This window comes from Haematospirillum sp. H1815 (assembly GCF_012102705.1).
In the GTDB taxonomy this organism is placed as follows: domain Bacteria; phylum Pseudomonadota; class Alphaproteobacteria; order Rhodospirillales; family Rhodospirillaceae; genus Haematospirillum.
In genome coordinates this window covers 1-92775 of record NZ_JAAVTA010000010.1, presented here as the reverse complement: position 1 = coordinate 92775, position 92775 = coordinate 1, and the positions used below count along the sequence as shown (strand labels likewise).

99 protein-coding genes, 5 tRNA genes and 1 pseudogene are annotated in these 92775 nt (G+C 54.8%); 81 read left to right on the top strand and 24 right to left on the bottom strand.

Going from position 1 to position 92775, the window contains the following annotated elements; genetic code table 11:
- Positions 1-109 precede the first annotated feature (109 nt).
- From HEQ60_RS09065 to HEQ60_RS09055, 4 genes and pseudogenes are all read right to left on the bottom strand, one after another.
- Positions 110-1231 (bottom strand): MFS transporter, encoded by a 1122-nt coding sequence (locus tag HEQ60_RS09065; protein WP_168071368.1) that lies wholly within the window; start codon positions 1229-1231, stop codon positions 110-112.
- 13 nt (positions 1232-1244) lie between these two features.
- Positions 1245-1427: pseudogene (locus HEQ60_RS10990) on the bottom strand (MFS transporter); the annotation flags it as partial.
- A 237-nt stretch (positions 1428-1664) separates the two neighbouring features.
- Positions 1665-2300 carry a phospholipid-binding protein MlaC gene (locus tag HEQ60_RS09060; protein WP_168071367.1) on the bottom strand — a complete coding sequence of 212 codons (636 nt, stop codon included), beginning with the start codon at positions 2298-2300 and terminating at the stop codon, positions 1665-1667.
- Positions 2301-2337: 37 nt separating this feature from the next.
- Positions 2338-3117: a VacJ family lipoprotein gene (locus tag HEQ60_RS09055; RefSeq protein WP_168071366.1), complete on the bottom strand. Its 780-nt coding sequence runs from the start codon at positions 3115-3117 to the stop codon at positions 2338-2340.
- Between the two features lie 354 nt (positions 3118-3471).
- Here HEQ60_RS09055 and HEQ60_RS09050 point away from each other — a divergent pair, with 354 nt between their 5' ends.
- The 6 genes from HEQ60_RS09050 (at position 3472) to HEQ60_RS09025 (ending at position 12680) form a co-directional block, all read left to right on the top strand.
- Positions 3472-4443, top strand: a complete 972-nt coding sequence (locus HEQ60_RS09050) for an ArsR/SmtB family transcription factor (protein ID WP_168071365.1) — start codon at positions 3472-3474, stop codon at positions 4441-4443.
- A 22-nt stretch (positions 4444-4465) separates the two neighbouring features.
- Entirely contained in the window at positions 4466-5365 is a 900-nt protein-coding gene (metF, locus tag HEQ60_RS09045) for a methylenetetrahydrofolate reductase (RefSeq protein ID WP_168071364.1), read from the top strand.
- A 27-nt stretch (positions 5366-5392) separates the two neighbouring features.
- Positions 5393-8914: a methionine synthase gene (gene metH / locus HEQ60_RS09040; protein WP_168071363.1), complete on the top strand. Its 3522-nt coding sequence runs from the start codon at positions 5393-5395 to the stop codon at positions 8912-8914.
- A gap of 64 nt (positions 8915-8978) precedes the next feature.
- Positions 8979-11252: an ATP-dependent helicase gene (locus tag HEQ60_RS09035; protein ID WP_168071362.1), complete on the top strand. Its 2274-nt coding sequence runs from the start codon at positions 8979-8981 to the stop codon at positions 11250-11252.
- Positions 11253-11360: 108 nt separating this feature from the next.
- A complete protein-coding gene (locus tag HEQ60_RS09030) occupies positions 11361-11666 on the top strand; it encodes a Dabb family protein (RefSeq protein ID WP_168071361.1) in 306 nt (101 codons plus the stop codon).
- Between the two features lie 84 nt (positions 11667-11750).
- Positions 11751-12680 carry a 50S ribosomal protein L11 methyltransferase gene (locus HEQ60_RS09025; protein WP_168071360.1) on the top strand — a complete coding sequence of 310 codons (930 nt, stop codon included), beginning with the start codon at positions 11751-11753 and terminating at the stop codon, positions 12678-12680.
- A 39-nt stretch (positions 12681-12719) separates the two neighbouring features.
- Here HEQ60_RS09025 and HEQ60_RS09020 read toward each other — a convergent pair whose 3' ends face one another.
- A complete protein-coding gene (locus HEQ60_RS09020) occupies positions 12720-12926 on the bottom strand; it encodes a DUF1127 domain-containing protein (RefSeq protein ID WP_066132315.1) in 207 nt (68 codons plus the stop codon).
- 376 nt (positions 12927-13302) lie between these two features.
- On the opposite strand from HEQ60_RS09020, the gene HEQ60_RS09015 reads away from it, so the two are divergent.
- The gene (locus HEQ60_RS09015; RefSeq protein ID WP_168071359.1) at positions 13303-15129 is read left to right on the top strand and encodes an aminopeptidase P family protein; all 1827 of its coding nucleotides are present in this window, start codon (positions 13303-13305) and stop codon (positions 15127-15129) included.
- Between the two features lie 13 nt (positions 15130-15142).
- Here HEQ60_RS09015 and HEQ60_RS09010 read toward each other — a convergent pair whose 3' ends face one another.
- From HEQ60_RS09010 to HEQ60_RS08995, 4 genes are all read right to left on the bottom strand, one after another.
- Positions 15143-15883, bottom strand: coding sequence for a protein phosphatase CheZ (locus HEQ60_RS09010; protein ID WP_245183141.1), 741 nt, complete (start codon positions 15881-15883; stop codon positions 15143-15145).
- Between the two features lie 360 nt (positions 15884-16243).
- Positions 16244-16705 carry a YaiI/YqxD family protein gene (locus HEQ60_RS09005; RefSeq protein WP_209315490.1) on the bottom strand — a complete coding sequence of 154 codons (462 nt, stop codon included), beginning with the start codon at positions 16703-16705 and terminating at the stop codon, positions 16244-16246.
- Complete coding sequence (locus HEQ60_RS09000) at positions 16692-17654, bottom strand: ribonucleotide-diphosphate reductase subunit beta (RefSeq protein ID WP_168071358.1); 963 nt, start codon at positions 17652-17654, stop codon at positions 16692-16694. Before HEQ60_RS09000 ends, HEQ60_RS09005 begins: the two co-directional genes overlap by 14 nt.
- 57 nt (positions 17655-17711) lie before the next feature.
- Positions 17712-19541: a ribonucleoside-diphosphate reductase subunit alpha gene (locus tag HEQ60_RS08995; protein ID WP_168071357.1), complete on the bottom strand. Its 1830-nt coding sequence runs from the start codon at positions 19539-19541 to the stop codon at positions 17712-17714.
- An 811-nt stretch (positions 19542-20352) separates the two neighbouring features.
- Between HEQ60_RS08995 and HEQ60_RS08990 the strand changes: the two genes are divergently transcribed.
- Positions 20353-20856: a MarR family winged helix-turn-helix transcriptional regulator gene (locus HEQ60_RS08990; protein WP_168020022.1), complete on the top strand. Its 504-nt coding sequence runs from the start codon at positions 20353-20355 to the stop codon at positions 20854-20856.
- 82 nt (positions 20857-20938) lie between these two features.
- Here the strand turns inward: HEQ60_RS08990 and HEQ60_RS08985 are convergent, their stop codons facing one another.
- Positions 20939-21502, bottom strand: coding sequence for a universal stress protein (locus tag HEQ60_RS08985; RefSeq protein ID WP_168071356.1), 564 nt, complete (start codon positions 21500-21502; stop codon positions 20939-20941).
- A 161-nt stretch (positions 21503-21663) separates the two neighbouring features.
- Complete coding sequence (locus tag HEQ60_RS08980; RefSeq protein WP_168071355.1) at positions 21664-22023, bottom strand: rhodanese-like domain-containing protein; 360 nt, start codon at positions 22021-22023, stop codon at positions 21664-21666.
- On the opposite strand from HEQ60_RS08980, the gene HEQ60_RS08975 reads away from it, so the two are divergent.
- Positions 22011-22385: a sulfurtransferase TusA family protein gene (locus tag HEQ60_RS08975; protein ID WP_322099326.1), complete on the top strand. Its 375-nt coding sequence runs from the start codon at positions 22011-22013 to the stop codon at positions 22383-22385. The genes HEQ60_RS08980 and HEQ60_RS08975 overlap by 13 nt on opposite strands.
- Here the strand turns inward: HEQ60_RS08975 and HEQ60_RS08970 are convergent.
- Positions 22382-23221, bottom strand: coding sequence for a DUF2189 domain-containing protein (locus HEQ60_RS08970; protein WP_168071353.1), 840 nt, complete (start codon positions 23219-23221; stop codon positions 22382-22384). The two genes, HEQ60_RS08975 and HEQ60_RS08970, sit on opposite strands and share 4 nt — an antisense overlap.
- Before the next feature lie 255 nt (positions 23222-23476).
- Here HEQ60_RS08970 and HEQ60_RS08965 point away from each other — a divergent pair, with 255 nt between their 5' ends.
- From HEQ60_RS08965 to cyoE, 3 genes are read left to right on the top strand one after another with little or no spacing between them, the layout of a single operon-like run.
- Positions 23477-23629: a hypothetical protein gene (locus HEQ60_RS08965; protein WP_168071304.1), complete on the top strand. Its 153-nt coding sequence runs from the start codon at positions 23477-23479 to the stop codon at positions 23627-23629.
- Between the two features lie 10 nt (positions 23630-23639).
- Positions 23640-25058: a cbb3-type cytochrome c oxidase subunit I gene (locus HEQ60_RS08960; protein ID WP_168071352.1), complete on the top strand. Its 1419-nt coding sequence runs from the start codon at positions 23640-23642 to the stop codon at positions 25056-25058.
- Positions 25059-25110: 52 nt separating this feature from the next.
- Positions 25111-25977 (top strand): heme o synthase, encoded by an 867-nt coding sequence (cyoE, locus tag HEQ60_RS08955; protein ID WP_168071351.1) that lies wholly within the window; start codon positions 25111-25113, stop codon positions 25975-25977.
- 3 nt (positions 25978-25980) lie between these two features.
- Here the strand turns inward: cyoE and HEQ60_RS08950 are convergent, their stop codons facing one another.
- From HEQ60_RS08950 to rlmB, 5 genes are all read right to left on the bottom strand, one after another.
- Positions 25981-26283, bottom strand: coding sequence for a hypothetical protein (locus tag HEQ60_RS08950; protein ID WP_168071350.1), 303 nt, complete (start codon positions 26281-26283; stop codon positions 25981-25983).
- Positions 26280-26663 carry a hypothetical protein gene (locus tag HEQ60_RS08945; protein ID WP_168071349.1) on the bottom strand — a complete coding sequence of 128 codons (384 nt, stop codon included), beginning with the start codon at positions 26661-26663 and terminating at the stop codon, positions 26280-26282. The genes HEQ60_RS08950 and HEQ60_RS08945 overlap by 4 nt, the downstream gene beginning before the upstream one ends.
- Before the next feature lie 43 nt (positions 26664-26706).
- Complete coding sequence (locus tag HEQ60_RS08940; RefSeq protein ID WP_168071348.1) at positions 26707-27165, bottom strand: hypothetical protein; 459 nt, start codon at positions 27163-27165, stop codon at positions 26707-26709.
- A 318-nt stretch (positions 27166-27483) separates the two neighbouring features.
- Positions 27484-27559: transfer RNA gene (locus HEQ60_RS08935), tRNA-Thr, on the bottom strand.
- A gap of 76 nt (positions 27560-27635) precedes the next feature.
- Entirely contained in the window at positions 27636-28481 is an 846-nt protein-coding gene (gene rlmB / locus HEQ60_RS08930; protein WP_168071347.1) for a 23S rRNA (guanosine(2251)-2'-O)-methyltransferase RlmB, read from the bottom strand.
- Positions 28482-28613: 132 nt separating this feature from the next.
- Between rlmB and HEQ60_RS08925 the strand changes: the two genes are divergently transcribed.
- From HEQ60_RS08925 to HEQ60_RS08680, 50 genes are all read left to right on the top strand, one after another.
- Positions 28614-28699: transfer RNA gene (locus tag HEQ60_RS08925), tRNA-Tyr, on the top strand.
- Positions 28700-28751: 52 nt separating this feature from the next.
- Positions 28752-28825 (top strand) — tRNA-Gly (locus HEQ60_RS08920).
- Positions 28826-28915: 90 nt separating this feature from the next.
- Entirely contained in the window at positions 28916-30106 is a 1191-nt protein-coding gene (gene tuf, locus HEQ60_RS08915) for an elongation factor Tu (RefSeq protein WP_168071346.1), read from the top strand.
- Between the two features lie 175 nt (positions 30107-30281).
- Positions 30282-30357, top strand: a tRNA-Trp gene (locus tag HEQ60_RS08910).
- Between the two features lie 158 nt (positions 30358-30515).
- Positions 30516-30713 (top strand): preprotein translocase subunit SecE, encoded by a 198-nt coding sequence (gene secE / locus HEQ60_RS08905; RefSeq protein WP_066132271.1) that lies wholly within the window; start codon positions 30516-30518, stop codon positions 30711-30713.
- Between the two features lie 3 nt (positions 30714-30716).
- Entirely contained in the window at positions 30717-31247 is a 531-nt protein-coding gene (nusG, locus tag HEQ60_RS08900; RefSeq protein ID WP_066132269.1) for a transcription termination/antitermination protein NusG, read from the top strand.
- 108 nt (positions 31248-31355) lie between these two features.
- On the top strand, positions 31356-31787 hold the full coding sequence (gene rplK, locus HEQ60_RS08895) for a 50S ribosomal protein L11 (RefSeq protein WP_168071345.1): 432 nt from the start codon (positions 31356-31358) through the stop codon (positions 31785-31787).
- Between the two features lie 6 nt (positions 31788-31793).
- The gene (gene rplA / locus HEQ60_RS08890; RefSeq protein WP_168071344.1) at positions 31794-32489 is read left to right on the top strand and encodes a 50S ribosomal protein L1; all 696 of its coding nucleotides are present in this window, start codon (positions 31794-31796) and stop codon (positions 32487-32489) included.
- A 310-nt stretch (positions 32490-32799) separates the two neighbouring features.
- Positions 32800-33318, top strand: a complete 519-nt coding sequence (rplJ, locus tag HEQ60_RS08885) for a 50S ribosomal protein L10 (protein WP_168071343.1) — start codon at positions 32800-32802, stop codon at positions 33316-33318.
- A 91-nt stretch (positions 33319-33409) separates the two neighbouring features.
- Complete coding sequence (gene rplL, locus HEQ60_RS08880; protein WP_066132261.1) at positions 33410-33787, top strand: 50S ribosomal protein L7/L12; 378 nt, start codon at positions 33410-33412, stop codon at positions 33785-33787.
- A gap of 379 nt (positions 33788-34166) precedes the next feature.
- Positions 34167-38348, top strand: a complete 4182-nt coding sequence (gene rpoB / locus HEQ60_RS08875) for a DNA-directed RNA polymerase subunit beta (protein ID WP_168071342.1) — start codon at positions 34167-34169, stop codon at positions 38346-38348.
- A 116-nt stretch (positions 38349-38464) separates the two neighbouring features.
- Entirely contained in the window at positions 38465-42697 is a 4233-nt protein-coding gene (gene rpoC / locus HEQ60_RS08870) for a DNA-directed RNA polymerase subunit beta' (RefSeq protein ID WP_168071341.1), read from the top strand.
- 427 nt (positions 42698-43124) lie between these two features.
- Positions 43125-43496 carry a 30S ribosomal protein S12 gene (gene rpsL, locus HEQ60_RS08865; protein WP_066132254.1) on the top strand — a complete coding sequence of 124 codons (372 nt, stop codon included), beginning with the start codon at positions 43125-43127 and terminating at the stop codon, positions 43494-43496.
- A 28-nt stretch (positions 43497-43524) separates the two neighbouring features.
- Positions 43525-43995, top strand: coding sequence for a 30S ribosomal protein S7 (gene rpsG, locus HEQ60_RS08860; protein ID WP_066132251.1), 471 nt, complete (start codon positions 43525-43527; stop codon positions 43993-43995).
- Positions 43996-44022: 27 nt separating this feature from the next.
- Positions 44023-46101 carry an elongation factor G gene (gene fusA / locus HEQ60_RS08855; RefSeq protein ID WP_168071340.1) on the top strand — a complete coding sequence of 693 codons (2079 nt, stop codon included), beginning with the start codon at positions 44023-44025 and terminating at the stop codon, positions 46099-46101.
- 35 nt (positions 46102-46136) lie between these two features.
- Entirely contained in the window at positions 46137-47327 is a 1191-nt protein-coding gene (gene tuf, locus HEQ60_RS08850) for an elongation factor Tu (protein WP_066132245.1), read from the top strand.
- A gap of 140 nt (positions 47328-47467) precedes the next feature.
- Complete coding sequence (gene rpsJ, locus HEQ60_RS08845; protein WP_066132242.1) at positions 47468-47776, top strand: 30S ribosomal protein S10; 309 nt, start codon at positions 47468-47470, stop codon at positions 47774-47776.
- Between the two features lie 29 nt (positions 47777-47805).
- Positions 47806-48531: a 50S ribosomal protein L3 gene (gene rplC / locus HEQ60_RS08840; RefSeq protein ID WP_168071339.1), complete on the top strand. Its 726-nt coding sequence runs from the start codon at positions 47806-47808 to the stop codon at positions 48529-48531.
- Positions 48532-48537: 6 nt separating this feature from the next.
- The gene (gene rplD, locus HEQ60_RS08835) at positions 48538-49155 is read left to right on the top strand and encodes a 50S ribosomal protein L4 (protein ID WP_066132236.1); all 618 of its coding nucleotides are present in this window, start codon (positions 48538-48540) and stop codon (positions 49153-49155) included.
- Positions 49152-49466 (top strand): 50S ribosomal protein L23, encoded by a 315-nt coding sequence (locus tag HEQ60_RS08830; protein ID WP_168023166.1) that lies wholly within the window; start codon positions 49152-49154, stop codon positions 49464-49466. The genes rplD and HEQ60_RS08830 overlap by 4 nt, the downstream gene beginning before the upstream one ends.
- A gap of 5 nt (positions 49467-49471) precedes the next feature.
- A complete protein-coding gene (rplB, locus tag HEQ60_RS08825; RefSeq protein ID WP_168071338.1) occupies positions 49472-50311 on the top strand; it encodes a 50S ribosomal protein L2 in 840 nt (279 codons plus the stop codon).
- Between the two features lie 12 nt (positions 50312-50323).
- On the top strand, positions 50324-50602 hold the full coding sequence (gene rpsS, locus HEQ60_RS08820; RefSeq protein ID WP_066132228.1) for a 30S ribosomal protein S19: 279 nt from the start codon (positions 50324-50326) through the stop codon (positions 50600-50602).
- A gap of 1 nt (position 50603) precedes the next feature.
- Positions 50604-50984 (top strand): 50S ribosomal protein L22, encoded by a 381-nt coding sequence (gene rplV, locus HEQ60_RS08815; RefSeq protein WP_066132225.1) that lies wholly within the window; start codon positions 50604-50606, stop codon positions 50982-50984.
- Positions 50984-51661, top strand: a complete 678-nt coding sequence (rpsC, locus tag HEQ60_RS08810; RefSeq protein ID WP_168071337.1) for a 30S ribosomal protein S3 — start codon at positions 50984-50986, stop codon at positions 51659-51661. The genes rplV and rpsC overlap by 1 nt, the downstream gene beginning before the upstream one ends.
- Positions 51662-51697: 36 nt before the next feature.
- Positions 51698-52117 carry a 50S ribosomal protein L16 gene (rplP, locus tag HEQ60_RS08805; RefSeq protein ID WP_066132220.1) on the top strand — a complete coding sequence of 140 codons (420 nt, stop codon included), beginning with the start codon at positions 51698-51700 and terminating at the stop codon, positions 52115-52117.
- Positions 52118-52119: 2 nt separating this feature from the next.
- Positions 52120-52317, top strand: a complete 198-nt coding sequence (gene rpmC, locus HEQ60_RS08800) for a 50S ribosomal protein L29 (RefSeq protein ID WP_168071336.1) — start codon at positions 52120-52122, stop codon at positions 52315-52317.
- A 40-nt stretch (positions 52318-52357) separates the two neighbouring features.
- The gene (rpsQ, locus tag HEQ60_RS08795; protein WP_168019973.1) at positions 52358-52597 is read left to right on the top strand and encodes a 30S ribosomal protein S17; all 240 of its coding nucleotides are present in this window, start codon (positions 52358-52360) and stop codon (positions 52595-52597) included.
- A 43-nt stretch (positions 52598-52640) separates the two neighbouring features.
- A complete protein-coding gene (gene rplN / locus HEQ60_RS08790) occupies positions 52641-53009 on the top strand; it encodes a 50S ribosomal protein L14 (RefSeq protein WP_066132214.1) in 369 nt (122 codons plus the stop codon).
- Between the two features lie 2 nt (positions 53010-53011).
- Positions 53012-53326, top strand: coding sequence for a 50S ribosomal protein L24 (gene rplX, locus HEQ60_RS08785; protein ID WP_168071335.1), 315 nt, complete (start codon positions 53012-53014; stop codon positions 53324-53326).
- Between the two features lie 11 nt (positions 53327-53337).
- Positions 53338-53883: a 50S ribosomal protein L5 gene (gene rplE, locus HEQ60_RS08780; protein WP_066132206.1), complete on the top strand. Its 546-nt coding sequence runs from the start codon at positions 53338-53340 to the stop codon at positions 53881-53883.
- A gap of 18 nt (positions 53884-53901) precedes the next feature.
- On the top strand, positions 53902-54207 hold the full coding sequence (gene rpsN / locus HEQ60_RS08775) for a 30S ribosomal protein S14 (RefSeq protein ID WP_168071334.1): 306 nt from the start codon (positions 53902-53904) through the stop codon (positions 54205-54207).
- Between the two features lie 12 nt (positions 54208-54219).
- Positions 54220-54618 (top strand): 30S ribosomal protein S8, encoded by a 399-nt coding sequence (rpsH, locus tag HEQ60_RS08770; protein WP_066132198.1) that lies wholly within the window; start codon positions 54220-54222, stop codon positions 54616-54618.
- A gap of 13 nt (positions 54619-54631) precedes the next feature.
- The gene (gene rplF / locus HEQ60_RS08765; protein ID WP_168071333.1) at positions 54632-55168 is read left to right on the top strand and encodes a 50S ribosomal protein L6; all 537 of its coding nucleotides are present in this window, start codon (positions 54632-54634) and stop codon (positions 55166-55168) included.
- A gap of 12 nt (positions 55169-55180) precedes the next feature.
- Positions 55181-55543 (top strand): 50S ribosomal protein L18, encoded by a 363-nt coding sequence (gene rplR / locus HEQ60_RS08760; protein ID WP_168071332.1) that lies wholly within the window; start codon positions 55181-55183, stop codon positions 55541-55543.
- A 12-nt stretch (positions 55544-55555) separates the two neighbouring features.
- Entirely contained in the window at positions 55556-56170 is a 615-nt protein-coding gene (rpsE, locus tag HEQ60_RS08755) for a 30S ribosomal protein S5 (protein ID WP_066132189.1), read from the top strand.
- Positions 56171-56179: 9 nt separating this feature from the next.
- Positions 56180-56371, top strand: a complete 192-nt coding sequence (gene rpmD / locus HEQ60_RS08750) for a 50S ribosomal protein L30 (protein WP_416046641.1) — start codon at positions 56180-56182, stop codon at positions 56369-56371.
- A 72-nt stretch (positions 56372-56443) separates the two neighbouring features.
- The gene (gene rplO / locus HEQ60_RS08745) at positions 56444-56929 is read left to right on the top strand and encodes a 50S ribosomal protein L15 (protein ID WP_168071331.1); all 486 of its coding nucleotides are present in this window, start codon (positions 56444-56446) and stop codon (positions 56927-56929) included.
- 136 nt (positions 56930-57065) lie between these two features.
- Positions 57066-58409, top strand: a complete 1344-nt coding sequence (gene secY / locus HEQ60_RS08740) for a preprotein translocase subunit SecY (RefSeq protein WP_168071330.1) — start codon at positions 57066-57068, stop codon at positions 58407-58409.
- Positions 58409-59065 (top strand): adenylate kinase, encoded by a 657-nt coding sequence (locus tag HEQ60_RS08735; protein ID WP_168071329.1) that lies wholly within the window; start codon positions 58409-58411, stop codon positions 59063-59065. The genes secY and HEQ60_RS08735 overlap by 1 nt, the downstream gene beginning before the upstream one ends.
- Positions 59066-59219: 154 nt before the next feature.
- Positions 59220-59588 carry a 30S ribosomal protein S13 gene (gene rpsM / locus HEQ60_RS08730; protein ID WP_168019956.1) on the top strand — a complete coding sequence of 123 codons (369 nt, stop codon included), beginning with the start codon at positions 59220-59222 and terminating at the stop codon, positions 59586-59588.
- A 24-nt stretch (positions 59589-59612) separates the two neighbouring features.
- Positions 59613-60005, top strand: coding sequence for a 30S ribosomal protein S11 (rpsK, locus tag HEQ60_RS08725; protein ID WP_066132174.1), 393 nt, complete (start codon positions 59613-59615; stop codon positions 60003-60005).
- Between the two features lie 179 nt (positions 60006-60184).
- Positions 60185-61201, top strand: coding sequence for a DNA-directed RNA polymerase subunit alpha (locus HEQ60_RS08720; RefSeq protein ID WP_168071328.1), 1017 nt, complete (start codon positions 60185-60187; stop codon positions 61199-61201).
- A 181-nt stretch (positions 61202-61382) separates the two neighbouring features.
- Positions 61383-61808: a 50S ribosomal protein L17 gene (gene rplQ / locus HEQ60_RS08715; RefSeq protein WP_066132168.1), complete on the top strand. Its 426-nt coding sequence runs from the start codon at positions 61383-61385 to the stop codon at positions 61806-61808.
- A 148-nt stretch (positions 61809-61956) separates the two neighbouring features.
- Entirely contained in the window at positions 61957-63366 is a 1410-nt protein-coding gene (locus HEQ60_RS08710; RefSeq protein ID WP_322099325.1) for a Do family serine endopeptidase, read from the top strand.
- 2 nt (positions 63367-63368) lie between these two features.
- Positions 63369-64673 (top strand): replication-associated recombination protein A, encoded by a 1305-nt coding sequence (locus HEQ60_RS08705; protein ID WP_209315487.1) that lies wholly within the window; start codon positions 63369-63371, stop codon positions 64671-64673.
- A complete protein-coding gene (gene crcB / locus HEQ60_RS08700) occupies positions 64670-65053 on the top strand; it encodes a fluoride efflux transporter CrcB (protein ID WP_168071327.1) in 384 nt (127 codons plus the stop codon). The genes HEQ60_RS08705 and crcB overlap by 4 nt, the downstream gene beginning before the upstream one ends.
- Positions 65050-66069 carry an RluA family pseudouridine synthase gene (locus HEQ60_RS08695; protein WP_168071326.1) on the top strand — a complete coding sequence of 340 codons (1020 nt, stop codon included), beginning with the start codon at positions 65050-65052 and terminating at the stop codon, positions 66067-66069. Before crcB ends, HEQ60_RS08695 begins: the two co-directional genes overlap by 4 nt.
- Positions 66066-66749, top strand: coding sequence for an HAD-IA family hydrolase (locus HEQ60_RS08690; protein WP_168071325.1), 684 nt, complete (start codon positions 66066-66068; stop codon positions 66747-66749). The genes HEQ60_RS08695 and HEQ60_RS08690 overlap by 4 nt, the downstream gene beginning before the upstream one ends.
- Positions 66749-68899, top strand: coding sequence for an AsmA family protein (locus HEQ60_RS08685; protein WP_168071324.1), 2151 nt, complete (start codon positions 66749-66751; stop codon positions 68897-68899). Before HEQ60_RS08690 ends, HEQ60_RS08685 begins: the two co-directional genes overlap by 1 nt.
- A 31-nt stretch (positions 68900-68930) precedes the next feature.
- Entirely contained in the window at positions 68931-69656 is a 726-nt protein-coding gene (locus tag HEQ60_RS08680; RefSeq protein ID WP_168071323.1) for an ATP12 family chaperone protein, read from the top strand.
- A 1-nt stretch (position 69657) separates the two neighbouring features.
- On the opposite strand, the gene HEQ60_RS08675 is transcribed toward HEQ60_RS08680, so the two are convergent.
- Entirely contained in the window at positions 69658-70218 is a 561-nt protein-coding gene (locus HEQ60_RS08675; RefSeq protein ID WP_168071322.1) for a septation protein A, read from the bottom strand.
- Between the two features lie 171 nt (positions 70219-70389).
- Between HEQ60_RS08675 and HEQ60_RS08670 the strand changes: the two genes are divergently transcribed.
- Positions 70390-71442, top strand: coding sequence for an aspartate-semialdehyde dehydrogenase (locus HEQ60_RS08670; RefSeq protein WP_168071321.1), 1053 nt, complete (start codon positions 70390-70392; stop codon positions 71440-71442).
- Positions 71443-71601: 159 nt separating this feature from the next.
- Positions 71602-71871 (top strand): hypothetical protein, encoded by a 270-nt coding sequence (locus tag HEQ60_RS08665; RefSeq protein WP_066132140.1) that lies wholly within the window; start codon positions 71602-71604, stop codon positions 71869-71871.
- 63 nt (positions 71872-71934) lie between these two features.
- Here HEQ60_RS08665 and lipB read toward each other — a convergent pair whose 3' ends face one another.
- Positions 71935-72627: a lipoyl(octanoyl) transferase LipB gene (gene lipB, locus HEQ60_RS08660; protein ID WP_168071320.1), complete on the bottom strand. Its 693-nt coding sequence runs from the start codon at positions 72625-72627 to the stop codon at positions 71935-71937.
- Between the two features lie 140 nt (positions 72628-72767).
- Between lipB and HEQ60_RS08655 the strand changes: the two genes are divergently transcribed.
- Positions 72768-72854, top strand: a tRNA-Leu gene (locus tag HEQ60_RS08655).
- A 100-nt stretch (positions 72855-72954) separates the two neighbouring features.
- Positions 72955-73341, top strand: a complete 387-nt coding sequence (locus tag HEQ60_RS08650; protein ID WP_168071319.1) for a VOC family protein — start codon at positions 72955-72957, stop codon at positions 73339-73341.
- Here the strand turns inward: HEQ60_RS08650 and HEQ60_RS08645 are convergent.
- On the bottom strand, positions 73338-74714 hold the full coding sequence (locus tag HEQ60_RS08645) for a hypothetical protein (RefSeq protein ID WP_168071318.1): 1377 nt from the start codon (positions 74712-74714) through the stop codon (positions 73338-73340). The genes HEQ60_RS08650 and HEQ60_RS08645 overlap by 4 nt on opposite strands.
- A 312-nt stretch (positions 74715-75026) precedes the next feature.
- On the opposite strand from HEQ60_RS08645, the gene HEQ60_RS08640 reads away from it, so the two are divergent.
- The 10 genes from HEQ60_RS08640 (at position 75027) to HEQ60_RS08595 (ending at position 82975) form a co-directional block, all read left to right on the top strand.
- On the top strand, positions 75027-76223 hold the full coding sequence (locus HEQ60_RS08640; protein ID WP_168071317.1) for an acetyl-CoA C-acyltransferase: 1197 nt from the start codon (positions 75027-75029) through the stop codon (positions 76221-76223).
- A gap of 156 nt (positions 76224-76379) precedes the next feature.
- Positions 76380-77012, top strand: a complete 633-nt coding sequence (locus tag HEQ60_RS08635) for a carbonic anhydrase (protein WP_168019931.1) — start codon at positions 76380-76382, stop codon at positions 77010-77012.
- 38 nt (positions 77013-77050) lie between these two features.
- Positions 77051-78196, top strand: a complete 1146-nt coding sequence (locus tag HEQ60_RS08630; RefSeq protein ID WP_168071316.1) for an acyl-CoA dehydrogenase family protein — start codon at positions 77051-77053, stop codon at positions 78194-78196.
- On the top strand, positions 78196-78804 hold the full coding sequence (locus HEQ60_RS08625) for a 2-hydroxychromene-2-carboxylate isomerase (protein ID WP_168071315.1): 609 nt from the start codon (positions 78196-78198) through the stop codon (positions 78802-78804). Before HEQ60_RS08630 ends, HEQ60_RS08625 begins: the two co-directional genes overlap by 1 nt.
- Positions 78805-79203 carry a rhodanese-like domain-containing protein gene (locus tag HEQ60_RS08620; RefSeq protein ID WP_168071314.1) on the top strand — a complete coding sequence of 133 codons (399 nt, stop codon included), beginning with the start codon at positions 78805-78807 and terminating at the stop codon, positions 79201-79203.
- A gap of 141 nt (positions 79204-79344) precedes the next feature.
- A complete protein-coding gene (locus HEQ60_RS08615) occupies positions 79345-79803 on the top strand; it encodes a hypothetical protein (RefSeq protein ID WP_168071313.1) in 459 nt (152 codons plus the stop codon).
- Positions 79804-80120: 317 nt separating this feature from the next.
- Positions 80121-80690, top strand: a complete 570-nt coding sequence (locus HEQ60_RS08610; protein WP_066132118.1) for a response regulator — start codon at positions 80121-80123, stop codon at positions 80688-80690.
- A 58-nt stretch (positions 80691-80748) separates the two neighbouring features.
- A complete protein-coding gene (locus HEQ60_RS08605) occupies positions 80749-81372 on the top strand; it encodes a phosphorelay protein (protein WP_322099324.1) in 624 nt (207 codons plus the stop codon).
- A gap of 149 nt (positions 81373-81521) precedes the next feature.
- Positions 81522-81878 (top strand): DUF805 domain-containing protein, encoded by a 357-nt coding sequence (locus tag HEQ60_RS08600; protein WP_066132115.1) that lies wholly within the window; start codon positions 81522-81524, stop codon positions 81876-81878.
- Positions 81879-82012: 134 nt separating this feature from the next.
- The gene (locus HEQ60_RS08595) at positions 82013-82975 is read left to right on the top strand and encodes an NAD(P)H-dependent flavin oxidoreductase (RefSeq protein ID WP_168071312.1); all 963 of its coding nucleotides are present in this window, start codon (positions 82013-82015) and stop codon (positions 82973-82975) included.
- A gap of 18 nt (positions 82976-82993) precedes the next feature.
- On the opposite strand, the gene HEQ60_RS08590 is transcribed toward HEQ60_RS08595, so the two are convergent.
- Together HEQ60_RS08590 and HEQ60_RS08585 are read right to left on the bottom strand one after the other, a co-directional pair.
- Positions 82994-84100 (bottom strand): hypothetical protein, encoded by a 1107-nt coding sequence (locus HEQ60_RS08590; protein WP_168071311.1) that lies wholly within the window; start codon positions 84098-84100, stop codon positions 82994-82996.
- 152 nt (positions 84101-84252) lie between these two features.
- A complete protein-coding gene (locus HEQ60_RS08585) occupies positions 84253-84801 on the bottom strand; it encodes a hypothetical protein (protein ID WP_168071310.1) in 549 nt (182 codons plus the stop codon).
- Positions 84802-85051: 250 nt separating this feature from the next.
- Between HEQ60_RS08585 and HEQ60_RS08580 the strand changes: the two genes are divergently transcribed.
- The 5 genes from HEQ60_RS08580 to HEQ60_RS08560 all read left to right on the top strand — a co-directional run bounded on the left by HEQ60_RS08580 (position 85052) and on the right by HEQ60_RS08560 (position 90484).
- Positions 85052-85858 (top strand): division plane positioning ATPase MipZ, encoded by an 807-nt coding sequence (locus HEQ60_RS08580; protein WP_168071309.1) that lies wholly within the window; start codon positions 85052-85054, stop codon positions 85856-85858.
- A gap of 157 nt (positions 85859-86015) precedes the next feature.
- The gene (locus tag HEQ60_RS08575; RefSeq protein ID WP_168071308.1) at positions 86016-86336 is read left to right on the top strand and encodes a hypothetical protein; all 321 of its coding nucleotides are present in this window, start codon (positions 86016-86018) and stop codon (positions 86334-86336) included.
- Between the two features lie 178 nt (positions 86337-86514).
- Complete coding sequence (locus tag HEQ60_RS08570; protein ID WP_168071307.1) at positions 86515-87396, top strand: UTP--glucose-1-phosphate uridylyltransferase; 882 nt, start codon at positions 86515-86517, stop codon at positions 87394-87396.
- Between the two features lie 101 nt (positions 87397-87497).
- Positions 87498-88817 carry a UDP-glucose dehydrogenase family protein gene (locus HEQ60_RS08565; protein ID WP_168071306.1) on the top strand — a complete coding sequence of 440 codons (1320 nt, stop codon included), beginning with the start codon at positions 87498-87500 and terminating at the stop codon, positions 88815-88817.
- Entirely contained in the window at positions 88817-90484 is a 1668-nt protein-coding gene (locus HEQ60_RS08560; protein ID WP_322099323.1) for an alpha-D-glucose phosphate-specific phosphoglucomutase, read from the top strand. The genes HEQ60_RS08565 and HEQ60_RS08560 overlap by 1 nt, the downstream gene beginning before the upstream one ends.
- A gap of 15 nt (positions 90485-90499) precedes the next feature.
- Here HEQ60_RS08560 and HEQ60_RS08555 read toward each other — a convergent pair whose 3' ends face one another.
- Both HEQ60_RS08555 and HEQ60_RS08550 read right to left on the bottom strand, forming a co-directional pair.
- Positions 90500-91768 carry a D-alanyl-D-alanine carboxypeptidase gene (locus HEQ60_RS08555; protein WP_322099322.1) on the bottom strand — a complete coding sequence of 423 codons (1269 nt, stop codon included), beginning with the start codon at positions 91766-91768 and terminating at the stop codon, positions 90500-90502.
- A gap of 345 nt (positions 91769-92113) precedes the next feature.
- On the bottom strand, positions 92114-92775 hold a 662-nt coding region (locus HEQ60_RS08550; protein ID WP_168071305.1), incomplete at its 5' end, for a hypothetical protein.

The window sequence follows — 92775 nt, the reverse complement described above, 5'->3', positions numbered from 1 at the left end:
GGGCGCCAACCCGATACAAACAAACTACCAGATCCAGCCTCAACACGATTTACACTCTGCTGTTGCGTGATCTCTTCAAGCTGACCGCTCAGCTGCAGCTCCATCAGCTTCAGCTTCGCCTCATCGGATTATTTTTACGCTCCTCCATTCTTTGGATTTTATTGAGGTACCAAAGTAAAGGAAGAACTAAGGATCCACATAACAAGAGAGAGAGATTCATGTAGATGCGCTCGTATACACTCCAAGCCTCTGTGGAGGGGGCAACGGAAGCACCTGCAAATAAGATTCCCACAGCTCCCAATATTGTGACAAGCGTTTTGGTCAATCCAGAGGCGGCCCCCTCCAACCCTTTTGGGGCGGCGTTTTGACTGGCAACGAGGGTAAGCGAATTTGTCATGCCCAGGAGGAAACCAAGGCTCCCCATCAATATAAAATAGAAAATTAAAGAAACATCGAAGGATAGAACGTAAAAAAGAATACTCGCCGCACAAAAACTGCCCACAAGAACAGAAATTTCGCGTGACAGCGAAATACGCCCCGAACAATACCCCCCAAGCCCAACCATGATGGCAACAGCGCAAAAGCTTACACTTGAGTGTGCCAAGGACAGACCCCAATAGGCCTGAAGTGATAAAGGAAAAAGGTAAATGACTGTTAAAAGAGAAATATTGGAAACAACACCCAAGGCTGTAACCATTAAGTACTTTTTTTGACGCATCAATCCGGGATCAACGACGGGATATGGACTAAAGAATTGTCTATATAGTACCAAGGCGAAAAAGAATGTTGATGCTCCACAAAAAAGTAAAAAATTTTGTGAACCAAAGCGAGCATCCATAAGCAGAGACATCGACGCAACCAAAAGAGAAAACGCGGTCACACTTATAAGTACACGGTAATCATGATACACGGCCTGAGGTTTGTTTTTTAGGGGGGAGAGGTACAAAAGGAGGGTTGCGAGCCCAACTAAAGGAATGCAAATGGCAAAAATGAACCGCCATGAAGCATAGTCACTGGCGATTCCTCCAAGAACCGGTCCTATGGCCATAGAAAAACTTCCTATGGCCATGACAAAAGCTATTTTTTCACGGAAATCCTCATAATATGTTGTGAGTAAGGCAATTCCCGAAGAGACAACTATACCAGCCGCCGCTCCTTGCAGGACGCGAAAACCGATTAAGTGTACTGAAGATTGCGCAAGCGCACAGAGTGCGGTCGCAATTAAAAACAAAAATCATCCCACATCGACAGGTACGATGATATCCAATTGAATCACTGATGACTCCAGCTGGATACATTAAGGCTCCAACCCCAATTAGATAGGCGGCAACAACCCACTTCATTGTGTCCTGATCGGCCCCAAAGTCATGTGACATGCGTACTAACGCCGTATTCACAGCAAATGAATCAAGCTGTATGCACACCATGCACAAACACAAGGCAATAAAAGGAAATAGATGCGCTTGTAGTTTCACCGGAGTATATCTGATGTTAATTGCTGAATATTATTCCTGTATTGTACAGAAATTATATCTTTATGTGCACGGGATATTAAGCGGAAAATTATGTGGTATCTTTACTCTGTGCGGTGTGGGAGTATTGGGGAATTGCAATCAAGGATCTTTATGAAGCAGGCAGTCGTCCCCATAAAGATCCTTGTAATTCTAGCGACGTGTTTGACTTGAGAGCTGATGGGTCTGTGCGGCGATCAATGCATTCAGGGATGCTAAGCTTGCCCCGGGTTCCGAAAGCTTGGCCGCGTATTCAGACCGGAACGTGATGGCCATGGAAACGCCTTCGATGCTAAGATCAACGACCTTCCATTCTGATCCGCGCAGGCGAAGGCGCCACAGAACGATCATGGGCTTTGCAGCCTCTCTTTCGATCTGGCTTTCAACAAAAGCTCCGCCGTCTCCATCGGCCGTAGCCGTGGTAACAACTAGTTTCTGGCCATTGTATTCGTTGAAGCGTTGCGCCCACGTATAGATGTTCAGTTCCCTGAAGTACTCGATGAAGCGCTTTTGTTCTTCTTCAGGGGCTGTGCGCCAGAAACGTCCCAGAACGAAGCGGGAGACTGCCGGCATGTCAAACCATGTGTCGAATAATTTCCGGAATCGCTCTATTTTTTCGTCATAGGAGACGTCGGCCCCTACAACTTCGCTGATCCCGGTGTCGGCAATTTTCTGCACGACCTTCCGGGCACCCTCGATATCCGGGGCAGCCTGCGCCTGTGAGAATACGAGGCCGATCGCAAGAAAAAGCCCAAAGACGGGGATAGTAAAGGGTATTCTTGGTGTCATGTGTTCTGTGTTGCTCTGAGAGTTCTACGTATCAATTTTACTTGGGTGCAGGGGTGTTCTGCTCTGGTGTATCATTGAAGTCAAATGCTTCCCCGTCCACTTCATGCCCAAGCGTCTGGTTCTTGATTTCTGCTGCACGTCTCTGGCGATACAGTGTCCTGTAGGATACGTACGTATCCAGAGATGTCTTTTCCACATCATCCAGGACGTCGATCAGTCCAGCACGTGTGTCGATTAGCTGCAAGCCGGTTCTGACGTAGTTGGCTTCTTCCACGTTCTTGGCTGCCGTATAGAGCCGGAAGGGATCCAAGATCCAGTCAGCAACAAGGCCGACCGTATCACGTGGATTGGAAGGGCCAAGAATTGGCAGAACCAGATAAGGACCTTCTTCCACACCCGCAACGGCCAAGGTTTGGCCAAAATCTTCATTATGATAAGCGAAGCCCATTTCGCCGGCGACATCGTGCAGGCCTGCCAGACCCCATGTGGAGTTGATCAGCAGGCGCATGAACGTTACCCACGCGTTGTCAAACTCTCCCTGCATCAGATCATTGGCCAGAATCACCGGGCTTTTCAGGTTGCGCAGTCCGTTGCCGATTCTTTCCTGTACCGGGTCGGGTATAACTTCGCGGTAGGTCCAGGCAACAGGCCGTATCACGACGGTATCAACAGCCTTGTTGAAACCATGTACAGCCCTGTTGACGGGTTCAATCGGATCGTTGGCATCTTCATCGGTATGCGTTGTGCAGGCCGACATGAAAGCAACGGAGGCAATGGCGAGAAATATCCTCATGCGTGGGAAAAGCTCAGTTCTCATCAATGCATCCCCGGTTTATTCTCTTTGTGCAACATTGCCGAATCTTGGCCTTCAACTCTACTTGTTTGTTGGATGCGAGGCCGTAGGCCGGCTACACCCGGACACGGTATATATGGAAGTCCGTCGTCGTGTGTCCGTGAACAGCCTCACAATGGCACTTTATACTTGCACAGCGGTACCACATGGCCCCTGAAAAAGCCAGCCACATTGGGTCAGTTGTACAGATATGGAATACAGCGTGCCGGTGCGGACACACGCAACCGTAATCCCTTGTAGACAAATACGAGAGGCTGGACACATACATATATAAATATATCCTTATGTCCTGTTTTGTTTCTGCGGGATGACCGGAAGATGGAGCACGTTCTGGCTGGATTAAGAGCTGCGGGAGAGGAAACCCGGCTTCGTCTGTTGGTGCTCTGTACTTATGGTGAACGAACAGTCTCCGATCTCTGCCGGATTCTTGGTCAAAGTCAGCCCCGTATTTCCCGTCATTTGAAAATATTGTGTGACAGCGGTCTTCTGGAACGCTTTCGCGAGGGGAGCCGTGTTTTCTGTCGCTTGGCTCCAGATGGGGTTGGTGCGCAGTTGGCTGCACAGATTATTGCTTTACTGCCCTCCTCGGATAGTGTCCTGATGGCTGACCGTGTGCGCCTGGATCAACTGCGTGATGAACGGCGGCGTATCGCAGAAGCGTACTTCAGTGCCAATGCCAGGGAATGGAATGCAATTCGTGCCCTGCATGTCGATGAAGCAGAGATCGAGCGTACTTTGCTTGAGATAGCTCTGCAGAAGCCCTTTGCCGATATGATTGATGTAGGAACTGGAACTGGCCGTATCCTGGGCTTGTTGGGTCGTTATGCCCGGAGAGCTGTTGGCCTTGACCTCAGTCGGGAAATGCTGGCCTTGGCGCGTAGTGCTCTGGAGGCGGATGAGGCCTTGCGCTACTGTACGGTCCGTCTGGGTGATATGTATGCGCTTCCATTCCCTGATGATGCGGCTGATCTGGTCACTGTTCATCAGGTTCTCCATTACGCAGACTCTCCATCTGCTGTTATTGCCGAATCCGCGCGTGTTCTGCGTCCGGGGGGGCGTCTGGTGCTTGTTGATTTTGCCCCGCATGATCATGAGGAGTTGTGTTGTGATCACAACCACCTAAGATTGGGCTTTGCGGATCACGAGGTCCACGCTTGGCTTATAGCGGCGGGGTTGGAGCCAGTACGGTCTGTGTCCCTTTCCGGGACGGAAAGAGAACCCGGAATGTTGACGGTTATGATCTGGTTGGCAGAACGACCAGGCGCTAAGGCTTGTTCTTTGTCTGGGTAATACAGGGTGGGGTATAGTGGGAATGCATACGGCAACAGGCCCGAATACGGCTTCTGTACAGCGTGCGCTTCAGGTCAGTTTCGAGTTTTTTCCGCCAAAAACGGAAAAAATGCAGGAGAGCCTTTGGGCCTGCGTCAAGCGACTGGCTCCTTTGGCACCATTGTTTGTTTCAGTAACCTATGGGGCTGGGGGATCAACCCGTGAGCGTACACACGATACCGTGATCCGCCTTCAGAAAGAGTGGGGTGTTCCGTCTGCGGCACACTTGACCTGCGTGCAGGCCACACGGGACGACATTGATGCTGTTGCCCGTGATTACCGTGATGCCGGTATCCGGCATATTGTTGCCCTGCGTGGAGATCCCCCGGAGGGATCTGTGGAGTACGTGCCTCATCCGGGCGGATATCCTTTTGCTGTTGATCTGGTCGCTGGGTTGCGGCGGATTGCGGACTTTGAAATTTCTGTTGCGGCCTATCCTGAAGTTCATCCGGCTGCTCGTTCAGCCCGTGATGATCTGGAGAATTTGCGCCGCAAGATTGATGCCGGTGCAACCCGGGCCATTACCCAGTATTTCTTCGATGCTGATACGTACCGGCGTTTTGTTGACCGGGCCAGGTCAGCCGGTATTTCGGTCCCTATTGTTCCAGGCATTCTTCCGGTTACCAATTTCTCCCAGGTGGTGAAGTTTTCCCGTGCCTGCGGCACATCCATTCCGGCGTGGCTGCGGGATCGGTTCGAGGGACTGGATGAAGACCCCCGCACGCGGGAACTGGTTGCCGCAACAACTGCGATCGAACTGTGCGAGGAATTGCAGCGTGATGGTGTTCGTCATTTCCATTTCTATACCCTGAACCGGGCCGACCTTGTTTTTGCGATTTGCCACACTTTGGGTGTCCGGCCCCCTGCTTGTTCTTCCCCCTGATCCTGTTTCCCGGAGCATGATGTGCCAATGAGTACTTTCCTGAATGCCCTTGAAGAGCGCGTTCTCCTGTGTGACGGGGCAATGGGCAGCTTGGTTCAGGCTATGCCACTGACTGTAGAAGATGACTACGATGGCCGGGAAAATTGTACCGAGGTTTTGAACCTGACACGTCCTGACGTGGTGCGCTCAATCCACGAACGGTACTTTGCTGCCGGTGCGGACATGGTGCAGTCCAATACCTTTGGTGCCAGTCCTGTAACCCTAGCAGAGTTTGATCTTCAGGACCGGGCTGAAGAGATTAACAGAAGGGCAGTTGAGATAGCCCGTGAGGCTGCGGAACAGTTTGCCGGTGACGGGCGCGACCGCTTTATCCTTGGGGGGATTGGCCCTGGTACAAAGCTTCCAAGCCTTGGGCATATTGATTACGACAGTCTGGAAACAGCCTACACCGTGCAGGCCCGTGGCTTGATTGCCGGTGGCTGTGATGCGGTGTTGATTGAAACATGTCAGGATCCCCTTCAGTTCAAAGCGGCTGTAAACGGGGTCAAGGCAGCGCGGAAGGATGCGGGGCGCTACATACCAATTTTGCTGCAGGTGACCGTTGAAACTACGGGTACCCTTCTTGTCGGAACCGATATTGGTGCGGCTGCAACGGTGGCTCATGCCTTGGGGGTTGACTGTCTGGGCCTGAACTGTGCGACCGGGCCTGCGGAAATGGCAGAGCATGTGCGCTGGCTGTCAGAGAATTGGCCGGGATGCATATCGTTGCAGCCCAATGCCGGCCTTCCCGAGTTGAGGGACGGGAAGACGTTCTATCCCCTGACACCGCCGGAACTGGCCAGCTGGCATGAGCGTTTCATCAGGGAAGACGGTGTCAATATTGTCGGGTCCTGTTGTGGATCAACGCCCGCGCATACCATGGCTGTTGATGCCATGTTGCGGCGTATGGGCGATGCTTCGATGCGCCCCGCCCCTGTCCGTCGGCAGTTCCACTGGGTGCCGGCAGTCGCCTCGCTTTATAGCCGGGTTGATCTGCGTCAGGAAAATGCGTTCCTGTCGATCGGAGAGCGCTGCAATGCCAATGGATCCAAAAAGTTCCGCCAGCTCCAGGAGGCAGAGGACTGGGACGGCGCTGTGGCCATGGGCCGTGAGCAAGTGCGGGAGGGATCCAATACCCTGGATGTCTGCACCGCGTTTGTCGGGCGCAATGAAACAGCAGACATGTTGGCGGTTGTCAGCCGGATGCGGGGGACTGTCAACGCTCCCTTGGTGATTGATTCCACGGAAACCCCGGTGATTGAAGCGGCGTTGAAGCTGTATGGCGGCAAGGCTGTTATCAATTCCATCAACTTCGAGGATGGAGAGGGGCATGCAGCAGACCGGGTGCGGCTGGCCCGCCGGTTTGGTGCCTCGGTGATTGCCCTGACCATTGATGAGGATGGGATGGCAAAAGACTGTGCCGGCAAGGTCAGGATTGCCAGACGCCTGTATGACTTTGCCTGTACGCGCCACGGGTTGCCTGCCTCTGACCTGATGTTTGATCCCCTGACATTTACCATTTGTACCGGAAATGATGATGACCGGCGCCTGGGGATGGAGACCCTTGATGCCATAGAGGAAATTGCCCGTGTCCTGCCGGAATGCCAGATTATTCTCGGGCTTTCCAACATCTCTTTTGGCCTGAAGCCATTGGCGCGACAGGTCCTGAATTCGGTTTTCCTGCACCATGCGGTCAAGCGTGGCATGACCGGGGCCATTGTGCACGTGTCCAAGATCATGCCGTTGCACAAACTGGCTCCGGAAGAGGTCAAGTGTGCGGAAGACCTGATCTTTGACCGTCGTGCGCCGGGCTATGATCCCCTGCATGCTTTTATTGCCCTGTTCCGTGACCGGGAGGGTGTATCCGGCCCAAGGACTGTTGTGGCCACAACTGTTGAGGAACGGTTGCGTCAGCGTATTATCGACGGGGATCGTCAGGGGTTGGAGGTGGATCTGGAAGAGGCGATGAAGGTTCATCCGCCCTTGGACATTATCAACATCTATCTTCTGGATGGGATGAAGGAAGTCGGTGAATTATTCGGGGCCGGTCAAATGCAGTTGCCGTTTGTCCTGCAATCTGCCGAGACCATGAAAGCTGCGGTATCATGGCTGGAGCCCTTTATGGAAAAGGCCGATGGTCAGAGCAGGGGAACGCTGGTGCTGGCCACCGTGAAGGGTGACGTGCACGATATCGGCAAGAATCTGGTTGATATCATCCTGACCAACAATGGATACCGGGTCATCAACCTTGGCATCAAGCAGCCGGTTTCGGCCATTATTGAGGCTGCCCGTTTGCATCATGCGGATGCTATTGGCATGTCTGGATTGCTGGTCAAATCAACAGTGATCATGAAAGAAAATCTGGAGGAAATGGCCCGGCAGGAACTGTCCATCCCGGTTATGCTCGGTGGAGCAGCCCTGACGCGGGCGTTTGTGGAAACAGACTGTTCCAACGCTTATGCCGCTAACGGGAATAATGGGCTGGTAGCCTATGCGCGGGATGCCTTTGATGGCCTGGATCTGATGGCCAAGGTGGTGGAGGGGCGCTTTGCAGAGCATGTGGAGGCTGCCAGGGTCAAGCGGGCAGGGCGGCCTTCGCGATCTACTCACCCGGCTGCAGAGACAGCAAAAGTCGCTGTGCATACAATGGCAGAACGACCGGTTGACTGGAACGAAGTCTCCCTTCGTCGGCAGGAACTGGCCGCAACGTCTACCTTGCCGGTACCGCCTTTCTGGGGTGCGGCGCTGGTGGAACAGGTGCCGATCAAGGCTCTTGTGCCCTATCTGAATGAAGTGATGCTGTATCAGTTCCAGTGGGGATTCCGTAAACAGGGGCGGGACCGTGCGGAATGGCGGGCATGGACCAAGGATGAGGTGCGCCCCATCCTGCAACGGATGCTTGATATCTGTAATACCGAGACTATCTTGCACCCCAAGGCGGCCTACGGATACTGGAAGGCAGGCAGTGAAGGGGACACTGTTATCTTGTTTCACGAAGATGGCCTGCGTGAGGCAGCCCGGTTTACATTTCCGCGCCAGCGTTTTAAGGGGGGCCTGTGTCTGGCCGATTTTGTTCGGGAGCTTGATGCCGATGGCCCCCGCGATGTCGTCGCCCTGCAGGTTGTTACGATGGGCAGCCATGTGTCTGATGTGGCGCGACACTGGTTTTCGGAAAACCGGTACCAGGATTATTTGTACCTGCATGGCCTTTCGGTGGAAATGGCGGAAGCCATGGCCGAGTACGTGCACAAGCGGATAAGGGCGGAGTTGGGATTTGCTGCCGAGGATGCCCGCGATATTGCCGATTTGCTCAAGCAAGGGTACCGGGGTGCCCGCTATTCCTTTGGCTATCCGGCCTGTCCCAATATGGCCGATCAGGAGAAGCTGCTGGATTTGCTGGGTGCAGGCCGCCTGGGTCTGGAGATGAGTGAAGGGGATCAGCTGCACCCCGAGCAATCCACCAGCGCTATTGTCCTGCATCATCCCCAAGCCAAGTACTTCAAGGTCTAGTATGGATGATCCCGATGGCGTTTTAGGGCTGTTTCAATGAGCAGGAACCCCTATAGTAACCGCCATGAATAGCGATCCTTTTGATCTTGCTGATGACAGCAACACTCCCTTCTCCCCTGCTGATGCGGACCGGGGCCCGGTTGCAACACCTTGGCTTGACGGCCTTAATCCCGAGCAGCTGCGGGCGGTTACGACAACCGAGGGCCCGCTGCTGGTTCTGTCCGGGGCTGGTACGGGCAAAACCCGGGTGTTGACGGCCCGCCTGACCCACATTGCGGGTACGCATCTGGCCCGCCCATGGCAGATTATGGCCGTCACCTTTACCAACCGTGCTGCCCGCGAAATGCGGGAAAGAGTGTCGGCCTTGCTGGGGCCGACAGCGGATCAGGTTTGGCTGGGGACTTTCCACGCCCTGTGTGTGAAGATTCTCCGTCGGCATGGGGAGCAAGTCGGGCTGCGCAGCGGCTTTTCCATACTGGACACCGATGATCAGCAGAGGGTTCTGAAAGCCTTGATGCTGGAGGCCGGTCTTGATCTCAAGAAGTGGCCGGTTCCCATGGTGATGGCCATTCTTCAGCGTTGGAAAGATCGCGGCTGGACGCCGCATGACGTCCCTGCTCTTAAGATTGGTAGTCTGGCTGGCGGGACAGGGAAGGATTTGTACCGGTCCTATCAGGCGCGCCTGATGGAACTCAATGCCTGTGATTTCGGCGATCTTTTGCTGCATGTGTTGTCGCTGTTCCGATCTTGTCCGGATATCTTGCAGGGCTATCAGCAGCAGTTCCGCTATATTCTGGTTGATGAATATCAGGATACCAACGTGGCCCAGTACCTGTGGCTGCGTCTTCTGGCGCAGGGGCACGGTAATGTTTGCTGTGTTGGTGATGATGATCAGTCTATCTACTCGTGGCGCGGGGCCGAAGTTGGCAATATCCTGAGATTTGAACACGATTTCCCCGGTGCAACAGTTGTGCGCCTGGAACGCAATTATCGTTCCACCCCGGTTATTCTAGGTGCGGCCTCTGCCTTGATTCGCCATAATAACAGTCGCCTGGGCAAGGATTTGTACGCGGCAGGTAGCACCGAACGTGGTGAGAAGATTGTGGTGTCTGCTGTGTGGGATGGCTCCGCGGAGGCGCGGACTGTCGTCAGTCAGGTAGAGGATCTGCGCCGGCACGGTGAGTCCTTGTCCAGTATGGCTATACTGGTGCGGGCCGGGTTCCAGACCCGTGAATTTGAAGAACGTCTGATTGCGACAGGAACCCCCTACCGGATGGTCGGGGGGCTGCGGTTTTACGAGCGTCTGGAAATCCGGGATATTTTGGCCTACCTGCGTTTGATCTGCCAGCCACAAGATGATCTAGCGTTTGAACGGATTATCAATACGCCCAAGCGTGGTTTGGGTGATGCGGCGCTTCAGGTGATTCACCGCGTAGCCCGTGCCGGAAGCCTGTCTCTTCTGGATGCAGCCCGTTCTGTTATTGGAACCGATGAAATGAAGCCCCGTCCCCGGGCGGTTCTGGCTGATTTTATCGCACGTCTTGATGAATGGGCGACCTTGCGGCTTTCCCTGCCTCCATCCGAGCTGGCGTCCATGGTTCTGGATGGGTCCGGGTATATGGAGATGTGGAAACGCGACAAGACCCCCGAGGCACCGGGGCGTGTGGAGAACCTGCAGGAGTTTGTCCGTGGACTGGAGGACTATGAGGCTCTGGAGGAATTCTTGGAGCATGTGGCCTTGGTCATGGAAAATGACAGCAAGGCCGGCACGGGAGAGAGCGTAACGCTGATGACCCTGCACGCTGCCAAGGGCTTGGAGTTCGATACGGTTTTTCTGCCGGGATGGGAGGAAGACGTTTTTCCCAATCGTCGGGCCTTGGATGACGGTGGTCAGCAATCCTTGGAAGAGGAGCGTCGGTTGGCTTATGTCGGGTTGACTAGAGCCCGTCGGCGGGTTTTCGTCAGTCACGCCTCGCAGCGCCGTATCTTTCGCGATTGGCAACAGTGTTTGCCATCGCGCTTTATCGGGGAATTGCCGCAGGAGTGTGTTGAGGAGCGCTCTGACACCGGTGCGGCGTCCATGGGTTATTACCGGCAGTCATTTTCTTCTTGGGCCGGTGCAGGTGTCTCATTGTCTTCGCGGGCGACGTCGGCAAAATCTGCTGGTGGCTGGTCCCTTGGGGATCGTGTTTTTCACCAGAAGTTCGGACCGGGTACAATTCTCGCGGTCGATGGAGACAAGCTGGAAGTTGCGTTCGACAAAGCAGGCGTCAAGCGTGTTCTGGCCAGTTTTGTGAATGCGTCCTCGGCCGATGATGGGGGGGATGTTCCCTTCTGACAGGATCTTGCCAATGTCCGGTTCAGATATGTTTTTCCTGCGGGTTCGCTGGATTATGATACCCTTCCCTGTCTTTTTTCATTCCTTGTATTTTCCGGAGACGAGATCGTGATTCGCCACGTTGTTCTGTTCAGCGCCAAGGATCCAGCGTATTTGCCAGCCATCAAGGAGGGGCTGGAGATTCTGGCTGGTATTCCCGGGGCTCATAATTTCGAGGTTTGCTATAATACGAAACGCGATACGCTGTCCCGCGAGATGGATGTTGTTGTCTATTGCGAGTTTGATTCCCTTGAAGATTTGGATGCCTACAAGAAACACCCCCTTTATGAGGAATCAATTCGTCGGGTTCGCCCCTTGCGGGACCAGCGCATAGCGGCTGATTTTGAAAGCACATATGCAACGTGCCCTGCCTAGTTAGGGCAAGGTTGGCCATGACTTTCGTGTTCTGGTCTGCTAGAAGCGGTCGGATCATTCTTCATCTGGATTTCTAAAGTTCCCATGTCCATCAAGAAAGCTGAGGATACGTGGCGTATCCGTCTGGTTGTTCCCCACACAGCACTGGAACTGTATGAAGCTGCGCTTGAGCCATACTTTGATGCGGTTCTGTGTTTTGAAATAGAAGATGGTGGACCGGAACACGGGAAATGGGTTGTTGATGCCTATTCAGATGGCCCATACGACAAGCCGGCTGTTTCTGTGTCCTTGTCCTTGGCCGCTGAAGCGGCCGGGATTGAAGAGCCCGCGGTGACGGTTGAACATGAGCCACCGCGCAACTGGCTGGCCGAGAACCTGTTGGCTTTTCCTCCGATTCAAGCGGGGCGCTTTTTTGTGCATGGCTCCCACTGGGCCGAGCCGCCACCAGAAGGAACCATTGCCCTGCAGGTTGATGCTTCTACAGCCTTTGGTTCTGGTGAGCACCAAAGCACGTACGGTTGCTTGTTGGCTCTGGATCGTATGGCTGCTGCCGGGGAGATTCTGAGCCAAGGGCAGGGACGGGCTCTGGATATGGGCTGTGGCTCGGGTATTCTTGGTCTGGCGCTGGCGCGCTGTTGGGGAATCCCGGTTGTTGCGACAGACATTGATGAGGAAAGTACTCGGGTAGCTCATCTTAATGCTGAGAAGAACGGGGTTTCCAACCTGATGACCGTTTTTCCGGGGGATGGCTTCACGAATGCCGGTGTACAGGACCCGGCGCCTTATAACGTGATCTGTGCCAATATTCTGGCGCGTCCTCTTTGTGAGATGGCCTCTGACATGGCCAAGGTTCTGGCCCCCGGTGGGCGCGTCATCCTGGCCGGGCTTCTGATCAACCAGGAAAATATGGTGCTGGATGCCTATCGGGCATCTGGTCTGTGCCTGCGCGAACGCATCGAGCTGGATCCTTGGGTGACCCTTGTTCTTGAGGCGCAGCAAAATACCCCGTCCTGAAGATGGCGTGTTGCCATCCTTTGGGAGTGCTGACCAGCCTCAAGACTCAGGGTGCTGGCGACGTGCCTGCACTTTCCGTCTGTCAAGATATGTGCCGGCAATGATTTGCTCCACGTCTCCGCGGGACAGGCCAAGATCCATCAGCTCACGGTCACTCATGGACCTGAGGAGATCTGCCTCCCGCGTGCGGTCGCGCCAAGAGCGGAACTGCTCGATAAGGCTTCCGAAGACTGTGCTTGCGCTCATGTTAATGCTCCGAGACCGGGCAGGGGTTTCTGAAGACAACCGACATTCTGTATAACCGACACATCAAGGGGGATTCGGAAAAAATCCGTCCCCGTACAGGTACCAAGCACCGCATCGACGACGCAAAGCCGTTGCCAATTGGGGCGCCTCCAAACTCAGGACACTGTAATTCGGACTCTTGCAGACCAATATACGCTTCTTTCGCGATGCAGTAATGCATCCTGTGCATGGTTCTGACAATAAAGCATAGCTCTCTATTCATGAAAGGGAATCATTTTTTCTGTGAAGCCATAGGAAAAGGCGTGCGATAGTATGCCAATACTGCCTGTTGGCAGACATAATTTCAGCTAACTGATTTCATAGAATGGGAGGATTCATGAACCGGGAACAGCAGGCCAGCCGTCTGGCCCGTTTGCGTGATGCTCTTTCAAATCAAGGAGTTGATGGGTTTCTGGTCCCACGACAGGATGAATATCAGGGGGAGTATGTTCCCCCTGCCAGCGAGCGTCTTGCCTGGTTGACTGGTTTCACGGGCTCTGCCGGGATTGCTGTTGTGCTGCCGGATCAGGCCGGTCTGTTTGTCGATGGGCGGTATACAATCCAGGCGCGGGAGGAAACCGATGGTGGTTTGTACCGCCATTGCCATCTGACTGATTTTCCACCGTCAAAGTGGCTGGAAAGTCATATTCGTCCGGGGCAGGTCATAGGGTTTGACCCATGGTTGCATACTGCGGGTTCTCTTGAGAAAATACGCTCCGTGCTGGAAAGGGTTGGGGCGCGTCTGGCTCCGCTGGTTCCAAACCCTGTCGATGTGGTTTGGGACGATCGTCCGGCTTTGCCCGAGGCACCGGCCGTCCCGCATCCGCTGAAATATGCCGGTGTTTCTGCCAGCGAAAAAATCTTGCAGATTGCTGGTCTTTTATCGGCATCCGGGGTTCATGCTGCCGTTCTGGGGGTGCCGGAAAGCGTGTGCTGGCTTTTGAACATCAGGGGAAGTGATGTTCCGTGTACGCCCCTTGTCCTGTCTTATGCGCTTGTTCACGCCAATGCCACGGTGGATCTTTATATCGATCCGGTCAAGGTTACGACGGAGGTGCGTGATCACCTTGCAGATATGGCCAGCCCGGTTTCTGTACGTTTGCATGACAGGGCTTTGTTCGTCGACGGGTTACGTGCGCTGTCAGGGAAGAAGGTCCGTGTTGATCGGCAGACAGGTACCGTTGCCATCACGGATATCCTTTCTTCTTCCGGCGCTGTGGTGTGTGTGGGCGATGATCCCTGCGCCTTGCCGCGAGCTTGCAAGAACAGCATTGAGCTGCGTGGGGCCCGGGCTGCCCATCACCGTGATGCCATAGCCATGGTTCGTTTTCTGGGCTGGCTTGACCGAACCCTGCAAGCGGGGGAAATGCCCGGCGAGTACCAGGTTGCAGAGATGCTTCAGGGGTTTCGTCGTGATCTGGAGCATTTTCAGGGTCCAAGCTTCGAGACTATTTCGGCTGCCGGGCATCATGGCGCTATCTGCCATTACCGCGTTTCCCGGGAATCAGATATCCCGGTGACATCTGGGCCGTTATATCTGGTTGATAGTGGCGGTCAGTTTCTTGATGGCACAACCGATGTGACTAGGACTGTTGTCAGTGGTGTTGTGGAGCCAGAGCATCGGCGCCGTTATACCCAGGTTCTGAAGGGCCATATTGCCTTGGCCACAGTGCGTTTCCCTGAAGGGACGACCGGGAGTCAGCTGGATGTGCTGGCGCGCCGCTTTTTATGGGATGATGGTCTGGATTATGACCATGGTACCGGGCATGGTGTTGGCAGTTATCTGTCTGTTCATGAGGGGCCTCAGCGTATATCCAAGCTTCCTGCCTCTGTGCCCCTGTGTCCCGGCATGATCCTGTCCAATGAACCCGGCTATTACAAGGACGGGGCGTACGGGATCCGGATCGAGATGTTGCAGGTTGTTGTCGAGCTGTTTCCCCAGCCCGCTGATGCTACACGGACCATGCTGGGTTTTGAAACCCTGACCTTGGTTCCGTTGGATCATCGTCTGATTGACCATTTCCTCCTGGCAGATGACGAGCGTGAATGGATCGATGCCTATCACCATCGCATTTCCAGGGATGTCAGCTCGTTTCTCAAAGAAGAGGACAGGGCGTGGCTCGAGCAGATGACTCGTCCCCTCCATGATCCATGCCAAGGATGATGCCGCAGGGCTTTTACCAGTTGCGCAGCATGGAGTCGATATCGTCTTGGGATACGCCCTTGCCATCGGCTTGCGGCCCGTGGAGGAGGTGTTTGTCCGGGCGGTTGTCGTCGGGGCGGTTGCGCACATTTTCTGCTTTGGCAAGCCCTTCTTCGATTTCCCACAGTTCGACCAGTCGTTTCAGTTCGGCTTCCACATGCATCAGGGTGTTGACCGTTGCGGATATTCTTTGCCCGGTCAAATCCTGGAAGCTGCAGGCTGTCATGATCTGAATCGATTGTTCGCCCAGCTTCTGGTACAGGCCGGTATCAAGATCGCCAGCGGTATGTGCCTGATCGATGATAGCCTGTATGGCTTCTGTTGCGGTCAAAATGGTCTGGGTTGCTTGCTCGGTTGCATCAACAACCGACTTCAATTCCGATGTTGCCGCCAGAATTTGATCACTTTCTCCTGCGGCCGGGGTTAGTGCCGATACATGGTCACGGGTCATTTCGATCCGTTCTACCAGTTCCTGCAATCCATCCCGTACCAGGCTGAAATTTCCGTCGTGGAGTGAGCGTGGGCGGTTCGCTTCGGGCTGTTCAGGAGTAACCGGCTTGATCAGAATACCATCTGCAGCCATGCGGTTGATTTCATCGCGTATGGCTTTGACCACAGCACCCTGAATCTCCCGGGACATGGCAGTAACGGCTGCGGCAAGATTACCAAACTCGCGCCCCAGGACTGCTTCTGGCTCGTCTGACTGCTTGGTCATCAGAACTCCACCTGCATTGTCGTGCATGCACAAAGCGAGCCATGGACCAGAAGCTTGCACGCTGTGGTCCACGCCAAGGCCCTGATGATCGGGCAGGGGGTGCCGGGGGTCAAGGCAGGCAAAGTGACTAGGGTATATGCCCGGTCAGGGCCGGGAACGTGGGGCGTTTGATCAGGGTTCCTTTGTTTTCGGTGTGTTGAACCTTGAGCACTTCGTAAAAGTATTGCCGGCAGGCTATAGATCACCATAACGGTTGGCCTAGCTGGCTATCATCGTCAACTGCCAGTATTTCTGCCGCGACACACAAGGGGTCGGCATAGAGAAGGTTATGTCATTAGAAGCCCTCTTTTCGGGTATGTGCTACGTTTTGCCTCTGACAAGAAGACGTTCAAGGGCATTCAAAAAAGCCTGCCGATCACGGGATGAATAAGGGCGCGGCCCTCCCGTGATTTCGCCACTGTCACGCAGGTTGGTCATCAAGTCACGAACAGCCAAGGCCATGCCTGCCGAGGCTGCATCCAGGATACGCCCGGATGGAGACAGGGCCGTTGCACCGGCCTCTACACAGCGGGCGGCCAGAGGAATGTCGTTTGTAATGCAGATATCGCCATTTCCAATCTCGGCGGCAATCCAGTGGTCTGCGGCATCTGGCTCTACCGGTACAACAACCTGCCGGATGTGTGCTCCCTCCAGCGAGCGGATCCACTGGTTCCCGACCAGCACCACGGCAATGCCATGACGCCGGGCTGCCCGGACAGCATCTTCCTTGACCGGGCAGGCATCCGAATCAATGTAAAGCACAACGTCCTTATGCAAAGGCATCTTCCCAGCTGCCGCGTGTGGCCGCCTTTGAATACTCGGTTGCCCGGTTCTCGAAGAAGTTGGTGTGCTCGACCCCGTTCAGGATTGCATCCAGCCAGGGTAATGGATTGCGGGCAATATGGTAAGCGGGTTCCAGTCCAAGTTGGGTCAGGCGCAAATCTGCGATATAGCGAATATATTGTTTGATATCGTGTGCTGTCAGGCCTTCTACCGGACCGGCTTCGAAGGCCAGATCGATGAATGCATCTTCCAGCCCTACAATGGTTTGGCATGCCTGTCTCAGGTCTTGTGCTAGGGCTGCTTGGTCAATACTTGGGTTTTCCCCCAGGAACGTCTTGTAAAGGCGGATGATAGAGTTGCAGTGCAGGGTTTCATCGCGCACAGACCATGTCACAATCTGCCCCATACCCTTCATTTTGTTGAAGCGCGGGAAGTTGAGCAGGATGGCAAAGCTGGCAAACAGCTGGAGTCCTTCGGTAAAGGCACCAAAGACGGCCAGTGTTCGGGCAATATCTGCGGGTCTTTCAACGCCCCACAGCTGCATATAGTCGTACTTGTCCTTCATTTCCTTGTAGTGGAGGAAGGCGGCATATTCCGTTTCGGGCATCCCGATGGTGTCCAGAAGATGGGCATACGCGGCAATATGAATGGTTTCCATGTTGGAAAAGGCCGCGAGCATCATCTGCACTTCGGTTGGTTGAAACACGCGCGTGTAGTTGCGCATGTAGCAGTTGTTCACCTCGATATCGGATTGAGTGAAGAAGCGGAAAATCTGGGTCAGGAGATGCTGTTCACCTTCACTCAGCTTATGGCGCCAGTCCTTGACGTCCTCGGCCAAGGGCACTTCTTCCGGAAGCCAGTGAAGCTGCTGCTGTATCAGCCAGGCATCGTAGCACCAAGGATAGCGAAATGGCTTGTAGACGTGATTCGTGGGGGTCAGCAGTGACATGGCAATGATACCGTCCGGATATAGAGTACAGAGCGAGAGCGGGGCCCGGTAAGCAGTTTACTGGCAGGCCAAGCATTCTTCGTAGTTAGTTGGGGTACTGCCTGCATTGTCCTGTTCAACAGGGAGCGTGTTGCTGGCAACCCGATCACGGGCCGATACTACCTCTGCCCTTTGCAGCGACTTGGAGCGACAATAGTACAGGCTTTTGACGCCTTTCTTCCACGCCAGCATGTGGATCTGGTGCAGGTCCCGCTTGTGTACGTCTGCGGGCAGGAAAATGTTCAGGGACTGAGCCTGGTCAACCAGCGGCGCCCTGTCTGCCGCATGTTCGATAATCCAGCGCTGGTCCAGTTCAAAGGCTGTCTTGAAAACATCTTTTTCGTCCTGGGTCAGGAAATCCAGGTGCTGTACTGAACCCTCATTGACTGTAATCGACGTCCACGTTTCCTCGTCGTTTCGCCCTTTGTCAGCCAATACTTTTTCCAGGGCGCGATTGCGTACCAAGAAACTGCCGGAAAGCGTTTTGTGGGTAAAGGCGTTTGCGGCAATGGGCTCGATACCCGGGCTGGTGCCGCCGCAGATAATGGAAATGGATGCGGTTGGCGCGATTGCTGTTTTATTGGAGAAGCGCTCCATAATTCCATAATCAGCAGCATCAGGGCATGGGCCCCGCTCGGCAGCCAGGGCGCGGGATGCTGCATCAGCCTGCGTCTTGATGTGCCGGAAGATCGTTTTGTTCCAGACTTTTGCCATCACAGACTCGAACGGAATCATGTTGTTCTGAAGAAACGAATGGTACCCCATGACTCCTAGGCCAACAGAACGCTCCCGCATGGCAGAGTACTTGGCCTTGGCCATGCTGTCCGGGGCCCGATCGATAAAGTCTTGCAGTACGTTATCAAGAAAACGCATGACGTCTTCGATAAAGCGGGGCTCGTCTTTCCATTCCATATAGGTTTCAAGGTTCAGGGACGACAGGCAGCACACCGCTGTGCGGTCATGTCCAAGATGATCCCGCCCCGTCGGCAAGGTAATTTCGGCGCACAGGTTGGATGTGCGTACGCTCAGCCCGGCCCTTTTCTGGTGTTCGGGGAGGGCACGGTTCACTGTATCGGAGTAGATAATGTACGGTTCCCCGGTTTCAACCCGGGCCAGCAGGATGCGGATCCACAGGGCGCGAGCCTTGACCTGTCGCATGACCTGACCATCGCGCGGGCTGATCAGGGCCCAGTCACCGTCTTTTTCCACAGCGTCCATAAACGCGTCAGACAGCAAAATGCCATGATGCAGGTTCAGGGCCTTGCGGTTGGGATCGCCCCCGGTCGGACGGCGCAGCTCGATAAATTCCTCGATTTCCGGATGCCAGACCGGCAGATACACTGCAGCGGAACCGCGCCGCAATGACCCTTGGGAAATGGCTAGGGTCAGGCTGTCCATAACCCGGATAAAGGGGACAACACCCGACGTTTTTCCAACCGTTCCAACCTTTTCACCGATTGAGCGCAGGTTCCCCCAATAGCTGCCAATTCCCCCCCCGCGGGCAGCCAGCCATACATTTTCAGTCCATAAGTCAACGATACCAGCAAGGGAATCGTCCGCTTCGTTCAGGAAGCAGGATATGGGGAGCCCGCGGCTTGATCCGCCGTTCGATAGAACTGGTGTTGCCGGCATGAACCATAGCTTGGAAATATAGTCATACAGACGGCACGCATGCCCATCGTCGTCAGCATAGGCACTGGCAACCCGCGCAAAAAGATCCTGGTAGCTTTCGTTGGGGAGAAGGTAACGATCTGCAAGAACGGCTTTTCCAAAATTGGTCAGCAGATCATCGTGCGCGGTGTTGATCTGGATTTGAGGGGGGGTGGCAAGCTGTACGGCATTAAGCACGACGATATCTCCCGGGGGGGTCTTTGCAGGACATGGTCAGGGCACTGAACAGTGCGGTGATGGCAGAGTTGTACCTTTTTCAGGCACGCGGCGGCTCTTTTCAGCTCCTTTCCATGGGGTCCAGATACATTCAAGCAGCGCGACGTCAACCGGGTGAGAACAGCCCGCTGCGGACACCGCAGTGCCCCGTTTTTACGGTAGGCCCTGTTTGGCAGCGTGATTGCCATCGCGTCTATATATAGTAAATGTATTTTGATTTGCGTCAATATCTTGCGTTTTTCGGCAAATCGTGGCAGGGGGGCTTGCGCCGTTGGGGGCACACCATATCGACCTTTTTTGCCTGGGGCAATCTGCAAGAAAAAGGCATGTCTGTATCCTGTGTGTACCCTGCAGACAGGGATGCAGAATTCTTTGTTTCAGAATACTCTTCTTGCGATAGTTTTTGTGCCCGATCTCATGCGTGCATTCGGTCTTTCCGTGCTTCCTTTCTTTATTTTTTCGATGGTTCAGGGGCCGTAGTGCGGTTGGGTTGGTAGAGCCTACGAATGGTGTAACCTGTTAAAATTTACAGGTTGCACGACGTTCTTTTTGTTGGCTCCCATCATGATGCACATCTTTAATGCAATGTAATATAATAATATTTTATCTAGTGCTCACATATTGCCTATACTTTTGCTGTATAATGCCTGCAACCATAGGCTTTCTTTTTCTTTGCCATCATACCGATAACTCTGTATCACGGTGCATGAAGGGAAAACCGGTGCGGGCGAGGACACCGGTCCCGAACGTAACAGTGTGGGGTAATAAAGAGATGTATGAAGACGTCCTGACGCTGACAAAAGACCATGCTTCCGAAGTTCCGGATCACCATCAGAGAAACGTCCGGGTCGATGAGAGTCCCGCTCCAGTTGTGCTGGAAGAGCAGATTGGACATCTGCTTCGTAAAGCCAATCAGCGGGCTACCGCCATTTTCCAGTCCCAGCTGGGAAGCGCGGAATTTACATTACCGCAGTTCTCTGCCTTGGTTAAGTTGCTGGAAAAGGGGACTGTTTCCCAGAACTCTCTTGGTCGCCTGATCGGTATGGATGCCGCAACTATGCAGGGTGTGGTGAGGCGATTGAGTGAAAGGGGCATGATAGAGCGTTGCGCTGACGAGCGAGACCGCAGGCGTGTCAAGTTGACGGCTACGTCTGATGGGCGTCGGATGGTTTCTTCTGCTGTGCAGGCTGTTGCCAGGGCTGCGGAACAGACGTTGGCTCCGCTGACGCCGCGGGAACAGCAGACTTTTCTCCGTCTTTTGCGCCGACTGACCTGATCTTTTTCTTTATTGTGTGTTGCTATGCAGCCGGGCATGTCATGTCCGGCTGCAGTGTTTTCAAGCTTCGCAATACGGTGATTCAGCACAGTGCGTCAATATCCACGGGTGTCAGGAATCCAGGAATAATTGTGACTGGAACGGGCAGGGATGTCGCTGTAACAGCCTGTATCAGAGGGGCCATCCCCTCCCCATGCGGCCTGGATGCCGTGACCATAATGGTAATGTCCCGGTATTCGTCCAGGACAGACAGAATCTCTTGCAGGGGATCGCCTTCCCGCAGGATCAGTTGGGAAAAGACTCCGCTGATCCGGTGTATCTCAGCGGCAGCTCGTTGCAGGCGTTCTTCGGCCTGTTGCACGGAATCATCACGTATTCTGGAGCCAACAAAGATCCAGTCTGTTTGTTCAGAGGAGGGAGCAACGCTCAGCAGGGTTATACGGGCGGCTTCATTATAGGCCCTCCAGGCGACATAACGTATGACGGCCTGAATCTCCGGCGTTTCGTCAATCAGTATCAAGAACCCACGCAGACCATTTTCGCCTCTTATGGCGCATGCTGGTAAGGCTGAGGGAGGGTCAGAAGCAAGGGGAGGGGGTTTTTCTATCCCCATCAGGCGTTTCATCAATGCCAGAAACGAAGCCATGGGTTTTTCCCCTTCGGAGGTGGCGCACAGGTTGGGCTATTGTCGCAGGGACAATGCCTGTTGTTCTCATGATGTCTAGTGACGGTCAGATTGCAATCTGTGAGCCCTTGTTATGCTGAAACAGGGCCATGCAGCCAAATGGCCCTATTCCATGATTTGGATTATGGGCCACTGTGTCGGGTTTTGCCGCCCTTTTGCACCCAGTTCAGGATCCCTCCTTCCATACGGAACAGGTCTTGTGAGAATCCTGCTGCTGCCAGGATGCCAGAAGCGATGCCGCACCGTTGTCCGCTGCGGCAGTGGAGAACCAGTTTTTTACCCGTTGTATCCGGAAAGTCTGAGGGGTCAAAGCGGCTGAGGGGTATTAAAACAGAGCCCGGGATGTGCTCTGCGTGATATTCGTGCTCTTCCCGCACATCAATTAGGATGGCCTCCCCACGTTCCAGCCACATCATGATGGTTTCCGGGGTTTCAATTTGGATACGGGGTTTGTTGTTGTCTTCTGTGTGTGAAGCGTGCATGGCGGATTTCCACAAGACATGAAACGGATCTGTATTCATACTACCCTGATGCTGTAAGTGCATCTCTATGTTCAGATTATGCAGGGAGTGGGGTTTTGGGTCGTGTGCCCTGTTATGAGCTGGATTGTCGTGGCATGTCCTGCCCGCTGCCTGTCTTGAGAACTCTTCGCGCGGTCGCAGACCTTCATCCTGGCGAGAGTTTGAGAGTTATTTGTGATGGCCATGTTGATGAAAGTGACTTTCGTGCACTGTGTCAGAAGGCTGGCGTGACGCTGGTATCAAGCGACAAAGGTCGGGGACAGCAGATCATGCTGATCAGCCGTCCCGATTCTGCCAACAGCAAAATAACCTTTTATCGCTAGTCAACCATGGCTTTGTATGCGTGCCATGATGCATGTGCAATCAGGGGCAGGGTCACGATAAGGCCAATAAAGAACGTGCCGATTCCGACGCCTGTAATCAGGACAATGGCTGCAGCCCAGCCGAACATGGCGTGTTTGTTGCCGTATACGGCGCGGACGCTCGTAATCATTGCGGCATAGGCGGATATGTTGCGGTCAATCACCATAGGCAGGCTGATTGCCGATATGGCAAAAACACCGGCGGCGATAAAGCCGCCAATCAGGGTGCCCAGTGCCAGAAAGGGGGGGGCTTGCGGCGATGCCAGCAGTGAGCCGATGAAGTTGCTCATATTTGGCGGTGCACTGCTGAAAAAGATCGCAAACAGCACAAGTGACACAACAAACCACAGCATCATGGCAACCATCAAGGTCATGCCAATCATGCCAAGTTGCATGGAATTGCGTTTGTAGACCTTGAGCGTATCCGAAAACGTCACAGGCTGGTTTTCAGCGTGCAGGCGGCTGATTTCATAAAGGCCAACGGCGGCAAATGGAGCAATCAGCATGAAGCCGGCAACCAGGGGGACCAGAAGGGACTCCATGCCAACGGCAAAAAGACCGGAAGCCATCAGCCAGGCAATAACGGAAAAAACAGCCCCGTACCCCAAGCTGATCGCGGGAGCTGTCATCAGGTCATCCCATCCCCGGGCCAGCCAGCGTGTTGTCTGATCAACGCTGACGCTGCGTATCCCCGGCCACGAGGTGCTTCCATACCATAAGCTAGCGGCGGCCTCGGGGGAGACGGCTTGTTCTGGATGCGCATTGCGATGGTACTCTTCGGACGTCTCTGTTGACATGACCAGTCTCCGCGTCTTGGATCCACATGCCATGTACTATACGGGGAAGGAGGTTGATCTGGAAGGCTGTTTGATAATACGACCTGTATCTATTACAGTAAATGATGGTCATATATGTATTATTACGAATGATTGTATAGATGCATCGACAATAATACATCTTCCAGATTTCTTGTGAAGTGTATAAAGTCCCTTCCGGTCATTTCAGGGGATGGTCGTTTTGTGTTGATTCAAGGGGATCGGTAAGGGGGAATTATGACCGATATAACAGGAGTTGCTGTTGATATAAGGCAGAAGCATTCTTCACGCTTGTTCTGGCGGAATGTTCTTCTTGGGGTATTTCTTACGGTTCTGGCGTTGGGTTTCTATGTTGGCATTATCGTCAAGATAGGACTTGTTGGCCTCTAGGGGTATTGCCATGAAGGGCAGAACCGTTCTCTGGTCCATGATCCCGGTGCCTGGAAGCCTGCGCTCGGAAACGCGGTACTGGGTTTTGCTGTCGCTGTCTTCTCTTGCTCTTGCCGGGGGTCTTGCTCTTTTGCTTGCCTTGTCGCGGACGCCGGGCGTGCAGGAGTATTTGCCAGTTCACTTTTTCCGGGCGGCGCTGGTTACGCACGTTATTTTCAGCGTTGTTATATGGTATCTGGGCATGGCAGCCGCTGTATGTACCTATCTTGTTGCAGCACGCAGCAGTCCATATTTTTCAGAAGAACGGACGGATCTCTTCCGTTTTGCTCCGTCCTTGGCGACGGGGGGAATGGTTCTTCTTCTGGTTCCATTTTCTCTTGGCCTTGGGGAGCCATCCCTGAATAATTATGTGCCGGTTATTGGTCATCCCGTTTTCGGGCTTGGTCTGGTGTTGCTTGGCATTGCATTCAGTGCTCCTTTCTATCGTGTTCTGATGTGGCCCGATGGCCGGGATTCCGGAGCTTGTTTGTTCTGCGCCCGTGGGTTGGCGGCGGTATGGTTTCTGGCGCTGGTATGCTGTGTCCTGGCGGCACTGACTATGCCGTCCGGGCTTCAGTCCGTTCCTTTCAACGAAACCCTGTTTTGGGGAACAGGTCATCTGTTGCAGTTCCTGAACTTCCTGATGATGGTGCTGATCTGGCAAGACGTTGGGCGCCGCCTGCACGGGGAATATCCACTCTCTTCCGGTTTGCTGCGCACTATTGTTGTTCTTGTCGTGTCTGTGGCCTTGCTTGGTCCATTTCTTTATTTGTTTCTGGATCCACGTGATGCGCGTTTGTTCTCGCACTTTACCCTGCTGTATCAGCTTGGGTTGATTGGTCAGCCTTTTCTTGCTGTCGCAGGGCTTGTGGGCGCCCTGTTGTGCAGGGGGTTGAAGCCAGGAACGGTGCAGGGAGCAGGGCTTGGGCTGTCGTGTTTGTTGTTTGTTATCGGTGGTCTGTTTGGCTATGCCCTGGGAGGAGGAGACACGCGCACGCCGGCTCATTATCACCTTGTGATTGGTGGAGTGATGCTGGCCCTGATGGTTTTTCTTGCCACGGTGTTGTTGCCGTGGCTTGGCTATTCCCTGGCTCGTATGCGCTCCGTCCTGAGATGTCTGGGACTGTATGGAGCCGGGCAGCTCTTGCACGCCGGTGGACTGTTTGTTGCCGGTAGTTCTGGTATTGCGCGCAAGACCGCCGGGGGAAGCCAAGGGTTGGATACGCCCCTTGAGATCGTGTCGATGATGGCGATGGGTTGTGGAGCCTTGGTTGCTGTTATCGGGGGTGCGTCTTTTGTCTGGATTATTGGATCCCGGTTGCTGGGGCCGCCATCTGTCTTGTCTGAATCCCTGACGGAGAGTGGAGGCAGGTATTTGGCAAAGACCTGAGTGGTCTGTTCTGGGGTGATGATCCGAGGGGTTTGGAGGGAAGGGGAGTCCTATGAATTTTTTTGGTTATCTGGAGCTGTGCAAGCCCAGAATTGGTGTCATGATTGCGCTGACTGCAGCCGTTGGCTATGCAGCCGTTGCCGAAAGCCTGGATCCGGCCGCCTTGGTGGTTCTGGTCTTGGCCATGCTTCTTGGGTCTGCGGGCTCGTCCGTCTTCAATCATTTCTATGATCGTGACATTGATCGCCGGATGAAGCGCACGGCCGGTCGTCCTTTGGCTGCTGGACTTATCAGCAAGCCGGTGCATGCCTTGTGGTTTTCGGGGCTTCTTCTTGTGGCGGGCCTGTGGCTGGCCTTGGGGGCTTTTAACTGGGCCGTGGCGCTGCACCTTTTCTTGGGGGCATTTATTTATGCCATTGTCTATACGGTCTGGCTCAAGCGTCGCACATGGCTGAACATTGTTATTGGTGGGGCTGCGGGCAGTTTTGCTGTTCTGGCGGGTGCAGCGGCCTTTGATCCCGGTGTTTGGCTGTTGCCCGTACTTATGGCGATTACCTTGTTTCTCTGGACGCCTTCCCACTTCTGGGCCTTGGCTATCCTGCTCAAGGATGATTATGCCGGTGTCGGTGTTCCCATGTTGCCGGTTCTGGTTGGGGAGGCCCGTTGTTCACGGTGGATTCTGGGCAACACCATTCTTCTGGTTATGTCTGCAGCGGTTCCTTGGATGATGGGGCTTCTGGGGGCGGTGTATGGTGCTGTCTCGACAGGAGCGGCGCTGCTGTTTCTTTGGCAGAATATACGACTGTTTCGTGCCCCGGGCCGGTCAGAGGCACGGCAAGTCTTTCTGGGATCGATGCAATATCTGTCCCTTGTCTTCTTGGCTGTTGTCCTGGACCGACACCTGCCAGTCTTGTGGTAGGGGTCAGGGTTTGCGGGGTTTGGCGCGTACGGCCCCATACCCGCAGTCGCACTTTTGCCCCGGTGTCATCAGCTTGAGCGTCAGCGGCGCTCCCTGCTGGTCGGCCCCGGGGTGCTCCCACCGGAACAGGGCGCCACATTTTTGACATACCTTTTCGTTGGGCGCTGTCCGTGGTGCCTTTGATCCCCGTAATCCGAGCGCTTTTGCAGTGGGGGTGGCAGGACGACCCGGCAAGGGAAGGCCCGGACCTTCGCCGCGCCGAACCGGTGGTGGCAAGGGACGATCCTGACGGGGAGGGAGTGTCATTCCTGTGGCTCCGGTGGTGGTGGGGGCATGGGGATGGCATCTTCAACAATGTCGACGTAGCCGACCTCTATGGCGTGTTCCAGTGCAACCAGGCCTTCGCGTGCCTCCTCATACATGGTGCGCAGGCGTCCGATATCCCGAATGCCTGTCTCCGAGGCGCATTGCCAGTCCATGGTTGTGACAGCAAGCAGATAGCTGGCCCGTAGGCGGGCAACGGAAACAGCGACGCGAAAAAAGGAGTCCCTAGTAAAGCGGGGAACTTTTTCGTGAATAATTTCACGGTTTGCTGACCTGATGGAGATCTCAACCTCGTCCAGAAACCTGCGCCGTTGCTGCAGGCCTTCCGTGTCGTCAGTCTGGAAAACAGAGGGGCGGGTCATGGCAGCACGCTTCAAAGCCCGTTGATGACACAGGCTAACACAGTCATGGGTTGTCAGGAATAGTTCTGTCCTGGCCCTCTATGGACAGGTCTCCATGAAGGGCGCCCAAGCTCTCGCAGGCGAGATAGTGTTGGAGAACAGACGGATTGCGGGCGGTGATCGCAGGTTTCCAGCGTGATGCGGATTGACCGGCAACGTGGCGGGTAAAGGACATGGCTTGGTCCCATTCCATGGACAGGGATGCGATCAGGGTTGCCGTTACGCCAACGTCGGTGCCTATTTGCCCTATCTGTTCTGCTGTCCTGTGGTTGCGACTCGCCATCGACAAGGCGCGATAGAAGCCAGAGCATTCAGCAAAAGCCACGGAGATTTGCATGATGCTTTCATCGGCCCCGGTCTCGGGAGATCCGAAGGCAGGGCGCGGTGGCAGCCAAAGCATCAGGGCAATGACCAAGATGCCCGGATACAGAAGCGTTGGTGTTGTATGTGGCGAATCTGCCATACGCAGAATCCTGCTGTGCCCCTGTTGCGCCACAACAGCCAGAGTCAGTCGTATGTGTGCGCATCTCTCCCTCCACTTTTACCCCGGGGGCGCCCAGCGTCCACATGCATGCATGTGATTATGCATTTTTCCTTCGGTAGTCCCGTCCAGGATTATCGGAAGAGTATGTAGAATGCTGATTTTCAGGCGTTTATTTTGGGGATCGAATGATCAATCACGCATTTCTGGCGAGACGAAACTGACTTGCTCCAAACCGGATGGGGTTGGAACAGACAAGGGCCCCGGACTTCTGGCGACGTCCGGGGCCCTTGTAATATCTGGTGCCCCCAGCAGGACTTGAACCCGCGACCCCCTGATTACAAATCAGGTGCTCTACCAGCTGAGCTATAGGGGCATGATCTGGCTGCGGCACTAAATAAACTGCTGCTCGCCAGAGGGAAACCCCTTTTTTATGTCTGACAGTATGTTTTTTATACTGTTCTTGCTGTTTGTGTCCGGAAAAGCTCGTACAAGGCCACGGCGGCGGCATTGGAAACATTCAGACTCTCAACGGCTCCGCTCATGGGTAGGGATGTGAGAATATCGCAGTTTTCACGGGTTAGCCGACGCAGGCCGCTTCCCTCTGATCCAAGTGTCAGCGCTATTTTTCCTGATAGTCGTGCTTCCGGAAGGGTGGAGGGGGCATCCGCGGTCAATCCGGAAATCCAGAAACCGCCGTCCTTAAGAACAGACATGGCCCGTACCAAGTTGGAAACGCGTATCAGGGGCATGCGTTCCAAGGCACCGGATGCGGATTTGGCCAGTGTCCCTGTTTCTTCCGGCGAATGCCGGTCCTGTATAATAACGGCCAATGCCCCAAAGGCGGCGGCTGACCGGATGATGGCTCCGACATTGTGTGGATCTGTCACCTGATCCAGGATCAGCACGGTTGCTGAATCCATATTTCTGGCTTTGGAAACAACATCTTCTGGGCCAATGGCGGGCAAGGCTCTGACCTGCAGGGCAAGGCCCTGGTGCACGCTGCCGGGTGGTAGAAGAAGATCCAGTTCTTCCCGGTCCATGATCGTGGTGGGAATCTGGCGGAGTGCCTGCTTGGCGACTGTATCCAGTGTCTCCAGCACGTCACGTGTAGCCATCAGCTGTATACACGGGCGATCCGGGTTGAGCAGTGCGGCTTCCACAGGGTGCTTTCCGTACAGCCAGATGCCTGCTCCCGCATCGGGATGCCGGGTATGCTCTTCGCGCTGGTGACCTGCTGGACGGGAGCGCGGGGTGTCGCGTCGTCCGGAGGTTTGGGAACGCGGCTTGCGGGACATGGGGGACTCCTGAAAAGTAAGGGTGCCGGAATAGGTTGGCGTGCAGAGTAGGGCTTATTTTCCCGTTGACAAGGGGGGCTGTGTCCTAGTAAACCCGGGCCTCCCGCTGATGCGGGTTATCGCGGTACCCATGGAGGGGTGGCCGAGTGGTTAATGGCAGCAGACTGTAAATCTGCCGACGGATGTCTACGTAGGTTCGAATCCTACCCCCTCCACCATACAGCAGCGTCATACAGCTCTTTGCGCTGCCTGTATCAAGGGTACAGGTGTGCGGGTGTAGCTTAATGGTAAAGCTCCAGCCTTCCAAGCTGGCTACGTGGGTTCGATTCCCATCACCCGCTCCAATGCACTGAATATTCTCTGGTGTTGTGCCGGGGGCGGCCTTGGCGCACGTCAACCCCCTAACAGGTAGCATTCAGAAGGCAATCGCTGAAATGAGCAAGGCAAAATTTGAGCGGACGAAGCCGCACTGCAACGTTGGCACGATTGGCCACGTTGATCACGGGAAGACGTCATTGACGGCGGCTATTACGAAGGTTCTGGCTGAGACGGGTGGTGCTACGTTTTCCGCGTACGACCAGATTGACAAGGCCCCCGAAGAGCGCGCCCGCGGTATTACGATCTCGACGGCCCACGTTGAGTATGAGACGACGAACCGTCACTACGCGCACGTTGACTGCCCGGGTCACGCTGATTATGTGAAGAACATGATCACCGGTGCCGCGCAGATGGATGGTGCCATTCTGGTTGTCTCTGCCGCGGATGGCCCGATGCCGCAGACCCGCGAACACATTCTGTTGGCTCGCCAGGTTGGAGTTCCGGCCTTGGTTGTGTTCCTGAACAAGGTTGACCAGGTTGATGATCCGGAGCTTCTGGAGCTGGTTGAGCTGGAAATCCGGGAGCTTCTGTCCTCGTATGACTTCCCCGGGGATGATATTCCCATCATCAAGGGATCTGCGCTGGCCGTTCTTGAAGACAGCGACCCGAAGATCGGCAAGGAAGCGATTCTGGAGCTGATGCGCGCTGTTGATGAATACATCCCGCAGCCGGATCGTCCGAAAGACCTGCCGTTCCTGATGCCGATTGAAGACGTGTTCACGATTTCTGGTCGTGGTACCGTTGCGACCGGTCGTGTGGAGCGCGGTATCCTGAAGGTCAACGATGAAGTCGAGATTATTGGCCTGAAAGACACCACCAAGACCACCTGTACCGGTGTGGAAATGTTCCGCAAGCTTCTGGATCAGGGTGAGGCCGGTGATAACATCGGTGCGCTGCTGCGTGGCGTGAAGCGTGACGACGTGGTGCGTGGTCAGGTCCTTGCCAAGCCAGGTTCGATTACGCCGCATACCGAGTTTGAATCGGAATGCTATATCCTGTCGAAGGACGAAGGTGGCCGTCATACGCCGTTCTTCTCCAACTACCGTCCACAGTTCTACTTCCGTACCACCGACGTAACCGGAACAATTGCGCTGTCGGAAGGTACCGAAATGGTCATGCCCGGAGACAATATCCGTATCAGCGTTCGCCTGATTGCGCCCATTGCTATGGATGAAGGTCTCCGCTTCGCCATCCGGGAAGGCGGCAGAACCGTCGGCGCCGGTGTCGTCTCCAAAATTAACAAGTAACAATCCAAAATCGAAGTCGTTCCGGGAGGTTTGAATGAAATCTTCCGGAAAGGACTTGATCTTTCCGGGGTGTCCGGTTATATCCTGCCGCTCCGGTCATTCCGGAGAAAGCCAAGGCAAAATTTGCACTGTTAATGTGCGTGTTATGCGCTTTGGTTCGGTCCAGGCGTCCTGAAGGGGTGTAGCTCAACTGGTAGAGCACCGGTCTCCAAAACCGGGGGTTGCGGGTTCGATCCCTGCCGCCCCTGCCAAGGATTTCTGAAAGACCGTGCCCGGCCAGTGCCGGGCGCTGTCATATCGTGTTGGTGCCTGTGGCGGCTCCATCCACAAGTTGGTCCGGAGCCTCTTTAGTTGTGTCGTTTCCGGCGTTTGGTGTTGTGCAGTTTTCCGGTGGGTGTTGAGTAGAGCCATGGCAAAAACCAATCCTGGTCAGTTTGTGCGGCAGGTCCGCCAAGAGGTTGCGCGTGTTGTGTGGCCAACCCGCAAGGAGGCGGCGGTGTCTACCGTCATGGTCTTTGTGATGGTTGTTCTCGCAGCGCTTTTTTTCTTGATGGTAGACCAGGTTCTTGCTTGGGGCGTGAAGCTGATTTTTGGCCTGGGAGGCTGATCTATGGAAGCGCGTTGGTACGTTCTGCACGTTTATTCCGGGTTTGAGAACAAGGTTGCCCAGTCCATTCGCGAGCAGGCTGTTCGCAAGGGGCTGGATGCGCAGTTTGAGGAAATTATGGTGCCGACCGAGGAGGTGGTGGAAATCCGTCGCGGCTCCAAGGTTCATGCTGACCGCAAGTTTTTCCCGGGTTATGTTCTTCTCAAGATGCAGATGACGGACGAGAGCTGGCATTTGGTGAAGGATACACCGAAAGTCACTGGTTTCCTGGGTGGCCGCGGGCGCCCTGTTCCGATCACTCAGCAAGAGGCCGAGCGCATTATCAACCAGGTGCGTGAGGGTGTTGAGCATCCCAAGTCTTCTGTTACGTTCGAGGTGGGTGAGCAAATTCGTGTTGCTGATGGTCCGTTTGCTTCCTTCAATGGAATGGTTGAAGAAGTCGATGAGGAGCGCGCTCGTCTGAAGGTTTCTGTGTCTATCTTCGGTCGTGCTACGCCCGTAGATCTTGAATTTTCCCAGGTCGAGAAGGTCTAGGGGGGAGTATTCCTCTCGCTGCGGCATATGTTTATGCAGTGCGGGAGTTTTTATGTGGGAGGTCTGTGCCGGGCTGTACCACTGCCTTTCTTTGTGATGAGGTAAAAAATGGCAAAAAAAATAGTTGGTTACGTCAAGCTGCAGGTGCCTGCGGGCAAGGCTAACCCGTCCCCGCCGATTGGTCCGGCGCTTGGTCAGCGTGGTCTGAATATCATGGAGTTCTGTAAGGGCTTCAACGCTGCAACCCAAGGAATTGAGCCGGGTACACCAATTCCGGTTGTCATCACGGCCTATGGTGATCGTACGTTCTCTTTTGTTCTCAAGACGCCGCCTGTCAGCTACTTCTTGAAAAAAGAGGCCAGTGTTGCCAAGGGATCTACAACGCCGGGCCGTGGTGCCAGCGTTGGTCGGATCACAATGGCGCAGATTCACAAGATTGCTCAGGTCAAGATGGTTGATCTTAATTGCGACACAGTTGAATCGGCCGCTGAGATGATCAGGGGTTCTGCCCGTTCCATGGGTCTGGTGGTTGAGGAGTAAGGGACGATGGCAAAGCTTGGCAAGCGTCTGTCCGCAGCTTATGAAGGCGTTGATCGCGAGAAGCTGTATACATTGGTTGAGGCGGTTGGTCTTGTGAAGGAAGGCTCTCGGGCCAAGTTCGACGAGACGATCGAGGTTGCGGTTAATCTGGGTGTTGATCCCCGGCACGCTGACCAAATGGTTCGTGGTGTTGTGGAGTTGCCGCACGGAACAGGCAAGGCTGTTCGGGTTGCCGTGTTTGCAAAGGCTGGCAAGGCTGATGAAGCGAAGGCTGCTGGAGCTGATATTGTCGGTGCCGAAGAGCTTCTGGAATCAATCCAGCAGGGTAAGATCGACTTTGATCGCTGCATTGCATCGCCTGACATGATGGGTCTGGTCGGCCGTGTTGCAAAAATCCTTGGTCCTCGTGGTCTGATGCCCAACCCAAAACTGGGTACCGTGACGGTTGATGTGGCCTCTGCTGTCAAGGCAGCCAAGGCAGGTCAGGTTCAGTTCCGTGTCGAAAAGGCCGGTATTGTTCATGCGGGTATCGGTAAGGCTTCCTTTGATGAGGGTAAGCTGGTAGAGAATGTTCGGGCCTTTGTTGATGCCATTCAGAAGGCGAAGCCGTCTGGGGCGAAGGGGTCCTATATGCAGAAAGTTTCGCTCAGCTCCACCATGGGGCCGGGTGTTAAGGTCAGCATTCCTTCCATTGCGGGGTAATGCTGTTGTCTGTCAGGGCGGTTTTTATGCCGCCTTGGCGGAGGCTCTGGTTGATCCGGGGTTTATGACCTGTCCAAGACTACGGGTACCTTGCGTGGGCAAGGTTCTAAGAGGGGAGCGCCCCGCCTGTACAGACGGGAGTTGAAGAGTTTGTCAGTCGGTTTTCCTGATGCCTGTGTGTCAGAGTTCCGTTGTCGAGTTTCAGCTTCCGGGGCAGATGATACCCTCCGTACTTTTTGTATTGGAGGACGTCGCAACCAATCCTGTCCGGTATGTTTGCCGGGTCAGGGTGAAGAAGCGGAGACGCACCGTGAACCGTGAACAGAAACAGGAGTTGGTGTCCGAACTCCACGGTCTGTTCGGAGAAGTATCTACCGTCGTGGTTGCCCATTATTCCGGGCTGACCGTGGCGGATCTGGAATCTCTTCGTAAACAGATGCGCGCAGTAGGCGCCAGTTTCCGTGTAACCAAGAATCGGCTCACGCGTATTGCTCTTGAGGGTACGAAGTTTGATGGCCTTTCCAGCCTTCTTACCGGACCGACCGGCATGGCCGTGTCGGCTGACCCGGTAGCTGCTGCGAAGGCCATGGTCGAGTTTGCCAAGACGAATCCAAAGTTGATTATTCTTGGCGGTGTTATGGATGGAAATGCCTTGGACGTCGATGGCGTCAAAGCCTTGGCATCCTTGCCCAGCCTCGATGAACTTCGTGCCAAGCTGGTTGGCATGCTGCAAACCCCGGCCACGCGTGTGGCGACCGTGCTGTCTCAGCCCGGCGCCGGTGTGGCTCGTGTTCTCAGTGCCTATGCAACCAAGGGCGAGGCCGCCTGAGTCGCTGTTTTCCCGCAGTAAGCGGGGAAGGAAAAACATTTGCCGGATTGCTTGATGTGTATTGGGCCCGGCTGACATACGGAGTAAGAAAATGGCTGATCTTGCCAAGCTTGTTGATGAATTGTCCTCCCTGACTGTTCTTGAAGCCGCTGAATTGTCCAAGTTGCTGGAAGAGAAGTGGGGTGTTTCTGCTGCTGCTCCTGTAGCTGTTGCTGCTGCTGCCCCGGGTGCTGCTGCCCCGGCTGCTGAAGAAAAGACAGAATTTGATGTTGTTCTTGCTTCTGTCGATGCGAAAGACAAGATCAACGTGATCAAGGAAGTTCGTGCAATCACCGGTCTGGGTCTGAAGGAAGCCAAGGATCTGGTCGAAGGCGCACCGAAGACCGTGAAGGAAGCTGCTTCTAAGGAAGATGCCCAGAAGATCAAGGACCAGCTCGAAAAGGCTGGTGCCAAGGTTGAGCTGAAGTAATTTCCGTCCTGCTGTTCCAGTTTTGCCGGGGGTTGCGTTCGTGACCCCCGGCACGCTGCCGTTTTTAATCCTGAATTGCAGGATGAGGCGTGGGGTGTTAGAAAAGCGTGGCTCGCTGCGTGGCAGCGGATTTTGATAGATCAGGGTTCCTCCCCAGAATCTGGTTCTTCCAGGTTTTGCGGAGGTCAGTCCGGACGCCGTATGACAGGGCACATGCGGGCAGTGGGACTGAGCCACCTTGTATTTCGGGAATGGCGGTTTGGTGCATGCTCTGGCACCTTCTGCCACGGCCTTCTTCTGGAGATTTCAGGAGCGGGCTGCGTTCAGTCTGCAAGATTCTTTAGATTCATGCAGGCATGTCACAGACTAAGGAGCGACAATGGCCAAGTCCTTTACAGGTCGGAAGCGGGTACGTAAGAGTTTTGGGCGCATCCGCACGGTAGCCCCTATGCCGAACCTGATCGAGGTTCAGAAGAACTCCTACGATCAGTTCCTTCAGACAGGAATCCCTGCGGATAAAAGAGCCCCTTCGGGTTTGCAGGAAGTGTTCAAGTCGGTTTTTCCGATCAAGGACTTTGCCGGGAAGGGCGAGCTTGAGTTTGTCCGCTATGAACTGGAAGAGCCCAAGTATGATGTTGACGAGTGTCAGCAGCGTGGGATGACCTTTGCTGCTCCGCTGAAGGTGACACTTCGTTTGGTCGTCTGGGACATTGATGAAGATACGGGTGCCCGTTCTGTTCGTGATATCAAGGAGCAGGATGTCTACATGGGGGATATGCCCATGATGACCCGTAATGGTACCTTTATTGTGAATGGTACCGAGCGTGTTATTGTTTCCCAGATGCACCGTTCTCCAGGTGTGTTTTTTGATCATGACAAGGGTAAGACCCATTCGTCGGGCAAATACCTCTTTGCCGCGCGCGTGATTCCCTATCGTGGTTCGTGGCTGGATTTTGAGTTTGATGCAAAGGATATGGTCTATGTCCGTATCGACCGTCGCCGCAAGCTGCCAGTCAGCACCTTGTTGTATGCGCTTGACTCCAAGGCTGCAGAGGCTTTGCGCGTGGAGCGTGCCCGTGCCCGCCAGCCGCTGGATCCAGCTGAGCTGACCGGGCTGTGTGCCGAAGATATTCTGAACTATTTCTACGACCGTATCGTCTATACGGCTGATGCTCGTGGGTGGAAGACGGCTTTTGTTCCCGAACGTCTGAAGGGCGTGAAGCTTCCCTATGATCTGATCGATGCTGCTACGGGTGAGCTGAAAGCGGAAGCCGGTACCAAGGTTAGCCCACGTCTTGGCAAGAAGCTGATCGATGACGGGCTTTCGGAGATGCGCGTGCCTGTCGAGGACCTCGTCGGGCGTTATGTTGCTGAAGACATCATTAATCCTGCGACAGGGGAGGTATTCCTGGAAGCAGGTCAGGAAATCACCGAAGCAACCTTGGCAGAGCTTGACAGGAATGGCATTGATGAGCTGCCAACCCTGCATATTGATCACGTTCAGGTTGGGCCATATATCCGTAACACGTTGTTCGCGGACAAGAATACCTGCCGTGAAGAAGCGCTGATCGACATTTACCGTGTTATGCGCCCGGGTGAGCCGCCGACGCTTGAAGCGGCTGAGTTGCTGTTCCGTGGTTTGTTCTTCGATCCGGAGCGTTATGATCTCTCGGCCGTTGGTCGCGTGAAGATGAACTCCCGCTTGAGTCTGTCGATGGATGAGGCTCCGGATACGGTTCGTGTTCTGCGTCGCGATGATATTCTGCGCATTATTAAAGTCTTGGTAGAGCTGAAAGATGGGCGTGGGGAGATTGATGATATCGACCACCTTGGTAACCGTCGTGTTCGCTCTGTCGGCGAATTGATGGAAAACCAGTACCGCGTTGGTCTTTTGCGTATGGAGCGCGCAATCCGTGAGCGTATGTCCAGCGTGGATATTGATACGGTCATGCCTCATGATCTTGTCAATGCCAAGCCTGCTGCTGCAGCTGTGCGCGAGTTTTTTGGCTCTTCCCAGCTCTCACAGTTCATGGACCAGACCAACCCGCTGTCGGAAGTGACGCACAAGCGGCGTTTGTCGGCTTTGGGCCCAGGTGGTTTGACGCGTGAGCGTGCCGGGTTCGAGGTTCGTGACGTGCACCCGACCCACTATGGTCGTATCTGCCCGATTGAAACGCCGGAAGGGCCGAACATTGGTCTGATCAACAGCTTGGCAACGTATGCTCGTGTCAATCAGTACGGGTTTATCGAGGCTCCTTATCGCAAGGTTGTCGACGGGCGTGTGACCGATGAAGTCATCTACATGTCCGCAATGGAAGAGGGTCGCTACACAGTAGCCCAGGCTAATGCCGAACTGGATGCAGAGGGTCGCTTTGTTGGCGATCTGGTGTCCTGTCGGGCGGCTAGTGACTACGTTATGGTGCCACCTTCGGACATTGACTATGCGGACGTGTCACCCAAGCAGCTGGTCTCTGTTGCTGCGGCCCTGATTCCGTTCCTGGAAAATGACGACGCCAACCGCGCTCTCATGGGCTCGAACATGCAGCGCCAAGCTGTGCCTTTGATCCGTGCCGAGGCACCTTTTGTCGGTACTGGTATGGAAGGTGTTGTGGCCCGTGATTCCGGGGCAGCCATTTCGGCTGGCCGGACCGGTATTGTCCAGCAGGTTGACGCAACGCGTATCGTGATCCGGGCAACTGAAGATGTGGACGCGGCGCGTTCCGGTGTGGATATCTATCGTCTGGCCAAGTTCCAGCGTTCAAACCAGAGCACCTGTATTACCCAGCGTCCTTTGGTTAAGGTGGGTGATGTCGTTCGTAAGGGCGATATTATTGCCGATGGCCCGTCGACGGACTTGGGTGAGCTGGCTCTTGGGCGTAACGTGCTGGTTGCCTTCATGCCATGGAATGGCTTCAACTACGAAGATTCGATCCTCATTTCCGAACGAATCGTGCGCGATGACGTGTTTACCTCGATTCATATCGAAGAATTCGAAGTCATGGCACGTGATACCAAGCTGGGTCAGGAAGAAATCAGCCGCGACATTCCCAATGTTGGTGAGGATGCCCTGCGCAATCTTGATGAAGCCGGCATTGTTTACATCGGTGCTGAAGTCAAGGCCGGGGATATTCTGGTTGGCAAGGTAACGCCAAAAGGCGAGAGCCCTGTTACGCCGGAAGAAAAACTTCTGCGTGCCATTTTCGGTGAGAAAGCGTCTGATGTCCGTGATACATCGCTGCGTTTGCCGCCGGGTGTACAGGGCACCATAGTCGAGGTGCGTGTCTTCAACCGCCGTGGTGTGGAAAAAGACGAGCGTACCTTGGCGATTGAGCGTGCCGAGATCGAGGGGCTGGCCAAGGATCGTGACGACGAACGGGCTATCCTGGATGGCTCTTTCAGTAATCGCCTGAAAGAGAAGCTGCTGGGGCAGAAGGCTGTGGCCGGCCCACGTGGTTTCCGTGTCGGAGCCGTGCTGTCAGATGAGGTTCTGAAGGAATATACTCCGGGGCAGTGGCGTCAGTTTGCTGTTGAGGCGGATGATGTTATGGCCGAGATCGAGGGGATGAAGAAGACCCACGAGGAGGCTATCGCCCAGCTTCAGGCTCGCTTTGAGAGCAAGGTGGAGAAGCTGCAGCGTGGTGACGAGCTGCCCCCGGGCGTTCTGAAGATGGTCAAGGTCTTCGTGGCTGTGAAGCGCAAGTTGCAGCCTGGAGACAAGATGGCCGGGCGCCATGGGAACAAGGGTGTTATCTCCCGCATTGTTCCAATTGAGGACATGCCCTACCTTGCTGATGGAACGCAGGTGGATATCGTGCTCAATCCGTTGGGCGTGCCTTCCCGTATGAACGTCGGGCAGATTCTGGAGACCCATCTGGGCTGGGCCTGCCGTGGTCTTGGCAAGCAGGTTGGTGAGTATCTGGATGCCGTGCGATATAATAACCGGACCATGGATGATCTGCGTGACAAGCTGAAAGCTGTCTATGGGCCAGAAGCCTACAAGGCCGAGGTGGCCGATCTGGGTGACGAGGAAGTGCGTGAGCTGGCCTCAAACCTGAGAAATGGTATCCCCATTGCTACGCCTGTGTTCGATGGTGCACGTGAAAGCGATATCGCCGAGCATCTGGCCATGGCCGGCCTGCAGACATCTGGTCAGGTGATGCTGTATGATGGTCGGACGGGTGAGCCATTCGACCGGGAAGTCACTGTGGGCTATATCTACATGCTCAAGCTTCACCACTTGGTCGATGACAAGATACACGCCCGTTCCATCGGCCCCTATTCGCTGGTGACCCAGCAGCCTCTGGGCGGTAAGGCCCAGTTTGGTGGACAGCGCTTTGGTGAAATGGAAGTGTGGGCCCTTGAGGCGTATGGGGCAGCCTATACCCTGCAGGAAATGTTGACGGTCAAGTCGGACGATGTTTCCGGGCGTACGAAGGTCTATGAGGCGATCGTGCGTGGTGACGATACGTTCGAGGCAGGTATCCCTGAATCGTTCAACGTTCTGGTGAAAGAGATGCGGTCGTTGGGTCTGGATGTGGAGCTTTTGCAGAGCGACAGCTAGGCAATCCCTGTCCATATCGAACAGCCCCCGACGTAACCATTTTTAGAGGAAGAGCGCGGACAGCGGGATGAAAACCAAAGAGTGGTATCATCCCTTCCCGCGACAGGAGAGCAGGCATGAATGACCTCATGAAGATCTTCGGTCAGGCCAGCGGCAGCCAGTCGTTTGACCAGATCAAGATTTCCATCGCCAGCCCTGAGAAGATCCGTTCCTGGTCTTTTGGCGAGATCAAAAAGCCGGAAACGATAAACTATCGTACCTTCAAGCCAGAGCGTGACGGGCTTTTCTGCGCCCGCACCTTTGGGCCAGTGAAGGACTATGAGTGCTTGTGCGGCAAGTACAAGCGCATGAAGTTCCGCGGCATTATCTGCGAAAAGTGCGGTGTTGAAGTCACCCTCTCCAAAGTCCGCCGCGAGCGTATGGGGCATATCGAGCTTGCTGCCCCCGTAGCTCATATCTGGTTCCTGAAGTCGTTGCCCAGCCGTATCGGTTTGTTGCTGGACATGACGCTGAAGGATTTGGAACGCCTTCTGTATTTTGAAAACTACCTGGTTATCGAACCTGGTCTGACGCCTTTGAAGCAGTATGAACTGCTGACAGAAGAGCAGTACCAGCGTGCCCAGGAAGAATATGGCGAGGACAGCTTTACAGCCGGAATTGGTGCCGAAGCGATTCGCGATATGCTGATGGCTCTGGATCTTGAGGAGCTCAAGGTTCAGATTCGGACAGAAATGCGTGAGACCTCTTCGGAAGCGAAGCGCAAGAAGTTGGTCAAGCGTCTGAAGCTCGTTGAGGCTTTTCTGGAATCCAGCTGTCGTCCGGAGTGGATGATTCTGGAAGTCATTCCGGTTATCCCGCCTGAATTGCGGCCGCTGGTCCCTCTTGACGGTGGTCGTTTTGCCACTTCGGATCTCAACGATCTGTACCGGCGTGTGATCAACCGTAACAACCGCCTCAAGCGTCTGATCGAATTGCGTTGTCCGGAAATCATTATCCGTAACGAAAAACGTATGCTGCAGGAGTCTGTAGATGCCCTGTTTGACAACGGTCGTCGCGGTCGTGCGATTACCGGGGCCAACAAGCGTCCGCTGAAGTCCTTGGCTGATATGCTCAAGGGCAAGCAGGGTCGCTTCCGTCAGAACCTGCTTGGCAAGCGCGTCGATTATTCCGGCCGTTCGGTCATCGTGGTTGGTCCGGAGCTGAAACTACACCAGTGTGGTTTGCCGAAGAAGATGGCTCTGGAGCTCTTCAAGCCCTTTATCTACTCCAAGCTTGAACTGTACGGTCTGGCCACGACCATCAAGGCGGCTAAGCGTATGGTCGAGAAGGAGCGTCCCGAGGTTTGGGATATTCTGGAAGAGGTTATCCGCGAGCATCCCGTGATGCTCAACCGTGCTCCGACACTGCACCGCCTCGGGATCCAGGCATTTGAGCCGGTTCTGGTCGAAGGTAAGGCGATTAACCTGCATCCGTTGGTGTGTACGGCATTCAACGCCGACTTTGACGGTGACCAGATGGCCGTGCACGTTCCGCTGTCCCTTGAGGCGCAGCTGGAAGCCCGTGTGTTAATGATGTCGACCAACAACATTCTTAGCCCGGCGAACGGGAAGCCCATTATTGTGCCAACCCAGGACATGGTTCTGGGGCTGTACTACATGAGCTTGGAACGCGAAGGTGAGAAGGGCGGTGTCGCCAAGGTCATGGTTGATGGCGTTGAGCACGAGCGTTGGAGCACGTTCGGTGATCTGGCCGAAATTGAGCATGCCCTGAATGCTGGTACTGTTTCTCTGCACGCCCGGGTAAAGGCCCGGTTGAGAACCGTGGATGCAGAAGGTCAGCCTGTCGTGCGTACGGTGGTTACAACCCCGGGCCGGATGATTCTGGCGAGTGTATTGCCGCACCACGCCAAGGTGCCTTTCGAGCTGATCAACCGCCTGCTGCGCAAGAGGGATATCCAGGACGTTATTGATACGGTTTACCGTCACTGCGGTCAGAAAGAGACCGTGATTTTCTGTGATCGCATCATGGCTCTGGGCTTCCGTCAGGCTGCAAAAGCCGGTATTTCCTTCGGTAAGGATGACATGGTCATCCCAGCCACCAAGGAAAAGCTGGTGCTGGAGACCGAGACCCAGGTCAAAGAGTTCGAGCAGCAGTACCAGGAAGGGCTGATTACCCAAGGCGAAAAGTACAACAAGGTTGTTGATGCTTGGTCGCAGTGTACGGATCGTGTTGCCGACGAGATGATGAAGGAAATCTCGCGCATCGAGCCAGGTAAGCCGATCAACTCGGTTTACATGATGGCACACTCCGGTGCGCGTGGATCAGCAGCCCAGATGAAGCAGCTGGCCGGGATGCGTGGTCTTATGGCCAAGCCGGACGGCTCTATCATCGAGACGCCTATCCTGTCGAACTTTAAGGAAGGTTTGACGGTTCTCGAGTACTTCAACTCTACTCACGGCGCTCGTAAAGGGCTTGCGGATACAGCCCTGAAAACAGCAAACTCCGGATATCTGACCCGCCGTTTGGTCGATGTGGCCCAAGATGCCATCATTACCGAAGAAGACTGCGGAACAGAGCGCGGCTTGACCGCTGTTCCGGTGATGGACGGTGGTGAACTGGTTGTTTCCCTTGCCGAACGTATTCTTGGTCGGACGGCTGCTGAAGATGCGCTGAACCCCTCCACGGGTGAAGTTGTTTTCCCCAAAGGTGAGATTATTACCGAAGCCGATGTAGAGCGGATTGAGGCAGCCGGGATTGAATCCTTGCTTATTCGGTCAGTCCTGACATGCGAAACGCAGACAGGAACCTGTGCGAAGTGCTACGGTCGCGACTTGGCACGTGGAACGCCGGTAAATATCGGTGAGGCTGTCGGTGTGATTGCCGCGCAGTCCATTGGTGAGCCGGGTACGCAGTTGACCATGCGTACGTTCCACATCGGTGGTGCGGCTCAGCGTGGTGCGGAGCAGTCCAGCATTGAAGCCTCATTCGACTCCCGCGTAAAGCTGGAAAATCTTGGTATTGTCCGCAATTCCGAAGGCATCAATATCGTCTTGTCGCGCAACTGCGAAGTTGTCCTGCTGGATGCTTCGGGTCGTGAGCGTGCCCGTCATCGTGTCCCGTATGGTGCAAAGCTGTATGTGACAGATGGGCAGAATGTGACGCGAGCGACCAAGATGGCCGAGTGGGATCCGTATACGCTGCCCATCATTACCGAAAAAGAAGGTACGGTTCACTTTATGGATCTCGTCGAAGGCGTGTCCATGCGTGAGCAGATGGACGAAGCGACTGGTATTTCCTCGCGCGTGGTCGTGGACTGGAAATCGCAGCCGCGTGGTGCGGATCTGCGTCCCAGGATTACTCTGCGTGATGAGGCCGGCGAGCTGATTATGCTACCGAGCGGGGTTGAAGCACGTTATTACATGTCTGTCGACTCCATCCTTTCTGTCGAGCCGGGACAGCGTGTCAGTGCGGGTGATGTTCTGGCTCGTATTCCGCGTGAAAGCTCCAAAACACGCGACATCACCGGTGGTTTGCCCCGGGTTGCCGAGTTGTTTGAAGCGCGCAAGCCGAAAGACCACGCGATTATCGCCGAGATCGATGGTCGGGTTGAGTTCGGTAAGGACTACAAGAACAAGCGTCGGGTTTTGGTTGTTCCCATCACGGAAGATGGTCCGGGCGAGCCGATGGAATACTTGGTTCCCAAGGGCAAGCACTTGGCCGTCCAGGAAGGCGATTATGTCAAGAGAGGCGATCCGTTGATGGATGGAAACCCCGTTCCGCACGATATCTTGCGGGTCATGGGTGTTGAGGCTTTGGCTGACTACCTGATCAAGGAGATTCAGGACGTTTATCGTCTTCAGGGCGTCAAGATCAATGACAAGCACATTGAGGTCATTGTTCGTCAGATGCTCCAGAAGGTTGAAATCTCCGAGGCTGGCGACACCACCTTCCTTGTTGGTGAGCAGGTTGATCGTATCGACTTCCAGAACGAAAACGAGAAGACCATTCGTGAGGGTGGCCGTGAGGCTGCGGGTGTTCCGGTTCTTCAGGGTATAACCAAGGCATCCTTGCAGACACACTCTTTCGTTTCTGCGGCTTCATTCCAGGAGACGACCCGTGTTCTGACCGAAGCATCTACCTCTGGCAAGGTGGATGCTCTGGTGGGCCTGAAGGAAAATGTGATCGTCGGTCGCCTGATTCCAGCCGGAACGGGTGCTGCGATGAACAAGTACCGTCAGGTTGCGGCGCGTCGCGATCGGGAACTCGCGGCTGTCCAAGAAGCAGCAGCCGAGTCGGTACCTGTTATCTCATCATTATCGGCGGCTGGAGTCGTTCCTCCTGCTGAGTAATTTCGTGCAGGATTTGGCATTTTGCCGTTGATTTAACATGTTTTGCCAAGATGGCCCGGGGCATGATTATTTTTATGACCCGGGCCTTTTTCATATCAACGCGTGTCAGAAATCCCGTTCAGAAGCTTTTCCTTGACGCTGGCAGGGGCTGGTCATAGTATGCGCGCCTCGATTGCCCGGTTTTATCGTGTGCCACGATTGTGTGGCGGTTTTTCTGAAGCCTGCCTCTTTCGTGCATAGGAGCCGAATCGCCTTTGGGTCTCTCTGAGGTGTTGTGTGCTCATTTGTTCTACGGAATTTATCCTGGAGCAGCTTTGGGTCGGGGGTGTGTGAGCAGGCGTCTTTTGGCGTCGGCCGTGCGGAATAGTGGCGCCGCTAAAGGTGTCGAAAAAGGCAACGCGCAAGCGTAAGTAAAGAAGGAACGGCAATGCCGACAATCAATCAGCTGGTCCGTCAAGGCCGCCAGCCGGCTGTAAAACGGAACAAGGCCCCGGCTATGCAGGGTTGCCCACAGAAGCGTGGCGTTTGTACTCGTGTTTATACGACGACCCCGAAGAAGCCGAACTCGGCGCTTCGTAAGGTGGCGCGTCTTCGCCTTACCAATGGTTTTGAAGTGACAGCCTATATTCCTGGTGAGGGTCATAATCTTCAGGAGCACTCCGTTGTGCTGGCGCGCGGCGGGCGTGTGCCTGACTTGCCTGGTGTGCGTTATCACATCATCCGCGGTACCCTGGATACCCAGGGCGTGAAGGATCGCAAGCAGCGTCGCTCGAAGTATGGCGCGAAGCGTCCGAAGTAAGTCCTCAGGTTCCAGGGAAATATAACCCATGTCTCGTCGTCATAGAGCTGAAAAGCGCGAAATTCTGCCTGATGCGAAGTTTGGTGATCTTGTAATCGCCAAGTTCATCAACTCCATCATGCTGGATGGAAAGAAGGCCGTTGCTGAGAAGATTGTCTACGGTGCTCTGGATAAGATTGGTGCCAAATCCGGTTCTGATCCTGTGCAGCTGTTCCATGGTGCGGTTGATAACATAAAGCCCTCTGTTGAGGTGCGTTCCCGCCGTGTTGGCGGTGCGACCTACCAGGTCCCCGTCGAGGTGCGTCCCGAGCGTCGTCAGGCGTTGGCCTTCCGTTGGTTGGCAGACTTTGCGCGCAAGCGTTCTGAATCCACGATGATTGATCGTCTTTCCGGTGAGCTTCTGGATGCAGCCAATAATCGTGGTGGTGCTGTCAAGAAGCGTGAAGATACCCATCGTATGGCAGAGGCCAACAAGGCCTTCTCTCATTACCGCTGGTAACGTGAATAGAAGGTACAGGGTCTCATTATGAAGCGCGAAACTCCGCTTGAGAGATATCGTAATATCGGCATCATGGCGCACATTGATGCCGGTAAAACGACGACAACTGAACGTATCCTGTATTACACAGGGAAATCGCACAAGATTGGCGAAGTCCATGAAGGTGCTGCGACCATGGACTGGATGGAGCAGGAGCAGGAGCGTGGTATTACTATTACCTCTGCTGCGACCACCTGCTTCTGGAAAGATCATCGTATCAATATTATTGATACGCCGGGCCACGTTGATTTCACGATTGAAGTTGAGCGTTCTCTGCGCGTTCTAGACGGCGCAGTGACCGTTTTTGATTCTGTGGCTGGTGTCGAGCCGCAGTCAGAAACCGTCTGGCGTCAGGCGGACAAGTACGGCGTTCCACGTATGTGCTTTGTCAATAAAATGGACCGCATGGGCGCGAACTTCTATCGCTGCGTCGACATGATTGTTGACCGGCTGGGGGCTGTGCCTTTGGTTGTTAATCTTCCGATTGGTGTGGAATCGGATTTCGCCGGTATTGTTGATCTCGTCAAGATGCAGGCTGTTGTCTGGAAGGGTGACGATCTTGGTGCGGCGTATGAATACGTTGATATCCCGGATGACCTTAGAGGCAAGGCTGCAGAATACCGAGAAAAGCTGCTGGAGACAGCGGTTGAGGTTGATGATGCTGTGATGGAAGCGTATCTGGAAGGCAATGAGCCTGATGAAGCTACGCTGAAGGCCTGCATTCGAAAAGGAACGATCGAGCGTCGTTTTGTCCCTGTTCTGTGTGGCTCTGCCTTCAAGAACAAGGGCGTGCAGACAATGCTGGATGCTGTCATCGACTTTCTTCCCGCTCCGGTTGATGTGCCGGCTATCAAGGGAGTTCTGGTTGACGGGGAAACGGAAGTTACGCGTCAGTCCTCTGATGCTGAGCCCTTTTCTGCTCTTGCGTTCAAGATCATGAACGATCCATTTGTTGGCTCCCTTACGTTTGTTCGCATTTACTCCGGTATCCTTGAATCTGGATCGTATGTCATGAATACGGTCAAGGAAAGGCGTGAGCGTATCGGTCGCATGCTTTTGATGCATGCAAATAATCGTGAAGAAATAAAGGTCGCCTCTGCTGGAGATATTGTTGCTGTTGTTGGGTTGAAAGACACAACGACTGGCGATACGCTTTGTGATCCTGTCAAGCCAGTGATTCTCGAGCGCATGGAGTTCCCTGAGCCGGTTATTGAGGTTGCTGTTGAGCCCAAGACTAAGGCGGATATGGAGAAAATGGGAATGGCTTTGGCGCGCTTAGCTGCCGAAGATCCTTCTTTCCGTGTATCCAGTGATCAAGAATCGGGTCAGACCGTGATCAAGGGGATGGGCGAGCTGCATCTTGAGATTATTGTTGATCGTATGCGTCGCGAGTTCAAGGTTGATGCAAACGTGGGCGCGCCGCAGGTTGCGTATCGCGAAACGATCTCAAAAACGTATGTTTGCGATTATACACACAAAAAACAATCTGGTGGGACGGGGCAATTTGCCAAGATCCAGTTGAGGTTTGAGCCGTTGGAGCCCGGTTCAGGGTTTGTTTTTGAAAGCGCCATTGTTGGTGGTGCTGTTCCAAAAGAATATATCCCTGGTGTCGAAAAGGGCCTGCGTTCCGCTATGGATACGGGTACGATCGTTGGTTTCCCTGTTACGGATTTCAAGGTTACGTTGACTGATGGTGGATTCCACGACGTTGACTCCAGTGTGCTTGCCTTCGAGATTGCGGCTCGTGCTGCTTTCCGTGAGGCCATGCCAAATGCGGGGCCTCGCTTGCTTGAGCCCGTAATGAAAGTTGAGGTTGTCACCCCTGATGAATATCTTGGCGATATCATTGGGGATCTTAACTCTCGTCGTGGCCAAGTTAGTGGTATGGATCAGCGTGGCAATGCCCGTGTTGTTGATGCATCTGTTCCCTTGGCGAATATGTTTGGCTATGTGAATACCCTGCGCGGGATGTCCCAGGGACGTGCCCAGTACAGTATGGTGTTTGATAAGTACGCTGAAGTACCGAATAACGTTTCTGAAGAAATCAAGGCCAAGTTGGCTGGTTGATGAAAGCGTGGCCTTACGGCCTAATGGAGTAGACAATGAGCAAGGCAAAATTTGAGCGGACGAAGCCGCACTGCAACGTTGGCACGATTGGCCACGTTGATCACGGGAAGACGTCATTGACGGCGGCTATTACGAAGGTTCTGGCTGAGACGGGTGGTGCTACGTTTTCCGCGTACGACCAGATTGACAAGGCCCCCGAAGAGCGCGCCCGCGGTATTACGATCTCGACGGCCCACGTTGAGTATGAGACGACGAACCGTCACTACGCGCACGTTGACTGCCCGGGTCACGCTGATTATGTGAAGAACATGATCACCGGTGCCGCGCAGATGGATGGTGCCATTCTGGTTGTCTCTGCCGCGGATGGCCCGATGCCGCAGACCCGCGAACACATTCTGTTGGCTCGCCAGGTTGGAGTTCCGGCCTTGGTTGTGTTCCTGAACAAGGTTGACCAGGTTGATGATCCGGAGCTTCTGGAGCTGGTTGAGCTGGAAATCCGGGAGCTTCTGTCCTCGTATGACTTCCCCGGGGATGATATTCCCATCATCAAGGGATCTGCGCTGGCCGTTCTTGAAGACAGCGACCCGAAGATCGGCAAGGAAGCGATTCTGGAGCTGATGCGCGCTGTTGATGAATACATCCCGCAGCCGGATCGTCCGAAAGACCTGCCGTTCCTGATGCCGATTGAAGACGTGTTCACGATTTCTGGTCGTGGTACCGTTGCGACCGGTCGTGTGGAGCGCGGTATCCTGAAGGTCAACGATGAAGTCGAGATTATTGGCCTGAAAGACACCACCAAGACCACCTGTACCGGTGTGGAAATGTTCCGCAAGCTTCTGGATCAGGGTGAGGCCGGTGATAACATCGGTGCGCTGCTGCGTGGCGTGAAGCGTGACGACGTGGTGCGTGGTCAGGTCCTTGCCAAGCCAGGTTCGATTACGCCGCATACCGAGTTTGAATCGGAATGCTATATCCTGTCGAAGGACGAAGGTGGCCGTCATACGCCGTTCTTCTCCAACTACCGTCCACAGTTCTACTTCCGTACCACCGACGTAACCGGAACAATTGCGCTGCCGGAAGGTACCGAAATGGTCATGCCCGGAGACAATATCCGTATCAGCGTTCGCCTGATTGCGCCCATTGCTATGGATGAAGGTCTCCGCTTCGCCATCCGGGAAGGCGGCAGAACCGTCGGCGCCGGTGTCGTCTCCAAAATTAACAAGTAACAATCCAAAATCGAAGTCGTTTTACAACTTCGCTGTTTGACAAAAAAAGGTGGGCGCCCGGAGAAAGATGCGGTATAAGCCGTTCTTCCCCGGGCGCCGGGTTATCACACCACTGAAGAAAGAGTTCGGGTCAGGCCACTATGGAAAGCCAGAATATCCGTATCCGCCTCAAGGCATTTGATCACCGTGTGCTTGATCAAAGTGCTTATGAGATTGTTAATACCGCCAAGCGTACTGGCGCCCAGGTGCGGGGGCCTATCCCCCTGCCGACCCGGATTGAAAAGTTCACAGTGAACCGCTCTCCACATATTGATAAAAAGTCGAGAGAGCAGTTTGAGATCCGTACTTATAAGCGTGTGTTGGATATTCTCAATCCAACTCCGCAGACCGTCGACGCGCTCATGAAGCTTGATCTGGCCGCCGGTGTAGATGTCCAGATTAAGTTGTGAGCGTGATAAACAATGCAAGGAACGAAATAATGCGCTCCGGTCTTATCGCCCAGAAAGTCGGTATGACCCGGCTGTTTACCGCAGAAGGTGAGCATGTCCCGGTTACGGTGCTGAAAGTTGATGGCTGTCATGTCGTCGCTGTTCGCACACAGGATCGGGATGGCTACACAGCGGTTCAGCTTGGTGTTGGTACTGCCAAGGTTAAGAATGTGTCCAAGGCTATGCGTGGTCACTTTGCTGCTGCAAAGGTGGAGCCGCGTAAGAAGGTTGCGGAGTTTCGAGTCAGTCCTGAGTATCTTCTTGATTCAGGGGTTGAGTTGTCTGCCGATCATTTTGTTGCTGGTCAGCTGGTTGATGTTGTTGGCACCTCTATCGGTAAGGGCTTTGCTGGTGGAATGAAGCGCCACAATTTCCGTGGTCTTGAGGCGACGCATGGCGTCTCTGTGTCTCATAGGTCCCACGGATCAACTGGTAATCGTCAGGATCCTGGTCGTGTGTTCAAGGGCAAGAAGATGGCGGGCCATCTTGGCGCTGAGCGCGTGACATTGCAGAATTTGAAAGTTGTCTCTACGGACTCCGAGCGGGGCCTGCTTCTGGTTAGGGGCGCTGTTCCCGGTTCCGAGGGAAGTTGGGTCCTGGTTCGTGATGCGGTCAAAAAAGGAATACCTGAAGGGGCTCCCTTGCCGGCCGGTGTCAAGGTTTCTTCTGGTGTCTCTTCTTCCGAGGATTCTGCCGGAAGTGAGAGCAAGGAATAGGCTGTCATGAAGCTGGACGTTATTAGCCTTGAGAATAAGGCAGTGGGAACCATAGAGTTGCCGGATGATATTTTCGGCCTTGATGTTCGTTCCGATATTTTGCAGCGCGTTGTGCGTTGGCAGCTTGCGCGGCGTCAGTCTGGTACGCATCAAACGAAGACCATTTCCATGGTCTCTGGAACAACCCGCAAGCCGTTCAAGCAGAAAGGGACCGGGCGTGCTCGTCAGGGGTCAATGCGTGCTACCCAGTTTAGGGGTGGTGGTGTTGCCTTCGGTCCTGTTGTGCGATCTCACGCGCATGATCTGAACAAGAAGTTCCGCAAGCTTGGTTTGAAGACGGCTTTGTCCGCGAAGGCGCGTGAGGGTAAGCTGGTTGTTGCTGACTTTGCGGGTGTGACTGGAAAGACTAAGGACTTGGCGCTTCAGGTCAAGGCCTTGGGCTGGTCGTCTGTGCTGGTTGTTGATGGTGCTGAGGTCGATGCTCTGTTCGCTCGCGCAGCTTCAAATATTCCAGGGCTGTCATTTTTGCCAACTCAGGGTGCCAATGTTTACGACATCTTGCGTCGGGATACCCTTGTTCTGACTCGGGCGGCTGTTGAAAAGCTGGAGGAGCGCCTGAAATGAAGTGCCGTGCAGTCAAAGTCTCGAAAGAGCGCATGTACGACATCATAAAAAGCCCGGTTATTACCGAGAAGGCTACTATGGCGTCTGAATACGGTCAGGTTACCTTCCGTGTGCCTTTGGATGCCTCAAAGCCTGAAATCAAAGCTTCTGTCGAGGGTGTTTTTGGTGTGAAGGTTCGGGCGGTTAATGTCTCGATCACGAAGGGCAAGCTCAAGCGTTTCCGTGGTACTATCGGGCGGCGTTCCGATGTAAAGAAAGCCATGGTCAGGCTTGTTGAAGGTCAGTCTATCGATGTGATGACGGGAGTCTGAGGTCTATGGCACTGAAAACATTCAACCCTGTTACGCCGAGTACGCGCCAGCTTGTTTTGGTGGATCGTGCCGGATTGTGGAAGGGGAAGCCTGTCAAGTCCCTGACAGAGGGTCTGACAAAGTCCGGTGGACGTAACAATACGGGGCGTATTACCTCGTGGCAGCGCGGTGGCGGTCATAAGCGTCGTTACCGGATTGTCGATTTCAAGCGTAATGAGCAACTTGGTATGAGTGCTACTGTCGAGCGATTGGAGTATGATCCGAATCGTACGGCTTTTATTGCTCTTATCACGTATGAAGATGGAAAGCAGGCATATATCCTTGCTCCACAGCGATTAAAGGCGGGTGATGTCGTTGTTTCTGCTGAGAAAGCAGACATTAAGCCCGGTAATGCTATGCCTCTGAAGAACATGCCCGTTGGCACGATTGTGCACAACGTGGAGATGAAGCAAGGCAAGGGAGGGCAGATAGCACGCTCCGCTGGATCCTATGTCCAGTTGGTTGGTAAAGATGCTGGTTATGCCCAGTTGCGCCTGTCCTCTGGTGAGGTGCGCTTGGTGCGCGGCGAGTGTATGGCGACGGTTGGTGCTGTCTCCAACCCTGATCATCAAAACATAAATTTGGGGAAAGCTGGCAGAAGTCGCTGGCTTGGTCGGCGTCCGCATGTGCGCGGCGTTGCAATGAACCCCGTTGATCACCCGCATGGTGGTGGTGAAGGCCGTACTTCCGGTGGTCGCCATCCAGTTACCCCGTGGGGCAAGCCTACGAAGGGTAAGAAAACCCGCAGCAACAAGGCTACTGACAGACTGATCATGCGGTCACGTCATCAGGCCAAGAAGAAGTAACGGAGAACGGACGTGGCTCGCTCTGTTTTGAAGGGACCGTTCGTCGACGGTTATATGCTGAAGAAAGCCGATGCTGTGCGCAGCTCGGGCAGAAATGAGGTGGTGAAGACTTGGTCTCGACGCTCGACCATTCTGCCGCAGTTTGTCGGTATTACGTTTGGTGTCCACAATGGGCACAAGTTCGTCCCTGTTCTGGTGACCGAAAATATGGTCGGTCACAAGTTCGGTGAATTTGCGCCAACCCGTACTTATTACGGGCATGCTGCGGACAAGAAGGCGAAGAGGAAATAACATGGGTAAGCCTAATGCCCCGCGTGCGTTGGCAGATAATGAGGCCCGTGCCTTTGCTGCCACTATACGGACCAGTCCGCAGAAGCTGAACGTCGTTGCGTCGTCCATTCGTGGGTTGAGTGCTGAGAAAGCCTTGACTTCCCTGATGTTCAATGCGCGCCGCGTCTCTGGCGAGGTTCGTAAGGTTTTGCAGTCTGCAATTGCCAATGCGGAGAACAACCATCAGCTTGATGTTGATCGTCTGGTTGTGGCTGAAGCTTTTGTTGGTAAGGCGATGGTGATGAAGCGCTGGCGTGCCCGCGCTCGTGGACGTACTGGAAAGATCCTGAAGCCGTTCTCGAACCTTACAATCGTGGTGCGTGAACGCGAGGAGTCTGAATAATGGGTCAGAAAGTAAATCCGATCGGCTTGCGTCTTGGTATTAACAGGACTTGGGATAGCCGCTGGTTTGCGGAAGGCGACTACGCAGATCTTTTGCATGCTGACTTGCGCATTCGCAAGTACCTCAAAAAGCGTCTGCATCAGGCAGGTATTTCCCGTATTGTTATCGAGCGTCCTGCTAAAAAGGCGCGTATTACAATACACACAGCTCGTCCGGGTGTTGTTATCGGGAAAAAAGGATCTGATATCGAGGTACTTCGTAGCGATCTGTCGAAGATGACAGGAAGCGAAGTGCATCTGAATATCGTGGAGATTCGCAAGCCGGAGACAGATGCGCAGTTGATTGCGGAAAGCATTACAAGTCAGCTGGAGCGGCGAGTGGCGTTTCGTCGTGCGATGAAGCGTGCGATCCAGTCCGCGATGCGTCTTGGTGTCGAGGGAATTCGTATCAACAGCTCGGGACGTTTGGGTGGGGCTGAAATTGCTCGTACCGAATGGTATCGGGAAGGGCGGGTTCCTCTTCATACCTTGAGGGCAGATCTGGACTACGGTCAGGCTACAGCATTCACTACCTACGGGGCTTGTGGTGTGAAGGTTTGGGTCTATAAGGGTGAAATTCTTGAGCACGATCCTATGGCTCAAGAGCGGCGTGCCCAGGAGCAGACGGCAGCTCGTTGAGCTGTCGTATCTGCTGTGAACTAAAGGACGAATACAATGCTTTCGCCGAAACGTACAAAGTTCCGCAAGGCGCATAAAGGCAGAATCCACGGAAATGCCAAAGGTGGATTTAGTCTGAACTTCGGTCAATTTGGCCTGAAGGCTCTGGAGCCAGAGCGTATTACAGCACGCCAGATTGAGGCTGCTCGCCGTGCCGTAACCCGTGCTATGAAGCGCCAAGGTCGTGTGTGGATCAGAATATTCCCAGATCTCCCTGTTTCTAGGAAGCCTGCTGAAGTCCGTATGGGATCAGGAAAAGGTGCACCTGAATACTGGGTAGCTCGTGTTCATCCTGGGCGCGTTATGTTTGAGATTGATGGCGTATCGGAAGATGTGGCTCGACACGCTCTTGAACTGGCTGATGCCAAGCTTCCGATCAAGACGAAGTTTGTTACCCGTTTGGGTGGAGAGGCGTGATCATGAGCATTGCAAAAGAATTGCGTGACAAGACACCTGAGCAATTGGTTGATCACTTGGTTGGCTTAAAGAAAGAGCAGTTTAATCTGCGTTTCCAGAAGGCTACCGGACAGCTTCAGAATACCTCTCGTCAGCGGCAGGTTAAAAAAGATATAGCCCGGGTTAAAACAGTGCTTCACGAATGTAAGGCTGCTGTGTAATATCGCCGGCTTGTCGCTATAAGGAGCGAAAAGTAAGACTATGCCCAAGCGTATCCTACAGGGCGTGGTGGTGAGTGATGCTATGGATAAGACCATTGTGGTCAAAGTCGAGCGTCGCTTCATGCACACGCTGTATAAAAAGTTCATCAAGCGGTCCAAGAAATATGCCGCTCATGATGAAGCCAATCACGCAAAGGTTGGGGATGTCGTTCGTATTCGCGAATGTCGTCCGGTCTCCAAGCGTAAGTGCTGGGAGTTGGTTGCGGACTCTGCCGATTAAGGCCATGGGTTCCGGTTTAATTTGACTTTTAAGGATTTAAACCATGATTCAGATGCAGACCAGCCTGGATGTCGCTGATAACAGCGGCGCGCGTCGGGTGCGGTGCATCAAGGTTCTGGGCGGTTCCAAGCGTAAGGCTGCCAGTGTCGGTGATGTGATCCGGGTCTCCGTAACAGGAGCAATCCCCCGCGGTCGCGTCAAGAAAGGCTCTGTGGAGCTTGCCGTTGTGGTGCGCGTTGCCGCCCCCGTTCGCCGTGCGGACGGAACCATGATCCGCTTTGATCGTAATGCTGCTGTGCTTATCAATAAGCAGGGTGAGCCAGTGGGAACTCGTATTTTTGGTCCCGTTGTTCGTGAGCTGCGTGCCAAGAAGTACATGAAAATCATATCGCTTGCCCCGGAGGTGCTGTAATTATGCAGAAGATCCGCAAGGGTGACACTGTTATCGTTCTTGCTGGCAAAGATGCTGGTAAGAAAGGCGAGGTGGTTCGCGCTGTTCCTTCCGAGGGTCGCGTTGTGGTCAAGGGCGTTAACGTGGTGAAGCGTCACTTGCGTCCGACGCAGACGAGCCAAGGGGGTATTCTCGAGAAAGAAGCCTCCATTCACGTTTCCAACGTGGCTCATGTTGATCCCAAGGACGGAAAGGCGACGCGAGTTGGTTTTCGTGTCCTCGATGATGGCTCGAAGGTTCGCTTTTCAAAGCGATCCGGCGAAGTCATAGCGAATTGAGGAGAATGTCTATGGCTGCGCGTCTTCGTGAGCAGTATGACACGGTTATTCGTAAGGCTCTTCAGGATAGGTTTGGTTACGCCAATCCCATGGAGATTCCCAAGCTGACCAAGGTGGTCATTAATATGGGGGTTGGCGAAGCCTCCCAGGACCGGAAAAAAATTGAAGGTGCAATTTCCGATCTGACCGCTATCTCTGGCCAGAAGCCCGTTCCCACGCGTTCGAAAAAGTCGATTGCAGGCTTTAAGCTGCGCGAAGGTATGGTGATCGGCTGCAAGGTTACTTTGCGTTCTGATCGGATGTACGAGTTTCTTGATCGTCTTATTACGATTGCCCTTCCTCGTGTCCGTGACTTCCGTGGTTTGAACGGGAAAGCCTTCGATGGTCGTGGGAATTATAATATGGGTCTGAAAGAGCAGATTATTTTCCCTGAGATCAGCTATGACCAGGTCGACAAGGTGCGTGGTATGGATATCACCATCTGCACGACCGCCAAAACTGATGACGAGGCCCGGGTTCTGCTTGAGCAGTTCCAGGTTCCGTTCGTCAAGGCGTAAGGGCGGGGAGTAGATTTTATGGCGAAAGTTAGCTCTGTTGAGAAAAACAAAAAACGTGCACGTATGGTGAAGCAGTACGCTGACCGTCGTGCTGCGTTGAAAGCTCTGATCTCAGGCAAGAATACTTCCCCCGAGGAGCGTATGGCTGCTGTTCTGAAGCTCAGTTCTTTGCCCCGCAACTCGTCTTCGATACGTTATCGTAATCGTTGCGAGGTTACCGGACGCCCGCGTGGTGTGTACCGTAAGTTCCGAATGGGTCGTGTTATTTTGCGCGATCTGGCGTCCCAGGGTCAGATCCCTGGCATGGTCAAGTCAAGCTGGTAAGGAGGACAGACCATGTCAATGACTGATCCCGTGGGTGATATGATCACCCGTATCCGTAACGGTCAACGTGCAGGGAAATCCAGCGTTATTTCCCCTGCCTCCGGCTTGCGTGCCGGGGTTCTGGAGGTTCTGGTGCGCGAAGGTTATATTCGCGGCTATGAGCGCTACGTTGTTCGTCCTGGCGTTGAGGAGCTTCGTGTTGAGCTCAAGTATCATGAGGGAAAGCCTGTCATTCAGGAAATAAGTCGTGTTTCGACGCCCGGTCGGCGCCGTTACTCCAAGATCAAGGATCTTCCCAAGGTCTATAACGGTCTCGGTATCTCTATTCTCTCAACCCCGCGTGGGTTGATGAGCGACCATGAGGCCCGCCTTGCCAATGTTGGCGGCGAAGTCCTGTGTCGCGTATTCTGAGGAGGGTGCCTGGATGTCTCGCGTAGGAAAGTATCCGGTTGAAGTTCCTCAGGGTGTTTCTGTGACCATTGCCAATGGCATTGTATCAGCTAAAGGAAAGCTGGGTGAGTTGAGCTTCTCTCTCTCGCCGGACTTGGTGGATGCAAAGTTGCAGGACGGTAAGATTGTTGTGACTCCTGTTGGTGATTCCAAGAATTCTCGTATGATGTGGGGAACAACCCGCGCCCGTATTGCCAACTTGGTAAAGGGTGTTTCAGAGGGCTTCAGGAAGAATCTGGAAGTGGTCGGTGTTGGTTACAAGGTTGCGGTGCAGGGTAAAAATCTTCAGCTTGCCCTAGGTTTCTCGCATGATGTGATCTTCCCGATTCCGGATAATGTCGTAATTAAGGCCCCGCAGCCAACTCAGGTCGAGATCAGTGGTATGGACAAACAAGTTGTTGGCCAAGTCGCTGCTGAGATTCGCGCATACCGTCCGCCGGAGCCCTATAAGGGTAAGGGCGTCAAGTATGTTGGCGAGCAGATTCTGCGTAAGGAAGGCAAGAAGAAGTAAAGGCGAACGGAAATGGCGAAAAATTTGTCTCTTTTCGAGCGCCGCCGCGATCGCGTGCGGTATCAGCTCAGGAAGAAGGCCGCCGGGCGTTTGCGCCTTTCGGTTTTCCGCTCATCCAAGCATATCTATGCCCAGGTTATTGACGATGCCAAGGGATGTACCCTTGTTGCTGCCTCGACCTTGGACAAAGGATTGCGTGAGCATTTGAAAACCGGTGCCGATACAGCAGCCGCTGCTGCTGTTGGCAAACTGGTGGCCGAGCGGGCTCTTGAAGCCGGCGTTAAGGATGTCGTGTTCGATCGTGGGGGCTATGTGTTCCACGGCCGGGTGAAAGCTCTGGCGGATGCGGCGCGTGAAGGCGGACTTTCGTTCTAAAGGATAGTCGAGATGGCACGTACCCCCACTGCTGAACGCTCCTCTCAGGAGCGTCGTGATCGTCGTGATCGCGATCGTGCTCCGGAGCGTGAGCGCGAGGATGAGTTCACCGACAAGCTTGTATCTATTAATCGTGTTGCCAAAGTGGTCAAAGGTGGCCGTCGCTTTGGATTCGCTGCGGTCGTTGTTGTTGGTGACAGCAAAGGCCGTGTCGGGTTTGGCACGGGAAAGGCCCGTGAGGTTCCCGAGGCTATTCGCAAGGCCAGTGAAAGAGCCAAGCGCGGCTTGGTTCGCGTTCCTTTGCGTGAAGGACGTACCTTGCACCATGATATTTCCGGTCACTTTGGTGCAGGCCATGTTGTTTTGAGATCTGCTCCAGCGGGTACCGGTATTATTGCTGGTGGTCCGATGCGTGCGGTGTTCGAGACTATGGGTGTCCAAGATATTGTTGCCAAGTGTGTTGGTTCTACCAACCCTTATAACATGATCAGGGCTACGTTTGCTGCATTGGCGAATCTTGAGAGCCCACGGATGGTTGCTGCAAAGCGTAATAAGAAAGTTGGCGAAATCGTCAGTCGTCGTGAAATGACGGGTGCTGCTGAGGCAGACGCCGCCTCTGCTGAATAAGGAGACGGAATGATGGCCCAGAAAAAGACGCTGACAGTTATGCAGACAGGAAGCCCGATTGGCCGCAAGGCTGACCAGAGAGCAACTTTGGTCGGGCTTGGTCTGAACAAGATCAATCGCACCCGGGTATTGGAAGATACGCCGTCGGTGCGTGGGATGATTGCCAAGGTGGCTCATCTCGTGAAGGTCATAGAGGCGTAAGCCGACTCGGAAGAGGCGAAGGTCATTTGGTCTTCGCTTGTTTCCGGGGTTAGTAAGACAGGATCCTTCAATATGAAGTTAAATCAATTACGCGATAACGAAGGTGCAACCAAGAAACGGATGCGCGTTGGTCGTGGTATAGGCTCTGGTAAGGGAAAAACCGGTGGTCGTGGCGTCAAGGGACAGAAATCCCGTACAGGTGTCTCGATCAATGGCTTCGAAGGTGGGCAGATGCCTATCTATCGTCGTCTTCCCAAGCGTGGCTTCACCAATATCTTCCGTAAAGACTATGTTGCCGTGAATCTCGGACGTCTCCAGACAGCGGTTGATGCAGGCAAACTAGATATATCTGCTGTTATTACAGCCGAGAAACTGGTTTCTGCAGGTGTTGTGCGTCGTGTTCGCGATGGCATTCGTCTTCTGGGGCATGGTGATTTCAGTGCGAAGGTAACCATCGAAGTTGCAGGTGCTTCCCGCTCTGCTGTTGATGCAGTAGAGAAACTGGGCGGCAAGGTTGTGATGTTGGCTGCCCCTGTTATCGAAGGCGAGACAACCTGATCGCACGATCAAGATAGGACGTTGACCTTGTGATAGGTTATTGTCTGCTCTTGCGGGGAGCGTCGGCAGATGGTGCTTTAGTGGCACCAATGTCAGGCGGCTCCCCGTTGCACATTTTTGATACCTGGAGCGTCGCATGGCTTCTGCTGCCGAGCAACTTGCTGCCAATATGAACTGGGGCGTTTTCGCCCAGGCTACGGAGCTGAAAAAGCGCATTTGGTTCACCTTGGGTGCGCTGATTGTGTATCGTCTCGGCACGTATATTCCTTTGCCTGGTATTGACCCACACGCATTGGCAGACGTTTTTTCCCGTAATCAGGGTGGCATCCTTGGGATGTTTGATATGCTGGCTGGCGGTGCCCTCAGCCGTATGACCCTGTTTGCTCTTAATATTATGCCCTATATTTCGGCCTCTATCATTCTTCAGCTTTTGACGACAATGGCGCCGTCAATGATTGCTTTGAAGAAAGAGGGCGAGGCTGGTCGTAAGAAAATTAATCAGTATACGCGATATCTTACCGTTGTGATCGCAGCATTCCAGGCTTGGGCAATCGCGGCTGGTCTGGAGTCCATGACTGGTAGCGGTGGCGCTGTTGTTGTTGATCCTGGTTTTTTCTTCCGCTTTACAACCGTCGTGACCCTTGTTGGTGGGACGATGTTTCTCATGTGGCTGGGAGAGCAGATAACGGCAAGGGGTGTCGGTAATGGTATCTCGCTTATTATCTTCGCTGGTATTGTAGCCAATCTGCCGCAGGCCCTTGTTGCCACTCTGGAGCTGGGCCGCACCGGGGCATTGCACCCGTTGTTGATCCTTGTGCTTCTGCTGATGGCTGTTGGCGTTATTGCCTTTATTGTGTTTATGGAACGTGCGCAACGCCGTATCCTCATACAATATCCAAAGCGCCAGGTAGGCAACCGTTTGTATGGTGGCGAAAGCACTCACCTGCCCTTGAAGATTAACACTGCGGGTGTGATACCGCCCATCTTTGCTAGCTCAATACTGTTGCTGCCAACAACTGTAGCCAGTTTTTATGCGGGCAGCGGGCCTGACTGGCTTCAGGGACTGGTTGGTTGGCTTGGTCATGGGCAACCAGTTTATATGTTGCTATATGCTGCGCTGATTGCATTCTTTGCTTTCTTCTACACAGCTGTTGTTTTTAACCCTCATGAAACGGCAGATAATCTGAAGAAGCACGGTGGGTTTATTCCGGGCATTCGTCCGGGAAAGAATACAGCTGAGTATATGGATTATGTGTTGACCCGTCTAACGGTTGTTGGCGCACTTTATCTTGTCTTTATTTCCATTCTGCCTGAGATTCTGATTACACGTTTGGCTGTTCCATTTTACTTTGGAGGGACTAGCCTTCTGATTGTTGTCAGTGTGACTATGGATACGGTTACGCAGGTCCAGTCTCATCTGTTAGCACATCAATATGAAGGGCTTATCAGAAAGTCGAAGTTGAAAGGGCGGCGAGGCTGATGGCGGGAAAAAGACTGATTCTTATGGGGCCTCCCGGCGGAGGCAAGGGGACTCAGGCCCAGAGGCTTCGTGAACGCTACGGCATTGTCCAGCTTTCAACAGGCGAAATGCTTCGCGCTGCTGTGGCTGCAAAGAGTGCAACGGGCTTGAAGGCGAAGGCTGTGATGGATAGCGGCCATCTAGTTTCAGATGAGATTGTCATTAATCTTATTGATGACCGTCTGGATTGTGATGATGCCCGTCAGGGCTTTATTCTGGACGGTTTCCCGCGCAATGTTGCCCAAGCAGAGGCGCTTGACATACTGATAGCCAAGAAGGGTGTTGTGCTGGATGCTGCTATCGAGTTGCAGGTGCCCGATGATCTTCTCGTTGAGCGGATTATAGGACGTTTTACCTGCGATGCGTGTGGGGCCGGCTATCATGATACCTTCAAGAATCCCAAAGCCACAGGAGTTTGCGATTCGTGTGGGGGGACCAAGTTCTCCCGTCGAGCTGACGATAATGAAGATACGGTTCGCAAGCGCCTGGTTGCGTATCATGCGCAAACAGCGCCCTTGATCCCCTATTATAGAGCGCGTAATCTCTTGTATGTTGTTGATGGCGCAAGAGATATCGGTGTTGTGACAAGCGAGCTCGAAGCTTTGCTTGGTTCGTAAAGTGGAGTGTGTGTCAGGTTTCTGGCCTTGTGTGTCATGGGCATGGTTGACTTGCCGGTAGCAGTGAATATAATCGCGCTCCTTCCGAGTCTGACTGCGGACAGAAACATTGGCGGCATTCTTTGTCGTTTGGAAAATTTAAGGAGTACGGGCCTTGGCGCGTATCGCTGGCGTTAACATTCCGACCAACAAGCGCGTGGAAGTCGCGCTGACGTATATCTATGGTATTGGTCCAAAGCATGCGAAAGATATCTGCGAAAAGATGTCCTTTGCGCCGTCCCTCAGGGTCAATCAAATGTCAGACGAAGATGTTCTTCGTCTGCGTGAGCTGATTGACAGCGCCTATAAGGTGGAAGGTGATCTGCGTCGCGAAGTTGCAATGAACATCAAGCGTCTGATGGACCTTGGCTGCTATCGCGGTCTGCGCCATCGCAAAGGGCTTCCTGTTCGTGGCCAGCGTACCCACACAAATGCCCGTACCCGCAAGGGACCGGCAAAGCCGATCGCCGGCAAGAAGAAGTAATTAGAGAGAAGGCAAGATACGGCAATGGCCAAGGCAGCTGCTGCGCGTCCCCGTCGTCGCGAACGCAAAAACATCACGTCCGGAATTGCCCACGTGAATGCGACCTTCAACAACACAATCATTACCATAACGGACGTGCAGGGGAATTCAATCTCTTGGTCCTCTGCTGGTATGCAGGGCTTCAAAGGCTCCCGCAAGTCTACGCCGTATGCCGCGCAGGTGGCGGCTGAAGACGCCTGTCGCAAGGCTCTGGATCATGGTATGAAGACCTTGGAGGTTGAGGTTGCCGGACCGGGCTCTGGTCGTGAGTCCGCACTGAGAGCCTTGGTTTCAGCCGGGTTTACCGTTACCTCCATTCGTGATGTTACCCCTATACCGCACAATGGCTGTCGTCCGCGTAAGCGGCGTAGGGTCTGACTGTCAGATTCGTTTTGTGTGACCGCCGCCCCGGAATATTCCGGGGCATGGCGGCTTTGGTGTGATGAACCGAATGCCGTGTTGCGATGATGCGTCTCTTGTTTCAGTTTTCTACTGATTCCAAGGTCGGTTATTGTCAGCACGGTTTGGCCTGGCCCCGTTAGCAAGAGGGTGCATCCGTGATCCAGAAAAACTGGCAGGAACTAATCAAACCGCAAAAACTCAACGTCGAGCCCGGTGACGATCCCGCGTGCACGGCAACCGTTGTTGCAGAACCGCTTGAGCGCGGCTTTGGCATGACCTTGGGTAATGCCCTGCGTCGTGTTTTGATGTCTTCCCTCCAGGGTGCGGCTGTTACCGCGATCCAGATTGAAGGCGTCCTCCACGAGTTTTCCTCTGTCCCCGGTGTCAGGGAAGATGTCACGGATATCATTCTGAACATCAAGGCTCTTGCCTTGAGAATGCAGGGTGAAGGTTCCAGACGCATGAACCTCAAGGTAACGGGTCCATGCGTTGTGACTGCCGGAAGCATTGAAACAGGTCATGGTGTGGAGGTGCTGAATCCCGACTTGGTGATCTGTCATCTTGATACCAACGCCTCCTTTAACATGGAGTTGACCGTTGATACCGGCAAGGGTTACGTGCCGGCTGCGAATAATCGTTCCGAGGATTCACCTATTGGCTTGATCCCGGTTGATTCGATTTTTGCTCCGGTTCGTCGTGTGTCCTATCGCGTTGAGAATGCGCGTGTTGGTCAGGTGACGGACTATGACAAGCTGGTCATGAACGTAGAGACCAATGGTGCTGTGACGCCGGAAGATGCTGTTGCCTTGGCAGCCCGTATTCTTCAGGATCAGCTTGCTCTCTTCATCAATTTTGACGAGCCGCAGGCTGCTTCTGAAGCGTATAAGGAAGATGATCTGCCATTCAACCGCAATCTTTTGAGGAAGGTTGATGAGTTGGAGTTGAGTGTTCGTTCATTCAATTGCCTGAAGAACGACAATATTTGTTACATTGGTGACTTGGTTCAGAAGACCGAGGCAGAGATGCTTCGTACTCCGAACTTTGGTCGTAAGTCCTTGAATGAGATCAAGCACCTGCTTGCGCACATGTCCCTGCATCTTGGTATGGAAGTGCCGAACTGGCCGCCTGAGAATATTGAAGAACTTGCCAAGAAGCTCGAGGACCCTTATTGATCATCGGCTCCGGCCTGCTTCCTTAGAACTGTGTTCTTGAGCAGGCCGGTGTTGTTTTGGTTCGGGGACATAATGTCCCAGTCTTGTTCTGCATCGCTTCCATAAATTTTAAACTGGCGGCGGGAACAAGAATTCTCATCGGCTCCGCGAGCGGGGCCAAGAAACTGGAAAGGAGACAGCCATGCGTCACGGAATGTCCGGCCGCAAGCTTAATCGCACATCGTCCCACCGCAAGGCTATGTTTGCCAACATGGCTGCCGCTCTGATCCGGCACGAGCAAATTCGTACCACTTTGCCCAAGGCAAAAGATCTGCGTCCGATTGCCGAGAAGCTGATTACGCTTGCCAAGCGCGGTGACTTGCATGCTCGCCGTCAGGCGATTGCTCAGATTGGTGACGAGACGGTCGTCAGCAAGTTGTTTTCTGTTCTGGCAGAGCGTTATCAGGGTCGACCAGGTGGTTATACGCGCGTTCTGAAAGCTGGTTTCCGTTATGGTGACTGTGCCCCTATGGCGATTATCGAGCTGGTTGATCGTGATCCTGCTGCGAAGGGGGCCGAAGACAAGGCTCGTGTTGCAGCGGAACTGGCAGCTGCCGAGCAGGAATAATCAATCTGCCGCGTGTGTTGTTGTGGAGGGCAGCCTGATCAGGCTGCCCTTTCTGCTTTCTGGCCTTGGGTGCTAATCCGGGCTGGTATTTCGTGTTTTGATACCCCACGTTACAAGCAGGCTGTGTCGTGTTGGTGAGGATGCTGTTGTGCGTTTTCTGAATCTGGTGTTGCTGTGTTTTCTGATAGGCTCCGTCTGGTCTGCTGCGGGTGCAAATCCTGAGGTTCCATCCTCTCGTCAACAGGTGACCCTTTCATTTGCTCCGGTTGTGAGGCGTACTGCTCCGGCTGTTGTGAACATTTACACCAAGAAGGTTATCGTTACCCGCGAGACGTTGCCTTTGATGGCAGATCCATTTTTCCGTCGTTTTTTGGGTGATTCTCCGGGCTTTGGTATTCCCCGTGAACGGGTTCAGAATTCTTTGGGGTCGGGGGTTATTCTGCGTCCGGATGGTGTTATCGTTACGAATAACCACGTTATCGATGGCGCGGCCGAGATTACGGTTGTCCTGTCGGATCGCAGGGAGTTTGAGGCAGAGCTGGTCGGGGCGGATCCCCGTACAGATTTGGCGGTTCTAAGGCTGAAGGATGGGCCGCAATCCCTTCCTTTTCTTGAGCTGGCTGATTCTGGCGCGCTGGAGGTTGGCGATCTGGTGATTGCGATCGGGAATCCTTTTGGTGTTGGACAAACGGTCACCAGTGGCATTGTTTCCGCATTGGCGCGGACCAATATCGGCGTCTCTGATTACCGTTCATTTATTCAGACCGATGCTGCCATTAATCCCGGTAATTCAGGTGGGGCCCTGGTTACGACGGATGGTCGCCTGGCTGGTGTCAATACGGCGATCTATAGCCGTGATGGCGGCAGTCTGGGGCTGGGTTTTGCTATTCCTGCCACTATGGTGAATACGACGGTTAAAAGTATTCTGGCGACAGGAAAGGCCGTTCGTCCTTGGCTTGGTGCTGGTGGACAGGTTGCTGACTCGAAGCTTGTTGAATCCTTGGGCTTGGATCGTCCGGGTGGTGTGCTGGTGGCGCGCGTTGATCCTGACAGTCCGGCAGATCGGGCTGGATTGAAACGCGGCGATGTGATTATCGCTGTTAATGGTCATGATGTGATGGATTGGCAGGCCCTGCGTTATCAGATTGCCAGTCTGGAGCTGGGGAGCCGTGCGGAGCTGTCCGTCATTCGCAAGGGTAAGCCGGTCCAGCTGGCTTTCACCTTGGAGCCGCCGCCGGAAAACCCACCGCGCCAAGAAACGGAAATCAAGGGGCCCCGCAATCCCTTGGATGGTATCCGTCTGGCAAATGCCAACCCAGCCTTGGCCGAGGAAACCGGGTGGGATGTTTTTGCGGGACAGGTTGTTGTGACAGCGGTGCGCCGTAACGGCTATGCAGCCCGTCTTGGTATACAGCCGGGTGATGTCTTGCAGTCTATCAACAGCAAGAAAGTGGTTGCGGTGCCTGACGCGGTTTCCCTGTTGGATCAGCCTGCACCGGGTGGGTGGCTCATTACCGTGCTTCGTGACGGCAATGTCATGAATTTCCGGATCCGGTGATTATGACAGGATTGTTTGAACAAGCTGCGCCACGTCCGTTAGCGGATCACCTCAGGCCCCGGCGGCTTTCGGATGTGGTCGGGCAGGCTCACCTTCTGGCAGAGGACGGGCCCTTGGGGCGCATGCTGCGGACACAGCGCCTGTCCTCGGTTATCCTCTGGGGGCCTCCGGGGTGTGGAAAGACCACGATTGCCCGGCTTCTTGCCGAACAGACGGAGCTTCACTTTGAGCCCCTGTCAGCCGTTTTTTCCGGTGTGGCTGATTTGCGCAAGGTTTTTGATGCTGCCAAGCAGCGGCGTTCTGTCGGCCGGGGCACCTTGTTGTTCGTGGACGAGATCCATCGTTTCAACCGTGCACAGCAGGATGCTTTTTTGCCCTACGTGGAGGACGGAACCATTACCTTGGTCGGGGCAACCACCGAGAACCCCAGCTTTGAGTTGAATGCGGCTTTGCTGTCGCGGGCGCGGGTCCTTGTTCTCAGGCGCCTGGACGATGATGCGCTGGAACAGCTCCTGGCCCGCGCAGAAGAGATCATGGCCCGGCCTTTGCCCCTGGAGCCTGAGGCACGTGAGCAAATGCGGGCGATGGCTGATGGTGACGGGCGCTATATGCTGGCGATGGCCGAAGAGGTTTTTGGAAGTGCAACTGGCGTGTTCCTGGGAACGGAGGATCTGGTCCGCCTGCTTCAGAAGCGGGCACCCGTTTACGACAAGGACCGAGAGGGGCACTATAACCTGATTTCCGCCTTGCATAAGTCTCTTCGGGGATCGGACCCGGATGCGGCCCTGTACTGGTGTGCCCGTATGATCGAGGGTGGTGAGGACCCTGCCTATATTCTGCGACGGCTTGTCCGGTTTGCTGTGGAAGATATCGGTCTTGCTGATCCCGCAGCCTTGGACCAGGCGATCGCGGCGTGGGATGCGTTTGATCGGCTGGGATCTCCGGAAGGGGAGCTGGCCTTGGTGCAACTTGTCCTGTATCTGGGGACAGCCCCGAAATCCAATGCGGCTTATGTGGCCTGGAAGGCGGCCCGCAAGGCGGCCCGGCAGACAGGGTCGCTGATGCCTCCGCCCCATATTCTCAATGCCCCGACCGCCTTGATGAAGACTTTGGGGTATGGGGCGGGGTATGCCTATGATCATGATCAACCGGATGGATTCTCCGGGCAGGACTATTTCCCCGAGGGGATGGAGCGGGTGCCGTTCTATAACCCTCCCGAGCGTGGATTCGAGAGGGAAATACGCCGCCGTCTGGATTACTGGGGCCGACTGCGGGCTCGTCGTGTCGCGATGAAAGGCAAGTCATGAGTGTGTGGGCTGTTGTGGCAGTGGCGGTTGGCGGAGCCTTGGGGTCTGTGCTGCGGTATGCTGTGATGGCGGGTGTTGGACGTTGGGCCGGATCGGGCTTTCCGTGGGGTACTCTGGTGGTCAATGTCGCTGGTTCCCTGATTATGGGGATTCTGGTCGAGATTGTTGCCAGAAAATGGTCATTACCCGGTTTCTGGCAGGTTTTTTTGTTTGTCGGCGTTCTTGGCGGGTTTACAACCTTCTCTACGTTTTCCCTGGATCTGGCGATGCTGATGGATCGTCATGCCGGTCTGGCTGCTGTTTATGCGGTTGGATCCGTTGTGGTGGGAACGGCAGCCCTGTTTGTGGGGATGGCCTTGGTACGCTGGAGTATGTCATGAGTGTTCAATTGATCCCTGTTGCGGCAGACGAAGCTGATGTGCGTCTGGATCGCTGGTTCCGCCGCCGTTGGCCAGCCGTATCCCAGGGGCGTCTGGAAAAGTTGTTGCGCACGGGGCAGGTGCGTGTTGATGGGCGCCGTGCCAAGGCAGGGCAACGGCTTGAAGCAGGGCAGATGGTCAGAATTCCCCCTCTGCCGGCAGATCCAGCAGATCATGCCGATGCAATGCCGGCTCGCAGTGCCGCACCTGCCATTCGCCCTGATGACGAGGCGATGATCCTGGAATCCATCCTGTACCGTGATGATGATGTCCTTGTGCTGAACAAGCCCCCCGGGTTGGCTGTGCAGGGAGGGACCAATACCAAGGTGCATGTTGATGCCCTGCTGGATGTTCTGCGTTTTGACAGCCGGGAACGCCCCCGTCTGGTGCATCGTCTGGACAAAGATACCTCTGGCATTCTGGTTCTGGCCCGCTCCGCCCGCTCTGCGTCTGCCTTGGCGGCTGCGTTCCGTTCCCGTGCTGCCCGCAAGATCTACTGGGCGCTGGTTGTCGGGTATCCCAATCCGTCCCGGGGGAGTATCCGGGCACCGGTTGCCAAGGTTCCGGTCGCTGGCGTTGAGAAGATGGAAGTCAATGTGGAAGAGGGGCAGGCCGCCCGTACCGAGTTTGCGGTTCTGGACAAGGCCGGGCGCTGTGTAACCTGGCTGCATCTGGAGCCATTGACTGGCCGGACTCATCAGCTGCGTGTTCATTGTGCCTATCTGGGAACACCCATTCTGGGGGATGGGAAATATGGCGGGGCCGAGGCCCACATTCAGGGCGAAGGTATATCGCGGAAGCTTCATCTGCACGCGCGGGCGCTACGTATCCCGCATCCGTCCGGACGGGGGGAGTTGACGATACAGGCCCCATTGCCCAGACATATGGTCAGTAGCTTTGAGGCCTTCGGGTTTGATGAGAAGGAGGTTGCCGATCCTTTTGCCGTGCTTCCTGAAACAACACGCAAGAAAAAATGACCACGCCTCTACGTCTTGTGTTGTGGGATGTGGACGGGACACTTCTGAACACCCGTTCCCTGATTCTGGAAACCATACATGAGGCATGCCGGCAAGAGGGGATTGCCTGCCCGTCTGCAAGCCTTGTTGCCCGTGGAACGGGGTTGCCTCTTGTGGACATGGTGGCCTTTGTTTTGCCAGATTATGATGCTGCTGTTCATCAGCGCGTGGCTGTGGCGTACCGTCAGATCTTTCCTGCTTTGCGAGAGAAGGGCGATGGTCATGACCGTCTGTTCCCACATATCCGGTCCGTGCTGGATGATTTGCGGAAGCAAGAGATCCTGATGGGGCTTGTGACGGGCATGGGACGCCGCGGTGTTCTTGCGTTTGTGGAGCGTTACGGTCTGGCTGATTATTTTGTGACGGTTGGTACAGCGGATGACGGGCCGGGAAAGCCCAGTCCCTTCCTTGTTGAACAGGCTGTTCGCCAGACGGGTGCAGAGCGGAAAAATACGGTTGTGATTGGTGATACATCTTTTGATATGATGATGGCCCGCGCTGCCGGGGTATCAGCCATTGGCGTGGCATGGGGCAATCATGATATATCCGGGTTGTGGCAGGCTGGTGCTGAAGCCGTGGCAGAAGAGCCGGTTGTCTTGCCGGCATTGATCGGGCGTGTGTTGGGCAGGGGACAGGAATAATGCGTATTTCAACGGTGTTGAAGGGCCTTGTGGCTCTTGTTGTGGTGGCGGTTATTGGTGTGGCCGTTGTGTTATCAACGCTGGACGTCAACAAGTACAAGGATGTGGTTGCCGCCCAGGTTGAGGCCATGACAGGCCGTCGTCTGACCCTTGATGGAAACCTGGACCTCGCCTTGGGGTTCAGCCCGGCGATCGTTGTCAATCAGGCCAGCTTTGCGAATGCGTCTTGGGGATCGCGCCCTCACATGGTGTCTGTTGAACGGGTTGAGGCTGAACTGGCGCTGATTCCGGCCCTGTTCGGTGATATCCGCGTTGGGCGCCTGGTTCTTGTCAGGCCGGATATCCTTCTGGAAACCAATGCCAAGGGGGTTGGAAACTGGGAATTCCCGGTTGGCAAGCCCGAGGGGCAGAAGAAGCCCGCGGCATCGGCACCGTCTGGATCCCCCGCACCTGACGCAGCCCCTTCGGCAGGAGCTCCCATACCCTTCCTGGCATCGGTTCTGATCAAGGATGGCCGCCTGACCTGGCGGGATGGCAAGACCGGTGCGACCAAGGTTCTTGAGCTTGCAGGTGTCAGTTTGGGGGCTTCGTCCCCTCATGATCCGGTTTCGCTTGATATTCGTGGTTCGTTTAATGCTGTTGGATTTGATGTAGCTGGTGGGCTGGGTCCCGTTGCGGCCTTGTTGAACAAGGACAGGGACGGGAAGCCATGGCCCTTGTCTGTAAAGGGCGATGTTGGCGGCATTGATTTTACAGCCGATGGTGCCATCAAGGACCCATTGTCTGGGGCCGGATTGGCGTTGAAGCTGCATGTTCGCGCATCATCCCTGGAAAAGCTGAAGCCTTTGCTCGGGGATGTTCCAAAAATTCCGGCTGTGGATCTTGCGGCGTCTGTTTCGGGTGGTGGAACAGCTTGGAAGGTATCGGATCTTGTCCTTTCATCCGGTTCATCAAAAGTGACAGGGACCGTGGGGATAGAGACCGGAGGAGCTCGTCCTCGCGTCGATGTTGCCCTGCAGTCCCCTCTTCTTGACCTGAAGGCATTGCTGCCTCCATCGCAGTCAGCAGGCAAGGCTGCACCAACCGCGGGTACGGGGTCTGTTTCTGCCGGGGGGACGGCGGGTTCACATTCCGGCAAGGTCTTTTCAGCAGAGCGTCTTGATCTTTCAGGCCTGAAAGTTGTTGATGCCCGCTTTGATGTTCAGGTATCCCGCTTGGTGATGCCTGATGCGGTTGAGCTTGAAGCCGTGGCGGCAAAAGGGGAATTGGTCAACGGGCGACTTGGCATTACGCCGGCCAGCATGCGTCTGGGTGATGGAACCGTTACTGCCAACATCCACCTTGCCGCACCGGCTGGTCCCGCTGATTTCAAGCTTGATGCCAAAGCGGACAAGGTGGTTCTGGGCCGTGTGTTCAGCCAGATTGGTAAAACCGACCTGTTGTCGGGTGTGTCTTCTGATGCCACGGTTTCGCTGAAAGCCAATGGAGCATCGGTTGCTGCCCTCATGGCTTCTCTAGACGGTCGTATCCTGGTCCGTATGGGGGAGGGGCGCATCAATAATGCCCTGATCGACTGGGCTGGTGCCGACATTCTCAACCAGTTGACTGAACAGCTGAATCCTGTCGGCAAGCGTGAGCCCAACACCCACCTGATGTGTGGTGTGATCAATGTGCAGGCCAACCATGGTATCCTTGGTTGGGACAAGCAGATTGCCTTTGAAACAGCCAAGATGAACGTAGTGTCATCAGGCAAGGTGGACCTTGGCCGGGAAGCTCTGGATGTCGGGGTCCGTCCGTCTGCCAAGGGAGGTGTCGGGGTTGGTGTCGGGGCGTTGGCCGATTTCCTGCGCTTGCAGGGTACATTGGCCAGTCCTTCCATTGGTGTTGATGCTGCTGGCGTGGCCAAGACAGCCCTGTCCATAGCCGGCGCGCTGGCTGGCGGCGGCGGAGGCAAGAGCCTGTTGGGAGCCCTGCAGGGGGGGAATGCTGCGGGTTCGTCGTCTGCTGATTCATCGCCGTGTGCGACGGCCTTGGGTCAGGGAGGAAAATCCTCTTCCTCTGATGGGGCGCAACCGTCCAAACAGGCCCCGGCAGCACCCGATAACCCGGTTGACTCGATCAAGAAGGGGCTGAAAGGGCTTCTGCGCTAGAAGTGGTGCGTACATTGTGGAAAGTAAGTCAGTGATTTTGGAACAGATGCAACGGCCCCGGCGATTCTGGAAGCAGGCTTCCGTTTGTTGTGATGGTGATGCGGGATACGGCGTTGAGCTGGACGGTAAGTCTATCAACGTCGCTTCCGGCAGGCCGTTGCAGGTGCAGTCGCGTGTCTTGGCCGAAGCCATTGCCCGCGAATGGAACGATCAGGGGGACAGCCTGTCTTTTGCTGCCATGCCGATGACCCGGTTGGCCAGCGCGGCTGTGGATCGTATGGAAGATCAACGTTCAGCCCTGATTGAAGGGCTGATGGACCATGTACACGGTGATGTCCTTTTTTATCATGCCGCAGATCCGGCTGACTTGGTTGAGCTACAGGCCGTGACGTGGGGTCCGCTGCTGGCTTGGGCTGGGGACGTCTTGGATGTGAAGCCTCTGGCTACCCGTGGGCTTATGCCACAGCAGCAGGACAGTGCCTATGTCGCGGCGATGAGGCAGGCTATAATGGGCCTGACCAACGAGATGCTGACCGTTTTCCATGGCGTTGCATCGGGTTGCAACTCGTTGATTCTTGCCTTGGCCCTTGTGCGTAGGCACATTGATGCGGCGACGGCGTTTGATGCCTCCCTTCTTGACGAGCTGTACCAGTCGTCTCTGTGGGGAGAGGATCACGAGGCCGTGCAACGCCGCACAGCTCTGCGCCATGATCTGGTGCAGATGGAGGTCTACGCTTCTTTGTTGGGCACGCGATAGTTCAGGATGTCTCGGCCTCTTCTTGGTCTGTGCATTGATGGCGCAGGAGAACCGGTGTCTGGGCAACAGCAAACAGAAGGGTCAGGGGCAGGATCCCGAAGACCTTGAAGCTGACCCAAGTATCTGTATCCATGGTTCGCCATACAATTTCGTTTACGCCTGCCAGCATGACGAAGTAGCCGATCCACAGCAGGCTCAGCAGTCTCCAGCCCTGTTCCGTCAGCTTGATGCTGCCGTCGAGCAGGGTGCGCAGGAAGATCTTCCCGCAAAGAAGCCCTGCGCCCAGAACGGCGGCCATGCCAAGGCTAAACAAGGTTGGCTTCAGCTTGATGAACATGTCGTTGTCGAGAGCAATTGTCAGCCCGCCCAGTATACCAACAAAGCCCCCGCCGATCAGTAGCATGGGGGGAATGGTCCTGCTATGGAGATAGAAGATCCCCAGCGAAACGATCAGTGCCACCATAAATGCCGCTGTGGCTGTTACCAGTCCAAACCGACTGTTAGCAAAAAAGAAGATCAGTAAAGGGCCCATCTCCAAGGTAATTTTCAGCCATTTATTCATGACAGCTATGGTATCCGTGCAGTATCTGTTTTCCGGTCAAGGGCGGCACCATGCCAGATTGCGGCATTTTGGGCAAATACTCCCTGTGTGCGGGGTTTCCTGTTCTCCTTTTCTGTATCGCCTGATATAAATCCCCCGTGTTTCAAGGTTCATATACAGGACTTCTTTTTCATGTCTCACCATGTTGCCGCTGGTCCCCGTGTTGCTGTTGTCGGTGTAACCGGGGCTGTCGGGAAGGAGATGGTGCGCGTCTTGGCCGACCGTGCTTTTCCCCTCTCTGATCTGCGCCTTTTTGCCTCTGCCCGCTCTGCCGGCAAGACGTGCCAGACGGCCTATGGCACCAAGACGGTGGAGGCATTTTCAGTTGATGCCGCTGCTGAGTGTGATATAGCCCTGCTGGCTGTATCAGGCGATTTTGCGCAGCAACATGCTCCACGGTTGGCGGCTCGTGGGGTTGTGGTGATCGATAACTCCTCCGCCTTCCGGTATGATGAGGGGACTCCGCTTGTTGTGCCGGAGATCAATCCATCGGCTGTTATAGATTCGCAGATTATCGCCAATCCCAACTGTACAACGGCGATCCTGTCGGTTGCCCTGTGGCCTTTGCATCAGGCCTTTGGCCTGAAAAGGGTCATGGTGTCCACATACCAGGCGGCATCCGGTGCCGGGGCTGAGGGTATGGCAGAGCTGGAAGAGCAGGCCCGTGCATGGCTGGATACGGGCAAGGCCGGGCACTCTGTTTTTGCTCATCCTCTGCCTTTTAACCTTATCCCGCATATCGATGCCTTCCAAGATAACGGTTATACCCGTGAAGAGATGAAGGTTACTTGGGAAACCCGTAAGATACTCGGGTTGGCTGATTTGCCGGTTTCCTGTACGTCCGTGCGTATTCCAACCATGCGCGCCCATGCCGAGACCGTTGTCGTTGAGACCGAGAAGCCCGTTGATCCAGTTCTTGCCCGCGATATTATGGCGGCAGCCCCCGGTGTTGTTGTAGTTGATGATCCCCAGGAACGCCTGTACCCCATGCCCCTGACCGCATCGGGCCGTTATGATGTGGAGGTTGGGCGTATCCGGCAGAGCTTGGCTTTTGGTTCTCATGGGCTGGAGTTCTTTTTGTGCGGGGATCAGCTTCTGAAGGGAGCCGCCCTGAACGCCGTGCAAATTGCAGAAGAGCTGGTTCGTCAGCGCAGGGATGCCTTGCAGCCAAAGGCTTGGGCCTGACCCTGACAGCAGCCTGAAGGCGGTTTGGGCTGGTGTCTTTCCGAAAAAGACGGTATCGGTGTCGGGTAACGACGGGCTGGCCATTGCCCTGCGGGTATCCGGGGTCTGTCTGGCATTCCCCGCGAGAACTGGCCTTGAAAAGAACTGGAGAACGAGAGCATGGCTCAGAATGTGGTTTATGTTGTTGTCGGGCAAGCCCGTCCTGATACAGCAGATGAAGGCAGTGATCCCGTTGCCATCAGCGTAATGTTGACGGCTGACGATCCGGATCAGGCTGTTGAGCATGCCGTTGATGCCCTGGAAGAAGATGGTTTCGAAGATGTGGAGATCGAGCAGGTCGGGGAAATTGATGAAGCTCCCGACAATGACCTGCGTGCGCCTTATGATGCGGCCCTGTCTGGCGAGATTGCCATCATAGAGTACGAGTGAATATTCAGTCTTGAATAGAGTGCAAGCCGGGGTTCTGCTGTTGCAGCCCCGGCTTTTGCATGATCATGCCTGTGTTTCCGGGGATATAGGCGGACATTTTTGCATCGGGCCTGTGGCCTGTGCTCCGAAAACCGTCTCAAAGGTTTGCTGTAACAGCGTGTCCATGTCTTTGATCGAGATGGACACGCCCAGATCCTGTAGGCTTGTAACGCCATGGCTGCTGATGCCGCAGGGAATAATGCCCTGGAAGTGCGTAAGATCAGGGGCAATGTTAAGGGCAAAGCCGTGTAGGGTGACCCAGCGTTTGACCCGTACACCAATGGCTGCGATCTTGTCTTCGCGGCCATTGCCCCGGTTGATCCATATTCCAACCCGGTCCGTCCGCCGTTCCCCGTTGATGTTCAGGATGCGCAAGGCTTGGATAAGCCATTCCTCCAAGGCATGGACGTAGCAGCGGATGTCCTGTGTGCGTTGCTTCAGATCCAGCATGACGTATCCAACCCGCTGTCCAGGCCCGTGATAGGTATAGTGCCCACCGCGCCCGGTCTCATAAACGGGGAATGCGTCGGGGCGTAGAAGTTCTTCTGCCCGTGCGCTGGTACCTGCTGTATAGAGCGGAGGATGTTCCAGAAGCCATACCAACTCCCCGGCATGGCCGGTTGATATGGCGTTAACTCGCTCTTCCATGGTGGCAACAGCATCGAGGTAGGGAACGGGAGTGTCGGACAGCCACCATTCCGGGGCGGGTGAAAACATAGGGATCCTCGTAAAATCATGCTTGATTGCAGGAAGATGAAGTGCTATTCCACTGGCTCCCTGATGGCAAGAGGCTGTGTAGAAACAGTGCTATGCCGCAAAGGGTTGGACAGTTTTGTGAAGATCGTTTTTACAACAGTGCGGTCGTGGCGGAATTGGTAGACGCGCAGCGTTGAGGTCGCTGTGGCCGAAAGGCCGTGGAAGTTCGAGTCTTCTCGACCGCACCATTGTAGAAATGAGAAACCCGTCTCCTGTGGTGACGGGTTTTTATTTTGGTATTGTCCCTGTGAGCCTAGGGGCTAGGTCCAGGAAGGCCGGAGATTGATCATGCATGGACATGTGTACTGGACCGAACTGATTGCCGCAGATGTGGAAGCTGCGCGTGATTTCTATGGGGCTGTTTTTAATTGGTCTTTCTCTGAAATACCAACACCGGACGGGCATTACTGGTTGGCCTTTGATGCGGATGACACACCGGTTTGCGGGTTCTGTCAGGCCGGTACCGCAGGGCGCCCTGCTGGCGCTGGTGATCTCTGGCTTAGCTATATAGCTGTTCCTGATGTGGATCTTTGTATGGCGATGGCGCGTCAGTCCGGCGGTTCCATAGCGGTTGGTCCGTTTGATATGCCGGGTGTCGGGTGTCTGGCCATCCTGAAGGATGCGGCTGGTGCGTTGCTTGGTGTTATTGCACCTTCTTCTGGCGCATCGACCTAGCGGAATGTGATGTACTGGGCGACGGGGCCGTCCAGCATGTCTGAATTCTGGATCAGTTGCTGGATCTCGGCCTCGCTCTTGATCGAGCCATTTTTGCGCATGTCGCCCACCTGCTCCTTGAGAGCTGTCAGGGCTTTGATGCCCTCCGGTGTTTGCAGGGGTCCTTCAAAGAACTTGCGGCCCAAGCCGGGTTTGGTGAACAGGCCTTCACAAATATATAGGGCTTCCCCGAAGGTGGATGGTGTCTTGCCCACAATCCCCAGTGCTCGCAAGACATCCAAGGGCAGCATTTCCAGATAGCGGTCACAGAACAGCTGAATGCGGTCGATTTTATCCTTGCGGTCTACCTTGTCCGTGGTCCGGATGTCTTTGACCACGTTTCCAAGCCCTTCCAGGATATCTGGCGGCATGCCCAGCATGGCCGTAAACCATGACCCGAAGATTTTATCTGCAAGGCCCAAGTCTGTCTCGAACTTGTGTCCGGATACCTTGGGCTCTCCGCGGCTGGCGCGCTCTTCGTTGACCTTGTCGGTGATGTCCCGTATTTCCCACTTTCCAAGGACGGTAATCGCCTCCGGGTCTGTAATGGATCCAAAAGCCTCGCCAATGTCGCGGATCTGCTCCACGCATGTGAAGTGTACGCCGAGGGCGCGGATTGTGTCGGGCTGCCAGGCTGCGATGTTTTTGAAGCCCGAGCGCAGGACCTGTCGCAAGGCCCGCAGGTGATAAGCCTTCAGGGTTGCCATGGCATAGAGAACATCAGGGTCTATTTCGACCAGTGCTTGCCCGATTGATGTCCCGAATCCCTGAATCAGCTCGGTCATGGCCAGTTGCTGGAATTGGGACAGAACGCGCAGACGGGGCAGGGCATCCGGTGAGCGGATGACACCAACCAGTCTTTTCAATGCTTTGGGGTTCTTGCGGAAGATCGATTTTACAGCCCGGTCGATGAAATACATCTGGGCTTGTTCAATGGTCAGCCCACAGGCCCCCATGAACGAGCGCCCCTTGTCCGGAGTTACCTGCTTTCCTGTTGTGTCAATCAGCCGGAACACATTGGAATTCCAGGCCGAAACAAAGATACGCAGTGCTCTTTCAATGCATTCGTCCTTGCGCATGGCTGTGGTGAGCGATACTCCGGCCAAGCGTCGCTCACCTTCTGGCAAGGCCTTGGCCTCTATCCGTTGCAGGATGGGGTAAATCTCGCCGACGACACGCATCAGGCGGTCCTGGCGCTGTCCCTCCATTTTATTGAACGTGTTGCGAAGGATTCCTTTGAATGGGGGAGGGACTAAGGACAGGACAGGGCCATCACCTTCGCCGTCGCCGATGATCAGAAGGGGGGTTTCCAGTTGAGCCCTGACATCCGACATTCCAGATCCTGCGCCGTCCGTTGTTGACCATCATGCTGGCTCCGAAGGGGAACCACGGTCAATAGATGGCTTGTTATGGTGGTATGTGTGTGTCTGAAAGACGAAAAATGCCAGCAATTTCTTAACCATTTCATTATTGCAGAGATTGATTTATCCAGACTTTTGCATTCTTTGGTTGACGGTTGCCGTATGGAAACTTAGCGTATCAGGCGTTTTGACTTAAGGTGTTCATACAAGGGGCGTTGTGTTTTTAGATCGTGATTTTGGTCCGGGCGAGTCGGGTGTCGCGATCATGGTGTAACGGGGGGATATATGACCAGAAGGGGAGATGACCCGGTTGTCATTGTGGGGGCTGCGCGTACCCCGACAGGGGGGTTCCGGGGATGTCTGTCCTCCCTTTCCTGTCCGGCGCTGGGCAGTGTTGCTGTCCGTGCCGCTGTCGAACGTTCGGGGGTTGATGTCGCTGACGTCGATGAAGTGGTGATGGGGTGCGTTCTGTCTGCCGGGCTTGGGCAGGCTCCTGCTCGTCAGGCTTTGCGGGGGGCCGGTTTGCCGGATCGCGTCGCGGCGACGACTGTTAACAAAATGTGCGGTTCCGGAATGCGGGCAGCAATGATGGCCTACGACATGCTGTTGGCTGGCTCGGCTTCGGTCGTTGTGGCCGGTGGCATGGAAAGTATGAGCAATGCCCCCCATCTGATCAAGAATGCCCGATCTGGGCTGAGAATGGGATCTGGAAAGGTGCTGGACCACATGTTCCTGGATGGACTGGAGGATGCCTATGATCGCGGGCGACTGATGGGTACCTTTGCGGAAGATACAGCAGCTGCTTATGGCTTCTCCCGCCAACAGCAGGATGCCTTTGCCTTGGGTAGTCTGGAGCGTGCCCTTGCTGCAGCCCGCAGTGGTGCAGCCGCTGCCGAGATTGCTCCTGTGGCCGTTCCTGCCGGGAATGGTGAGGCCCAAGTTACTGTTGATGAACCGCCTACCTTGGCGCGGCCGGAGAAGATACCCACTTTGAGGCCGGCATTTCATCCTGATGGTACGATAACAGCAGCCAATGCATCTTCCATTTCCGACGGAGCTGCCGCTGTGGTGATGATGCGCTTGTCCGATGCGCAACGGCGTGGGCTTTCTCCTGTGGCCACGTTGGTAGCCCACGCCACGGAGGCCCGGGAGCCATCGCAGTTTACCACGGCTCCGGTTGGCGCTATCCAGAGGGTTCTTGGCAAAGCAGGGTGGTCGAAACGGGACGTTGATCTGTGGGAAATCAATGAGGCATTCGCCGTGGTGACCATGGTAGCAATCCACGATCTTGGGTTGCCCCATGATGCTGTGAACATTCATGGGGGAGCCTGTGCCCTGGGGCATCCGATCGGGGCATCCGGGGCACGCATTGTGGTGACCTTGCTGCAAGCCTTGCGTCAGAATGGCCTGAAGCGTGGTATTGCAAGCCTTTGTATCGGTGGTGGAGAGGCAACGGCCCTGGCACTTGAACTGGTCATGTGAATCCGGGACACTCGGCACCCGACCAGCTTTGTTATAAAAGAGTACAAAAACAGTCTTGATTGCAGGACGTATGTGCACCAATGTGGCGTCCGTTGCTTCCGGGCAGAGGCTTGGCCGGGTGCTGTTGCAACTGGGTGACACACAGGAGCTTATGAGATGACAGGAACAATGGAAAAAATCAGGACAATTGACAGAATGGTGGCTGGCTTTCGGGCTTTTCGCTCGACCTATTACGAGCAAAGGCCAGAGCGAGCGGTATCTCTTGTCGAGGGTGCCCAGCAGCCGGAGGTGCTCCTGATTGCCTGTTCCGACAGCCGTGTTGATCCAGCTATCCTGACCAATGCCGAGCCGGGGGAGCTGTTTGTTGTGCGTAACGTGGCCGCCCTGGTCCCCCCGTGTGAACAGGATGGAGCCTACCACGGCACCTCGGCGGCAATAGAGTATGCCGTGCGCGACCTGAAGGTTGCCGATGTGATTGTGCTGGCTCATTCCGGCTGTGGTGGTATGCGGGCCTTGGTCGCCGCTCGTCAGGGGCAGAAGATGGACCGCCCGTTTATCAATCCCTGGATCTCGCTGATGGGGGATTGCGCCGGGCATGAGGATGATGACCCCGATCCGGTCAGCCAGAGTTCCTTGCGTAGGTCGTTGTCCAACCTGAGGACATTCCCGTTTGTCCGCGATGCCGAGAATGCAGGCAAGATTGCTTTGCACGGCTGGTGGTTTGACATGCGTGAAGGCATCCTGTGGCAGCTTGACCAAGAGAGTGACACGTTCGTGCAGATGGTCTAGGACTGTCGTCAGGGGTGGATAAGAAGGGGGAAACAGGGATGCCTTTTGATGATCAGCAGGCCATGGTGCGTGACATGGCCCGTGCCTTTGCCTGTGCAGAGCTTCGCCCGCATGCAGCCCGTTGGGACCAGGAGCATGCGGTTCCTCGTTCTGTTCTGGCCAGGATGGGCGAGCTTGGTTTTATGGGGATGCTCGTCCCTCCGGAATGGGGCGGTGCTGGTATGGATTATCAGTCGTATGCCTTGGCGGTTGAGGAAATTGCCGCCGGATGTGGTGCTGTCTCAACGATTATGAGTGTGCACAATTCGGTGGCATGCATGCCACTTCTTCTCTACGGGACTGAATCACAGCAGAGCACGTTTCTTTGTCCCTTGGCGCAAGGGCAGATGCTGGGTGCCTTTTGTCTGACCGAACCTCAGGCTGGATCGGATGCCTCTGCCCTGAGGACCCGTGCGGTTGCGGATGGTGATGCCTGGGTCCTGAATGGCTCCAAGATGTTCGTGACGTCGGGGCGCAATGCCGATGTTGCCATTGTTTTTGCCGTGACAGATCCCGATGCGGGAAAGAAGGGAATCTCTGCTTTTATTGTGCCCACATCCCTGCCGGGCTGGCAGGTGCTCAGGGTCGAGGAAAAGCTGGGGCTGCATGCCTCTGATACCTGCCAGATTGCTCTTGATAACATACGCCTTCCCGGTACCTTGATGTTGGGACAGCTTGGGGAGGGATATCGCATTGCCTTGTCCAATCTGGAAGGTGGCCGTATCGGCATAGCAGCCCAGGCCGTGGGTATGGCTCGGGCGGCGTTTGAAATGGCCCGTGATTATGCGTGCCAAAGAGAAACCTTTGGTCGCCCCCTGATAGAGCATCAGGCGCTGGCTTTTCGTTTGGCGGACATGAAAACGCAGATCGCTGCCGCCCGTCTTATGGTATCTGAGGCCGCCGCGTGTCGTGACAGTGGTCGTTCTGCTTTGACCGAAGCCAGCATGGCCAAGCTTTTTGCATCGGAGATGGCAGAGCGTGTATGTTCAGCAGCGCTGCAAATTTTTGGCGGGTATGGGTATATGCGGGACTGCGAAGTAGAGCGTATATACCGTGATGTCAGGGTTTGCCAGATCTATGAAGGAACCAGCGATGTCCAGCGGATGGTCATCGCCCGGGCCATCGCTCAGGAGTGTAGTGCGTGATGTCCAGTAAAAAGCCTGTTGAATTCTGGTTTGATTTTTCCAGTCCCTATGCCTATCTGGCGTCAGCCCAGATCGAGGAAATTGCGGATGAACACGGTCGTTCGGTTGTCTGGCGGCCATTCCTTCTGGGCGCGGTTTTCAAGGAAACCGGGGCCAAGCCAAACGTGGATAATCTGTTCAAGAAAGAATACATGGGTCGCGATGTTCCGCGCTTTGCCCGTCTTTATGAAATGGACTTTGTCTGGCCGGATCCGTTTCCGGTTTCCACATTGATCCCGGCCCGGATCTTTTACTGGGTCGAGCGCTACAAGCCAGAAAAAGCAGCTGATTTTGTTGGTTCTGTCTTTGATGCCTTCTTTTCCCGTGGTCACAATATTGCCGAGAAGGATGTCGCGCTGGATGCTGCATCAAAGATCGGGCTGGACCGTGATGTTCTGGATGAAGCCTTGGAAGAGCCAATGATCAAGGAACGGCTCAAGGGCATCAATGACGAAGCTGTCCGGCGCAAGATTTTTGGCGCCCCTGTGACCGTTGTGGACGGAGAAATGTTTTGGGGAGCCGATCGTTTGTGGATGGTGGAGGAGTGGTTGCAAAGCGGGGGATGGTAAATGGCTCTGGCTCGTGGATTTCGTCAGCTTCTTGATGATGCCTATGCCCGTGTCGAGACAGTTTCCGTGCCAGATGCCCTGGCTCTGCACGCTGATTCGGGCGTTTTGTTTGTTGATGTCCGTGATATCCGTGAGCTGGCCCGCGATGGCGTGATACCCGGGTCTTTTCATGCGCCCCGTGGATTGCTGGAGTTCTGGGTTGATCCGGACAGCCCGTATTTTCGCGGTGTCTTCGGAGAGGGGCGTCGGCTGGTTCTTTACTGTGCCTCGGCTTGGCGCTCCGCCCTTGCGTGCCAGACTTTGATGGAGATGGGGGTGTCTTCCGTCTGTCATCTTGGCGGGGGGTTACGGGCTTGGCGTGACGCGGGTGGTGCGGTTGTCTCCATGCCTGATGGGTAAGGCGCTGTTGCTTCTGTCTCGCCTGTTGCTACAAGGCCGGTTAAAGTGGTGCCGCCGGTTGTGAGGGTAATAGACTGGAAACAGGGCTGATACAGGTGGTACGGTGGCGTCTGTTGCTGTGGGGTTACGTCTGGGTATCTGATGGAGTGCGTTTCCTCCATCACGGGCAAGAAGGGGTGTGGCATGGCAGCCGAGTCGAACGGTAATGTGTGGGAAGACAGCACGTTATGCGTCTTTGCCGGTCTGGCGCGGGATTCCCAGTGTTTGGCACGTGATTTATCGGTGCTGGTAACCAGCGTTGGCGTGCATGATGATTTTGATTCGCCAAGCTTTCACAGCGATTTGGATGCATTGACCGGCATTCTGGCTTCCGGAGCGGCAGCCCAGGCTATCCGGGATGTCTTGACGGATGATGATCGCGCTGTCTTGCGTGATATGAAGCCGGTCTATACTTTGTTGGCTCACCGTTTTTTTCTTGATTTTCAGTCTGATGATGATGCCGCTCGCGCGTCATTGGCCTCTGCGCGTGTTCTTCTTGACCAGTGCCGGGCCATTGTGTCGCGATTGTTTGCGGCCTTGGGCTCTGTGGATAATGCTTGAGCTTGGCGCAAGTACACCTCTGTTACAGTAGGGTGTTGTGGCCTGAAGGGGGGTATGGGCCTGTGTTTCCTTGTGTAGCCGGATTATGTGTCTGAGAGCCGGATGTTCAGGGGGCCTTTTTGGGCTGGATTTGGCCCGTGAAGCGTAGTCTGGCCAGCCATGGTCCGTTGGTATGACATAGACTTTACATACAGTCTCTTTGATAATCGGCCAGACTATGTGGGTTCAGGGTTGATTCTGCCCGGATCTTCTGGTGGCGCCGGAGTATGGCAGCCCCGAATCCCCCACGCGGGGCGAGGCGGCAGAAAGGGTAGCGGATGAGCGGTTATAACCTGGATCGCCTCAACTTCCTTGTCGTGGATGACAACAAGCACATGCGTGCGTTGGTCAAGACCTTGCTGCATGCCCTTGGATCCAAGAACGTTCATGAAGCCGCAGATGGTGCCGATGCTTTCAAGGAGCTGCGCCATTTTCCGGCTGACGTTATTATCTGCGACTGGAACATGTCCCCATTGGACGGGCTGGACTTCGTACGTCTGGTGCGAACCGGCAAGGACAGCCCAAACCCGTTTGTCCCGATTATTATGCTGACAGGGCATACGGAAATGCACCGGGTGATTGAAGCCCGTGATTCCGGTATTCACGAATTCCTGGCCAAGCCTATTTCGGCCAAGGGACTTTATTCGCGTATACGGTCGATTATCGAGCGTCCGCGGCCCTTTGTGCGGGCAGGCCTTTACTTTGGCCCGGATCGGCGCCGTCGCCAGATTGACTGGAAGGGACCGGAGCGGCGCAAGGTCAACCAAGAAGCGATCAAGCAGGCTGTGGATCAGGTTGAGGATGGAGGCCTGAGCCAGTCTGAAGTTGAAGCTCTTCTGGGCGGATAAGAAACTTTCTGCCATTATCGCCCCGTGTAACCGAACTTTCGGAACAGGAGGCCCGAGCGTGACGACTGAAAAGAAGCAGAATAACCAGGTATCATCCGCTGGCGAGGAGGAGGTGAAACGTCCCCCCGTCAGCCCGGAAGAGCTGGAGGAGATGCTTCGCCAACTGGCAGATGCCAAAGCCGCAGCTTTGTCCCGTACGGGCGTTGAGGTTGTTCAGCCACCTCACAAAATCAAGGACAAGGTTTCTGTTTCTGCTTCGGGAGTCAGTCCAGAAATGCTGGATCGTGCAGAGAAGGTCATGACGTCTATGGCCGGTGATTATCTTGCTTGGGCGGAGGAAGATCTGCAGCGTTTGCAGGGCCTCTATGAGCGTCTGGAGAAAACGCCACCGGCTGAAGCCAAGCCCGTCTTGCGCGAACTTTTCTCTCTTGCTCATGACATGAAAGGCCAGGGGGGAAGCTTCGGGTATGGTTTGGTAACCGTCATTGGAAATATGCTGTGTCGTTTGATAGAGAAACTGGAGAATGACTGGCGTTCCAGTTATCTGGCCGTGATCAAGGTCCACGTTGATGCCTTGCGCTTGGTGATTTCAGGGCGCATGCAAGGTGATGGCGGTCGTGCGGGTGAGAATATGATCAGCGGTCTGGAGGCAACCTTGACCAAAACCCTGAAGGGGGGGTAACCCGCTATTTCTTCATGTTTTTGTAATCCAGCCCCGGCCCAGTGTCGGGGCTATTATTGTGTGGAAACTCTAGGCTGTGTTTTGTTATTTAGGTTGGGTTGAGAGCGCAATTTCAGCCTTAACTAAACACTTATGTCTGGGGGATTTTTATGTCAAAGCCTGTTATGTCTTCTCTTTTTTCTGCTTCCGGTCGCCGGAATCGCAAGTCTTACCTTCTGTTTTTGTTGACATTGATCTTTTGCTACATCGTGTCCTCGATTCTGATCTTTGCGGTCCAAGATCCCTTGGCCATGTCGCTTGCCATTGTATTGATTGTGGTGACGTCTATATCGCATTGCTTTGTTCAGGCGCAGCGTTGCCGTGACTTTGGATGGACGGGGTGGTCCGTGCTGATCGGGTTGATTCCGTTTGTTGGTGTAATCTTTGCTTTTGCTGTTTTGTTTATACCCGGTACGGATGGGGATAACCGTTATGGCCCTGATCCCCTGGCGTGTGCAGGAGCTTGATCCTTCTTTTGCATGATACTGGCCTTGGGCTGTTGCCCGGGGCCTTTTTGTTTTGCACAACAGGGCTGGCTTGTATTCGGGGAGACGTGTAGCCTTGCAATCCGGTAATGCAAGACCATAAGGGGGAGGGGATCATGCCGTTGCCAGATCTTTTGCAAGGACGTTTGCAGTTGCCTGTTGTGGCCGCCCCCATGTTTCTGGCATCCGGCCTGGATCTGGTTCTTGCCTGTTGTCGTGCCGGTATTGTGGGGACTTTCCCGGCCCTGAACCAGCGTACGACAGAGGGCTTTGCCAGCTGGCTAGAGACGTTGAAGTCTTCGCTGGGGGCTGCTGAAGCCCCCTTTGGCGTTAACCTTATTGTTCATCGCTCCAATCCACGCCTGCAGGCTGATCTTGAAATGGTCATCCGCCACCGGGTGCCGGTTGTGATTACATCCTTGGGGGCTGTAAGGGATGTTGTTGATAAAGTCCACGACTATGGTGGTGTTGTGTTTCATGATGTCACAACCGTGCGTCATGCCAGAAAAGCAGCTGAGGCGGGTGTTGATGGATTGATTCTGGTAGCAGCGGGTGCCGGGGGGCATGCCGGAACTATCAATCCTTTTGCCTTGCTGTGGGAAGTGCGCCAGTTTTTTACCGGGACCCTGCTGCTTGCCGGTGCTCTTTCGACCGGCGAGCAGATTGCCGCGGCGCGTCTTCTGGGGGCTGATCTTGCCTATATGGGAACCCGTTTTATTGCCACCCGCGAATGCGCTGTCGAATCATCTTACAAGGACATGGTCGTTTCTTCTGCGGCGGAAGATATCGTCTATACGCCAGCCATTTCCGGCATTCCTGCCAATTTTATGCGCCCATCTCTGGTTGCGGCTGGTCTTGATCCGGATCATCTTCCAGCGGACCATGGTGCTGGCCTCAAGGATACTGGCAGTGAAGCAAAAGCATGGAAGACCGTGTGGTCTGCTGGGCAGGGTGTATCCTGTATTCAGGATATTCCGACGGTTTCCGAACTGGTTACGCGCTTGTCCAAGGAGTATGAGCGGGCGCTGGGCCAGGCAGGGGATCTGCGTATGAAAGCATGCTGCCTTCCCAATTCCTGAGGTCAGCAACCTCGTTGTTCACTTGATGAAGATCTTACTTTCCATGGGGGCGTAGGCATCAGCACCCTCCAGGACAATGCCGTCAAACCCCAGGTCCATCATCCCGTTGAACATTTTTCCGACAAGCTCGCGCCATTCTTTTTCCCAATAAGCGACTACATAAGTCCCGGGTTTCCCCGGGACGGGTCCTGTCAGCCATTTTGGGTCGTTAATCTTCCAGTCGTTGTTCCAGTAGTAACGGGTATCGGCGGCCTGACTGAGGTGCAGGCGGGCCAGCACAAGGCGCCGGGATCCGGTCTGCTTCAATCGCAGGCTTGCAACGTCTGCTGCAGACAGGGGGATGCGGTCCCTCCAGAAGGGATCAATCACCAAGACGTCATGGTTTGTATCCCGTAGGCGAATCAGCCACAGCTCCTTGCTGCCTTCACTGCTGTTGCCTTCAACGAACAGGGCATTGGTGGCTTGGGCCAGGGAGTTGACGCCCTGTGGATTGTTCCCGGCAAGCACCGTCGGCCCTGGTCCGGCCAAGGGGCCTGTTCCCGAATCGGCATGGGCCACAATACGCTGTGTTTGTGCGGTCCGCAGGGCCTTCTCGGCTGTATCCGGTGTTCCACAATGGTCAATGGTCAGGATGTTCAGACCAATATCATGCAGGGCTGCTATAAATCCCGGGGATGCTGTTGGTTCTTCGGTGCAGAACTGACCATCAACAACCACACCATCAAGGCTTTGCACAAGGCGACGGTTGAAAGTTCCGGCTGGCTCGGGTGTTGGTGGAACGGGGCCGCTATCCTGTTCCAGGGTCATCCGCTCGATCTTGGCTTCCCGTTCGCTCTTCATCAACAAACCCAGACCATGACGGACCAGGACGACAAAGTGGCTGTTGCGTGTATGGGCATATTCCCCCAGTGAAACGATCATATCACGCATGGCATTACGAAAATCAGGAATGACCAAGGGTGGTTCGTTGGGTGCCGGTGGTGGGCTTTCGCCTAGAATACGGCCATCAACCCGTATGTTGCCCGGGGCAACGGGTGCTGTCTGGGCAAGAGAGGTCGATATATTGGTACCAACCCCTGCCAAGAGGGCTGCCAGAATTGCCAGAGAGCGGTACAGGCTATGCATAAGGCTTTCCTTTGCGGGGCTGCTGTATGCCCGGGCCAGAGCCACGGTTCTCTTCTCCGATGCTATGTTACACCGCATGAAGGGTCCGTCTACGCTGCATATTGTCCTGAAAGAATGTTTGTTTGTCGGTCTCGTGGTTTTTGCACCGGACTTCAGGTGCCAAAGTCGAGCAAGGAGGGCGCCCGGGCAATGATTTCACTCAGTATTTTTGCAGCTTTCTTGCGGCTCTTGTGCGCTGTTTCGTCAAGTAGTTTGGCATAGCGGGGTTTTGAGAGCAGGCGGTGGGTGTCGTGAAGGGTGCGAATTTCCCGCAGGAAAATGTCTCGTGATCCTAAGGGAAGATGAGGCTCATTGGAAAGAGCGGTCAGAAAGGTCAGGGATGCCCGAAGAAGAATAGCCCATATATCAACAGACAAGCGGTTGAATCGCTCAAGAAGTTTGCCTCTGTCCAGGCCGTCATAATCCTGCAGCCTGCGATCGATGATGATGGCAAAAGCCCAGCATTCCGACGCCCGATCCCGGCAGCGCGTGTACTCTGTAAAGCGCAGGACCTCGGTTCCCGGAGACTGGGCGCGTCGGCAAACATTTTCGGCTATGTCGGACAGAAAATGGATGCGCCTTTCAAGCTGGTCGAGAAAACGGCCTATTTCCAATGGTTCGCGGGTAACCGAGGAGTGGCGTGCCTCCAGGGTAATGGCCATGAAATCTGCATCTCCAGCGCGTTTTTCTTACAAAAGGTTTATTATGTGCGCACGTTATATCAAGACGATGTTCATTTGGGCAAGCTTGGCAGGAGCATTGCGCCATCTGGAAGACGGCTGTAAAGTCCTGCCACAGTGCGGCCTTTTGGTTTGTCCCTTGATTGAATTCAGGAAGCAAGTCGTGTGCCGTCGGGAAAATCGTATCGGGTACCACAGTGATGGGTGGTCCTGAAATCAATCGGGATAGCGCATGGTCCAGTCCTCGGCTCATATTATCGTCGTTGGTAACGAGAAGGGGGGGTCGGGTAAATCAACAGTCTCCATGCACCTGATCGTCAGTTTGCTCCGCGGTGGGCTAAGGGTCGGGACCATTGATCTTGATGCCCGCCAGGCGACGCTAACTCGCTACATAGAAAATCGTCGTGCCTATGCATGCCGTCACGCTGTTTCTCTGCCAATGCCCGAGCATTACCCTTTGCTGTTGAGCGGGAACCAAGCTTTGGATGAGGCCAAGCTGAAGGCGATTGTTGATGATCTGCGAACGCGCTGTGACACAGTGGTTATTGATACGCCCGGCGCTGATACTTATTTGTCCCGAGCTGGCCATTCCTATGCCGATACGTTGATTACGCCACTTAATGACAGTTTCATCGATCTGGATGTTTTGGCCCGGGTTGATCCCGAGACGCTGACCATCAAGGGCTTCAGCCACTATTCTTCCATGGTGTTCGAGATCAAGAAGCGCCGCGCTGCCCGTGATGGTGGCCAGATTGCCTGGGTGGTCCTGCGTAACCGTTTGTCCCATCTTGCTGCGCGCAATAAGGTTGAGATGGAGCGCTTGGTCGAAGAACTGTCGCAGCGTTTGCGCTTTGTCAGCATTCGTGGCTTGGGGGAGCGGGTGATATACCGCGAGCTTTTTTTGTCCGGTTTGACGCTACTGGATTTGAACAAGGATGGCGTTGCGCTGGAAATGAGTATGTCGCATGTTGCGGCAAAACAGGAACTGCGTGCACTTCTGGATGCGATTGGCAGGGCCCATATGGCTGTTGCTGGGTGATGAATGGGGGCAGCCCATGGTGCCTTTTGTTCCAGTGATCTTGTTATGCCTGTTTCTGGTGATGGCGAGTGGGTGGATAATCAGGAGTCCGGCCCGGCCCTGTGGTTCCAGATCCGTCAGGATTGCATGTCTCGTATTCTCCCTCTTGATATGTGTTTTGCTGGCAGCCAGTGGACGTCTTGGAGTAGCCTTGGCTGGCCTGATTCTTGTGGCCCCTTGGGTTTTCTCATTTTTACGATCCATGTGGGTGGAGTCGGATCCTGATCGTGTTTCAAGGAAGGAAAGTGCTTCGTCAGGCTCAAGCCCCATGGATCGGGCAGAGGCTTTGCGGGTTCTGGATTTACCTGCCAACCCTAGCAGGGAATCTATTCAGTCTGCTTATCTTAGATTGATTCACAAGCTTCATCCAGATCAGGGCGGGAGTACTTATTTGGCCGCACGCCTGAACGAGGCCCGTCAGGTTCTGCTGAAGGGTTAAAAAGGCAGGTATTCCAGATGCCGGGGGTGGATATACCCCAAGATCAGTTGCCATGTTTCTGCCGTCGTGGCAGAAGATGGTCCCTTGTCGGGGCTTTGTGTGAGCCGTTGGCGTATTGTGTGTTGTATCCCGGTTCCCTGCGCAAGGGCACTGGTACAATAGTCCGGATGAGGTTCTGATGACCCGTCGTGTACGTAAAGCTGTTTTTCCCGTTGCTGGCCTGGGGACCCGCTTCCTGCCTGCGACCAAGTTGGTGGCCAAGGAAATGCTGCCCGTCGTTGACAAGCCCCTGATACAGTACGCTGTCGAAGAGGCTTGGAAAGCCGGTATTGAGTACTGCCTGTTTGTGACAGGTCGAGGGAAGGCTGTTCTGGTCGATCACTTCGATCACGCCCCCGAGCTGGAAGCTCTGCTGCGCGAGCGAGGCAAGAATGAGCATCTGGATGAGCTGATGGGGGGTATGCCCCAGCCCGGAACCATTGTTTCCACACGGCAGCAGGAGCCACAGGGACTGGGACATGCCGTGTGGTGTGCCCGTTCGTTTGTCGGTGATGAGCCCTTTGCCGTTATTTTGCCCGATGACTTGGTCATGAGCGATCGCCCTTGTATCGGTCAGTTGATAGAAGCCTGGAACAGTGTGGGTGGGGGTAATGTTCTGGCGGTGGAAGATGTTCCGCGCGACCGGACAGACCGGTACGGCATTCTGGATATTGAAAGCGAGAGCGGCCGGTTGGCCCGTGCGCGTGGCATGGTGGAGAAGCCTGCGCCGGCGCAGGCACCGTCGACGCTGGCTGTAATTGGCCGGTATATCCTTGATCCCGTTGTTATGCGGACTTTGGAGCAAACTCCCCGGGGCAGCGGGGGGGAAATCCAGTTGACAGATGCCATTGCGGCTACGGTGGGTCAGGTTCCGTTGCACGGCTACCGGTTCGAAGGAACCCGTTTTGATTGCGGTGACAAGGTCGGGTTTATAGAAGCCAATATTGCCTTTGGTTTGGCTCGGGAAGGAATGAAAGAGCGTCTGGGTAATGTTATCAAGGCTTATGCCCACGTTCTTTGACCAAATGTTTATGCTGTGTTTTCTGTCCGGTTGGGTGATGGTGCCGGTTCTGAAGCGTTTCTTCTGTTTTACCATCACATATGTTGCCAAGGACGTTTGCCATGCGTATTGCCATGATTGGCACCGGTTATGTGGGGTTGGTATCGGGCGCCTGTTTTTCCGAGTTTGGAACGGAAGTCATCTGTGTCGACAAGGACCTATCCAAGATAGAGCGCCTTCGTCGCGGGGAAATTCCTATCTACGAGCCCGGGTTGGACGAGATGGTGGGGCGCAATGTCCGCGCCGGTCGTCTGTCTTTCTCCACGGATCTGGCTGAGTCTGTCAAAGGGGTGGATGCGGTCTTTATTGCAGTTGGAACGCCAACCCGTCGTGGTGGTGGCCATGCAGACCTGTCTTATGTATATGCCGCTGCGCGTGAAATTGCCGGGGCTGTCAGTGGCTATACCGTGATCGTGACGAAGTCGACGGTGCCGGTGGGTACAGGGCGGGAAGTGGCGCGTATTATTCGCGAAACATGCCCTGGTGCAGACTTTGATGTTGTTTCCAATCCCGAATTCCTGCGTGAGGGATCAGCGATCGAGGACTTCATGCGCCCTGACCGGGTAGTCATTGGTGTTGAAAGTGATCGCGCCCGTGATGTCATGCGGCAGTTGTATCGTCCGCTGCACCTGATCGAGACCCCCATCCTGTTCACGGGTCTTGAATCCAGTGAGCTGACCAAGTATGCGGCCAATACATTTCTGGCGATGAAGATTACCTTCATCAACGAAATCGCAGATCTCTGTGAAAAGGTTGGTGCGAATGTCCACGATGTGGCCCGTGGTATTGGGCTTGATGGGCGTATTGGCAAGAAGTTCCTGCACCCTGGTCCCGGGTATGGGGGATCGTGCTTCCCCAAGGATACCATGGCCTTGGTTCAGACTGCCCGGGACTCTGGTGCGCCGCTGCGTATTATCGAGACTGTCGTTGATGTGAATGCCTGCCGTAAAAGGCAGATGGCAGATCGCATCATCGCGTTTGTTGGCGGGTCTGTTCAGGGTAAGACGCTGGCTGTTCTTGGTTTGACCTTCAAGCCCAACACCGATGACATGCGGGATGCTCCTGCCCTTGATATCGTTCCGGCCCTGATGGAGGCTGGTGCTGCAATTCGGGCTTATGACCCGGAAGGCATGCGCGAGGCCGGCCATCTTATTCCCGGTATGGTGTGTTGTGACGATGCCTATGCTGCCATGCAGGGGGCGGATGCCGTTGTTATCCTGACGGAATGGAACCAGTTCAGGAATCTCAGCATTCCGAAGATGCGTGAGTTGCTGAAGGAGCCTGCCATGATTGATCTGCGTAACGTTTATAATCCGCATGACATGCGTGCGGCTGGTTTCCGTTACCAGAGTGTTGGCCGCCCACAGGTGGATAGGCCGTAGTGCTACCTGTTGCGGCTGTTGGAGGAATTATGGCTCCGGTCATCCGGACAGTGTGTACGACGTCTTTCCCTGATCAGAGGCCCGGTACGTCCGGGCTTCGGAAGCCTGTGCGGGTCTTCCGGCAGCCGCATTATCTGGAAAACTTTGTGCAGTGCGTTTTTAACTGTCTGGATGATCCAGCCGGTGGGACGCTTGTTGTCGGGGGTGATGGTCGTTGGCATAACCGCCACGCTGTTCAGACGATTCTGAAGATGGCGGTTGCAGCCGGGTTTGGCTGCATCCTGGTTGGGCAGGGTGGGTTACTGTCGACTCCAGCCGTATCCTGTATCATCCGTTCCTCTGGTGCCTTGGGTGGGTTAATTCTTTCGGCCAGCCATAATCCCGGCGGGCCCAATGGTGATTTTGGGATCAAGTATAACATCGCCTCGGGTGCCCCGGCGCCGGAGACTTTGACCGAGTCTGTATTTCAGGCAACTGAAACGATTCGCCAGTATCGTATTGCGGATATACCGGACCTTGATCTTGAAAAATGTGGTGACGTCCGAATCGGCGGTACGACGATCCGGGTTATTGATCCTGTATCGGATTATGCCCGCTTGATGGAAACCCTGTTTGACTTTGATGCGATTCGCTCTTTGTTCGCATCCGGGTTTCGTATGTGTTTTGATGCCATGCACGCCGTGACAGGCCCTTATGCCGTTGAAATATTTGAGAATCGTCTGGGGGCGGCAAAGGGCAGTGTAATTAATGGTATTCCCCGTGAAGATTTTGGCGGGGGGCATCCTGATCCCAATCTTGTATATGCCCGTGACCTTGTAGAGCGCATGTCCGCGCCAGATGCACCTGATTTCGGGGCGGCGTCTGATGGGGATGGCGACCGTAACATGATTATGGGGCCGGGGTTCTTCGTCACTCCCTCCGATAGTCTGGCCGTGTTGGTTGAGCATGCGGCCGTGTGTCCAGGATATGCGGGTGGGATCGTCGGGGTCGCACGCTCCATGCCAACGTCAACCGCTGTTGACCGGGTAGCGCAGGTGTTGAGAGTTCCCTGCTTCGAGACTCCAACAGGCTGGAAATTCTTTGGCTCTCTTCTTGATGCCGGAAAGGTCAGCCTGTGCGGGGAGGAAAGCTTTGGTACGGGGTCTTGGCATGTGCGGGAAAAGGATGGTTTATGGGCTGTCCTGATGTGGCTGAATATCTTGGCTCGCCATGGTCAGGGGGTTAGATCCTTGGTGCAGGAACACTGGAAACGATTCGGGCGTACATTCTATGCGCGCCATGATTACGAGGACATCAGTTCTGTCTGTGCCGATTCTCTTTTGCATGATGTGCGCGCGGCTCTGCCCGATCTACCTGGTCGTACTGTGGGAGATATGATGGTGCAGGGGGCCGATGATTTTTCCTATACTGACCCTGTGGATGGAACGGTTTCGTCCAAGCAGGGGATTCGAATCATTTTTTTCGGGGGGGCTCGCGCTACCCTTCGTTTATCCGGAACCGGGACTGGAGGCTCCACGCTGCGCGTTTATCTCGAGCGTTTTGAACCTGACCCTGCGTATCACAATCAAGAAACGGGCATTGCGTTGATGCCTCTGATGCATGCAGTGGAGATTCTGACAGGGATCCATGCGCGTACAGGGCGTAGCAAGCCGTCCCTCGTGACCTGAGTTTTGGAGTCGGGTTCAGGGGGTCATGGCGACTTCAACAGGCCCTGGGCTGACAACAGCACAGCGAAACGCCTTCTTTTTTAGAGCATTGCAGGCATTGCGGGCGCGACGTTCCGTATCAAAGCCAATAAGCCTGGCCCGATATAGCGGATTCTTTGATCCTGCCGACGAAGCTGGAACAACCAAGGGAATGCCACCGTTTCCCCTTTTCAGGGCAGAGGCTGCTCTCTTGGCTTCCTTGTCAGCACTCTCCATACCCTTGAAAGCACCGACCTGTATGCCCCAGGTTTCCCCCGCTGCGCGTTGGCTTGCTATGTCTTTCCGCTTGTTCTGGCGATTCTCACCAGCTTGCCCCTTTTTATAGGATGCTGGAACAGCGGCAGATACCCTGTATTCGTCGGCATGGTTGCCGTCAGCCTGAGCTCTTTGGTACGCGTGCGGTGCCGTGACTCCGGCTGAAAGAAAGCTTTTGTCCAGAAGGTCCATCATATGGCGATCCCGCGCCATAGCGGTTCGGCCGCCAATCACAACGCCGACCAAGGATACGTGTCCACGACGTGCAGAGGTCGCAACATTAAAACCCGATGCATTGATATAGCCCGTTTTCAGACCATCGGCGCCATCATAGTTCTTCAGGACCCGGTTGTGGGTTTCCAGCGTGGCTCCTGCATAGTCAAAGCTCTGCACCGAGAAATATTTATAGTAGGACGGAAAGTCGCGCTTTAGCGCGACAGAGAGTTTCATCAGATCCCGTGCCGTAGAAAACTGCCCCCTGTGAGGTAGGCCAGAAGCATTGCGGAACACAGTTCCCGTCATGCCCAGTGCTTTTGCTTTTTTGGTCATCATGGCGGCGAATCCGCTTTCTGTGCTGCCCAGGTGTTCCGCGACCACAACAGCAACATCGTTGGCTGACTTGACCACAAGCGCTTTTATGGCGGATTCCACGGCAATGCTTTGCCCGACTCTCAAGCCCAGCTTGCTGGGAGGTTGGCGCACTGCCCGCTGGGATGCTTTCATGCTGTCGCTGAGTCTGATCTTCTTTTTCTCAATGGATTCAAAAAGAAGATACAAGGACATCATCTTGGTAAGAGATGCGGGGTAAATACGGGCATCCGCGTTGGTTTCATGGATGACTCTGCCCGTATCGGCATCAACAACGATTGATGCATACGTCCGTGCAGACGCATTTCCAGAATGCCCCGATACCATGACCAAAAGGACCAAGGCAGGCGCCATTACCCGTACAAGCCGTTTCATGTCCAGGAAGGTGCGGGCTGCGTACACTGGATATCCCCATGTTGTTCAGGATGTTCGGGCCGGAATGACAAGACAGTTCCACCCGTACAATAAGAAAAAGCAGAGGCAGTGTCCACACAGGTGGGGGGAAGATTTGTCTGCTGCCGATATTCTGTGTGGACAAGCATGGGGGAGGGGTTGTTGACCCGGTTGTGAAAATAACCTGATAACGAGGGCGCCTGCTGCGTTTTGGCACCGTAGTGGCCCGGGAGTCTTTGTCTGTGTTGCTGATCTCTGGTGGAAGGTCTGCCAGGGGCGTGCAGTCGGAAAAGCAGATGACGTTCCGGGGGTGTTCCGTGTCAGTCCTGCTTGGGACAAGTGACATGGCCGTTCTCAGTTTTTGTCATCGGCTATTCCCGTGAGGAGCAAAAGTATCATGACCACCAGCAAACCGTCTTCCCCCGCCTCTCGAAAGGCGTCATCGCGCAAGGGGGCGCGCAAGGCTTCTCCTCGCCCGTCCTCCATGCCCATTCCCAAGGCTCCCCTTGCTTTTGCTCCTTCCGTTGGAGCAGCCTCCGGCCTGAAGCCAACGCCGCCCCTTGGCCGGCCGTTCTCGCCTCTGGTACGTCCTGTGGGCTCCTTGTCTTCATCTTTGACACGCCCAACCACGCCGCTGTCCCGTCCTGTAGGGACGCCGGCTAAGTCTTCGGCTTCAGGTAGCGCTTCGTCTTCTTCGACGTCGACTACGGCCAAGCCTGTGAAGAAGAAGGCCGCTCCCAAGAAAAAGACGACAGCCAAGAAGGCCGCAGCCAAGAAGGCGACGTCCTCTGCCAAGTCTGTGACGAAGTCTGCGACCAAGAAGGCGACTACGGCCAAGAAAGCAGCTGCTTCAACAACGGCTAAAAAAGCTGCAACCAAGAAAACCGCTGCCAAGAAGGCCACGGCGAAGAAGGCGACGACAGCCCGCAAGACGGTAGCCAAGAAGGCCACGGCGAAGAAGGCGACGACAGCCCGCAAGACGGTAGCCAAGAAGGCCACGGCGAAGAAGGCGACGA

Bases quoted from the DNA above. Each gene is read 5' to 3' on its own strand.
- HEQ60_RS09060 (WP_168071367.1), bottom strand. From the start codon at position 2,300: ATGACACCAAGAATACCCTTTACTATCCCCGTCTTTGGGCTTTTTCTT.
- HEQ60_RS09055 (WP_168071366.1), bottom strand. From the start codon at position 3,117: ATGAGAACTGAGCTTTTCCCACGCATGAGGATATTTCTCGCCATTGCC.
- HEQ60_RS09050 (WP_168071365.1), top strand. From the start codon at position 3,472: ATGGAGCACGTTCTGGCTGGATTAAGAGCTGCGGGAGAGGAAACCCGG.
- metF (WP_168071364.1), top strand. From the start codon at position 4,466: ATGCATACGGCAACAGGCCCGAATACGGCTTCTGTACAGCGTGCGCTT.
- metH (WP_168071363.1), top strand. From the start codon at position 5,393: ATGAGTACTTTCCTGAATGCCCTTGAAGAGCGCGTTCTCCTGTGTGAC.
- HEQ60_RS09035 (WP_168071362.1), top strand. From the start codon at position 8,979: ATGAATAGCGATCCTTTTGATCTTGCTGATGACAGCAACACTCCCTTC.
- HEQ60_RS09025 (WP_168071360.1), top strand. From the start codon at position 11,751: ATGTCCATCAAGAAAGCTGAGGATACGTGGCGTATCCGTCTGGTTGTT.
- HEQ60_RS09020 (WP_066132315.1), bottom strand. From the start codon at position 12,926: ATGAGCGCAAGCACAGTCTTCGGAAGCCTTATCGAGCAGTTCCGCTCT.
- HEQ60_RS09015 (WP_168071359.1), top strand. From the start codon at position 13,303: ATGAACCGGGAACAGCAGGCCAGCCGTCTGGCCCGTTTGCGTGATGCT.
- HEQ60_RS09010 (WP_245183141.1), bottom strand. From the start codon at position 15,883: ATGACCAAGCAGTCAGACGAGCCAGAAGCAGTCCTGGGGCGCGAGTTT.
- HEQ60_RS09005 (WP_209315490.1), bottom strand. From the start codon at position 16,705: ATGCCTTTGCATAAGGACGTTGTGCTTTACATTGATTCGGATGCCTGC.
- HEQ60_RS09000 (WP_168071358.1), bottom strand. From the start codon at position 17,654: ATGTCACTGCTGACCCCCACGAATCACGTCTACAAGCCATTTCGCTAT.
- HEQ60_RS08990 (WP_168020022.1), top strand. From the start codon at position 20,353: ATGTATGAAGACGTCCTGACGCTGACAAAAGACCATGCTTCCGAAGTT.
- HEQ60_RS08985 (WP_168071356.1), bottom strand. From the start codon at position 21,502: ATGGCTTCGTTTCTGGCATTGATGAAACGCCTGATGGGGATAGAAAAA.
- HEQ60_RS08980 (WP_168071355.1), bottom strand. From the start codon at position 22,023: ATGCACGCTTCACACACAGAAGACAACAACAAACCCCGTATCCAAATT.
- HEQ60_RS08970 (WP_168071353.1), bottom strand. From the start codon at position 23,221: ATGTCAACAGAGACGTCCGAAGAGTACCATCGCAATGCGCATCCAGAA.
- HEQ60_RS08965 (WP_168071304.1), top strand. From the start codon at position 23,477: ATGACCGATATAACAGGAGTTGCTGTTGATATAAGGCAGAAGCATTCT.
- HEQ60_RS08960 (WP_168071352.1), top strand. From the start codon at position 23,640: ATGAAGGGCAGAACCGTTCTCTGGTCCATGATCCCGGTGCCTGGAAGC.
- cyoE (WP_168071351.1), top strand. From the start codon at position 25,111: ATGAATTTTTTTGGTTATCTGGAGCTGTGCAAGCCCAGAATTGGTGTC.
- HEQ60_RS08950 (WP_168071350.1), bottom strand. From the start codon at position 26,283: ATGACACTCCCTCCCCGTCAGGATCGTCCCTTGCCACCACCGGTTCGG.
- HEQ60_RS08945 (WP_168071349.1), bottom strand. From the start codon at position 26,663: ATGACCCGCCCCTCTGTTTTCCAGACTGACGACACGGAAGGCCTGCAG.
- HEQ60_RS08940 (WP_168071348.1), bottom strand. From the start codon at position 27,165: ATGGCAGATTCGCCACATACAACACCAACGCTTCTGTATCCGGGCATC.
- rlmB (WP_168071347.1), bottom strand. From the start codon at position 28,481: ATGTCCCGCAAGCCGCGTTCCCAAACCTCCGGACGACGCGACACCCCG.
- tuf (WP_168071346.1), top strand. From the start codon at position 28,916: ATGAGCAAGGCAAAATTTGAGCGGACGAAGCCGCACTGCAACGTTGGC.
- secE (WP_066132271.1), top strand. From the start codon at position 30,516: ATGGCAAAAACCAATCCTGGTCAGTTTGTGCGGCAGGTCCGCCAAGAG.
- nusG (WP_066132269.1), top strand. From the start codon at position 30,717: ATGGAAGCGCGTTGGTACGTTCTGCACGTTTATTCCGGGTTTGAGAAC.
- rplK (WP_168071345.1), top strand. From the start codon at position 31,356: ATGGCAAAAAAAATAGTTGGTTACGTCAAGCTGCAGGTGCCTGCGGGC.
- rplA (WP_168071344.1), top strand. From the start codon at position 31,794: ATGGCAAAGCTTGGCAAGCGTCTGTCCGCAGCTTATGAAGGCGTTGAT.
- rplL (WP_066132261.1), top strand. From the start codon at position 33,410: ATGGCTGATCTTGCCAAGCTTGTTGATGAATTGTCCTCCCTGACTGTT.
- rpoB (WP_168071342.1), top strand. From the start codon at position 34,167: ATGGCCAAGTCCTTTACAGGTCGGAAGCGGGTACGTAAGAGTTTTGGG.
- rpoC (WP_168071341.1), top strand. From the start codon at position 38,465: ATGAATGACCTCATGAAGATCTTCGGTCAGGCCAGCGGCAGCCAGTCG.
- rpsL (WP_066132254.1), top strand. From the start codon at position 43,125: ATGCCGACAATCAATCAGCTGGTCCGTCAAGGCCGCCAGCCGGCTGTA.
- rpsG (WP_066132251.1), top strand. From the start codon at position 43,525: ATGTCTCGTCGTCATAGAGCTGAAAAGCGCGAAATTCTGCCTGATGCG.
- fusA (WP_168071340.1), top strand. From the start codon at position 44,023: ATGAAGCGCGAAACTCCGCTTGAGAGATATCGTAATATCGGCATCATG.
- tuf (WP_066132245.1), top strand. From the start codon at position 46,137: ATGAGCAAGGCAAAATTTGAGCGGACGAAGCCGCACTGCAACGTTGGC.
- rpsJ (WP_066132242.1), top strand. From the start codon at position 47,468: ATGGAAAGCCAGAATATCCGTATCCGCCTCAAGGCATTTGATCACCGT.
- rplC (WP_168071339.1), top strand. From the start codon at position 47,806: ATGCGCTCCGGTCTTATCGCCCAGAAAGTCGGTATGACCCGGCTGTTT.
- rplD (WP_066132236.1), top strand. From the start codon at position 48,538: ATGAAGCTGGACGTTATTAGCCTTGAGAATAAGGCAGTGGGAACCATA.
- HEQ60_RS08830 (WP_168023166.1), top strand. From the start codon at position 49,152: ATGAAGTGCCGTGCAGTCAAAGTCTCGAAAGAGCGCATGTACGACATC.
- rplB (WP_168071338.1), top strand. From the start codon at position 49,472: ATGGCACTGAAAACATTCAACCCTGTTACGCCGAGTACGCGCCAGCTT.
- rplV (WP_066132225.1), top strand. From the start codon at position 50,604: ATGGGTAAGCCTAATGCCCCGCGTGCGTTGGCAGATAATGAGGCCCGT.
- rpsC (WP_168071337.1), top strand. From the start codon at position 50,984: ATGGGTCAGAAAGTAAATCCGATCGGCTTGCGTCTTGGTATTAACAGG.
- rplP (WP_066132220.1), top strand. From the start codon at position 51,698: ATGCTTTCGCCGAAACGTACAAAGTTCCGCAAGGCGCATAAAGGCAGA.
- rpmC (WP_168071336.1), top strand. From the start codon at position 52,120: ATGAGCATTGCAAAAGAATTGCGTGACAAGACACCTGAGCAATTGGTT.
- rpsQ (WP_168019973.1), top strand. From the start codon at position 52,358: ATGCCCAAGCGTATCCTACAGGGCGTGGTGGTGAGTGATGCTATGGAT.
- rplN (WP_066132214.1), top strand. From the start codon at position 52,641: ATGATTCAGATGCAGACCAGCCTGGATGTCGCTGATAACAGCGGCGCG.
- rplX (WP_168071335.1), top strand. From the start codon at position 53,012: ATGCAGAAGATCCGCAAGGGTGACACTGTTATCGTTCTTGCTGGCAAA.
- rplE (WP_066132206.1), top strand. From the start codon at position 53,338: ATGGCTGCGCGTCTTCGTGAGCAGTATGACACGGTTATTCGTAAGGCT.
- rpsN (WP_168071334.1), top strand. From the start codon at position 53,902: ATGGCGAAAGTTAGCTCTGTTGAGAAAAACAAAAAACGTGCACGTATG.
- rpsH (WP_066132198.1), top strand. From the start codon at position 54,220: ATGTCAATGACTGATCCCGTGGGTGATATGATCACCCGTATCCGTAAC.
- rplF (WP_168071333.1), top strand. From the start codon at position 54,632: ATGTCTCGCGTAGGAAAGTATCCGGTTGAAGTTCCTCAGGGTGTTTCT.
- rplR (WP_168071332.1), top strand. From the start codon at position 55,181: ATGGCGAAAAATTTGTCTCTTTTCGAGCGCCGCCGCGATCGCGTGCGG.
- rpsE (WP_066132189.1), top strand. From the start codon at position 55,556: ATGGCACGTACCCCCACTGCTGAACGCTCCTCTCAGGAGCGTCGTGAT.
- rpmD (WP_416046641.1), top strand. From the start codon at position 56,180: ATGATGGCCCAGAAAAAGACGCTGACAGTTATGCAGACAGGAAGCCCG.
- rplO (WP_168071331.1), top strand. From the start codon at position 56,444: ATGAAGTTAAATCAATTACGCGATAACGAAGGTGCAACCAAGAAACGG.
- secY (WP_168071330.1), top strand. From the start codon at position 57,066: ATGGCTTCTGCTGCCGAGCAACTTGCTGCCAATATGAACTGGGGCGTT.
- HEQ60_RS08735 (WP_168071329.1), top strand. From the start codon at position 58,409: ATGGCGGGAAAAAGACTGATTCTTATGGGGCCTCCCGGCGGAGGCAAG.
- rpsK (WP_066132174.1), top strand. From the start codon at position 59,613: ATGGCCAAGGCAGCTGCTGCGCGTCCCCGTCGTCGCGAACGCAAAAAC.
- rplQ (WP_066132168.1), top strand. From the start codon at position 61,383: ATGCGTCACGGAATGTCCGGCCGCAAGCTTAATCGCACATCGTCCCAC.
- HEQ60_RS08705 (WP_209315487.1), top strand. From the start codon at position 63,369: ATGACAGGATTGTTTGAACAAGCTGCGCCACGTCCGTTAGCGGATCAC.
- crcB (WP_168071327.1), top strand. From the start codon at position 64,670: ATGAGTGTGTGGGCTGTTGTGGCAGTGGCGGTTGGCGGAGCCTTGGGG.
- HEQ60_RS08695 (WP_168071326.1), top strand. From the start codon at position 65,050: ATGAGTGTTCAATTGATCCCTGTTGCGGCAGACGAAGCTGATGTGCGT.
- HEQ60_RS08690 (WP_168071325.1), top strand. From the start codon at position 66,066: ATGACCACGCCTCTACGTCTTGTGTTGTGGGATGTGGACGGGACACTT.
- HEQ60_RS08685 (WP_168071324.1), top strand. From the start codon at position 66,749: ATGCGTATTTCAACGGTGTTGAAGGGCCTTGTGGCTCTTGTTGTGGTG.
- HEQ60_RS08675 (WP_168071322.1), bottom strand. From the start codon at position 70,218: ATGAATAAATGGCTGAAAATTACCTTGGAGATGGGCCCTTTACTGATC.
- HEQ60_RS08670 (WP_168071321.1), top strand. From the start codon at position 70,390: ATGTCTCACCATGTTGCCGCTGGTCCCCGTGTTGCTGTTGTCGGTGTA.
- HEQ60_RS08665 (WP_066132140.1), top strand. From the start codon at position 71,602: ATGGCTCAGAATGTGGTTTATGTTGTTGTCGGGCAAGCCCGTCCTGAT.
- lipB (WP_168071320.1), bottom strand. From the start codon at position 72,627: ATGTTTTCACCCGCCCCGGAATGGTGGCTGTCCGACACTCCCGTTCCC.
- HEQ60_RS08650 (WP_168071319.1), top strand. From the start codon at position 72,955: ATGCATGGACATGTGTACTGGACCGAACTGATTGCCGCAGATGTGGAA.
- HEQ60_RS08645 (WP_168071318.1), bottom strand. From the start codon at position 74,714: ATGTCGGATGTCAGGGCTCAACTGGAAACCCCCCTTCTGATCATCGGC.
- HEQ60_RS08640 (WP_168071317.1), top strand. From the start codon at position 75,027: ATGACCAGAAGGGGAGATGACCCGGTTGTCATTGTGGGGGCTGCGCGT.
- HEQ60_RS08635 (WP_168019931.1), top strand. From the start codon at position 76,380: ATGACAGGAACAATGGAAAAAATCAGGACAATTGACAGAATGGTGGCT.
- HEQ60_RS08630 (WP_168071316.1), top strand. From the start codon at position 77,051: ATGCCTTTTGATGATCAGCAGGCCATGGTGCGTGACATGGCCCGTGCC.
- HEQ60_RS08625 (WP_168071315.1), top strand. From the start codon at position 78,196: ATGTCCAGTAAAAAGCCTGTTGAATTCTGGTTTGATTTTTCCAGTCCC.
- HEQ60_RS08620 (WP_168071314.1), top strand. From the start codon at position 78,805: ATGGCTCTGGCTCGTGGATTTCGTCAGCTTCTTGATGATGCCTATGCC.
- HEQ60_RS08615 (WP_168071313.1), top strand. From the start codon at position 79,345: ATGGAGTGCGTTTCCTCCATCACGGGCAAGAAGGGGTGTGGCATGGCA.
- HEQ60_RS08610 (WP_066132118.1), top strand. From the start codon at position 80,121: ATGAGCGGTTATAACCTGGATCGCCTCAACTTCCTTGTCGTGGATGAC.
- HEQ60_RS08600 (WP_066132115.1), top strand. From the start codon at position 81,522: ATGTCAAAGCCTGTTATGTCTTCTCTTTTTTCTGCTTCCGGTCGCCGG.
- HEQ60_RS08595 (WP_168071312.1), top strand. From the start codon at position 82,013: ATGCCGTTGCCAGATCTTTTGCAAGGACGTTTGCAGTTGCCTGTTGTG.
- HEQ60_RS08590 (WP_168071311.1), bottom strand. From the start codon at position 84,100: ATGCATAGCCTGTACCGCTCTCTGGCAATTCTGGCAGCCCTCTTGGCA.
- HEQ60_RS08585 (WP_168071310.1), bottom strand. From the start codon at position 84,801: ATGGCCATTACCCTGGAGGCACGCCACTCCTCGGTTACCCGCGAACCA.
- HEQ60_RS08580 (WP_168071309.1), top strand. From the start codon at position 85,052: ATGGTCCAGTCCTCGGCTCATATTATCGTCGTTGGTAACGAGAAGGGG.
- HEQ60_RS08570 (WP_168071307.1), top strand. From the start codon at position 86,515: ATGACCCGTCGTGTACGTAAAGCTGTTTTTCCCGTTGCTGGCCTGGGG.
- HEQ60_RS08565 (WP_168071306.1), top strand. From the start codon at position 87,498: ATGCGTATTGCCATGATTGGCACCGGTTATGTGGGGTTGGTATCGGGC.